The sequence below is a fragment of the Halonotius sp. GCM10025705 genome (assembly GCF_042662885.1).
GTDB classification, from domain to species: domain Archaea; phylum Halobacteriota; class Halobacteria; order Halobacteriales; family Haloferacaceae; genus Halonotius; species Halonotius aquaticus.
The window spans coordinates 2231669-2343532 of the sequence record NZ_JBHSZD010000001.1 but is presented as its reverse complement, the minus strand read 5'-3'; the positions used below and the strand labels follow the sequence as shown (position 1 = coordinate 2343532).

The following is a 111864-nucleotide window of genomic DNA, read 5'->3' as shown; positions in this document are numbered from 1 at the left end:
GCAGGTCGATCGACTCGTCCATCTCCAACATTGCGGTCACGTCGGCGCGGGCCTCGACGAGTTGCGCCCAGCCGTCGGGGATCGCGTCGTGGTCGGCGGTCGCCTCACGGATCAACTCGAAGAGGACGCGGTTGGATTCGCTGGCCTCGCTGCCACCTTTGAGCATCACGCTATTGCCGGATTTCAGCGCGAGGGCGGCGATCTGAACGAGGGCGTCGGGCCGGGACTCGAAAACGGTGCCGACAACGCCGATCGGGACGGCGAGCTTGTAGAGTTCGAGATCTGCGTCGAGTTCGCGGGCGACAATCGTCTCCCCGAGGGGGTCGTCCTGGCCGGCGACACTACGAACCATCTCGACGATGCTGTCGAGTTTTGCATCCGAGAGTTTGAGACGGTCGACGAGTGCCTGGGTGTACTCGCCGGCTTCGAGCAGCTCCTCGGCAGCCTCGACATCCTCGGCGTTGGCCGATTGGATGGCTTCGCGGTTGTCGTCGATAGCGTCGGCGATGGCGTGCAGTGCGGCCTGTCGGTCGGCGTCGTCGACGTTGGCGAGATCGAGCGCGGCGGACTCGGCGGCGTCAACTTTCGCGTCGATGGCTTGGTCGGTCGCTCCGGCGGCGTCGCCGGTCGCGTCGGTATCACTCATTGTCAACACCGTTGATCGGGAGAAATATCGTTCCTACGGTTTCACCATCGGCGATCTGCGCCAACACATCGGGCTCGGTCGAAGCCGCGATGACCGCCGGGGTGCCGTGTTCGCTGACGCGGCGAGCCCCTCAACTTTCGTCTGGATACCACCGAACCCGCCGGTCGAGCTCTCGTCGACGATGGTCTGTACCTGGTCGTAGTTTGCGCCGACAGCGTCGATCAGTTCGGCGTCGGCGTCGGTTTTTGGGTTGCCGGTGTAGACGCCGCCCACGTCGGTCAGCGTCACCAGCAGGTCGCCCTCGATGCCAATGGCGACTGACGACGAGAGGCGGTCGTTGTCGCCGATCCGGAGCTCCTCGGTGGCGATGGCGTCGTTTTCGTTGATGATCGGCACTACATCCCACTCCAGCAGTGTCTCGATCGTGTTGCGAATGTTGGTGAAGCGATCCGGGTTGTCGAGATCGTGTTGGGTAAGGAGGATCTGGGCGACCTTGGTGTCGTAGCGGGCGAAGCTCTCGCTGTAGGCGGTCATCAGCTGACTCTGGCCGATCGTCGAGAGCGCCTGGGATTCCTCGATGGTGTCGCTTTCATAGCCGATCCGGCCGATCCCGGCCCCGACAGCCCCCGAGGAAACGAGGACGACCTGCTTGCCGCGCTCGCGGAGATCGGTGATGTCGTCGACGAGTTTGTGGAGCTTCGACAGCGAGAGATTTGATTCGTCGTCGGTCAGGGAGTTGGTGCCGGCTTTGACGACGACGCGGTCGGCCGCGGCCGCCTGCTGGCGGGCGGCGGTCACGGCGTCAGCGTCAAGCGTGGTCGCATCGCCGTCGGCGTCGCCAGCGGCGGCGTCGGGGTCGACATCGCCAGCGTCAGGAGCGTCACTCATCGGCAAACTCGGCGGCCATCTCCCGGGAGCGATCCTCGGCGGCGTGGACGGCCGAAGCCACGTCCTCCTCAACATCGCTGTCCCACAGGAGTTCCATTCCCTCGATGGTCGTCCCGCCCTCTGAGCAGACGGCGTCGATCAGCTCGTCGATCGATTGGTCGGACTGGAGGACGGTTTCGGCCGCGCCCTTGAACGTCTGGGCGGCCAGCGTCTCGGCCTGCTCGGCCTCAAGGCCGCTGTCGACGCCGGCGTCAGCCATCGCGCCGATAAGGTAGAAGACGAAGGCGGGGCCACTGCCGTTGAGCGCGGTGGCGATATCCATTTCTGACTCCTGGATCTCGGCGTATTCGCCGACCTCCTCAAGGAGCTCGCGTACCGTATCGTCGACCGCGCCGGTGACCGCGGCGGCCATGTTCCGGGTTTCGGCGTTGAGATTCGGCATCAGCCGGACGATCTGCGCGTCGGTGAGATCGGCGAGGTAGTCGATGGAGACGCCGGCTGCAATCGAAATCAGAGTCTGCTCGGCGTCGAGATCGAGGGCCGGCAGGAGGTCGCCGACCGAGTCGGGTTTGACCGCCAACACGACGTAGTCGGCCTCGGCGGCGACCGCGAGGTCGTCGGTCGTCTCACAGTAGTCGGCGACTGACGCGCGGGCGTCGGGGTCGATATCGCAGCCGACAAGGGTGTGATCGCCGCTTTCGGCGAGGCCCTGCAGGAGGGCACCCCATGTTGCCGCAGCCAACAACGCTCAGGTGAGTCATGTCTGGGCAAGCGAGCGAGACGACCATAGGCACTTTGATTTTGCTGGCTACTCGCGTTCGAAGATCTCGGTGACGGTATCGCGGGCGATCCACCGGCTGCCGGTGTCGTCTTCGATCATCACCCAACTCGGATAGATCTCGACGGCGACATCGTGGAAATCACCCGCGGTCGTCTGTACGTCGGCGAGTTCGATCGTCGTGATCGGTTCCTGTGGCATTGACCACAACTCACCCGCCGACCTACCTGGGTGTTGCGACTCGACGAGAAGAGTGACACCCGGTTCGGACAGTAGTTTACGAAGCATCTATATACTCGCTCAAATTCGTTCTTTTGTCTAAAATCAATTTTCATGCAAACGAATGTATTGTAAAATTCAGTTGTAGACAACATTTATCAATAGAAACTATGCATAAGAGGAGTATGGAAATCGAAGCCGTTCCGGTTGAGCAACTCATGACGACCGACCTCGTAACTGTCACCCCTGACGAAGGGGTCGAAACGGCCGCCAGCACGATTCTGGAGAAGGAGGCAGGATCGTTGGTGGCCCTCGATGACAACGGGCAGCTGTCTGGGATTCTTACGTGTACCGATCTCACGGAACTCGTCTCGGACGGGGCTGTCCCCGCGGACGCCACCGTCGACGACTATATGACTGAGGACGTGACCACAACCGAGCCGGATGAGTCCATCCAGGATGCCGCGGTGAAGATGATCACCAAGCAAATCCAGCATCTGCCTGTTGTTGATGACGATGACGAGGTCGTCGGGATGCTGTCGACGACAGATCTCACCGCCCATCTCACCTACATGGACAGCAGCGGGACAGAGTAGAACTATCACCCGCGGCGAAAGATATCAACCAGTACCGCAGAGACATCTTTGTCACCGGTGGCGACAGCCGTAACCGAAGGTATGCACGGTTCGACCTCCTTCTCGCGGGAAGACCGTACACTCGATTAGAGTATTACAAAAATTAAAGTAATACTGTCGACTAGCCATTACATATGAGCGACGCCGAAGAGGAAACCACCGTCACCGTCACGAGCAAGGGCCAAGCGACGATCCCGAAAGCCTATCGCGAGAAACTCAGCATCGAAACGCCGGGGCGTGTCCGGTTCATCGAAACCGAGGCCGGCGAGATCGTCATTCGGCCGGTCAAACGGCCGTCGGAGCTCCGCGGCGCGTTGGCCGCCGAGGCCGACAACGAGACCGCGGCGACTGCTCTGCTCCGGGAAGAACGCCAGCGGGAGCGGGACGCGCTCGACGAGAAACACGGGCTGGACGAGGAATGACGGTCGTCTTCGACGCCGAGCCGCTGATCGCCTTCGCCTTCGACGAGCCCGGAGCCGAGGCGGTCGAAGAGTGGCTCGACCGCGTCTACGACGGCGACCGCGCGGGCTACGTGGCGACGATCACGCTCGCGGAGGTCCGGTATGTCGCCGCTCGAAAAGCCTCCCCGAGCAGGCCGACGCTCACATTCGTCGCCTTCGGGAGTTGGGTCTCACCGAGTACGAGATCGACGACTGCTGGCAGACGGTTGCGGAGTTGAAACGGCAACACGCGCTCGCGTTGGGCGACGCCTACGCCGTCGCTGCCGCGGCTGATCTTGCTACCGATCGTGAGGGAGTGACGCTGCTGGTCGGTGCCGATGACGATTTCGACGCCATCGAAGGTGACAACGAGTTTGAACCGGGTATCGAACGCTTTCGAACCGAAGCCGCGTGAGCACAGTCCGTCGGAAGTAGCGAAATCAGACGAATGTTTTCCTATCGTTCGCAATCAATCGATTGATTAAGCTGGTTCAGTGATCAAATTTTGCATAAACTGAATAGTCGTTACAAGTCCTGTTTGCGATTTTTCTATCGCGCTCAGTGGTTTATGACTCGATATACGCCGAAATCGAGTCAAATTCGTCGCCCACAATATCGTCGGCGAGCGCGTCCAAATCGACCGATTCCGGCGTTTCCCGGGGATATTTCCGGCGGAAGTAGCTGTAGATGTTCTCAAGGTCGCGTTCCAGCAACTCGCGGGCGTTATCGTGGTCGGTCGACACCGCCTGGGGCCAATCGAAGATCGTCACGCCGTCGGTGTCGACGAAGACGTTGTACTCGCTCATATCAGCATGGACGTAGCCCGCATCGTAGGCGGCGGCCATCTCCTCGATGATCAGCTCCAACACGCCGACGACCTGCTCGGACTCCAGTTCGGCGTGTGAGAGCTCCGCGCCGGTCAGTTTCTCCATGACGATCGCATGGCGGTTCTGGTCGACCGGCCGCGGCACCGACACGTCGGGATACAGCCCTTCGAGCGTCTCAAACTCCCGCTCGGCGGCCTGCCGGGCGGTGTACAGCCACGACACGTGGTCGCGGTCGGCGGTGTACTCGCGTTCGCGCTGGACTTCCCGGAAATTCGTATAGCCCTCACGGTGATACTTCAGCGCCATTGGCCGAAACGACTGCACCTCATAGACATCGCTTTCCTTGCCGACGCCCAGCGGCGCGCCGATGCCATCGAAGGTATCCCGTTCGGCGAAGGTGCGGAGCGCGAGGGCGTCATACCCCTCGAAGGTGAGTTGGTAGCCCTCGTATTGGATCGTCTTGCGCTCGATGAGCTCGTGGCGCATACAGCGATCAATCCGGTAGTCGACCTCCTCAGCGGTCAACTCCGCGTATTTCGGGATCTCCTCGTGTTGTACCCACTCGGAGAAGCGCATCCCCTGTTCGATCCCCGACAGCAGATAGAAATCCGCGGGCTCAAGCTCGCGGAAGAAGGGCGCGATGTTGTCGACCATAGCAAGAGGTCGCTCGCACGGCCTAAAAGCCCGACGAGTCCACTAGCGACCCGGAATAAATCATATACCGCGATATCAAATTTCGGAATCCGGGTGATTCCGAATCCAACCGAGGAGCACCGCCAAGCGACGTGGTGTGGCCACTACCACAGCGCGGATACCACACCACGCAACTGCGTCAGCCCATGACGACGAATCGCTGTCGGGAGCCGTCGCCGCGCGCCATCAAGCGCGTCTCGGAGGGCTGCTGTCGCGTTGGTAAAGACACCCGTTCCGTGGCCGACAAGGATCCGATCGGGCGCAAACGGCTCGAACAGGGCCCGTGGCGGACGAACGCGAAGCAGCCCATAACAAGCGAGCCGCTCGTCGGCGACGGTGTAGAACGGTGCCGTCCCGAGCGCATCAGGCACATAGAGCGTCTGGTCGCTGTCGCGGTAGGCGATCGCCTCCTCGTAGCCCGGAACCGGGTTGTAGCGGGTGAACTGGAACCCCGAGTCGCCGAGCGTTGTCGACCGCTCCAGCGGGGCCGTCAGGTGGTCGGCAGCCCGATCCAGCCACGGCGGAACCGCCACCGCTACATCGTGGCGGGCGGCGATCGCATCAGCATCACGGGCATGGTAGTTCGACAGCACGGCGATCCCAGCGAGCCCACCGGCGGCAGCGATGTGGTCGTCGAGGTCGGGGATATCGAGTGGGTCGAACAGCCAACAGCCGTGTGAGCCAGTGAACAAGTGACTCGCGCGGCGACCCGTCTCAGTAGGATGGGCGAACCACTCGATGCCGCCGTCGAACTCGGTGACTCGTGGTGCGTCGGGCGCGCTTCGATCGTAGACCGGCATCGCCACCGTGTTGGGCAGCCCGTCTGATAGCAGTGGTGACAGCGGCCACGCTATCGAAGTCGCTTTGAGGGGCTGGCCCAACCACGGTGCATGCACGTCGGCGCCCACGTTTCGATCTCCGGATCCCGTGTTTCCTCTGACACCGAAACCCCCGAGTACGACGATGTTCGCAACGCTGTCGACCGCCAGCGCAACTTCGGCGGCAACTGCGGACAGATCTTCACCACCTCGCCGCAGGTCTGGCAACAGCCCGAAATCAGCGACGAGGCCGCCGCAGGCTTCCGTGAACTCACCGACCAGCGACTCGACGGCCCGTGGGTGATCCACGCCGCCTACCTCGTCAACCTCTGTACGCCGAAAGACGACCTCCGACAGAAATCCCTCAACAGCATGCAGGCCGAACTCGACGCGGCCGCCAAACTGGGTATCCCCTACGTCAACGCCCACCTCGGGGCCCACACCGGCGCAGGCGTCGAGGGCGGCCTCGACAACGCCGCCAGCGTCATCGACGACCTTGAGGTGCCCGACGGCGTCCAGATCCTCATCGAGAGCGACGCCGGCAGCGGCACCAAACTCGGCGGCGAGTTCGAGCACTTGGCGGGGATTATCGAGCGAACCGACACCGACATCGGGATCTGCATCGACACCGCTCACACGCTCGTCGCCGGCAACGACCTCACGACACCGGAAGCCGTCGACGAAACCGTCCAGCGGTTCGACGATGTCGTCGGCCTCGACCACCTCGAATACATCCACCTCAACGACTCGAAACACGACGTAGGCACCCACAAAGACGAACACGCCCTGATCGGTGAGGGCTACATCGGCGAGGACGGCATTCGCGCCATCGTCAATCATCCCGACCTCCGCGAGCTGCCGTTTGCACTCGAAACACCGACCGAGGACGGCAAGGGCTTCGCGTGGAACATCGAGCGCGTCAAAGCACTCCGTAACTGAGCCGTGCGCCGGTTTTCAGCCGAGTATCTCAGCCGCACCCGCGAGGGGATGTGGGCCGACTCCCGAGACGCCCTCGCTGATCTCGATCTCTCGAACCGCGAGCGGATCATCGATGTCGGCTGCGGCACCGGCGAGTTGACGCGCGTGTTGGCAAGCGAGTCCGCCGCCGATACCGAAGTCATCGGTGTCGACGCCGACCGCCGACTACTCGACGTTGCCAGCGAGTCGGTTCCGGCGGTCGCTGGCGACGCGCTTCGCCTGCCGGTTGCCGACGACAGCGTCGATCTCGTCGTCTGTCAGGCCCTCCTGATCAATCTGCCCGAGCCCTCTGCCGCGCTCCGGGAGTTTGCACGCGTTTCTACGGATCTGGTCGCTGCTATCGAGCCGAACAACGCCGCCGTCAGCGTCGACTCGACGGTCGACAGCGAGGTCGATCTTGAGTCTCGCGTGCGCGAAGCGTACCTCCAAGGCGTCGAGACCGATGTCGCCCTCGGCGAACAGGTCGAATCGTTGTTCGACGACGTTGGGATCGAACCCATATCGACTCGGCAGTACAACCACGAGAAGCGCACCGAACCGCCCTACAGCGAGGACGCCCTGCGGAGCGCGAAACGGAAAGCCAGCGGCGAGGGACTGGCTGACCACGAAACCGAACTCCGCCGCGGGGTCGACGACGAGGCGACGTATGACACACTCCGGCGGGCGTGGCGCGAGATGGGCCGGGACGTCATCAAGCAGATGCAAGACGAGTCATACGAGCGTGTCGAGACGGTGCCGTTTACCGTGACCGTCGGACAGGTCGACAGCGACACCGCATAGCAGTCTGACAGGCGAAATCAGTCCGCTCCGTCGTGGTCGTCACTGTCGAACGCCGCCCGCGACGCAGCAAATCGCTCGGAATCGTTGCCTCGAAGCTGTCGAACTGCCGTTTTCGCCTCTTCGGCCTCGCGCTCAGTGAGCAATCCGGCGATCTCGGATGGGTGGGGTGGTCGATACATCTCAGATTACGTCGCCACGAACGCTCGCACCTGTTTGTTCGGTGCGGTAGCGACTGACAGTATCGGCGGCCTCATCTGCGGTATCGGCGTCGACACCCAGCTGTTCCAGTGCGCCCGACAGCGTCGGGAACGGGAGTTCGCCGCCGCGAAGTTTGTCGAGGAGGTCGTCGTCCCACTGGCCGTCGACCCAGAGACAGACGCCACGAGGATCGAGGATCTGCCCGTAGGACTCACGGTCGAGTGCGCCGCGCAGCCGCTGGGTGACGTTTTCGTCGAAACTCGCGTTGCAGACTTCGAGATGAATCGGCTCGTCGTCCCCCAGCAGGTGGGCGGCCAGACACTTCTCGGGGGCGGCGTGGCCGTTGTCGTTGGCGCGGATGTACTCTGGATATGTTTCGGCCCACTCGGCGTCAACGCTCTGGCCGACACCTTTCACGCCGTGTTGCTCGTAATACTGCTCAGCGGCGTCGCTGTCGCCGCGCAGGAGGATGTCCTTCGTGAGATAGATATCGAGGCGATCGATCGGATCGAGGCCAAGGGCGACATCGCCATAGACCCAAATCTCTCGGACTGGCACCGGCATCGGCTCGGAGTCGACCGTTTCGATCAGTTCGACGACGCGGTCGATGGCGGCGTCGCGGTCGAGTGTCGCCTCGTTTGTCATTGCCGACACTGGGATCGCAGGCCACAAACCGGTTTCGACGCCGTGCGGTCGGGTGTGTTGCGGAGCGATCCGGCGTGTATGACAGATCGGTCGTGGGGCGTATGACACGCCGGGTGGCCGACAGCAACGGCGGCCGCTCGCCCCGAAGAGCGAAACGGGTATCCCAGCCGGCCGGCAACGCTCCGGTAATGGAGTGCGACAAATGCGACCGTGACGCCGTCATGCAGGCGGCGTACTCCGGCGGCCATCTCTGTGAGACGCATTTCTGCCGGTCGGTCGAAAAACGCGTCCGACGCCGGATTCGGGCGGATACGCTGCTCGATCCCGAGGCGACGCCAGACAATCCGGAAACGTGGGTGATCGGCCTCTCAGGCGGCAAGGACAGCGTCGTCCTCACGCACATTTTAGACGAGACCTTTGGCGAAGACCCCCGTATCGAGATGCTGGCGTTGACGATCCACGAGGGGATTGAGGGCTACCGCGACGAAAGCGTCGATGCCTGCGTCGAACTCGCCGCCGACCTGGAGATGCGCCACGAACTCGTCAGCTACGAGGAGGAGTTCGGGATCCGCATGGACGATGTCGTTGAGGATGACCCCGAAAACATGGCTCCCTGCGCCTACTGCGGCGTGTTTCGGCGTGATTTACTGGAGGAGTACGCCGACGAGTACGGGGCCGATAAGCTGCTGACCGGTCACAACCTCGACGACGAGGCCCAGACGGCGCTGATGAACATTCTGGAGGGCGATGTCAAACAGATCGCCAAACACTTCGATGCGAGTATCGGCGACTTCGAGGAGCGCGCCGAGCAGGATGATTTCATCCCGCGCGCCAAGCCACTCAGAGATATCCCCGAAAAGGAGGTCGCTCTCTACGCTCAACTCATGGAATTGCCCGCCCACATCACCGAGTGTCCCCACGCCAGCGAGGCCTACCGCGGGGAGATCCAGGAGCTATTGTGGGAACTGGAGGAAAACCACCCCGGGACGCGGCACTCGATCATGTCTGGCTACGAGGAGCTTGCGGAGCTGGCGGCCGATCGGTATGGTGGCAACGACGAGGACAACGACGACCTCAGCGAATGCGAGCAGTGTGGCTCGATGACCGGGAGCCGGATCTGCCGGAAATGCCGGCTGTTGGAATCGATTGCGGCCGTATAAGCTATCTCGTTGCGAGAGAATTGATCGTCGCCGTCGAAAACGACCGTCGCGCTGAAAAAACGTTAGCGGATGACGTCGAGACCGTTGTTCTGGTCGACCTCTTGCTTGCCGCCGTCAGACTCCCAAGCCGCGGTGTCGGAGCCGACATTCGCGCTGGCGTCGAACTCGGCGGTCTCGCCTTCGATGCTGGCGCGTGACTGATCGGCCTGTTTCTGCGTTGTGGAGCCGAGTACCTGCGCGCTCTGGACGCCGGTCATGATCGCCATGACACGGACTTTGCCCTTGTATTCGTCCTGAATCCGGGCACCCCAGATCACGTTTGCACTCGCCTCAAGCCGTTCGGTGATGTTGTTGGCGATCCCCTCGGCCTCCTTCAGCGTGAGATCGGGGCCGCCGGTGATGTGAACGAGGCCGCCGCTCGCACCGCGGTAGTCCACATCGAGCAGTGGGTGGTTCATCGCGTCGCTGACCACCTCTTGGGTCTTGTTTTTGTCTTGGGTTTCGCCGACCAGCATGACGGCGACGCCGCCCTGATTCATGATCGTCGACATATCCGCGTAGTCGAGATTGATCAGGGATGGCTGGGTGATCGTCTCCGAGATCCCCTTGACCGTTTCGGCGATGATCTGGTCCATCACCGAGAACGCCTTGCCGATCGGGAGGTTCGGAACGTAATCGAGCAGGCGGTTGTTGTCCAGGACGATGATCGAGTCAGCCGTGTTGCGGAGGCGTTCGAGGCCTTCCTCGGCTTTGACCGTCCGGGCGCGCTCGACGTTGAACGGCGTCGAAACCATGCCGACGACGATGGCACCCTGTTCTTTGGCGATATCCGAGATCACCGGAGCCGCGCCGGTACCGGTGCCGCCACCCATGCCGGCGGTCACAAAGACCAGGTCGGCGTCGCCCAGCACTTCTTTGATCGTCCCCTGGGCCATCTCGGTGGCGCGTTCGCCCATCGAGGGGTCGCCACCCGCGCCGAGGCCCTGCGTGAGGGATTTGCCGACGAGGATCTTCGTGTCGGCTTCGATCATCTTCAGGTGCTGTTTGTCGGTGTTGACAGCGACGGTTTCCGCGCCGTCGACGCCGATGTTATACAGCCGGTTGACCGTGTTGTTGCCGGCCCCGCCCGCGCCGACGATGACGATCCGTGGATCGCCGAACTCGTCGTCGTCGTCGAAGCTGGCGTCCATGTCACGGTCTTCTGCTTCCGCGTTGTCGAGGGCGTCTTGTACGATATCCTGCATAGTTACACCTTCGCCCAGCTGCGTTCGCTTTTGTTTCGCCGCGGCTCTGTACTCTCGGTCTCGTTGAGCATCTCTCGGACGGCCGACCGGATCGCCTCACTCCGGTTTGGGAACTGGCCGGTCTCGACCATTTCCTCGACCTCGTCGATCTGCTGCTTTGGAATTCGTAGTGTCACACGCTCCATGGTTACATTCCCCGGTAAGACAGTCGGCGACGCCGACAGCCCCACAGCGTGCCACGGACGGGCACACTGTAAGACGATTGTCTTACGCAGTCGTAACACTATGCCGAGGGTATATAAAATTACTGGCGGATGTAAGACAGTCCGCTTATTCTGGCAGACACACAGCCGTACAATCGGGGTAACTGTCTGTCATTGGTTATCTAACACGTCGGCCGCGGGGGTGCGACGACCGCAGCCGGGACAGAACGCCCAGTCCGACCGAAGCTCGTCGCCACACTCACAGAACAGCCGCCGGGAGGCCTTTTCGCCGCAGTTCGGACAGTAGACGTGCTCGCTGTCGACGGCCTCGCCACACTGCCCGCAGCTGTGGGCGTCGTCCTCGCCGGCTGCCGGCTCGGGCTGTGTGTCACCCTCGGCGTCGGGCGTCTTACGCTCGACGGTTTGCTCGGTGACTGCGGCCGTCTCATCGACCCCTTCGAGGGTGATATTGACCGACACATCGGTGGCGGTGTCGGTCGGCTCGCGGCGGGCCGCAAGCGCTGAATCGACGCGTTCGTCGACAAGGCGGTCGATTCGCTCGTCGATGAGGGCGTCGATCGAGTCGGTGTCGGACGTTTGCGCGGGTGTGTCCGTCGTTTGCGCGGCTGTCTCACGTTCCGGGGTGTCGAGGTACTGGCGGAGCGCCTCCCGCATCACCTCGGATTTCGAGGCATCAAAGGCCTCTAACCGGCCAACGAGGTCATCGTCGGCACGGAACGTGATCTTACTCATGGCCGAGATGTGTGTTACACAGGGTTATCAATCTTCCCACTCTGTCAGACATCTGGCAGCCGACACCGCGGTCGGAACAGTAACCCTTAATTGTGCCACCGGGATACGATGGAGTGCCCGCCCTTAGCTCAGCCTGGTAGAGCAGTCGACTGTAGATCGACTTGTCCCCCGTTCAATTCGGGGAGGGCGGACTGAACCTCAGCACCAGTGAGCTACTGCGAACGGTGCTGAGTGTGAAGGACACCGACCCGAATTGAGCAGCGAACGACCGCAGGGAGTGAGTGAGTTCAATTCGGGGAGGGCGGATTTCCTTTCCAGTCGATGTGGTACTGGTACTGTCTGCTTCCCACAACAAAGGCAATGATAGCTGTTGCCGTCTATGCGGGGCGTCTTACGCACGTAGCTCTCCCGCAATGTGTACCGCTGTCTCACAACGCATTTAGCCGACGACGACATCAACACGCGTATGGACTACGAGGCGACGCTTGACCGGGCAATGGAGGAGTTGCCGGATTTCGAGGGCTCAGACGAACGGCTGGACGTGCCGGACGCCGAGGCCCAGAAGGACGGCGCGTTTACACGACTGACCAACCTCTCGACGATCGGCGACGCGCTCAACCGCGACCCCGAACACATTCACAGTTCGATCCAGCAGGAACTCGGTACCGCCGGCCAGTACGAGGACGGCCGCGCGCGCTACAACGGCGAGTTCTCCGGGGCGGACTTCGATGCCGCCATCGACGCCTACATCGCCGAGTACGTCACCTGCTCGGAGTGTGGCCTCCCGGATACGAAACTCGTCACCGAGAACCGCACCCAGATGCTGCGCTGTGAGGCCTGTGGGGCGTTCCGTCCGGTCGCCAAACGGCAGTCGAGTTCCCAGCGCACCGACCGCCCGGATGTCGAGGAAGGCGAGACCTACGAGGTCAAGATCACCGGCACCGGCCGCAAAGGCGACGGCGTCGCCGAGAAAGGCAAATACACCATCTTCGTCCCCGGCGCGGAGGAAGGCGACGAAGTTGAGATCTACATCAAAAACATCAGCGGCACGCTCGCCTTCGCGCGCCTCGCGTAGAACACCCACAGCCCGGCTGGCACCGATGTTTTCAAGCCGCAGGTAGCACATCCATTCATCGTGACCGCCACGGCCGCCTCCGCCTTCGATCTGTTCGGCACGCTCGTCGCCGTCGACGACACCCCGAACCAGCGGCGGCCGTCGCCGACGCACTCGCCGCCCGCGGGATCACCGTCCCCGACGACTGGGCGAGTGTCTACCGCGAACCCCATCTTGACGCCGACGAAGGAGCCGAAGTCCCACTACCGGCCCACGTCGCCGCCGCCCTCGCCAGCCGCGGGGTCGACGTGTCGGACACCACCGCCGGCCAAGCCGTCATCGACGCCTTCGATCCGGTCGTCGAGACCCGCGCGGGCGCGGTCGAGGCCGTTGCCGCCGCCAGCGAGGTCGGCCCGGTCGGCCTGCTATCGAACTGTGCGGTGCCTGAGCCAGTGGCCCGAACGCTCCGCCGATCAGCACTTGACCGCGAAGTCTTCGACGCCGTTGTTGTCAGCGTCGACTGTGGTTGGCGCAAACCCGACCCGCGGGCCTTCGAAACAGTGGCCCGCCAGCTCGATGTCGAGACCGCCGACCTCGTCGTTGTCGGCGACACGCCTGCGACCGACGGCGGGATCACCGACTGCGGCGGCGAGTTCATCGATATCGCCGAAACGTCGCTGCCCAACCTCAAAGCAAGCCTCACTGAGGGCCAGCCATGTCGCTGATGGCTGCCGGCGTCGTCCTCGCGGCTGTCGGCCTCGACCGCGTCGTCGGCGAGCCACCGGCTCGGCTGCATCCGGTCGCGTGGGTCGGTCGGCTGGTCGGCCCGCTCGACCGCTCGTGGCCCGCGCCTCGGCTTGTCGGTGCTGTTGGGGCCCTCTGTCTGCCGCTGCTTGCGGCCGCGGTCGTCGCCCTCGGCGTCGGGCTCGCTGGCGACATCGAACCGCTGGCGGGTGGCGTTGTCGCCGCCCTCGTCTTGTTTTCAGGGATAAGTCTTCGGTTGCTCTGTACGACGGCTGGCGACGTCCTTGAGCAAACGGAAACCGATATCGCGGGCGCACGCGAGGCGTTGCTCGCCTTGGCTGGTCGAGATGCCACCGACCTTTCGGCCGGTCACGTTCGGAGCGCGGCCGTCGAGAGCGCGGCCGAGAATCTCTCGGACGGCTTTGTCGCGCCGCTGGCCGGCTTCGCTGTTGGGAGCGTCGTCGCCAGCCGGTGGCTCACCCCGTCGCGACGCTGGCGGTGGCGACGGCGGCAGCGGCGTGGATCAAGGCCATCAACACGATGGATTCGATGGTCGGCTACCGCTCGAAACCGGTCGGCTGGGCGGCCGCGCGGCTCGACGACCTCGTCATGTGGCTGCCTGCGCGGCTGACGGCACTGGCCCTCTCGACGGTGGCGCTGTCACCCGACCCGCTGCTGACGGGCCGGCGGTGGGCGCAAACGCCGGCCTCGCCGAATGCCGGCTGGCCGATGGCGACGCTGGCGGCTGGCCTCGGCGTCCGCCTCGAAAAGCCCGACCATTACACACTCAATTCGGTGGCATCGTTGCCAACGACGACCGAGGGCCACCGCGGGGTCGCCCTCGTCGGCCGGGCCGGCTGGCTCGCCGCGCTCACAACGGCGGTGATCGTCGGTGTCTGACTCACGTCCCATCGTGTCCGTCGGCCGCGCGATTCGTGGCGCGGTCGGCTTTCTCACTCGGATCCCGGTCGGCGGCAGCGACGCCGACTGGGATGCCTTCCGGCGGGCAGCCTACAGTCTCCCGGTGGTCGGCTATCTCGTCGGCAGCCTTGGTGGCGGGGTGTTTTTCCCGGTGCAGCCGCCGACGGTGGTGGCGGCCTACCTCGGTGGTATCTATCTGCTGACGGGCGTCACCCACGCCGATGGGCTGGCGGATCTTGGTGATGCGTTGGCAGTTCACGGCGACGCTGATCGCACGCGAGCGGTACTGAAGGATTCGGCTACCGGTGTCGGCGGAGCCCTCCTGTTGGGCGTGACACTGCTGGTGATGACACTCGGCGTGCTGTCGTTTGCGGGCATCGGCTCGTGGCGAGCGTTCCGGTTCGTCGTCGCCGCGGAGGTCGGCGCGAAACTCGGGATGGCTCTCGTCGCGTGTTACGGCCGGCCGGCTCACGACGGTCTCGGTGCCCACCTCGTCGGCGAGCTTGATCACCGATCGTTTGCGTCGGCGCTCCTTGTCTCGCTGCCGGCGGTCGCGGCCGCCCCCGACGGGCTGGCAGTCGCGCTGGTGGCTGCGGTGGCGACCGGGCCGGCCGTCGGGCTGGCGATACTGACATGGGGGCACCGCGAACTCGGCGGCGTGAGCGGTGACCTCCTCGGGGCGACAAACGAGGTGGGTCGGGCACTCGCACTGCACGTGGGGGTGTCGGTATGGATCCTGAGCTAAATCAGGAGCAAGCGACGACCGCGGACGAGACGCGAGCGACAACCGGACTGGTCATGTGTGGCGGCGAGGGAACGCGGCTCCGGCCAGCAGTCGGCGACACCGAAAAGCCGCTTGTCAAGGTTGGCGGCGAGCCGATGATCGACCGGGTCGTGAGCGCGCTCCAGGCGAGTTCGCTCACCACGGTTGCCGCGGCGGTCTCGCCGGCGACCCCCGAGACGGCCGCCCATCTCGCCGAGGTCGACGGTGTCGAGTGTATCACCACCGCAGGCGAGGGCTACGTCGCCGACCTCGGCGAAGCAGTGGCACAACTCAAGACGCCGACAGTGACGGTCGCCGCTGACCTCCCATTGGTCACGGCCGGCCACGTCGATCGGGCAGCCGCGACCGCCGGCGGCGACTCCCTGAGCGTCTGTGTGCCGGCCGCGCTCACAGCGGCCCTCGGCGTCAGCGCGGAGACAACCACCGAAGCCGATGGGGAGCCCGTCGTGCCGACCGGGCTCAACGTCGTCGGCGACGGTGCCGGCCGAACAGTGGTGTGGGTGGATGACCGACTTGCGTTCAATATCAATCGACCGGATGATCGTCGGGCGGTCGAACGCTGGCTGGATCGCACTGACCAAACGAAACTTTGAGTGAGACAAACGAAGCCTCGTTTATCCAAGTTTTGAGTACAAGATAACAAAATAATGTTTATATCACTCACGACTAATTGTCTCCTGTGGATCCAGACGCGATCGACGCCGTGACCCGTGTCCCCCACGGTGGCGAATCCGACCCGGAACTTGTCGACTTTAGTGCCAACACGAACCCGGAGACGCCCGATGGCGTCGCCGGCGTCTATGAGGCAGCCCTCTCGGCGGCCGGCCGGTATCCGGCCGACGACTACTGTGAGTTCCGGGCGGCGGCCGCCGATTACATCGGCGTCACCGGCACCGAGATCATCCCGACAGCCGGCGGGTTAGCCGGCATGCGCCTGCTGTGTTCGGTCGTCGTCGCCAACGGCGACAGCGTCGCCATCCCCCAGCCGAGTTTCGGCGAGTACGCCCGCGAGGTTCGACTCCACGGCGGCGAGCCAACGTTTGTCCGCCACGACGAGATCACCGATATCGATCCAGCCGCCCACCGCATGGTGATCGTCTGCAACCCGAACAATCCGACCGGTGAGAGCTACGATCACGCGAGGCTGCAAGCCCTCGCCGATCGGTGTCGGTCGGCCGAGACGGTGCTGTTAGTCGATGAGGCGTTTCTTGATTTTACCAGCGAGCCCTCGCTTGCCGGCACCCCCGGTGTCGTCGTCGCTCGTTCGCTGACGAAGATCTTCGGCCTGCCGGGGCTTCGGGCCGGCTTTCTCGTTGCCACTGGCGACCTCCGAGAGCGACTCAACGTTGCGCGACCGACGTGGGCACTGAGTACGCCCGCCGCCGCCGTCGGTACCCACTGTCTCGCCGATACCGACTTTGTCGCTGAGACACGGGAACGCGTCGACGCCGAGCGCGAACGGATGCGACACCGCCTAGCCGAGCGGTTTCGGGTCTACCCCTCCGAGGCCCCGTTTCTGCTCTGTGAGACACGCGAGCCGGTCGACGAGGTGCTCACAGAAGCCCGCGAGGCAGGGCTTACCGTCCGCGATGCGACGACGTTCCGCGGACTTGACTCACATATCCGCGTCGCGGTAAAACGAGCCCACCAGAACGATCGCCTGCTTTCGGCGTTCGGTGTATAGCGGCATCCCCATCGGCTGAACACAACTGAGATACCCCTGGCGTCCAAGAAGGCTGTATGACATCCGACTCCGGAGCCGACACGCCCGGCCATCGCCAAACACCAGGTGGCGGCGTCGCCCCCGAGGCTCGACCCATCGAGCCGGCCGCACCCGATGAGTTCGGCCTCGTGCAAGCCTTCTGGGGCGACGGGAAGGGCAAGACAACTGCGGCAATGGGCATGGGGTTTCGCGCTGCCGGCCACGGCTACCGCGTCCACATGCTGCAGTTCATGAAAGGCGGTGCCGACAGCGTCGACGACGTGCGCGGGGAGTACAACGCGATCGCAGCAACGGCCGGCTTCTCGTATGAAAACACCGGCCACTACGGCTGGCACAACATGGCCGACGGGAGCCGCGAGGCCGACCACGAATCCGAGGCCGACGCCGGCTTCGAGCGCACCCAAGAACTCGTCGCCGCCGCAGCCGACGCCGATCTCACCACCCCGTTTGCACTCGATAGCGACCCTGAAGCGGGCGTTCACATGCTGATTCTCGACGAGATCCTCTATGCGGCCGACCGTGACCTCGTTGCCCCAGCGGCGGTCTGTGAGCTCATCGAGACCAAACCCGACGATCTCGAACTCGTGCTCACCGGCAGCCACGCGGAGCCGACCTATCTCACCGACCACGCCGATCTGATCTCCGAGATCAGCAAGCACAAACACCCGATCGACGCCGGTCAGCGCGCCCGCTCCGGCACCGAATACTGAGATGGCCCACACGATCCTCGTCGCCGGCACCGCCTCCCACGTCGGCAAATCGACGGTCGCGACGGGGCTCTGTCGGCTGCTGGCTGATCGCGGCATCTCGGTCGCGCCGTTCAAAGCCCAGAACATGAGCAACAACGCCCGCGCTGTTCCGCGCGCACCCGAAACGATGGTGGCCGCGCCGGCTGCCGGCGAAACTCCCGACGACACCAACGACGCCTACGGCGAGATCGGCGTCTCCCAGTACGTCCAGGCCCGCGCCGCCCGCGTCTCGCCGACAACCGACTGCAACCCCGTTCTCCTCAAACCCCGCGGCGAGGGCGAATCCCAACTCGTCGTGGACGGCGTCGGCGTCGGCCACTACGAGGCCGGCCAGTATTACGACGCCCACTGGGAAACGGCCCGCGCGGCCGCCGTCGCCGCCCACGACCGACTGGCGGCCGCCCACGACGTGATCGTCGCCGAGGGCGCGGGCTCGATCGCGGAAATCAACCTCCACGACCGCGATCTCGCCAACGTCGAAACCGCCCGCTTCGCCGACGCCGACATCGTCCTCGTCGGCGACATCGAACGCGGCGGCGTCTTCGCGTCGCTGGTCGGCACGCTGGAACTCATGCCTGACGACCTCCGCGACCAAGTCATCGGCGTCGTCATCACGAAGTTCCTCGGCGATCCTGAGCTGTTGGCTCCCGGCATCGACGCCTTCGAGGAGCGAACCGGCGTCGACGTGATCGGTGTCATCCCCTACGACGATCCAGGGCTGCCCGCTGAGGACAGCGTTGATCTGCCGGCGACCGACGAGCGCGCCGTCCGCGGCGATGCCGACGGCGTCGCTCCCGAGCAGTCGGTGACGGTCGCGGTGCCGCGGCTCCCGCGCGTCTCGAATTTCACGGATCTCGAACCGCTGGCCGCCGAGCCGGGGGTTCGGATCGCCTACGTCCCGCTGGATGCGTCGCTCGACAATGCCGACGCGGTCGTGATTCCGGGGACGAAAAACACGGTCGACGATCTGCTGGCGATCCGTGAGGCCGGTTTCGACGACGAACTCCGGGCGTTCGACGGCCCCATTGTCGGCCTCTGTGGCGGCTATCAACTCCTCGGCGAACGACTCCGCGGTGTCGACACCGAAGCCAGCAGCGCGGCGGCGACGGAGTTGGCGTCGACGAAGCTGCCAGGAATCGGCTTGCTGCCCGTCGAAACGACGTTTACGCCGGAGAAACGCGTTGTCGATACGACGCTCGACCTCGACGGGTCAGGCCCGCTTGCGGGTGCGAACGGATCGGTCGCCGGCTACGAGATCCACATGGGGAGCACCGAGGCGAGCGAGGTCATCGAAACGCCGTTCGCCCGCGACGGCGAGGCAACGGCTGCACTCGGTGCCAGCCGCGGCGACGTGCTCGGTTGTTACCTCCATGGCCTGTTCGAAAACGAGACGGTGAGAACCGTGTTCGTCGATCGGGTCTTCGACGCGGCCAGCCGCGACCGGCCCACCGAATCGACACCTGAGCCGTCACCGTACGAGCAGGCTGCCGACCTGGTGGCCGACAACTGTTCGCTTGAGGCTCTTGCCGAAGTTAGTGAAACAGATCTGTAGGGTTTCTATTAGGTGGGGTAGTGCGAGATGCACAGCGCGAGTCGGTCACGAGTGAGTCGCGACGGTCGATCGTCGAACGTTTATCAGTGAGTGACCGCAAACACTCGGCGATTGGAACATGTCCGACTATTTTGGTCTGTCCCAGCGGGATGTCGGCGCGGGCGTCGCCGCCGGCGGGTCGGCGTTGCTCGCTGCCGTTCTGTTTCTCCTCTGGAATGTCGTTCAGGGATCCAGCCCACTGAGAAGTCCGGTCCTCCTCCTCGCGATGACTATCACACCGGTGGTCGCACTGACCGTAGCGACCACCGTCTGGCGTGTGGTGATGCCGGATGAACCGAAGCCGGTCTACGGTGCCCTCGCAGGCGCCTTCGCAGCGGCTGTCTCGATATCCGTCCTCGCAGCGCTGGTAGGCCTCTTGGCCGTCATAACCGAGTCTTCCGCTGGCACACTCGGTGGGTTGGTCTCCGAGTTCCGCTCCTTCGTTGCGTTCTTCGTCGTCTACGGCGGATTCGTGACGCTTCCCGTCGTCGTTCCGATAGGGGCAGCGGTGGGATACGTATACGAACGGTACGCAGCCCGACGACTCGACTGACACGTCGTCGATTGCTGAACCCATCCTCTGTATCGGTCACTCCGCATATTCCAATATCAAACTTCAGACATTGTTTCACCAGATTAGGCAAGAGCCTCGCTTGATTTCCTCGATCTCGACTGATCCCACGCCGGCCGCGACCAACTGATTTAGTCGGCGTTGACTTCGGCCGCACACCGGTTCGGCCCGAGTTCGAGTTCGATAGCCTCTTGCTCGCTGTCGGCGGCGTCGCGACCGCTGTTGATCCCGATGATTTCCTCGTAGTTCGGCGGCTTTTCGGGCAGCGTCGCGGTGACACGCTCGACGAAGGTCTCGCGGTCGGCCTGGAGCACATCGAGCCCCGTCCGCAGCGTGCCGATCGTCGTATCCACCGGCTCGCCGTGCGTGATCGGCGTGGTTCCGTCGTTGGCGACCGAGAAGTGGCCGGGCAGGACGTTCACCGAGTCGGGTTCGGCCAACAGCGTGCGGTGCAGCGAGTCATACAGCAGCCCCGCGCCGGTCGTCGCCTCGCCGTCGCCGAACTGGAGTTCGGTTCGCCCGACGCTGTCGACGAAGATCGTATCGCCCGTGACGACCGCCTCGTTGCCCAGCAGATAGCTCACCATCTCGGAGGTGTGGCCGGGTGTTGAGAGGGCCTTGATCGGGAGATCGCCGACATGGACGACTTCGTTGGCCGAAAGCGGCTCGTAGTCGTAGGCGACGCCGCGGTCGGCGGCATCCGCGCCGAGGTAGTAGGGGACGCCACGTTCGTCGGCAAGTTGGCGGCCGCCGGAGATGTGGTCGGCGTGGACGTGGGTATCGAAGACGGCGACGATCTCGCTGCCGATGGCGTCGGCTGCGGCACGGAACTCATCGGTGTGCCGTGTCGCATCGATGACCGCAGCCTCGCCGTCGCGTTCGACGACATAGCCCAGACAACCTTTCGCGCGGCGTTGGAGTTGGACGACGGTGAAATCCTCGTAGGCGATGGTGACGTGATCGTAGACCGCACTCCACGCCTCCATTCCGCCCTCGACGACGGCGACATCCTCGTAGCCGGCCGCCGCCAGATCGTCGGCGAGCGCGTCCGAGGTTTGCCCCTTGGCACACATCGTGACGATCGTGTCCTCGGGGGTGAGACCGGTTTCGGCCTCGAACTCGGCGCGGTCGAACGCCTGAAACGGTTTGTAGCGGTACCGGATCGCGCCGGGCACCCGCCACGCCGCGAACCCCTCGTCGGATCGGGTGTCGACGACCGTCAGCGACTCGCCGGCGTCGAGGCGATCACGGAACGTCTCGGCGGAGATCGACTGTCCCATACCTGTCTCTCGGCGGGCGCGACGAAAAGTCTCCCGTCGGTTCGCCACCGCGCTCGAATCCTGTCGATGACGCTAAGGCCGCCCCGTCCGGACACCCGGTGTGAGCGTTCTCTCCTTGCTCCGGCTTCACACCGCCGCGGATTTCGCCGACTGGTACCGGATCGGCGCGGAATACGTCGACGGCGTCGCCGACGAGATGGGGTTCGACACCGCCGACTTCGTCGACTACGAGGCCGGCGTTGAGGCGATGCGGAACGGGCGGCCACCGGCGTCGGTTTCGTCCGCGGTTCGGCGATCGATTGCGGCCGATCTGCTGGCTGATGCCGTGTTTTCGGAGCCGTTCTGTGAGTGGCTGCCGCTGTGGTATGAGGTGAGTCTCCTGGGGCCGGTACGATACTGTGAGTACCGACTGCGAGAAGTCGCCGAACCGTACTGTCGTGGGCTGTCTGTCTCGGTGCCGCGATTCAGTCGGCCAGCCAACGCCCTTGTCGACGGCCGGCCGGCGCCGGCCCACCTCACAGGATTCCGCGAGCGGTTCGTGCTCGCGGATGCGATCCTCCATCTCGAATGGTTCGTCCACGTTGCCCGTGAGTCCGGGATTGTGGTGCCGCAGGGGTTGATCGACCGCACCCGCGAGGAGAGTCTCGCGTACTACACCGACTACCGCGAGTCGCTGTCGCCACGGGTACGGCGGTTTCAGGCTGCGTTGTTCGCCGACGACGTGTGGGTTCGGGAGATCGATGCGGCCTACGGGCTCGACAGCACGCTGTTTTGGCTGTGGGAACGGCTGCTGCGTGCGGAACGGGAGCGACTCGAAGCGGCGACACAGCGCCAGCGGCGGCAGGGGCCTTCGGGCCGACTCAACAGCTTTTTATCCGCGCTGGCGGTATCGTGTTGCACTATGGCTGAGGACAAAGCACGATCCACCGGCAGTGCCGGCCGATTTGGTGCCCGGTACGGGCGTGTCTCCCGCAAACGAGTCAAGGAAATCGAAGCAGGAATGCAGAACGCCGAGGTCGACGGCGACGATGTCACCCGCGTCGGCACCGGCATCTGGGTCAACGAGGAAACCGGCGAGAAGTTCACCGGCGGTGCCTACAAGCCGAAAACGCCCGGCGGCCAGCAGGCAACTCGTTCGATCCGCGCCGCCCTCGCCGAAGACGAGGAGTAAGAATGAGCTACAAGTGCTCGCGCTGTAAACGCGACGTGACGCTCGATGAGTACGGCGGCGTTCGCTGTCCGTACTGCGGGCACCGCGTCCTCCTGAAGGAACGCGGCGGCGGCATCAAGGAAGTCGACGTCCACTGACGGCGGTCGTGTCACAGCTTCATTCTACGCAGTTGCGTTTTGAGTATCCGACAGCGACAGCCGCACAGCGGGTCGAACGCAGCATCGCTGTCGAGGTCGGTGAACTCGACGAGGATCGCTCGACAGTGAGCGTCGACCGCGACGCGGCTATCCTCACTATCGAGATTACCGCGACCGACCGCGTCGCGCTTCGCGCCGGGATCAACAGTTGGTGTCGCTACGTGGCGACCGCCGAAACGGTCGCCGACGACATACTGGCCTGATCGGCACACCACAGCGGCAACAGAGAGCCAACTGCGAAGAACGCCACCGCTGTCGAGAGCCGACACCGGTTAGATTCGACACGATCCCGACGCCGTCTGTCGATCAGGCGGCCGTCGGAATTGCATGGCTTTTTCCATGTGGCGACCATCCAGTGGGGTATGCAGGGTAACCTACCGCCGGAAGCGCAGGACAAACTCGAAACGCTGCAGGATCTTCAAGAGACCGCCCAGGAGGTCTCCGAGCAGAAACAGCAGACCGAGTCCACACTGACCGAGACCAAGGCTGCACTCGACGCCCTCGACAACGTTGACGACGACGCAACGATGTACCGCGAGGTCGGCGAACTCCTCATCGAGACCGACTACGCGTCGGCATCCGACAAGCTCGAAGAGAAGGTCGAGGATCTCGAAGTTCGTGCCGAACAGCTCGACAAACAGGAGACGAAAGTCCAAGAGAAATTCGAGAGCCTGCAGGACGAGCTCCAGCAGATGCTCGGCGGCGCGGGCGGCCCGCAGGGCCCGGCCGGTCGGGCGGCGCCGGCGGCGCGTAAATGAGTACGGAACCGGACGACGAAACGGTTGTCACCACCGCTGCGGAGGCCGCTGAGGGGTTCATCCTCTCGCGGTTTGCGAACTCCGCGATCACGGATCTCGATATCACCGTCACCTTCGAGGATGGTGTGTTGGATCTCGATATCTACCTGAACACGGTCGACGATGCCGAGGCCGACCCGGAGGCCGTCGCTGACGCGGCGATCGATGCCGCCGAGGACGCCGTCGACGAGCTCTTCGAGTAAATCGACACTGCAGCCCCATTTTTGCGACCGCATCGCGGACATGAAAAGAGATTAAGCCGGCGGTTCGAAAGGGAGCCCAAATGAGTCTCCTGGAGTCCGACCGCGAGTTGATCACCGCCGAACTCGGCCGTGAGCCGACGCCCGCCGAGGCGAATCTCTTCGAAAATCTCTGGAGCGAACACTGCGCCTATCGCTCCTCGCGGCCCCTGCTTGGGGCCTTTGACAGCGCGGGCGACCAGGTTGTTATCGGCCCCGGCGACGACGCCGCCGTCATCGCCGTCCCCGAACCCGACGCCGCCGACACGCCCGCAAGCGAGCGCACACGCGAGGACTACAGCGAGACCTACATCACGCTCGGCATCGAGAGCCACAACCACCCGAGCTACGTCGATCCCTACGACGGCGCGGCCACCGGCGTCGGCGGCATCGTCCGCGATACGCTGTCGATGGGCGCGTACCCGATCGCGCTGGCCGACAGCCTCTACTTCGGCGATTTCGACCGCGAACATTCCCAATATCTGTTCGAAGGTGTCGTCGAGGGGATCAGCGACTACGGCAACTCCATCGGCGTCCCGACGGTCGCCGGCAGCGTCGATTTCCACGCCGACTACGTCGGCAACCCACTGGTCAACGTTGCTTGCGTCGGCCTGACCGACGAGGAACGCGTCGTGACCGCCGAAGCTCAGCAGGCGGGCAACAAGCTCGTTCTGTTCGGCAACGCGACCGGCCGCGACGGCCTCGGCGGCGCGTCGTTTGCCAGCGAAGACCTCGACGAGGACGCCGAAACCGAGGATCGCCCGGCGGTACAGGTCGGCGACCCTTACAGCGAAAAACTGCTCATCGAGGCCAGCGAGACGCTGATCGACGAGAACCTCGTTCAGTCGGCCCGCGATCTCGGGGCGGCCGGCCTCGGCGGTGCTTCCTCCGAACTCGTCGCTAAGGGTGGCTTCGGCGCGGACATCGCGTTGGATCGTGTCCACCAACGGGAACCCAACATGAACGCGCTGGAAATCCTGCTGGCTGAATCCCAAGAGCGAATGTGTTACGAGGTCGCGCCTGAGGATGTCGACCGCGTGGCGGCGATCGCCGAGCGATTCGACCTCGGCTGCTCGGTGATCGGCGAGGTCAGCGAGAGCAACTACACCTGCACCTTCAACGGCGAAGTCGTCGTCGACGTCGACCCCGAATTCCTCGCGGAGGGCGCGCCGATGAACGATCTTGACGCCGTCGACCCCGAACCCGCCGAGCGCGATCTGCCGGACGCCGATCTCGACGACGCGGTCGAGGCCGTCATTGCGAACCCCAACACCGCCTCCAAGCGGTGGGTGTACCGACAGTACGACCACGAGGTCGGCCTCCGAACCGCGATGAAGCCCGGCGACGACGCGGCGATCATGGCCGTCCGGGAGACGAGCGGCGACGCCGACGACACAACGGGTGCGGGAACCGGTCTCGCCATCTCGTCGGGGGCGAATCCGAACTGGACGACAGCCGACCCTTACGGTGGCGCACGAGCGGTCGCCCTCGAAAACGCGACCAACATCGCCGCCAAAGGCGCGGTGCCGCTCGCAGCGGTCGACTGTCTCAACGGCGGCAACCCCGAGAAACCCGACGTGTACGGCGGCTTCAAGGGGATCGTCGACGGCCTCGCGGAGATGTGTGCCGACCTCTCGACGCCGGTGGTCGGCGGCAATGTCTCGCTGTACAACGATTCGGAGGCCGGCCCGATCCCACCGACGCCGACGCTGGCGATGGTCGGCACGAAAGCCGGCTACGACGCCCCGCCGGCCGCGCTCAGCGGTGAGGGCGAATTGCTCGTCGTCGGCGACGCCGGCGACGCCCTCGGCGGCTCCGAATACCTCAACGCTGTGGGTGGCAGCGACGCGTTCCCCGAACTGCCCGAAAACCCTGCCGACCTCGTCGCCACGATTGCCGAGGTCGCCCGCGACGAGACGACGCTGGCGACTCACGACGTGAGTCACGGCGGGTTGGCGGTCACGCTGGCTGAGTTGCTGACGGCCGACGCCGGTGCCGACGTGGCCATCGACGATGCGGTCGCGCTGTTCGACGAAACGCCCGGCCGGGTCGTGGTTGAGACGACCGATCCCGAGAGCGTGCGAGCGGCCTTCGACGGCGTCGCGGCTGTCGAATCGCTCGGCGACGCGACTGCTGACGGCACGTTGTCGTTGACGGTCGGCGACGAAACGGTCGACCTCGAATCGGAGGCGGTCGCCGACCTGCGAGATGTGATCCCCAAGACGCTGGAGTAAATCGCTGTGGCAGTCGGCTCGACCGGCTGCTGACGGGAGAACATTCGCGGACAGAGTGCCGCAAACTGCTGTCTGTAAACGAGGCAGTGCTGTCGCTCGTGGTAGTAGGGTTGAAGCGCGAGGGTGTCGGTATCCTACGTCGACACCCCGTTGCTTCACCACAGTCGAGGCGACAGCCGGTAAAGACCCTGTTGGTGTAGCTGATGAGACGGAAGCCGACATGCTTTTAGGAGATCCTAAAGTAGTGTGACAGCAAGAACGGAGCCACCACGCCACCGACGATCGCCGTCGCTGGCTGTGAAATTGCTTCATTTCGGATCGCTATGGCAAACAACTCACTCATGCACGGCGCGGTCGCACAGGACGCCGAGCACCCGACGATGCCGGATGAGTCGGAATCGACCGTCGACGATCCGATTCTCGAACTCGACGGGGTGACCAAGGAGTTCAGCAAGGAGACAGCGGTTTCGGAGATCTCGCTGACGGTCGAACGCGGTGAACTCCTCACGCTACTCGGCCCCTCCGGCTGCGGGAAGACGACGACCCTCCGGCTGCTGGCCGGGCTTGAAACGCCGACCGCCGGCGAAATCACGCTCAACGACGAGCCGGTGGCAAGGCCAGCCGAGGCGACCGATCCCGAGGAACGGGACGTCGGGATTGTCTTTCAGGATTTCGCGCTGTTTCCGCATCTCTCGGTGCGCGAAAACATCGCCTTCGGGCTGGAAGATGTGGACGCTGTCGACACCGAGGCCCGCGTCGATGAACTTTTGCAGCTGGTCGATATGCCCGATCACGGCGAGAAATCTCCTGATCAGCTGTCTGGCGGGCAAAAACAGCGCGTCGCGCTCGCCCGATCGCTCGCGCCCGAACCCGAGGTATTGCTGCTTGATGAGCCGTTCTCGAATCTCGACGTGCGACTTCGGGTCGAGATGCGTGAGGAGGTACGATCGATCCTCAAGGAAGCCGGTGTCACCGCGATCTCCGTCACCCACGACCAGGAGGAAGCGCTCTCGATCTCCGATCGCGTCGCCGTGATGAACGACGGCGAGATCGAACAGCTTGGTCGGCCCGAACGCGTCTTCGAGCAGCCGAAATCACGGTTTGTGGCCTCTTTCCTCGGGCGGGCAAGCTTCCTGACGGCGTACGTTCACGACGACACCGTGAAAACCGGGATCGGTGCCTTCGATGCCCGAACCCTCGACGGCTACGCCGCCGAATACGAGGGGATCGCTGTCGACGTGCTTGTGCGACCTGATGACTTGCGGGCGGGCCGGGCGCATGAAGACCAGACCGACGGCGAGGTCGTCTCCCGGCAGTATGTTGGCCCGTCGTTCATCTACCGGGTCGAACTCGACAGCGGTGATACGATCCACTGTCTGCACAACCACGTCGAGGATTTCGAACTCGGCGAGCGCGTAACCGTCGACCTCGTCGCCGACCACCCGCTGGCGTGGTATCCACGCCCCGGCGTCGACAGCGAAACACGGGGTTGTTCGGTTTCAGAAAACGGCGACTTCTGTTCGTTCACCGAGAGCCTGTAGCCGGCAGCCGGCTCACAGCGCGATCAGCGGGAGGCCGAACACGACGAGCAGGCCAACAAGCAGAATGAGCCCGCCGGTCGTCGCCTGCTGGCGGGTAAACGGCTGCATCGGGGCGGTGACACGGTTGGCCGTCTCCTCCTCGTGTCGGTCGAACGGATCCTCATCGTCGTGATCGTGTGCGGTCATTAGCTGATTGTTCGCCGGTAGCATACTAAAACACACGCATCACCATAGTCGCCGGAAGCATAGGTATTAACGCAGTCGGACGAACAAGGTGAGATATGACAGCCTCGACGACAGACGAACAGCTTCTTGACCGTGCGTGGTGGAAAGAATCGGTTATTTATCAGATCTATCCTCGAAGTTTTAATGATACAAACGGCGATGGGATCGGCGATATCCCGGGGATCATCGAGAAACTCGACTATCTCGACGATCTGGGTGTCGACATCATCTGGCTCAACCCGGTGTATGAGTCACCGAACGCCGACAACGGGTACGATATCGCCGACTACCAGTCGATCATGGACGAGTTCGGCACCATGGAGGACTGGGAGGAACTCCTCGATGGGCTCCACGACCGCGACATCAAACTCATCATGGATCTCGTGGTCAACCATACCTCCGACGAACACGAGTGGTTCGTCAACGCCCGCGACCCGGACAGCGACTATCACGACTACTACATCTGGAAGCAGGGTCGCACCGACATCGACGGCTTCACCGGCCATCTCGGCCCCGAGGACGAAGCCCCACCGAACGAGTGGGAGTCCTTCTTCGGTGGCCCGGCGTGGGCCTACGACGAGGATGTTGGCAAATGGTATCTCCATCTGTTCGACGAGAAACAGCCCGATCTGAACTGGGAGAACCCAGATGTCCGCGACGAGATTTTCGAGATGATGGAGTGGTGGCTCGACAAGGGGATTGATGGCTTCCGGATGGACGTGATCAACCTTCTCTCAAAGCCGGATTCGGTGACAAAACACGATCCGCCGCAAAACGACACCGAAGTCTGGGAGACCTTCGACGGCCCGCGGATGCAGGAGTTCCTCGATACGATGCACGACCGCGTGCTCGCGGATCGGGACGTGTTCGCGCTCGGCGAGATGATGGGCCGGATGGATATGGAGACTGCCATCGATTACGTCGGCCGCGATGGGCCGCTGTCGACGCTGTTCCACTTCGATCACGTCCTCTTGGATCACGGCGGTGAGATCTGGGAGACCAACGAGTGGACGCTCAACGACCTGCGGGACTCGTTTAATCGCTGGCAGTACGGGCTGGCCGACGACGGCTGGAACAGCATCTATCTCAGCAATCACGACCAGCCGCGACTCGTCTCCCGCTTTGGCAACGACGGCGAGTACCGCGAGGAGTCAGCGAAGCTGCTGGCGACGCTGATCTTCACGCTTCGGGGGACGCCCTACATCTTCCAGGGCGCGGAAATCGGCATGACGAACTACCCCTTCGACTCGCTCGATGAGTTCCGCGACGTGGAGACGATCAACCCCGTGCGGAACGCCCTCGAAAGCGGCGAGATCGAGAGCTTCGACGATATCAAACACGGGCTGCGGCACAACAGCCGCGACAACGCCCGGACGCCGATGCAGTGGGACGACAGCGAGCACGCCGGCTTCACCGACGGCGAGCCGTGGATCGGCGTCAACCCGAACCACGACGAGATCAACGTCGAAGCCGCCCGCGACGACGAGGACTCGATCTGGCACTACTACCGCGAGTTGATGGAGCTCCGCAAGGACAGCGACGTAAGCGACGTGATGGTCTACGGCGACTATGAGGTGCTGATCAACGACCACGAGGAGGTCTGGTCGTACGTGCGCACGCTGGGCGACGAGCGACTGCTGGTCACGCTCAACTTCGCCGAGTTCGAAAGCCACACCTGGATTCCGGAGTACGAGGTCGATTTCAACCCCCACGAGATGGAGGCCGAACTCCTGCTGTGTAACTACGGGGCCGACGAGCGTGCGACCGATGTCGACGCCGAAGCGTTCGATCTGCGGCCGTGGGAAGCGCGGATCTATCGGCTGAAGTAGGAAGTCTGTCGCGGCATGAACTTTCAGTGAAATAGTGGTTAGAAGAGTTGAGGACAGTTCACATCAGCTGCTGGTATTTTCGGACTGGTTTTCCAGTTCTACGACTCGCTGACGTAGTCGAACTAGTCTAATAAAGCCAACATACGCCGTTACGAGCCAGAGAATAAACAAGATATTCACAGAAAGCCCCAGTGGAAGCGGAGTTGTAGCTGTACCTAAGTCATTACCAGCAACAACTACTCTCCCGAAGAAAAACTCATACGCTACTTTTGCGACACGTCCTAATCCAGATAAAATTACACCACCTATCACTAAATCTAATATAAATCGAATGTAGGTATGCCTAGCACGCCATTGTTTGAGAAATAATTTGATATGACGCATGCCTTCGATTATATTTGATATTCCATCGACTAAACGACCGGAACCAGTAGCAAGATGATTGGTTTCTTCTCCAGCATCTGGTTCATCATCTGTCATGTAGACGGGTATGTTGCCATTTCATTTCATTGGAGGGGTTTGTCCGCAGGACAAACTTTGTACAGACTAAACCCGATTCGTTCAAACCCCCGTAGCCCAACGCTCACCCATGAGCAACGACACGACCGAGGAAACCCACGACCACGTGGTGCCGGGCAGCGACAACGAGCCCGACACCGCCGACGTGCGTGGCTACGATTTCCGCGGCGAGTTCGATTTCGACGACCTGCTGGACAGCTACGCGACGACCGGCTTTCAGGCGACCCACCTCGCGGAGGGCATCGAGATCAGCAAAAAGATGCAGGACGACGACGCGACGATCTACCTCACCTGCACCTCCAACATCATCTCCTCGGGGCTGCGGGAGGTCGTCGCCTCGCTGATCCGCGAAGGCTACGTCGACGTGCTGATCACGACCTCCGGCTCGCTGACCGAGGACGTGATCAAGAGCGCCCGCCCGTTCAAGATGGGCGAGTGGCAGGCCGACGAGGCCGAACTCCGCGAACAGGGGATCAATCGCTTGGGCAACATCTACGTCCCCTCGGATCGCTACGTTTGGCTCGAACAGTACCTCTATGACTTCTTCGACGACTTCTTCGCCGACGAGCAGGTTCGCACGCCGACCGCGTTCGCCCGCGAGCTTGGCGAGCGACTGGACGACGAGAATTCGGTGTTGAAACAGGCCGCCGACCACGACGTCCCCGTCTACTGTCCCGCCCTGACTGACGCCGAGGTCGGCAACTTCCTCTACTACTACAAGCAGGCCAACGACGTCGACATCGGCATCGAGATCCTCGACGACTACGACAAACTCATCGAGCAAGGCCTACTGGCCGACACGACCGGCCTCATCGCCGTCGGCGACGGCGTCCCGAAACACCACGCGATCATGACGAACCTCTTCCGCGGCGGCGCGGACTATGTGGTCTACATCTCGACGGGAATGGAGGGCGACGGCTCGCTGTCGGGCGCGCCGCCGGACGAAGCCGTCTCTTGGGGGAAGATCAAAGAACAGGAGACCAACTACACCCAGATCGAAGCCGAGGCGACGCTGGTGTTCCCGCTGTTGGCGGCCGCGGCGTTCCACAACCGCGACGATTGATCTGAGCGATACTCGATGGCTGAATTTTGACGTTGATCTGCTTTTGGAGTTGCAGTAAAATATATCCAGAAAGCCCTCAGCACGCTCGACTCCCGGGACTCGCTGCGCTCCTCGTCGTTCGCATTGCTCACTCCTGCGGTGCTTACGTCGTCCAGGTTCGCCGAGCGTGCTTCGCCCTTTCAATCCGCCAGGGGTGGCGGTTGATCAATCGAGCGAAGCTACCCGGATGACTGGTGGCTGTTTGTGGAGTCTCAAACACCGGTCGAAACGGTGAAGCCTCGGAGTTGTGTACAGGCAGATATCAGATGACGCTCACAAAACGGATCATCCCCTGTATCGATGTCGACCTCGACGACGACGGCAACGCCGCCGTCTACACCGGGGTCAACTTCGAGGATCTCAAATACACCGGCGACCCCGTCGAGATGGCGAAAGCCTACAACGAATCCGGGGCCGACGAGTTCGTCTTCCTCGATATCACCGCCTCCGCCGAGGGACGCGAAACCATGCTCGAAACGGTCTCGGCGGTCGCCGACGAGTGTTTCATCCCCCTGACTGTCGGCGGCGGCATCCGAACCAAAGACGACATCAAAGAAACCCTCCGCGCTGGCGCGGATAAGGTCTCGATCAACACCGGCGCGCTGGAACGCCCGGAACTCATCACCGAAGGCGCCGAGGCCTTCGGCAGTCAGTGTATCGTCATCTCCGTCGACGCCCGCCGCCGCTCCGACGACAAGGGCGAGCATTACGTCACCGTCGACGGCGAAGAAGTCTGGTTCGAATGCACCGTCAAGGGTGGCCGCGAGGGCACCGGCCGCGACGTGATCTCGTGGGCAAAAGAGGCCGAAGACCGCGGCGCAGGCGAGTTGTTCGTCAACTCAATCGACGCCGACGGCACGAAAGACGGCTACGACATCCCGCTGACGAAGGCGGTCTGCGATAATGTTTCGACACCCGTGATCGCCTCCTCGGGCTGTGGCGGCCCGGAGGATATGGAGGAGGTCTTCGTCGAGGCTGGTGCGGATGCGGGGCTCGCAGCCTCAATCTTTCATTTTGATGAGTACAGCATCGCCGACACAAAAGCCTATCTCGCCGACAAAGGGCTCCCGATCCGGCAGTAACTACGCTGCCGCCTCGAAGGCGTCTTTGAACGCGTCGGTCGTCTCGCGAACCGCGCTCGCGCCGTCGGCCAAGGCGTCCAGCGGGTCGCGGCCGTCCTCGGTCGTAATCGACAGGACAGGTTCGGTCTGGCCGCCGGACTGCTCGGGGTTCATGTTGTAGGTCGCGGCGGAAACGCCGTCAGCCTCAAGCAGTTCCCCTTTCAGGACGTTCATGAAGGTGTGATCCTCGCCGGCGATCTCGATCCGCAGCTCCGTGTCGGTTTTCTCGATAACACGCAGTTCCATAGTCGCTGTTTGGGCGGTCGCCGTTTTACGCTTTCGTTGTCCGAGACGGGTGATCGAGAAGAAAAAGACATGCAGTCGACGACAGTCCGACGACACCGCAGGGCCGTGGCAGTTCACCCGCGGAAGGCGGCCCGCGAGGGGCCGTCTGACTGACCAAGCCACTGTGGGAGCACTAGTCCACAGCGTGTCGGCGACGCTGACGCGTCAACGCCAGTTCGCCGATGGGTGATTGCACGGATGGGCGCAAAAAGGCTTCCGACGGGCTAAATTTCGCCAGCCGACCGTGTAATTCTGGGCAAATACATATCCAATAACCAATATAGCGTGAACTGTCGGATTCAACGGCGGCTTGTCGGACGTTCGTCCGCTCGGCTATCGAACGTAGTAGGGATCACTGCCGGCGATAAACCGCCCGAGGTCGCTTTCCCGACGGAAGTCCGTCGCTTGGAGCCGATCAAGCGCGGTTTCCAACGCGTCGCCGTCGTCGGGGCCCCAGTCAGCGGGCTCGGCGATCGGCACCACGAGCCAGCCGCTGCCGCGGATCTCCGTCGCATGGAGGTCAGCCATCTTGGTTGCCGGCGTCCACGGGCGGGCGGTACAGGTTTCGAAGACGTGGCGGGTCGCCCGCTCACCGACCGGGAGCAGGACGTGGGCCGCGATCGCGCGGAGTTCGGCGTCAAAAAACGGCTCCAGCTCGGTGTACTCGCGGTCGGTTGGCTGGCCATCGGCCGGGGGAACACAGAGATGCAGATACGAGAGGTAGGTCGCGTTGACCGTCGGTCGATCACCGGTCGTTTCGAGCAGCCCGGTCGCTTGCAGGACTGATTGGAGGGCCTCCGCACCCGGCGTCTCAGTGAACGGCACGCCGGTGTCAACCCCGCCGTGGATGCCCGGATGGTCGCCGATCACGTGAAAGTCGGCGTTGGCATCGCCGTAGCCGGGGACGAACCGCTCACAGGGCGGATGAAAATCAAAGGGATTGCTCGTCCGGTCGGTGACGTTGCGCACGGGAATCGGTTAGATGGAGGACGCTAACTGTCTATTGGTTTCGGTCGCTACAGCTCAACGCCGGAGGGGATCAGACTCTGGCTGCGTAGCAGGTCACCCTCATCGTCGTAGACGAGGAAGGTGCCCTTGTCGTAGGTCATCGTCTTGCCGTCGGCCAGCGAGAGCCGGATCCGGTAGCGGGCGTCGGTCGCGTCGGTCGACTGGCCGTACTCCCGAGCCGCGTGGATGAACTGGAAGACATCCTCGGCGTCCTCGTTGGTCTCGAAGATGAACTCGCCGGTCAGTCGGTTGGTGACGGCGACAACGCCGGTGGCGTCATCGCTGTCGTCGAAGGGATCGCGGAGTCGGAAGGCGACATCGATCTCCTCGCTGTCCAGTGGCGTCCCGTCGACGCCGGTCAGGCGGTCGATCAGCTCCTCGGCCGGCCCGGAGAACTCGATCAAAGCGAGTGGCTGTTCGGGGTCGCCGTCAGCCTCCACCCACTCAAGGTTGCGCACGTCGAGGTCGAAGTGTTCACGCCGCATTCGATACCTCTGTTTCGGTTTCCGTGGGTATCAAGCTGACGCCCGGTGACCACAGCAGCACCGCTGGACGGGTGAGAAATCAGGAAAATCTGATCGCGTCGATGCCGCGACGCTCGTTGCTGCGCGATTGGAGGCTGCCTTACAGGCGCTCGAGGTTCGTCGCTCGTGGGCCCTTCGGGGACTCTTCGATGTCAAACTCGACGTCCTGGCCCTCTTCGAGATCCGGGCCGCCAACGTCTTCCATGTGGAAGAACACGTCGTCGTCAGCATCGTCAGTATCAATGAATCCGTAGCCGCCAGTGTCGTTGAAGAAGTCAACCGTACCGTTTGCCATTGCAACTTGACCGAAGAGCCGGAGGTATGTAAATCCCCCGTGAGAGTCGATAGCTCGGAACGTATGATAACGCGGGACGATGCGAGCGGAAGCGACAGCAACCAAGCCAGACCACGCGAGCCGCTTATCGATCAGCAGCGCTGTCTGTGGATGCTGAACTCCGCGGTGTATGAGTAGCCAGTCTGCGTAGTCCAGGACGAAAGCGGCGGCGGCCGAACCCTTATTCCGGATTCCGACATAGGGTGCAGTAACATGGCCAGTACTACACGCGACAACCGCGCCGATGGGGTCGAATTCATCTACGAGGACGACGGCCGGATCACCGCCCGAGACCTCGAAACCGGCGTGGCGTCCTACGGCGAAACCAAAGCCGAAGCACTCGTCATGCTCGCCGAGGCACTGTCGCTGCAGACGGGCGAGGGCGAGCCAGTGACCGACGAGACACTCCGGGAGTTCGGGCTCGATCCAGAGAACACGGGCGACGACTCGCTCCCAGAATTCATGCAGTAGATGGTGCGGACAAATTTCTCCGGGCAGGAGATCGCAAATGTACTCCGCAATCACGGATTTAGACGGGCAGGACAGCGAGGGAGCCACCTGAAACTTCGATACGAACACCCCGAAACCGACGAGGTGCGTATTGTGACCGTACCGATGAAATCAGAGGACGAAATACCGACAGGGACGCTACAGTCGATTGCCGAGCAGTGCGGGGCAGAGGATTTCCATGCGTGGTGTGCGTGGATCGACAAGAATTGCTGACTGAGAAAAACGGCGACATCGATACCCCATTGTAGCAGACAGTCAGCCGAGTCGCACTGTTTTAAATGGATACGCTAACCATACACCCGTCATGCAGCGGGACGAAATCGAGGAGTACGTCCAGCGGTGTCAACAGCTCATCGAATCGTCACCGCAGATGGACGAGGAGAACACGAAGGTCAAACTCGTCCAGCCGTTTCTCGAACTCCTCGGCTGGGATCTCTACTCGACGGAGGTCGCCCTCGAATACACGATCCCGATGGCTTCGGGCAGCACACACGTCGATTACGCCCTCCTCGTTGGTGACTCGCCGGTGGTGTTCGTCGAGGCGAAGCCAGTACGGGCAACCCTCACTGACACCGAAGTCCAGCAGTTGCGGAGCTACATGCGACAGGAACTCGATGTCGACTGGGGAATTTTGACCAACGGCCAGTCGTTCGAAGTACTCACGAAGAACCGCAACGAGAACGGCGGCGAGGAGGTGTCTGTCGTCCAGTTCGAACTTGACGATCTGACCGAAAATCCCGGCGTGCTAGAACTGCTCACGAAGGAGTCGATTCGGTCGGGCAAATCCGACGAGGTCGCCGAACAGGTCGCCCAGACGAACCGCGCAATCAACGCGCTGCAGGACAACGAGGACGGCGTCACCGACGCTGTAACCGAGGCCGTCGAACGCGAAGTTGGCGAACTGACGATTGATCTGGAGGAACAGGCCCGCGAGTTCGTCCAGGGGCTCGTCTCGGTGCTCCGTGAGCAACGACAGTTTGTGAGCGACGAACCGACAGCCAATCAGGAAGATACAACCGCAACACAGCCGACAGTAGACGAAGCAGAGGAGCCTGACGAGGGATACGTGATCAGATTTTCAGACGGGAAAATGATCCCCGAGATCGATAGCGAAATCCACACCCAACAGAAGATCAACATGGGCGAGGCAGTTGATTATCTGATCAAGCACCACGACCTGATTGACAAAATCGAACTTCCGTACTCGCCACCACGGGCACGAAAGAACTGTTCAATCAATACCGAACCAGAACACCCCAACGGTGAGGAGATGCGGATACCGTACGAACTGTCGAACGGCTGCTTTCTACACACCTCACTCAATACTCGCGGGAAGAAGACACGACTCCGTGATATCGCTGAAAACGTTGATCTCGCGGTTGAGTTTCTGGGCGAGTGGCCCGAAGAAGACGAGTGAGATAGTAATGGACAAGATGGATGGACTCGCCGGGACTCCCGCGAGCGACCGCAGGGAGCGAGTGGGAGGTCGGCGAGGCCACTGAACGAGTTTGAGCGAAGCGAAAACGAGTGAAGTGGACTCGCCGGGATTTGAACCCGGGGCCTCTTCCTTGCGAAGGAAGCGATCTACCGCTGATCTACGAGCCCGCACTCTGTTTGAGCCCTGCAGCACACTTGTAGCTTCTGTTTCGCCCGACTACGCGTCAAGGACGCCCGCCGCACCAGCCACCAACCCGACGAACAGCCCGGTGAAATGCGCGACGAGTGCGACCCCCGGTCGCCCGGTCAACACCGTCACCGCCAGCGCGGCCACCGCGTAAGGACCACCTGCACCCGCGGGGAGAGCCGCAGCCGATCCAGCAGCGTCGTCGACACCGTGTTGCCGGCCAGCAGATAGCCGACTGCCCGAAGACCGCGCCGCTGGCCCCGAGCACCGATGTCGCCGGGCCAACCAGTCCGCTGACGACGACCTGGGCGACCCCGCGAGCGCGCCGACAACGAGGAAAAACAGATGAAAGCGTAGCCACGTCGTCCGGCGCTCGACCGCGAGCCCAGCGACGACGAGGACGACGCTGTTGGCGATGAGATGCCCCAGTGAGGCGTGGGCGTAGATACTGGTAACGATCGTCACCGGATCGGCGGTGATCGGCGGTGCGAGGACGAACAGGCCGCCGAGGCCGACGAACGACAGCGGCACCTGCAGGAGGAAGACGACCAAGACGACCCCGAGTGTGTCGATCGTCGGACTCCGACTCATAGGTGGTGTTTAACGAGGGTGAATAAAAGGGGACTGTCAAGGGAGTAGTTAGCTACAGAACTGCGTGGAGAGGAGATACGTAGAAAGTCCTCGACGCGCTCGCCGTTTCAGTCTACCAGAAGCAAGCTTCTGGTCGCCCGAACGTCTTCGATTGTCGCAGGGCGCCAGGAAGTCAGTTAGTTGGTGGATCGATTCACCTGCTTGCCTGTCCGTCTCTCTGCTCCATCGCCGACACCACGCTTTTCACCGTGCCAGCTAATATCGCGTCCGTGACCGAGTCACCCGTTCAGTGCCCCATCTGCGGCTGGACAGGTACCGTATCGGATCTCGACACCACCGACACCGAGCCGGAATGCCCGGTCTGTGAGGAACCGGTATCGCCGTAGCCACCGCGGCGAGGGCGGATGCCTCACCGTGCCACTAGTGGTCGTAGCAATCGATTCGCTTCGAGTCAGTCCCACTCGACCTCGTTCACATCATCAGTGTCTCGCAGAATGAACGGGCCGATCGACAGCGTGTGTTTTGTGACGGTTGCGATCCGCATCACGTAGGCGATCAACAGCATAAACGGCAACAGGGCGAGCGTCGTCGCGGCCGCCACGGCGACGACAACGATGTCGACCCCGGCGACAGTGCCGGCGTAGTCGGCGGCATCGAAAAAGGCGATCATCACCGCCGAAACGAGCAGTGCGGGCACGGAAACCGCGAGAATTTGTCGGGAGAGGTTGATCAGATCCCACTGGAAGTACAGCGTTTTGAAGTGTTCTCGCGCCGGCCCAAAGAGCTTCAGCACCCCGATCAGTTCGTCGAGAGCGTCGCTGGCATCGGCATCAAGGCTGTCGTCGTACCGTTCGCTGATCCGGCGGGCAGCGAAGATCTTCCACGAGTAGTTGAAATTGAGTGCCGCAGACACCACATCGAAGCTGCCGAACTGCGCGCCGTCAAGGCTGACCGACACCCGGTCGGCGTTGTCGGTGAGGCTATCGGTGAGATCGGTGATCTCTGTCTGTAGCTCCGGATCAGGTGTGTCCGAGACAGCGTCGCGGAGCGCACCAGCCCGTTTGCCGGCCACATCGACGAGGGCTCGGAGGAACTGCGCGGGACGGGCGGGGCTGACCGCTGTGCCGATCTCCGTGGCAACGTCATCCCGGAACGTCATCGCGCCGTCCATGCGCTCGCGCTGATCGCCGACAGCACCGAGCTCCTGGGATAACACCAACTGGTTCAGCGTGAGCACGAGCGTGACACCCGTGATCGTCGCCGTCAACAACCCCTGAAACAGCGTTTCGACCGGATCACCCGAGCGAACCGCAGCCGCACCACCCGGCGTGAGCGTCCCGACGCCGACGAGCACACAAAAGACACCACCAAGCAACAGCCCCGTGACAAGCCAGCGGTCGGCTTCAAGCAACAACCACTGTTTCAGCCGGCTCCCTGCGACGCGGTCACTCATGCGGTCGCTCGGCGTGTCGGCGTCGGCTGACATACGTCCGCTCCCGTGGCGATGATAAAAAGTCCAGCGACCACGGCGGCAGTGTTGTGACTAGCCGATCAAAAACAAGCGAAAACGATGGGCCGCGGAGGCCTTAGCGCGGCGACCGTGGCTCAGTCTTCGAGGACGATCTCGATGCTGACTTCGTTGGGCACCTGCACACGCATGAGCTGGCGAAGCGCGCGTTCGTCGGCGTCCAGATCGATCAGCCGCTTGTGAACGCGCATCTCCCAGTGCTCCCACGTCGCAGTGCCTTCGCCGTCAGGCGACTTCCGCGAGGGGATCTCCAGCGTCTTCGTCGGCAGCGGGATCGGCCCGCTGAGCGTGACGCCGGTTTTCTCGGCGATTTCCCGCACGTCGTCGCAGATGTCGTCGAGATCCTCGGGGTGGGTGCCGGCGAGGCGGACTCGTGCTTGCTGCATTTATCGCTCGTTGACTTCGAGGACTTTGCCGGCCGCGATGGTCTGGCCCATGTCCCGAACCGCGAAGCTGCCGAGCTCCGGAATCTCACCCGAGGGCTCGATGCTGAGCGGTTTCTGCGGACGCACCGTCACGATGGCGGCGTCGCCCGACTGGATGAAGTCCGGGTTCTCCTCGGCGACTTCGCCCGTCGAGGGGTCGAGCTTCTGGTCGATGGACTCGATGGTACAGGCGACCTGCGCCGTGTGGGCGTGGAAGACCGGCGTGTACCCCGAGGTGATCACCGACGGGTGCTGCATGACGACGAGCTGGGCCTGGAACGTCTCGGCGACGCTCGGCGGGTCGTCGGCCGGGCCACAGACGTCACCGCGTCGGATGTCGTCCTTGCCGATGCCGCGGACGTTGAAGCCGACGTTGTCACCGGGGCCAGCGCTCGGCACCTCTTCGTGGTGCATCTCGACGGTCTTGACCTCGCCGCCGACATCAGAGGGCTGGAAGGAGACATTGTTGCCCGGCTCCATGGTTCCGGTTTCGATCCGTCCAACCGGGACGGTACCGATGCCGGAGATGGTGTAAACGTCCTGGATCGGGAGTCGGAGCGGCGCGTCCGTCGGCGGCTCGACTTCCGGCAGGTCGTTGAGGGCTTCCAGCAGCGTGTCGCCGCTGTACCAGCCCGTGTTGTCGGAGGCCTCGGCGATGTTGTCGCCCTCGAAGGCCGAAATCGGGATGAAGCTCGCGTTCTCGGTGTCGAAGCGAACCTGGTTGAGGAGGTCGGTGACCTCGTCTTTGACTTCCTCGTATTTGCCTTCCTCGTAGTCAACGAGATCCATCTTGTTGACGCCGATGATGAGCTCGTTGATACCGAGGGTGCGGGCGAGGAACACGTGCTCGCGGGTCTGGGGTGCGACACCGTCGTCGGCGGCAACGACGAGGACGGCGTTGTCGGCCTGACTCGCGCCCGTGATCATGTTTTTCACGAAGTCGCGGTGGCCCGGACAGTCGACGATCGTGAAGTTGTACTCGTCGGTGTCGAACTCTTGGTGGGCGATGTCGATGGTGACACCACGCTCTCGCTCCTCGGCGAGGTTGTCCATCACGTAGGCGAACTCGAAGCCGCCCTTGCCTTTCTCTTCGGCTTCTTCTTTGTGCTGTTCGATCACGTGCTCGGGGACGGAGCCTGTCTCGTACAGGAGGCGTCCCACAAGCGTGCTCTTGCCGTGGTCAACGTGGCCGATGATGGCCAAGTTCTGGTGTAGTTTGTCGCTCATGGGTAAAGTCACGCGCTAAGGCGTTCTGTGAGGGTTCTTTCGACAGTTCCCCGTAAAACCATTACGATACGTCGGCCGGGCGATACCGCTGCCTTCTTGCGGTTTGTGGGAGCACGTACCATGCCCAGTGGATCACAGCCGGCGGCCCACACCGGAGCCGGACAGCAGGGGTATTAACTCATCAGCGGCCAACGACCCCCTATGGAACCGCGAACCGGGCTGTGCGTGGTGCTGCTCGTCGCTGCCGTGGTCGGTGCAACGACCGTCGCGGCCACACCGGTCAGTGGGCAGACAGGAGTGATCGCCCAACAGAGTGCCGTCGACGCCGACGACGTTCGGATCACCGTCACCCTCGCTGAGGACGGCACCGCCGAGTGGCGCCTCGCCTTCCGAAGCGTCTTGGCGAACGACGACGAGCAGGCTGCCTTCGACTCCCTGCAAGCCGATATCGCCGATGATCCGGCGGCCTACACCGATCCCTTCGCCGAGCGCATCCGCCGGACGGTCGCCACCGCCGAAAACACGACCGACCGAGAGATGGCCGCCGACTCGTTCAGCGTCGACACCGAAACCCAATCGCTCGGCCGGGAGTACGGCATCGTCACCTACCGCTTCACGTGGGAGAACTTCGCAACCACAAGCGGCGACACACTCCGAGCCGGCGACGCCATCGACGGCTTCTTTCTCGACGACCAAACCCGGCTTCGGATGCAGTGGCCCGACGGCTACACAGTCGACACAGTGTCGCCCGCCGCCGACGAAACACCGGACAACGCCGTCGTCTGGGACGGCGAGTCAACCGATTTCGTGACAGGTGAGCCCCGGGTTGTCGTTGCCGCGAGCGGGAGTGGGCTCACCCCCGCCATGCTGATCGGGATCATCATCGTCATCCTGCTGGCCGGCGTCGGCGGTTGGTTCTACCAGCGGCGACCGAGCGACACCGACGACGACCCGCCGACAGCTGCTGTAGACACCGACGTTGGCACAGAAACCGACGCCGACATCGAGACCGATGTCGACACAGAGACCGACGCCAACATCCACACCGATGCGAGCTCCACCGAGTCGGATACTGACACAGCCGCGTCGACAGCCGCCGCAGCCGACGATGAGCCCGATCCGGAACTCCTCAGCAACGAAGAACAGGTGCTACGCCTGCTTGACGACCACGGTGGTCGCATGAAACAGAAACAGGTCGTCGAGGAACTCGACTGGACCGATGCCAAGACGAGCAAGGTCGTCAGCGGGCTGCGGGAGGACGGAACCATCGACTCCTTCCGGATCGGCCGGGAGAACGTCCTCACCTACCCTGACGAGAGCCTGACCGGCGATGACGATGACGAGGCCGATGAGTAGCCGATCAGGGCGATGACGGCAAATCACCAGCAGTCGCCGCGGCGAACCGGTCGTAACTCGGCGAAAACGGCGGTAATTCGGCGACAGCACCGGCGGTTTATAAGCAGTACAGCCCCCTATGAGCAACTGTCATGAACCGACCCACGATCCTGTTTGGTACCGCCCTCCTTGCGACCCTGGTGGTGCTGGCGACTCTCGCTGGTGGCGTGACCGCCGCAGTTGGGCCAGCAGCGACAGCCCCGCAGCTCGCCGCAAACGAGACGACAACGACGGAAAATGCGACCGCACCGGGCGCACAGCTTGCCGGCGTCGTCGGGGTGCAACAGGCCGAAGTCGATGGCAATCTCGACAACCGAACCTTCGGCCTCCGGGTTGCCAACGCCGACAGCGACGAAGAGCGCGCCGCGATCATCGCCGAGCACCAGAACAGCACGCGAGCCCAGCTAGCCAGCCAGACTGATCGGCTCGCTGAACTCCGGGAAGCGCGGGCAAACGGCACCATCTCGAACGCCGAGTACCGCGCCAGAGTCGCCACCGTCGCCGCGCAGGCTGCCGACACCGAACGCGACGCCGACCAGCTGAACCGTACCGCCCGCAAGCTTCCTGACGCGGTCAGAGAGCGCGCCAACATCAACGTCTCCGCCATCGAACAACTCAGAACCAACGCGCGTGCGCTTGGTGGCCCCGAAACCGCCGCGATCGCCCGGTCGATCGGCGGCACCACCGCCCGAAATCCGATGGCCGGCGGCACCCGCGGCCCACAGCGTGACGCCCCAGGACTGAACCGAGATCGTGGCGGACAGCAGGGTGGGCCAGCCGGCGTGCGTGGCGGCGGTGACGGCCGTGACACCGCAGGAACGGACGCTGACATGCAGCGGCCCGGTGAGCAAAATCAGACGGGAGCACCGAGTGAGCACAACACGACGCCAGCCGATCCCAGCGATCGCCGAGGTGGCGGTGCCAACGAGAACGCAGGAACCGGCGGCGACAACGCTGGCGGTGCCAACGGTGGTAACGCGGGGAGTAGGGGCGGTACCCCCAACAGGCCGTAGCGATCGCAGAAACCACACGATCGAAGCCGACGCAGCCGACTTACTCAATCAGCCGACTCACATCTGACAGCACCGCGGTCGCCGTTTCGGGGCCGCCGGCACCGCGGCCGCTGATGTTGAGTCGGCCGGCATGCGTCGTCTCCAGTTGGACGATGTTGAGCGTCCCCGTCACCGACAGCGGGCCGTCGTCGGGGACGAGTCGCGGGCCGACGCTGACGCCGTCCGGCGTCGCCTCGCCGATCAGCCGGATCGTCCGGCCGTCCTCGGCGGCGAGTTCGAGCGCGGTGCCGGGGATGTCGGTGATCCCCTCGACGGTCGCGTCGTCAAGGGTGTACTCCTCATCGCCGTCAGCAAGGACGTTCGAGAGAATGACGAACTTGAGCGCGGCGTCGATCCCTTCTACATCGAACGTTGGGTCGGCCTCGGCAACGCCGAGGTCTTGGGCCTCCGCCAGCACGTGGTCGTAGTCCAGCCCCTCGGCGGCCATCCGCGAGAGGATGAAGTTCGCCGTCCCGTTGAGCACGCCGCGAGCGGCGGTGATGTGATCGGGGCCGAAGTCGTCGATCGTCGAGCAGATCGGGATCGCACCGCCGACGGTCGCCTCGAAGCGGATCCGACCGTCGCTGTCGGCTTCCAACTCGCGGAGATCGCCGTACCGCTCGGCGACCGGCCCCTTGTTGGCCAGCACGGCGTGTTTGTCGCGGTTGAGCGCGTGGGCGACGTGGGAGAAGCCTGGTTCGGCGTCGCCGAGCGTTGTCGGCGTTGCTTCGACCAACACGTCGTAGTCGGCATCGAGGGCGGCATCGGGGTCGGTGTCACCAACGACGCCCTCGTCGGCTTTACGGTCGAGGACGGCTTCGGTGTCGATGCCGTCGGGGTCGATCACAGCCGAGGAGGAGTCGGCGACGGCGGTGACGGTGTGGCCGTACTCGTCAGCTAACTCGACGACTGAGCGACCGACCGCGCCGACACCGAGGACGGCGAGTTGCGCGCCAGTCATTGGGTGCCCTCCGTGAGTGGTTCAATAACATGGAGATCCTTGCCGTCGGCGATCTCCCGCAGCGTCGAGAGCACCTCGTCGGTGGTTCCTGATTTGGTTTTGAGGCGTACTCGCGCACTCGAACTGTCGTCGTTGCCGCGGGGCGCCGACAACGAAAGATCGGTCAGCGATGCGTTGGCGCAGGCTTCGACCTGCTGGAGGGTATCCGAGAGGTCGGTGTCGACGAGGTGGCCGACCAGCAGGACAACCAGTTCCTCATCGTAGCGCTCGGAGCCAGCCTGAATTACGTTGACGCCGCCCTCTCGCAGGGAGTCGACGATCCGATCAAAGCGATCCGGCGCACAGGAAACGTCGACCTCGACGGGGATGTGGCCCCGCGGGGTGACGTTGCCGCGCTCGTGGTAGATCGACATGAGGTTGCCGCCGGCCTCCGAGATCGGTTCGAGGGCTCGCAGCAGCTCACCCGGTTCGTCAACGAGTTCGAGCCGGATGGTGTGGGTTTGCACCTCGCTTGCGGTGTCGCTCATCGGCGATCACCTCGGTGTGTGGGTGGACACGGTGTCGGTGTCGATCCCGACAGAGAGCCGCGGCTCCGTCGTGCGATACTGATCGGTCGGGAACGTGCCGTGTCCGTCGGCATACAGATATCACGTTTTGACGGACGGTATAAGACTGCATCGAAGGCGGCTCTCTGACAGCAGATCAGCAAAAACAGCGCGTCGGCAGCGACGTTAGATGTAGTCGATACTCGGCGGGAGTTCCTGCTTCATACCCTTGCGCTCGCGGATCTCGCTGATGATCTCGGGCTGGAGGCTGTCGACCAGCACGCGGAAGCCGGCGTTTTCCGTATTCCAGGAGGCACGACCCTCGGTGGCCGAGCGGATGTCGGAGGAGAAGCCGATCATCTCTTCGACCGGTGCGATGCCCTCGATGACCATGAGGTCACCCTCCTGGTACATGTCGTCGACGCGGCCGCGGCGACCCTGAATCTCGCCGGAGGCATCGCCCATGTATTCGGAGGGCACGTCGATGCGGACATCCTGAATCGGTTCGAGCATCTTGATCTTCGCGTCGATCAGCGAGCGGTGAACCGCATCGCGGACAGCCGGGATGACCTGTGCCGGGCCACGGTGGATGGTGTCCTCGTGGAGTTTGGCGTCGTGGAGGCGCAGCAGCGCGCCCTGGACAGGTTCGGCAGCGAGTGGGCCGTCTTCAAGGGCGTCCTCAAGCCCCTCGATGACGAGCTCCATCGTCTCGTTGAGGTGCTGAATCCCTTTTGTCTCGTCGATGAGAACGTTGGTGTTGAAGATGTGTTCGACGTTCTGTGAGGTCTCTTTGTCCATACCGGCTTCCTGCAGGGCCTCACGGCGTTCGAGCTCCGGCATATCCATCGAGGCCTTCCCGAGGTGGATCGCATCAACGATGTCCTGATCCATCGGCTCGGCGGTGATGTAGAACTTGTTGTGGCGGTTCGGCGAAACACCCTCGACCTCGCGGGATTCCTCCTGTGGCTGCTCCCGGAAGACGACGATCGGTTCGCCGGTGTGGACGTCGATGCCCTGATTGTCGCGGATCCGGTGGGTGATGACTTCGAGGTGCAGCTCGCCCTGCCCGCTGATCAGGTGTTCGCCGGTATCCTCGTTGATCTCGATCTGGATCGTCGGATCCTCTTTGGCGACCTGCTGGAGCACCTCGATGAGCTTCGGCAGGTCGTCCATCGTCTTCGCCTCGACGGATTTCGTGATGACCGGCTCGGAGATGTGTTCGATCGATTCGAACGGCGTCATCTCGACGCAGAGACGGTCGAGCCGGCGATCGCATCCTTCAGGCCGGTGACGGCGGCGATGTTGCCGGCGGGGACGGAGTCGACCTCCTCGCGTTCGCCACCCATGAAGATCCCGACCGACTGGACGCGGTTGGTGCCCGCAGTCCCGGAGACATAGAGGTTCTGGCCCTTCTCGATCGTACCGGAGAACAGTCGCCCGGTGGCGATCTCGCCGGCGTGGGGATCCATCGAGATATCCGTCGACATGAAGACGACCTCGCCGTCCTCGTCGACCATCCGCATGCTTTCGGCAAGGTCGGAGTCGGCGTCGCCACGCCAGACCGTCGGGATACGACGGGGCTGGGCGTCGACAGGGTTCGGGAAGTGCTCGGCGACCATGTCGAGAACGACGTTCGACAGCGGGGTTCGCTCCTGCAGTTCCATCCGGCCTTCCTCGCCGCTGCGTTCAAGCTCCATGATGTCGCCGAAGTCGATACCGGTGCGCTCCATCGACGGCATCGAAACGCCCCACTTGTAGAGCGCCGACCCGAAGCCGACGGTGCCGTCTTCGACGGAGACCGTCCAGTCGTAGTCCTCCTCCTCGGTCATCCCGCGGATGAGCTCGTTGACATCGGAGATCACCGACAGCAGCCGCTTTTGCATCTCCTCGGGGCCTTCCTGCAGCTCGTTGATGAGCCGGTCGACCTTGTTGATGAAAAGTGCGGGTTTGACACCCTCACGGAGTGCCTGCCGGAGGACGGTCTCAGTCTGCGGCATCGCGCCCTCGACGGCGTCGACAACGACGAGCGCGCCGTCGACGGCACGCATCGCCCGTGTCACGTCGCCACCGAAGTCGACGTGGCCTGGCGTGTCGATGAGGTTGATGAGGTGGTTGGTGTCCTCGTACTCGTGAGTCATCGACACATTTGCTGCGTCGATGGTGATGCCGCGTTCCTGTTCGTCCTCCTCGGTGTCCATCGCCAGCTGCTCGCCGGCGGTTTCGTCGGAGATCATGCCCGCGCCAGCGAGCAGGTTGTCGGTCAGCGTCGTCTTCCCGTGGTCGACGTGGGCGGCGATGGCGATGTTCCGGATGTTCTCCGGCTTGTCCATCAGCCGCTCACACTCGTTGACAATCTTCTTTCGTCGGCCCATTATACAGACGGATACCGGCAGGAGGGTGAAAAGCATAGTGTTTCTCCTCGCGGTGATTCGCCCGTAAACGACGGTCAGGGGCCGAAAACCGACGCCTGCGTGTGTGGTGAGTTGTCACGGTGACGAAACAGTTCGACAGCCGTTGGCGACAAAACTGACCAAGCCACGCCCCTGGCGGACTGAAAGGGCGAGACGCTCTCAACGAACCCGGACGACGCAAGCACCGCAGGAGTGAGCACCGCGAACGACGAGGAGCGCAGCGAGTCCCGGGAGTTGAGAGCGTCGAGGGCTTTCTATACTTACGTCACTGATTCAGCTTCTCAATTGACAACCACGTATAGCCGCGAAACACCCATATAGCTCCCTCTCCTTGGTACACTCACACATGGATGTCCGAGTACAGGGCACGGTCGCCCCGGATCCGTTTTTGAGCGCGGCGACCTCCTCGAAACCGAATACAGCCTCTCACGACCGGTCGAGGTGCACATCCGCGAAAACCCCGACGAGCGCACGTGGGCAGCGCATTACGACGACCACCACGTCCTCAACATCTCCCGGCAAGCGGCCACCAGCGTCCTCGCACGCGAACTCGCCTTACACGAGTTCGCCCACATGGCCCGCTACGAGCAACGACACGCCTCCCACACCCAATCGACCGAGGAGGCCCTGTTTCTCGCCTTGGCTGGCGAGTCGGTCGAACGCCAGAAACTCGCCCACTGCTATCAGATCGCCAACCACATGAAGGACATCTACGCCGACGACATCACCCTCTCGCTTGCGCCCGCGAGCAAGCTTGTGGACTTTTTCGCCTCGAAGCTCGCAACCTCGATTTCCGACCACAACAGCGACGACAACGGATTTTCTCCAGTCGAAACAAAGGGGTCGATCCGGAGATGACCGTCGTCAACGCCGCCTTCGCCTTAGCGTTGGTTGAGCGGCACGGACTTGTTGACGCCGAGCATCGGCTCTATGAGCTGCCGACACGGCGGCTGACGCCGCGCCGGGGGTCGATCTCTCTGCCTTCAAACGGCGATTCAAATCGCTGAGCGACGATCCGACCGAAAGCGAGTACCGGAAATCGTTGGTCGAGATGACGCGGGCCTACGCGACCGCGGAATGAGTATCGCCTCCGCGAAAAGTGGGATTCAGACAGTGAACGTTGCGGTCGCCGTGGCGGTCTCGCCGTTGACGCCGACGAGTTCGATTTCGGCCTCGTAGGTTCCGCCCCCGTTCGGATCTTTCAGGCTGTCGATTTCGATCTCGACCGGGTAGTCGAGAGCCGGGTTGTTGGTAAGGTTCCACTCTGCGGCGTGGCCGTCGTTGAACGTCGTCTCGCTGTAGGAGATGTTCGACCCCGAGAACGTGATGGTGGTAGTCGGGTTCCCGCCGCGAGTGAAGCTCAGTCTCGAATTTCCAACAGTCGTCGGATATCTGACCGTGATCGTATCGACATCCTCGCTGAAGTCGAGGCCTTCGGTTGTCCACGTATGGACGCCCTGATTCGAGACGTTGAGAATCCAGCCGCCGGTAACGCTGATCGTCGGGCTCTGTGGCGGCGTGGACGTGTCGCCCTCCACCTGGGCGACAAAGTCGGGTGAATCCACCGACTGTGCCGTGTAGGTAAACGTCTGGTCGGTCTTGGTCTCGTTGGGATCAAGCGTGATCCCCTGGCTATCGACGTTCGTGAACCCGCCTCCCCGATCAGCGTTCAGATCGACGTTTCTGGTGTCGGTGCCCGCGCCGGTGTTGGTTACGTCGAAGGTGAACGTCACGGTATCGCCAACGGCCACATCCGTCGAGGAGACGGTGAGGTTCGACACCTCGAAGAAGCCGTTGCCGGTCGAGGTCGTCAGCGTCGTGGAGTACGTCAGACTGTCGCCATCGGTTTCGAACACCTCCAGCGTCGGCTCGTAGCTGCCCGAACTTGGATTGACGATCCCCGGATCGCCGGCACTCACGTCGCCGCCGATGGTGATTCGTGCGTCTTCATTGACGGTCGCTCCACCGTCGATATCGAAGGTGGCTGTCGAACCGGTGTAATTGGCAGACACAAGTGTGACTTCGTTGAATTTCGGGTTCCCGCCCGAACCGAGAAACTCGACTGTCACGTCACCGCTGCCGAGCGGGTCGAAGCTCGCGCCCTCGCTCCCGAAATCGTAGTTGGCCTCGATCCGGTCGATCTCCTCGTTGCTGGGGATATCCAGCTCCCAGACGTGCTGGGACTCCGTGTTTTCGGTATCCGGATCGATCGTGAACGAGGTGACTGCGGACGACAGCTCCGCAACGACCTGAAAGTTCGCTCCCGATGTGACTGTATCGGTAATCGAGGCGTTTGTCGCGGTCGCCCCGAGGCTCAGCGAAGCGAGGGCACCCTCCGAGGATGAGTGTGCGGCGTTTCATAGTAGATGTGGTCGGCGACGCTGCACGAACGGCGTCGTCCCTGATCGATCCTAGAGTGGGGACTGTAGCCACATAGCTGTTCGCGTTTTCCCACTGCTGTCGAGCGACGCCGCTCACTGTCACACGAGACCAGAACGGAAAACTACGGTCGGCTTACCGCGCTGCGGCGGCAACGCGTTCGCGCTCTTCTTTCTGCGTGATCGCGTAGCTTTCGACGTCGTTGTCGGCCGCGCCCATCAGTTGGTGGGCCAATGCCTCGGAGGCATCGGTTGCGGATTTGTAGCTGCCGTTGTGGGTGCCCTGGGCGATGAACTTCAGTGCCTCATCGACCCGTCGCTGCGGGGCCACGTCGACGGCTTTCGGGACGGAGATGCCACCGTATTTCAGGCGGACGGTCTCCTCTCGGGGGCGGCGTTTTCGACCGCGGTCACGAGGATCTGCACCGGATTTTCCTCGGTCTGCTCGTGAACCGTCTCGAAGGCGTCTTTGACGATGTTGGCCGCCTGCTGTTTCTTGCCCGTGTTGTCCTCGGTCTGCATCAGGCGATTGATCAGCCGCTCGGCGATCGAGATCTCGCTTTTCTCGAACTGCTTGGCGGCGTGTCGGCCCATCGTGTGGGCGATCGGCGTCACGTTGATGTACCGTTTGGTCGAAGGATCGTTGTACTCGATCTCCGCGATCGACCAGACGCCGAACAGTTTCGCGCCGTCGTCGATCTCGTCGGTCTCGTCGGCCGCCGCCTCGTCGTCAGGTGTGGCTTCGCTCTCAGACATTATCGGACAGGTTTCTCGGCGTTACCGCGAACGAGTTCGATCATCGAGACGCCGTTGACCTTCTCGACTTTGTAGTTGACACCCGAAAGGTCGCCCATTGCGCGACCCTTCGCGCCACCGATCCCCGCGATCGTGACCTCGTCGTGTTCGTCAATGAACGAGATCGCCCCGTCACCGGGACAGAACGCGGTGACCTGTTTGCCGTTTTTGATCAGCGACCCGGACGCATTTCCGGATCGCTGAGTTCGGCTGCTTTGCCTCGATGCCGACCTTCTCAAGGACGATGCCGCGGCCCTGCGGCGCGCCCTCAAGCGGGTCGGACTTCTTTTTGAGCCCGCGCTCGCGTCGAGCGTACTCGGAGTCAGACCAGCGTCGCTGCTGCCGGTCTTTCTTGAGCTTACGGGCGGCGTATTTGCCGTTTGCCATGTATCCGCCTTTTCAGATGCGGCTACTTAAGCATCCCTTTTTCGAGCGGCGAAACGGGCTGAGATCGCTCCGCAGGGGTCGCTAATCGGATCTGCGACCGTTTCGGAACACTGTGTTGACGACCGGAGAATGGCGCGGAGTGCGTAAGCACCGCTTACACCGAGTTATCGAGCCGCCCAGACAGCCATCAGGTCAGCTTGATATCGTCGATATCGTAGTGGCGCTGAGCCAGTTTGCGGGCGGTTTCGATCCGCCGCCCGTCGCTGCCGATGGCGATCCCACGATCAGCCTCGACGACCTCGGCGTAGGCGATGCGGTCGCCCTGCTCGGAGATCGTCACCCCGCGTACTGCGGCCGGCGCAAGCGCGCTGGCGACAAACGCCGCTGGGGTGTCGGCGTTTTCGACCAACTCGATCTCCCGGCCCAGTTTCTCCTCAACGCGGTCGACAGTGTGGCCGTCAGGGCCGATCGCATCGGCCATCTCGCCGGCCGGGATCAACAGGACAACGCGGTCGCCCTCAATGAGGCAGTCCAGTGGGTTGATGTCGGTTTCCTCGGCGAAGAGCCGAATGTACCGCTTGGCGTCTGCCGACAGGGTGACCCGCATCGTCAGTCGTCAGCCGGCGACGTCTCCATCGACCCCATCCGGAGCTGCACGTCGCCGGTCCGATCGAGACGGGTTTGCCCGCGATGACGTTCTCGATGATCCCGTTGAGATCGTCGCTTTCGCCGTGGATCGCGGCATCCAGCAGGTGGTTGACTGTCACCTCGAAGGCCGCCCGCGCGAGCACGGAGTCCTTCGAACCGGAGATGCCGTGGCGGCCGATCGACTCGATGGTGCCCTCGTTGGTCATGATGTCGGCGACCAGCATCAGGTGCCGAACGTTCACGTCGTCGAGGCCCTGCTCGCGGAGCGTGTCGATCGTCTCGTTGATGATCGCCTCGCGGGCAGCCTCGATCCCGAGTTCCTCGTGGATCTCGTGAATGTTGTTACAGGTCGAGCGACTGGCATCGACACCCTCGATCCGGAGCACATCGCCGAACGCCGAGCCCTCAGTGTAGAGGACGAACTCCTCGCCGTCGTCGAGTTCTTCCTTGCGGATGACGACGCGGCTGATCTCCTCGATCCCCTTGAAGACGATCTCCCGGAGCTCCTCGACCAACTGGAGCAGCTCCCGGTAGCTCGGCTCGCTGGGGCCGAACTCGATGGCCATCCCCTGATGACGGGTGTCGACGCCAAGAGCGTCCTCGATGGTTTCGGCGATCTCCGCGGCGACAGGTTCGGCGGCGTCAGCGGTCGGCCACCGCTCCAACAGCGTCTCCTCGTTGAGGTCGATCCGGACGACCATGTCGGCGACGTTCGTCGAGACGTCACCCAACGCGAGGATCTTCGTCGCTTCAAGCGCCCACACGACCTCGCGGGCTTTCTCTCTGTCCTCGGCGTACTCGTCTTCGAGATACACCGTCATCATCGGCGTATCCGGCTCCTTGCGGGCGTCGACGAGTTCGATCAGCCGCGGAAGGCCCTGTGTCACGTCGATCTCGGCGACACCGGCGTAGTGGAACGTGTTCATCGTCATCTGGGTGCCAGGTTCGCCGATCGACTGAGCGGAGACGGTGCCGGCAGGCTCCAGTGGCTCGATCCGGGCGTCGAGATACTCTGCCTCGGCGGCACGAGCGATCTCGTCGGCCTGCTCGGTTGTGACGCCCTCTCGCTCCTCGATGGAGTCGTAGACGCGCCGCCGCAGGCGACGCGGCAGTTCAGTGTCCTCAACGACGGCTTTGATGTCGTCGGTGACGTGGTCGTACTCAGTCATCCGACTCCACCTCCGAGGACAGCGCGGTATCAGTGTGCTCTGAGAGGTTCGTCGGCGGCTCCGACGGCGTGAGGAACGCTTCCTTCTCGCTGTCGCTGTCGAATTCGGCGTCCAACACGCGGTCGGTGATCCCCTCAACGTCGACCTCGAAGTCCTCACTGGAGGAAACCTTCACCGGCGAGGTGCCGTCCTCGCCGAACTCGAATTGGACGACGCGATCGGAGGTATCCCGAACCGTCCCGTCGTACTGCACCTCAAGCTCAGACAGTGCGTTGATCAGGCGTCGCTGGAGGTAGCCGGATTTCGAGGTACGGACGGCCGTATCGACCAGCCCTTCGCGGCCACCCATCGCGTGGAAGAAGAACTCCCGCGGGGTCAGCCCGCCGCGGTAGGAGTTTTCGACGAAGCCGTGGGCTTCGGCCGAGAGATCGTTTGGCTCGTAGTGGGCCAGCGTGCGATCCTCGTAGCCACGGTTGATCCGCTCGCCGCGAACAGCCTGTTGGCCGACACAGCCGGCCATCTGCGTGAGGTTCAGCATCGATCCACGCGCCCCGGAACGGGCCATCACGACCGCCGGGTTGTCGTCGGCGAAGTGATCCTCGGCGATCTCACCCGCCGAGTCGCGGGCCTTGCCGAGCGTCTGCATGATCTTCATTTCCAGCGTCTCATCGACCGTTCGGCCGGGCAGCGATTCAAGATCGCCGGCCCGGTAGGTCTCGATCAGCTCATCGATGCGGCCGTAGGCGTTGTCGATGGCCTCATCGACCTGCTCGTCGGCGACCGGCGGAATCGACTCGTCGTCGATCCCGATCGAGAAGCCGAAGTGCATGATCGCCCGCATGGCGAGGGCCGCGACCTCGTTGATAAAGACGCGGGCACGGGTTTCCGAATACTGTTTGACGATCGTATCGACGATCTCGCCGCCGAAGGCACCGACGGCATCCTCGTCGATCGTCCCTTGGAGGTGGTGTCCATCCTCGATGATGACCGTGTCGCCAGCCGACGAATCAAATTCGAGATCAAGCCCGTCCGGCAACAGCAGCGAGAAGACGGTGCGGCCGGTCCAGTAGGGGCCGGTCTCGTCTTCACCGTCGGGTTCCGGCAGCTCATCGACCTGCGTTGCCCGCAGCAGGTCGAGCGCCTGGGTCTCGGTGAAGTGGGGGTTGTCGTGGGTGAGCAGATACGTCCCCGAGATGTGATCCTGAATCGCGCCGATGATGTTCTCACCAAATCGCGGCGAGAGAATCTGTTCTTGGACACGCATGAGCACGCGCGCCTCAGCCCGGGATTCCTCGGTCTGGAGGGCGTGCATGTTCATTTCGTCGCCGTCGAAGTCAGCGTTGTACGGCGGACAGACCGTCGTGTTGAGCCGGAACGTCTTGTACGGCATCACGACGACCTCGTGGGCCATAATCGACATCCGGTGCAGCGACGGCTGGCGGTTGAAGATCACGATGTCGCCGTCGATCAGGTGGCGGTTGACCTCCCAGCCGGCATCGATCTTCGTTGCCAACTCTTCACAATTTTTCTCAGTTACCTTCAGCCGGCGGCCATCAGGTCGTTTGACGTAGTTCGCGCCGGGGTGGGTTTCCGGCCCGTTGGCGACGTACTGTTTGGCCTCCTCAAGGGTGCGGTCGGTGACGTTGATCGTGATCGTCATCTCGCTGGCGACGCGGTCGGGAACCCCAACCTCGTTGAGACTCAGCGTCGGATCCGGCGAGATGACTGTTCGCGCCGAGAAGTTGACGCGTTTGCCGGAGAGTGAACCGCGGAAGCGACCCTCCTTGCCCTTGAGTCGCTGGCTGAGGGTTTTGAGGGGTCGTCCCGAGCGGTGTCGGGCCGGCGGCGTGCCGGAAATCTCGTTGTCGACGAAGGTGGTGACGTGGTACTGCAGCAGTTCCCAGAGGTCTTCGATAATCAGCTGGGGCGCGCCGGCCTCACGGTTTTCCATAAACCGCTGGTTGATCCGGATGATGTCGACCAGCTTGTGGGTGAGGTCGTCCTCGGATCGCTGGCCGTTGTCCAGCGTGATCGATGGCCGAGCGGTCACCGGCGGCACCGGCAGCACGGTCATGATCATCCACTCCGGTCGGGAGCCCTCGGCGTCGATCCCGAGGACTTCGATATCCGAATCAGGGATCTGCTCGAACCAGTCCCGAATGTCGCTCGGCATCAGCTTGTTCATGTCCTCCTCGGTGAGGTCGACATCGAGCGCTTTCTCAAGGGCGCGACGGCCATCGTCCCGTGGCCGGAACTCGCCGCCGAGGATCTGGTTGATCCGGTCGAGTGGGATGCCCGTCTCATCCGAAAGGGCCTGTGGGCTCATCCCTTCGTCGTCTTCGTCGTCCTCGTCGGGCTGCATCGCCTCGGCGATGATCTCGGAGTACTCGCCCGACAGGACGTTTTGGACCTCGTAGTAGGTTGTCGGCTTCTCGTGTTTGATGTCGGCCTGGGGTTCCGCACAGTGCGGACAGCTGCCGGCCTTGCGGGCCTGTCGGACAGCCGCTTTGAGCACCGTATCGGGATCCTTGCCGAGATCCTCGGCGCGGTCGAGTTCCTCGCGGTACTCCTCCATCTCCATCTCGGTCAGCGTCAGCCGACCGCACTCCCGGCAGGTCGCCCGGAGCAGTCGCCGGATAAGCGTCGTAAAGCCGACGTGGATGACCGGCGCGGCGAGTTCGATGTGACCGAAGTGACCAGGACAGGAGCCGGAGTGTTGCCCACAGGTACGACACTCAAGACCGGGGTCGATCACGCCGAGTCGTGGATCCATCAGCCCCATGTCGATTGGGTAGCCGTCGTCGTCGTAGGTGTCGGCCGTGATCACTTTCGTCGCCGAGATGTCACGGTACGTCTCGGGATCCATCAGTCCGAAGTCGATCCCGCCGAGCTGTTTTGGTGTTTGCATTGACATTGTAGCTTAGACCGCGTCTTCGAGTTCGAGGGTTGGTCGGATGCCGAGCGCCATCATCTCATCGAGGAGGAGCTTGAACGCGTAGCTCACGTCGAGTTCGTGGATGTTGTCCTCGCTGCCGGTCGCCGGATCGTACACCCGGCGTTGCTCTCTGTCCTCGACGGCGATCATGCCGGTGTCCTCAGAGACGTAGACAGTCTCCTTGTCAGAGGACTCAAGCAGGCGTTCGTTGAGCACCATCGACGCGCCGTGGCCGATGATCGTATCGCGTTCCATCTCGCCGACACGGAGGCCACCCTCGCGGGCACGCCCCTCGGTCGGCTGCCGGGTCAACACCTGCACCGGCCCGCGGGAGCGGGCGTGCAGCTTGTTGGAGACCATGTGGTAGAGCTTGTGGTAGAAGATCGTCCCGACGAAGATCTCCGCGTCGATCTTTTCGCCGGAAACGCCGGAGTACATAACCTCTTTCCCGGAGGATTTGAAGCCGTGTTCCTCCAGTGCGCCGCGAAGCTCCTCTTCGTCTTCGCCCTGGAACGGCGTGCCGTCGACACGGCGGCCTTCCAGCGCGCCGACCTTCCCGCCAAGCATCTCCAAGACGTGGCCGACGGTCATCCGCGAGGGCAGCGCGTGGGGATTCATCACGAGGTCAGGAACAAGGCCCTCCTCGGTGAACGGCATATCTTCCTGTGGGGCGAGGTGGCCGATAACGCCCTTCTGGCCGTGCCGGGAGGCGAACTTGTCGCCGAGTTCGGGGATGCGTTCGTCACGCACCTTCACCTTCGAGAGCATCGAGCCATCCTCGTTTTCCATGACGGTGACGGTGTCGACGACGCCGTCCTCGCCGGAGCGCATCGTGACGGAGGTTTCGCGTCGCTTCTGGGGGCTGAGTCCGCCCATATCGTCTGGTTCTTCGAGGAACCGCGGCGGGCTCGTTTTGCCGAGCAGCACCGAATTTTCGTCAACAACCGTTTCGGGGTTGACGAGGCCATCCTCGTCGAGGTGGGTGTAAGCATCCTCACCGCGGGCACCGCGAACGTCCTGATCAGGGATTTCGAAGCGATCCTCTTGGCCGCCGGGGTAGCGTCGCTCCTCACCCTCGTAGGTCCGGAAGAAGTGCGACCGCATCAGCGCGCGCTCGACTGAGCCCTTGTTCATCACGAGGGCGTCCTCGATGTTGAACCCCTCGTAGCTCATGACGGCGACGACGAAGTTCTGGGCGGCGGGGCGGTCGTCGTAGCCGATCTGTTCGGTCGTCTGGGTTTTCACCATCGACAGCTGCGGGTAATGCAGGAGGTGCTGGCGGGTGTCAGGCCGGATGCGGTAGTTCGCCGACGGCAGCCCGAGTGACTGTTTCATCATCCCTGCGCCCATCGTAATCCGGGGACTGGCGTTGTGTTCGGGGTACGGGATCATCCCCGCGCCGATCCCGAAGATCAGCGAGGGGTCGATCTCAAGATGCGTGTGTCGCTCGGTGAGGTCATCCTCGTCGACGCCGACGAGGATGTCTTCTTCTTCCTCTGCATCGATAAACTCGACATAGCCGCGGTCGACGAGATCCTCGAACTCGAGGTCGTCGTTTTTCAGCGCCTCGATCTCCTCGTCGCCGAGCAGTGGTTCGCCATCCTCAACGACGATCAGCGGGCGGCGGGCCCGACCGGCGTCGGCGTTGATGATGACCTCTTGGGTGCGGCCACGTACGGAGACGTTGACCATATCGGAGACGTCGCCGCGGCGGCGGGCGTCTCGTATCTGTTCGGCAAGCTGTTCCGGATCCGGATGGGTGCCGACGAGGCTCCCGTTGACGTAGACTTTTGCTTCTCGTGATTGAGCCATTGGTTAGTCGTCCGCAGGGGTTGTTCGTTCAACGCCGTCGATACCTGGGATCCCCTCGACTCCCATCGACGATAGTTCGCGCTTCAGTCCTTGCTCGTCCTCGATGTCCTGACTCAGCTCCATCGCCTGAGCGAAGTTTTTGACCAGCCCACAGTTCGGCCCTTCCGGCGTCTCGGAGGGACAGATGCGACCCCACTGGGTCGCGTGGAGGTCACGCGCTTCGAAGTGTGGCTGCGATCGGCTGAGCGGCGAGCGAAGCCGTCGGAGGTGCGACAGCACGCCCATGTGGTCGGTGCGGTCGACCAACTGAGAGACACCGGAGCGGCCACCAACCCAGTTGCCGGTGGCGATCGGGTGTTCGAGCCGTTCGGTAAGCACGTCCGAGCGGACGACCGTGCTGACCGAGAGCTCTCGGTTCCGCATGTTGGCGCGTTCAAGCTGGTATTTCACGTCCCGTGCCAGCTTGTTCAGCGCGGTGCGGAACAGATCGGTCATCAGATCGCCGGAGACCTTGAGGCGTTTGTTGGCGTAGTGATCCTTGTCGTCGGCTTCGCGTCGGCCGAGAGCGAGTTCGAAACAGGCCTCGGCCATCCGACAGAGGTAGTAGGCCTTGTTGGTGCGAACCTCCTCCTCGTCGACGCCTTCCTCATGGAGATGCGGCAGGAGGTAGCGGTCGATGACGTAGTTGGCGCGTTTGAGCTGGTAGTTTTTGCCCTGCCCGGAGGCGACGCGCTGACCGAGGGTTTCGATGGCGGCCTCGGTGGTTTGGACGTCGGCTTCCTCCAGATTCTCCAGCATGAACTTCACGATCTCTGGGTCATCTGAGACGCGGTGGACGATTTCCTCGTCGGATTCGAGTCCGAGCGCGCGAACGAGCGTGACAAAGTTGACGCTGCCCGACACCGATGGGAAGCTCACCTCAAGCAGCCCCTCACGGTTGCGCTCACAGAGGACGAGCGCGCGGTAGCCACGACGCTGGCTGAACGTCTTGGCGACCTGGATGTCGTCGTCGTATTTGGTGTCGTGTTCGGCGAGGATCTTGTTCGGCGCGAGATCCTCGCTGGTCATCAGCACCCGCTCGGAGCCGTTGACGATGAAGTAGCCACCGGGGTCGGCGGGGTCTTCGCCGATCTCGATGAGTTCCTCATCGGAGAAGTCGGCGATGTTACATTTGTCGGAGCCGACCATGATCGGCATGCGGCCGACCTTCGTCTCCGTGGAGTCGACGACGGTTTCGGGTTCCTCGTCGCCGCCGCGGATGATCGACATCTCCATGAACACCGGCGCGGCGTAGGTGATGTTGCGGAGGCGGGCTTCCTGTGGGAACAGCAGCTCCTCACTGCCGTCGGCTTCGCGCACACGTGGTGTCAGAATGCGGATGTCGCCGAGTTCGACGTAGACGGGCTCTTGGCCCTCCTTGTCGCCGATGTCGGTCTCGATGGTTTCCTTCTCGACGGCGACCTGCTGCATGCCGCGTTCGAGAAAGGCGTTGAACGAGCGGAAGTGGTGTTCGGCAAGGCGATCCTCCGAAAAGTACTCTCTGGATACGTCGCGTCGATCTTGTCGGTTCATTCGACCACCAGCCGGTAGGAAATCGATGTTTCTGCTGTCCGGGAATCACGGACGATCTTGATGACGTCGCCCGTCTCGGCCGCCTCCGGCAGTGCCGGGTCGTCGGCCGTGATTTCCGGCAGGTCAGTGCGATCCAACCCATACTCCTCGAGAACCGAATCGAGTTCGGCTCCCTCGATGGGGATGTGCTCGGGAACGAGTTCGTGTTGGCTTACGTCTACCATGGATACGTTGGGTTTCGGGTTGAAGAAACTACTATCACGAGATACTACAGTCGGTTACAAAACGAGGCCAGTTAAGGATTGCTAACTCGGGGTGAGCCCAACGGCTCATCGACCCCGGCTGTCCTGATACCCGTGTCAACGGAGGACACCAATAAAGAGTTTGTGGCGGGTGTTCGCGACAGCCAACAGCGGGCCAAACAGATGGCGACGACCGCGGTCAGTCCGCGTCAGACGCACCCAACAGCGCGTCAAGATCGACCCGCTCGGTCAGCAGGTCGGCCATTGTGTCGACAGTCTCCGCATCGCGGGTACGACCGCTGCGAACGACCGATTCGGCGCGCTCGACGGCGGTGAGAGTGTCGGTGTTGATCTGTAGGATCGGCGTGTTGGCCTCCTCGGCCCGGCCCAACACCGCCGACGACGGCCGGTGGCCACCGGTCAAGATGAGACACTTCACGCCGGAGGCTTCCAAGGCGGCGGTGTGGATATCCGAGCGGTCGCCGCCGGTGATCGCCGCGGCGTTACGGGCCCGGCGGAAGTATCGGAGGGCCTCGTCGCCGCCCATTGCACCCACAAGGAAGCGTTCGACGTAAGCATCGGTCGGCGTGTCTGTGAGCACGTCTGCGCCGAGTTCTGCCGCGAGATCCTCGATGGTCACGCCGGCCAGCCGCTGTTCTTGCGGCACTGCACCGAAGACCTCGACGCCGCGACTCTCAAGGAACGGGATCACGTCGCTGTCGAGTTCCTCGAAGGCACTGTCGGAGATGCGGTTGAAGACGACACCCGCCAGTCGATCCCCGAGTCGGTCGATCGCGCCGAGCAACCCATCGATATCGCCGGGCTGGGTGTAGTCGGCGACCAAGATCGCCTTCGCATCCAGCAGCTCGGCGACCTCGGGATCGGTCAGCCCGACGATGCCGCCGGTCGACAGCGAGCCGCCGCCTTCGACGATCATGGTATCGCGGTCGGCCGCCAAGGCGTCAAACTGCGTTTTGACCTGTTGGCGAAGCTCGTCGGGATCCTCCTGGCCGCGGATCGCCCCATCGATGAACGTCGGCGAGTAGACGACGGGTTCGAGTTCGTGCATCTCGGCGTCGAGATCGAGCAGCTCCCGGGCCAACATGGGATCCTCGTCAAGCGTTTTGCCGACGTTGCTCTGCAGGCGGGTGCCTTTCGGCTTCATGTAGCCGACCGAGTGGCCACGGTCGCGGGCGATCGTCGCCAACGCCAGCGCGATGGCGGTCTTGCCGGTGCTTTCTTCGGTTGCGGTGATGAGTAGTGTGTTCATAGGTTCTCGGGGTCGACGGTGAGTCTGATATCGACGGCGGCGACGCCGTCGGGCGTTGCGACCAGCGGGTTGATGTCGAACTCCATGATCGCCGGGAAGTCGGCGACCAGTTGGGAGAGCCGCTGGATCGTCTCGACGATGCCATCGAGATCGGCGGGATCGCGCCCTCGTGCGCCACGTAGGAGCGGTGCCGTCTTGATTTCTTCTGTCATTTCGCGGGCTTCGGTCTCCGAAACCGGAGCGACACGGAACGTCGTATCCTCCAGTACCTCGACGAAGATGCCACCCAAGCCAAACATCATCAACGGGCCGAACTGCGGATCGCGGTTCATCCCGACGATGGTTTCGGTGCCCGAATCAAGATCAGCCATCTCTGGACCTGGACGCCAAGCAGGTTGGCGTCAGGTTGGTAGTTGCGCGCGCGTGTGATCAGCGTCTCGTAGGTGTCGGCAACCTCGTCGTCGGCGACACCGACCGCAACGCCGCCGATGTCGGATTTATGCAGGATATCGGGGCTGACGATCTTCATCACGACATCGCCGTCGATGCTCTCGGCGACCGCGCGGGCATCTTCGGGCGCATCGACGATCTCGCCGTCTGGCATCGGGATGCCGTAGGCCTCCAACAGGCCCATCGCCTCGACGCCAAGCCGGTTGTCCGACCGATCCTCAACGCGTTCAAGAATCTCTCGGGCAGCGTCTTTGTCCACGTCGAAGTCAGCGGGCTCCTCGTAGGTTCGCTGTTGGATGCCGCGGTACTCCCACAGCGAGTCGAGCGCGCCGATCGCTCGGGAGGGATCGAAGTAGTTCGGGATGCCGGCGTCGCTGAGGATCGCCGCCGAGTCGTCGACGCTCTCGCCGCCCATAAAGCAGGCCGCGACGGGTTTCCCGTGTTTTTCGCGCAACTCGACGGTTTCGGCGGCCAACTGCTCGTAGTCGAGGACGGCAGTCGGACACGACAACACCATCGCCGAGCCGACGTTTTCGTCGGCCAGTGCGATATCGAGGGCGTCGCGGAACCGCTCGACATCGGCGTCGCCGACGATGTCGACGGGGTTGTAGATGTTGCCCTCCGGCGGAAGTTGCTCGGAGAACTTATCGAGGGTTTCCTGTTCGAACGACGCCATCTCCAAGCCCGAGTCGCCGACCGCGTCGGTCGACATCACGCCGGGGCCGCCGGCGTTGGTGATGACGGCGATATCGTTGTTCTCCGGGACTGGCTGATTGGCCAACATCTGGGCGGCATCGAACAGATCCTGTACCGACTCCGCGCGGAGGACGCCGGCCTGATCGAGGCCGGCCTCGTAGGCCTGCTCGGAGCCGGCGATCGTGCCGGTGTGTGAGGAGGCCGCCTGCGCGCCGGCGTCGGTGCGGCCGGATTTTACGAGGACGATCGGGGTGTCCTGGGTCACCTCGCGAGCAGTATCAATGAACTCTCGGCCCTGGCTGATCCCCTCCAGATAGCCGATGATCACGTCGGTATCGGGATCGTCGCCCCAGTGGTCGACGAAGTCGGTCTCATCAAGGACAGCCTTGTTGCCAAGGGAGGCAACATCCTTGAAGCCGACATCCTCGTCGTTGGCCCAATCGAGGACGGCCGTAATGAACGCCCCCGACTGGCTCATAAAGGACATGTTGCCGGCTTCGGGGCTGTCGGGGCCGAAGGAGGCGTTCATGCCGTTGGCTGTCGACATGATGCCGAGGCTGTTTGGGCCGACCAGATTGAGGTCGTACTCGGCGGCGATCTCCTTCAGTTCGCGTTCTCGGCTCGCGCCGTCGCCGCCGGTCTCGCCGAAGCCGGCGGTGATGACGACGACATTTTCCACGCCGGCCTCGCCGGCCTGTTCGATCGCCGGCAGCACGATCTTCGGCGGGACAACGATCACGGCCATATCGGCCGCCGCCTCTCCGATCTCGTCGACACAGGAGAGGCCCATCACCTCCTCGTAGTTGGGGTTGACCGGGATGACCTCGCCGTCAAACGCCGACAACAGATTGTCGGTGACGGCGCGGCCGATCGACCCCTCACGTGCGGTCGCACCGACAACAGCGATGCGATCCGGCGCGAATAGTTCCGTTAGGGTGCCCATCACTCCGAACGTAGCCGCCGGATCTTCTTAAACGCCGGTGTGCCTCCCCTGACATGGCACACAGCCACACACCGCAGCGATGGCTAGCGATTCGGTGAATCACACTAGCGACGAGCCATTACGCAAAACCAAATCGAGGTGTGAGCGGTGCCGATCAGTGACTGTGGCCCATCGCGTCTTCGAGGCTCATGCCGAAGCGATCCTCGAAGAGCTCCTCGACGGCCTCGTTGAGTTCAACAAGTTCCGGCGACGGCTCACCCTCAGCGTGGTGGACAAGCGAGTGGGCGTGCTGGGCGAGGGCCTGCACGACGATATCGCTGATCACCGTCGTCGGCTCCTCGCCGGGTTCGGCGAGTGTCTCGACCAGTCCGGCCGGGACATCGAGCGTTTCACTGGAACCGTCCGGCCCTTCGATGGTGTAGGCCTCCGTATCAACCATACCGAGAGGTACAGCCGCAGCCATAAGGCCGTGTGGGTTCGACGCGGTGACTGACCTGCGGGCTTATTAGCCTCCCGGCCGAACAGAGGGGCGTGGATACGATCGTCGTTCGAACAACGGTGTACGCCGACGCCGAGGAGGTCTATGAGTTCTTGCTCGATTTTCCGGGGTATGCAAACTACTCCAAGTATCTGACCGACGTGCGGGTGCGAACCGGCAACGGCGGCGTCGGCACCCAGTATGCCCTGCGGTTTGCCTGGTGGAAGCTCAGCTACACCGCCCACTCGGAGGTTGTCGCTGTCGACCCGCCCGAAGAGATCGACTGGCGGATCACCAAGGATATCGACGCCAACGGCCAGTGGGCGATCAACCCGCTTGAGACGCTGCCCGCGGATGCCCCCGACGATGCGACGGCAGCCTGTCAGGTAACCTTCCAGGTCGCCTTCGATCCTGACTCCGCCGACGCCGGCGTGTTGAACCTGCCCGCCCTCGTCTCCTTCGGCTGGGTGCTCGAACGGGCGATCCCGTTGATCCGCGGGGAGGCCGAACGCGTCGTCCAGCGGGCGGTCGCCGACCTCGAAGCCCGCAACCGACCGGTCGACCTGACGATCGAGACTGACTCACGGTATCTCTGAGCGCTGCCCAGCCGACGAATCGACGCGGAACTCACCCAACAAGGGAATACCTAAACCGTCGCCGTCGATACCCACCCCCATGAGAGGGACAGGCCGATGAACGTCCTCATCGTTGGCGCGGGCCAGGTCGGCGAAAGCATCGCGGCTGATCTCGCCCCCAGCCATGACGTGACAGTCGTCGACCAGCGAAGCGACCGAACCGAGGAACTCACCTACGGCTACGACGTCCTGACCGTCACGGGCGACGGCACGGATATCGACGTCCTTGAGGAGGCCGGCATCGAGAGCGCCGAGATGGTGATCGCCAGCACCGACGACGACGAAACGAATATCGTCGTCTGTTCGACAGCCGCCGCGCTGTCGGAGGCGCTCACGATCGCCCGGATCAAACACACAAAGTATCTCGAGACGTGGGAGCGCGCCGACCGCGTGTTCGGCGTCGACTACATGGTCTGTACGAATCTGCTGACCGCTCGATCGATCGGCCGGGTCGTCGGCCTGCCGGCAGCGGTCGATGTCGACCCCTTTGCGGGCGGACGCGTCCAGATGGCCGAATTCGAGATCAGCGAGCAGTGCCCGATCGTCGACCAAACAGTCCAGGAAGCCGATCGGTATGACTCCCTGACGTTCGCCGCGGTCATCAGAGACGACGAGGTCATTGTCCCCGACGGGAGTACTGTCATCACCGCCGGCGATCGCGTTGTCGTCATCGGCAGCCCCGAAAGCGTCCACAACTTCGCCGACGGGCTTGATCCCGACCACGGGGCCGGTGCCGACGAGGAAGTCGCCATCTTCGGCGGCAGCGAGATCGGCTACCACGTCGCCCGGCTGCTGAGCGAGCGGGGCTTCGGCCCGCGGCTGATCGAGCAGGATCCCGATCGGGCCCGCGAACTTGCCGAGGAGTTGCCGGCGGCACAGATCATGGAGTCCGATGCCACCGACATGGAGTTTCTCGAACGCGAGCACATCGACGAGGCCGATGTCGTTGTCGCCGCCCTCGAAAGCGACGAAAAGAACCTGCTGGTGTCGCTGTTGGCCCGCCGCCTTGGGGCCGACCGAACGATCGCTGTCATCGATACGCCGGCCTACGTTGATCTCTTCGAGGCCGTCGGGGTCGATGTGGCGATCAACCCACGGGTCGTTGTCGCCGAGGAGATCACCCGCCTTACACAGTCAGATAAGACCGAAAACGTCGCGCTCATCGAAAGCGACAAAGCGGAGGTCATCGAGATCGAGGTCGACGCCGACAGCGTGCTGGCCGGCCGGCCGATCCAGGAGTCGATCGCCGATCTGCCGGCGGGCGTCGTTATCGGGGCGATCACACGCAAAACCGAGTTTGTGACACCGCGCGGTGACACCGAGATCCAGCCGGGCGATCACGTCGTGCTCTTTGTCGGCGCCGCGGCCATCGAGGAGACAACAGCCGCGCTCTAATGCACCGACTTCGCGTCAACTGGCGGGTGAGTCTTCGCTTGCTTGGTGGCGTGTTGAAATGGCTTGCTGCCCCGCTTGCGATCCCGCTTGTGGTCGCGGTCATCGATGGCGACCCGCTTGTCCCGTTTCTCGCACCGATCGCGGTGACGCTGGCGGCCGGCGTTGGCCTCGAACAGCTAGAGACCGAGAAAAACATGTACACCCGGGAGGCCTACCTGATGGTCTCGCTGTCGTGGCTCTGTGTGGGGCTGGTCGGCGCGATCCCGTTTGTGTTGGCTGGCAACGGGCTGTTGGCGGCGCCAAGCAACGCCATCTTCGAGAGCATGAGCGGGATCACGACCACCGGTGCGACGATCATCGACGATTTCGGCGCACACTCGCGGTCGATCCTGCTGTGGCGGCAGGTGATCCAATGGCTCGGTGGCCTCGGCATCTTGGTGTTGGCGATCTCAATCCTCTCACAGCTGTCTGTCGGTGGGGCCCAACTGATGGAGACCGAATCACAGACCCAGGATGTCCAGAAGCTGACGCCAAAGATCGCCGGCACCGCCCGGCTGATCTGGCGGCTGTATGCAGGGATCACGCTGCTTGCGACCGGCGGGCTGTTTGCCCTCGGGGTCGCCGGGATCGCCCCGGGGATGGATCTCTTCAATGCGGTGTCCCATGCGATGACGGCGGTGGCGACCGCAGGGTTTTCGCCACAGCCCGACAGCGTTGGCGCGTTTGCTCCCGCCGCGCAGTGGCTGCTTGTCCCGTTTATGTTCATCGGCGCGACGAACTTCATCCTCCTGTACTTCTTTGTCAACGGCGATTGGGGCCGGCCGCTCCGCAACGAGGAGTTTCGGTTTTATCTCGCCCTCGTTGTCGGCGCGTCCGTGTTGATGACGCTGCTGTTGCTCGTTGATGCCGATGTCGCAACCGGTGGCATCGAAGAGACGGTACGGCTGGCGACGTTTCAGATCATCTCGCTTTTGACGACAACCGGCTTTGCGACCGTCGACTTCAACACGTGGTCGCCGGCGGCCAAACACCTGCTGTTTGCCTGTATGTTTCTCGGCGGGATGGCCGGCAGTACGACCTGTTCGATCAAGCTGCTGCGGTGGCTGATCGTCCTCAAGGCGTTTCGCCGGGATCTGTTTACGACGATCCACCCGGAGGCGATCACGCCGGTTCGACTCAGCGGCACCGCTGTCGACGAGGCGACGATCCGTGATATCTACGCCTACACGCTGTTGAGTCTCGTCATCTTCGCGCTGGCAACGCTTGTCGTCGTCATCGACAGCGCGCGGGTCGGACTGGAACTCTCGGAGTTCGAGGCGATGAGCGCGGCGGCGGCGACGTTTTTCAACATTGGCCCAGCCTTCGGGATTGCCGGTCCGTTCAACAGTTACAGCCCGTTTTCGACCGTCACGAAGGCGGCGATGACGCTCCTGATGTACGTCGGCCGGATCGAGATCATCCCGGTGGCGGTGTTGTTCACCCGGTCGTTCTGGCAGTCCTGACCGGGCGGTCGAGCCGACCACCGCACGATCAAGAAACCGGCGACGAGGGGGCGACGGTGCAACCAACAGCCCACGATACGTCGGCCGGACTGTAACAACGTTAAATACCCCCGCCGGTGTAGGTTCAGGATAGACCATGGATATTACTGACATAGTCGCCGAGGAGTTCGTCGAGGTCGACGCCGACGAACGACTGGCGAAGGTTCGTGCGGCGTTCGATCAGGCAAACCCGAAAGGCGTTATCGTCACCGAAGACGGCGACTACGCCGGGGTGATCGGCGAATCCGAGCTGGTAAAATCCCGGATTCAAGACGACACGAAAGCCTCGGTGCTGATGACCTCCGCACCGCGCGTCGACTACCACGAGGATATCCGCGAGACCGCGCGGCTGTTGGTCGAAGGCGATGTCAACGTCGCGCCGGTGTTCCGCGGCGAGACCCTCGATGGCATCATCACGACCGACGCGATCCTTGAAGCCGTCCTCGAAAACCTCGATGCACTGACCGTCTCCCAGATCTACACCGACGAGGTGATCACGGAGACGACGGCAGCCACGGTCGGCCAGGCGATCAACCGCTTGCGGGAGCACGGCATCTCCCGGCTCCCGATCGTCGACGACGCCGACACGCTAACTGGCGTCATCACGACCCACGACATCGTCAACTTCGTCGTCCGCGACGAAAACCGCCAGGAGAAAGGCGACCGCAGCGGCGACCACGACCGCATGCTTGATCTCCCGGTTGAGAATCTGATGACCTCACCGGTGTTGACCGCCGAACTGGAGGATTCCGTCGATGGGGCCGTCGAGGTCATGTTCGACAACGACATCTCCGGGTTGGTCGTCACCGACGACGACGGCGGCGTCAGCGGCATCATCACGAAAACGGATGTGCTGCGTGCGCTGACATTCACCGAAGAGGAGTCGATGGACGTTCAGATCACGAACGTCAAACTGCTCGACAGCATCGATCGGGCGGAGATCGTCGAGTCGATCACCCAGGTCGTCGACAAATACCAGGCGATGAACGTGATCCACGCTCACGTCCGGTTCCACGAACACAAAGAAAAGCTGCGTGGGACGCCGTTGATCCAAGCACAGATCCGCCTCCGGACGAGCCACGGCCAACTCGCCGGCTCCGGGGAAGGCTACGGCGCGAACCACGCCTTCCACGTTGCGCTCGATAAGCTCGAACGCAATGTCTTAGAGCGGAAGGGTGTCAACGCCGACGCCAAACAGCGCGGGCAACTCATCCAAAATCTCGAACTGTAGGCGCGGCGGTCAAAACTCGTCGACGCCGGTAATGCCGGCGTCAGTAATCTCGAAGGTCGCCGTCTCGCCGGCGGCTTTCGCCCGGTGTTTTTCTACGGTCGCGCGGCGTTTCCCACCGCGGAACCGATCTAACCGAACAACGACGCCCGTCCAGTGTTCCAGCGTGTGGCCACCCAACGCGCGTACCCGGTCGGCGTCGGGGTCGGTGTACACCTGGTTTGTGATCACGACCGCGATATCGTGTTTGCGCGCGATCGACAGCAGCTCCGTGATCTGGCGAGCGACCGCCCGCAGGGAGTCGCCGCCCTCCGCGTCGCCGGCGCGGTTGAGCCGGTAGAAGCCGGTTGCGCTGTCGAGGACGATCAACTCGACGCGCTCAGCAAAGTCGGCGGCATCCCGAACCGCTTCCTGTTGTTCGTCGAAATCGACGGCATCGGAGATGATGAGCCGCGAGGCGACAGTGTCGAGGGCCTCGTCGGTGCTATGTTCGATCAACTGCTGGAACCGATCGACCGACAGCCCCTCGGTGTCGATATACAGCGCGCTGTCGCCGGCGACGGCAACCCCGACGGCAGCCGACAGCGCGATGTTTGTTTTGCCGGCCGCCGGCGGCCCATACAGTTGGGCGACGGTGCCGCGTTCGAACCCGCCGCCGAGCAGCGTATCAAGGGCGTCACAGCCGGTTGAGACTGGCTCCGTCACAGGCGTCGATTGGCGTGGTCGGCGCAAAAGCCCCGCGGTCTGTGGTGGTCTCTGCGAGCGGATGCTGTGCTGATCAGCCCGTCATCAGCACGCTGATAGCAGGTAAATTGATTTACCGACAGCACCCAAATGAATCGATATGAGTCGTCCTGTCGACGAGGCCGAGGGAGATATCGAGCATCTCCTAACCTCGTCAGAATCGAGTTCGCTTCGGGATCAGATGCGGAAGTTCATCGAAGCCAACGGCGGAGAGATCGATCTGAAAGCCGAACGGAAAATCGGAACTGACGATGACAGCGTATCTAGTATCGTAATCAACGACCGAGACGAACGGGTGTAACACGAGGCAGCGAGTCGAATGAATCGGCTGTTTTTTGACACCTCCGCGTTAGTGAAGCGGTATTACGAGGAGCCGGGGACAGAGACCGTCGATACACTAATCGAAGGTGAATCGACGGTTGTGATCAGTTCGCTCGCAGTCGTTGAGACCGTCTCTGCGTTTCGGCGAAAATACAACCGAGATGGGATCTCTGAACTGCAAATGAATCGGCTGCTGAGTGCGTTCTTCGAAGAGGCACTAGCCGAGTTTGTTATCCTTCCAATGGACGAATCAGCGTTCCGGTTCGTGTTTCCACTGGTATTAGAGCATGACCTCCGCACACTCGATAGCCTCCAGCTGTCGGCTGCACTCACAATTGATACCGACGATAAGCCGGTCACATTTGTCTCCGCTGACACAGAGCTGTTGCAACAGCGGAAGCTAACGGGCTTGCCACGGTTAACCCAGATGAGTGACCAAGAGCGGCCTCAGTCAAGTTGGTGGTGGGTAATCGCGTCCGTCCCCGACCCCTCGGTGTCGAGGAGGGCAACGTGGAACGCGTCGTCAGCCCCTTCGATCGGCAAGCCGCCGGGATTGACGCGAACCGTGTCGCCGTGGGATGTGATCGTTCGTTCGTGGGTGTGGCCATGGAAGACGTAGTCGTAGGTGCCCGCCTCGGCCAACGCCTCCCGAAGCACCGTGTTGGTGCCATGGTAGACCGCGATCTCAACACCGTCAAATGTGAGTTCGCCACACTGGCCGAGATACGTTCCGAACTCGTCGACAACGTTGCCCAGAGCCCACTCGCCGTCGTTGTTGCCGCGGACAGCTGAAAACTCGAAGGCGTCGGTGTCGAACGGCGTTGCCGAAAACGGCGCGATGATGTCGCCGCAGTGAATGACGTGGTCGACGCCTTCCAGTTCGAACAGCGAAACCGCTTGCTGGACGTGTGCGAGATTGTCGTGGGTGTCGGAAACAATGCCGATTTGCATGGCTGACAGATCGGGAGCGACGAGTAAGAAAGTACCGCGGAGAGGGTAGTGCGATTAGTTCGCCGCGTCGATCAGCAGTTCCACACCCGGCAGGTCGTCGCCCGTGAGCGCGCGGATGTACGCGCCGCCGGCGATCGAGACGTGGTCGAAATCGCCTTCGTCCATCCCGTACATCTCGATCGAGCGAGAGGTGTCGCCGCCGCCGACCACCGAGAAGCAGTCGGTTTCGGCGATCGCTTTCACCGCGCCGACTGTACCGGCGGAGAACTTCTCCTCCTCGAAGACACCAAGCGCGCCCTTGAGGAAGACCGCGTCGGAGTCCCGAATGATCGGGTCGTATTTGTCGACCGTTGCCTCGGAGATATCCATGTAGTCGTAGTTGGCGGCGTCGAGTTCTTCGTTTTCGTGCTCGGCTCGCTCGCCGTCGTCGTCCTCATAGGCGAGGCCTTCGGGGAGTTTGATCTGGTCGCGTCGCTCCTCGTAGAGTTCGCGGATGATTGCCTCGTTGTTCTCCCACTGAGTGTCGTAGAGGTCGAGGTCCTCGTGGCGGTCGTAACCGACATCGTAGCCCGCCGCACGGAGGAAGAGGTGGCTGGCGATGCCGCCCATACAGAACGTGTCGATCTTGTCACCGAGTGTCTCCATCACGCCGATCACGTCGGTCGCTTTCGTGCCGCCGACGACCATCGTGACCTGCCCGTCGAACTCGCGGTTGGCGATGGCGGTGTTGGCCTCATACTCGGTTTCCATCACGCGACCCGCAAAGGCCGGCAACACGAGCGGGAAGCCGACCAGCGAGGCGTGTTTCCGGTGGGCTGCCGAGTAGGCGTCGTTGATGTAGGCGTCAAAGTGCGGCGCGAGCGTCTGGACGAACTCGGTTTCGGCCTTGACCTCGGGGGCTTCCTCGGGCAGTTCGTCATCGCTCATCCGGGTGTTTTCGAGGAGGAGCACCTCGCCGGCCTCAAGGGAATCGATCGCGTCGAGGGCGTCGTCGCCGTAGATGTCGTCGACAAACTGAATATCGCGGTCGATATGCCCGCCGAGAATCTCGGCGTGCTGATCGAGGGAGACGAAGGTGTCGTTGCCGGGCCGGCCCTGATGGGCCATCAGCACGACGCGGTGGCCCGCCTCGGCAAGCTCCTTGACCGTTGTCGCGTGGCGCTGAAAGCGGCGGTTGTCCTGTACGTCGCCGTCCTCAACCGGTGAGTTCAGATCGAGGCGGACGAGGACGCGCTGTGCGTCGTCGAGATCGTCGATGGTGTTGAAGGATGCCATTGGTGTGTCGGAAATCGGGTGGGTCGGTGAAAAGATACGTGGGTCGCCAGCAGGGCTGGCGCAGCCGGCGGCTTAGGATTCGTCGACGAGGAACTCGGCCATATCGAGCATGCGGTTCGAGAAGCCGTACTCGTTGTCGTACCACGTCAGGATCTTCACGAGGCCGTTGTCGCCGATGACGTTCGTGGAGTTGAGGTCGGCGTACGAGGAGAACGGCAGGCCGACGATATCGCTGGAGACGACCTCGTCGTCGGTGTAGCCGAGGACGCCGGCGAGTGGGCCGCTGTCGGCGGCATCGCGGAAGGCGTCGTTGATCTCCTCGGCGGTCGGCTCGGCGGCGAGATCGACGACGAGTTCGGTGATCGAGCCCGTCGGGACGGGGACGCGGATCGCCATCCCGTCAAGTTTGCCCTCAAGCTGTGGGAGCACCTGGGTTGCGGCCTGGGCGGCACCCGTCGAGGTCGGGACGATGTTTTCGGCGGCAGCGCGGCCACGGCGGGTCTTGCCTTTCGGCGCGTCGATGAGCGTCTGGCTGCCGGTGTAGGCGTGGACGGTCGTCAGCGTGCCGGTCTCGATGCCGAACTCCTCGTCGAGCACCTTCGCGACCGGCGTGACAGAGTTGGTCGTACAGGAGGCGTTGGAGACGATGTCCTCGCCGTCGTAGTCGTCGGCGTGGTTGACACCGTAGACGAGCTGTGGAACCGGTTTCTCGCCTTTCGGCGGCGCGGAGATGACGACCTTGTCGGCACCGGCGTCGAGATGTTGGGCGGCGTCGTCTTTCGTTCGGAAGATGCCCGTACACTCGAAGGCAACGTCAACATCGTTTTCGCCCCACGGCAGGTCAGAGGGGCTCTGAACGTTGTGCAGCGACACCGAGGTACCACCGATGGTGAGCTCGTCGCCGTCGAGTTCGAGGCCATCGAGGGTGCCCATGATGGTGTCGTACTTGCCGAGATACCGCATCTGCTCGAAGTCCATCACGTCGTTGATGCCGACGAGTTCAACGCGTGGATTGTCGAGAATCGCACGGAACGTGTTGCGACCGATCCGACCGAAGCCGTTCAGGCCGACGCGAACAACATCCTCGTCGGCGACTTCCGCACCAGCGTCTAGATATGATTTACTCATACGCGAATAGCGATTCTACAGCTACTTAAAATAGCCCGGATCGTCGCGGCGCGTGTGAACAAATCACAATAGATGGCTCCTGAGCCAGCACTAGCCAGCCGGTGACAACGGCGCCACGCGGCGCTCGGTGGCGATCCCGAGACAACAGCTGCCTACAATATAGTGTAAAATCCACATTACTGTTCGGCAGGGACAGAACGCTTTTGTCGAGGGGGAACGATACACTGATGTATGCATAGCGACGACCGCGACGACCCGTTCGGCGATATCTTCGATGAGATCGAGCGGATGATGGGCGAAATGAACGGCCCCGACGAGGCGGGGGCCGACACGCACATCGAGGTCTATGAGACCGACGACGCCGTCCGACTCGTCGCGGATCTCCCCGGGGTCGACAAAGGCGATCTCACACTCCAGTGTGACGGCACAACACTCACGATCCAAGCGGCGACCGGCCACCGAGAGTACGACGAACGCGTCCGCCTGCCGGCGACAGTCGATGAACACTCCGCCGACGCGACGTTCAACAACGGCGTCTTGGAGGTCACGTTTGATCGAGCGGAGGCGTCGGCGGCGATCGACGTCGAGTAGTTACGAGCTGTTTTCGGCGGTATCGCGGATGATTTCGGCGAGTCGGTCATAGAATCCGCTGTCGTACTTATCTGCGGTATCGATCGTTGGGCGGGCGTTTGTTTCGTTGACGACGAGCCGCTCGTCGGTTGCCAGCAGGTCGACACCGAGATACGGGATGTCGAGTGCGGCAGCCGCTCGTTCGGCACGCTGGCGGTGAGCATCCGGGAGGTCAACACCGGTGGCCTCGGCCCCGCGGTGGACGTTGTGTTTCCATCGGCCCTCAGCGAGGTCGGCAGGCAGGCGACGCTGGACGCCGCCGACGTAGTCGCCGTCGATCACCATCGCCCGGTAATCACGGGCGTCGGGCAGATACTCCTGAATGAGATAGGACTTGTCACCGGTGGCGCGAAAATCGTGGATCAGATCGAGGTAGTCGACGACGCCGAGCAGCGAGTCAATGTCGCTGGCTTTGGCGACACCGACACCGCGGGTCGCCGAGTTTGGTTTGACGACAACCGGGAAGGAGAGCTCGGCGACAGCGTCGACAACGGCCGACTCAGCGACCGGATTCGAGAGCATTACCGAGTGGGGAACCGGGATGTCGGCCGCATCGAGGGCGGCGAGGACGCCGCTTTTGTTTCGAGAGGTGAGGACAGCCTCTCGGCCGTTAACCCACGGGATGTCGAGTCCGGCGGTGATCGCCGCCCCCTCCATCAGCCGGCCAGGATAGACAAGCCCAACGTCGAACTCGGTGACAGCGGTGTCGTCGTCAGCCGCAGGGGTGACAGCGACAGCGTCGTCGGTCAGCGGGATCGCCCGTTCTTTCGCCTGGAGATGGGCGGCGTCGATCCCGCGGTCAGCCAGCGGCTCACGCAGACGGTGAAACGTTTCAGCAGTTGTCGTGACCGCCAGCCGAAGCATACGCTGGCGTTAGTGAGAACAGCGAAAAGGGGTGTCGATCCGCTTAGGAGACGAGCAGTTCCTCGCCGCGTTCAACATTGATCCGGCACGGCGGGGAGATCTTGTTGTACGCGCGGCGGAACGCTTCCTTGACGACCGGCGCCTGCTCGGCGGTACAGTAGGCCGTGAAGATCGGCTCGTCAGCGCCGATGCGGGCGGCGGTGCCGACGATCTTGCCGAAGGACTGTCGCATCCCGTCGGAGACACGGTCGGCGCCGGCACCGGTTGCCTGTTTGTTCTCCCGGATGACCTGGTGGGGGAACTTTCGGAGCTGCATCTTGTACTCGCCCTCGCCGAGTTCCTTCAGCAGGTGGCGGTTCGCCGAGAGCCGCGAGGACTCAAGGGAGCCGTGGCGAAGCTGGACAGATTCCTCGGATTCGAGGGTGATCTTGACGGGGTAGTCGTCCGGATCAGCCTGTAGGTCACCCATATCGTGTTGGGCGATCTTCGAACCCGGAATCCCGGTGATGTACTCACGTCGTGTGTACGAGGGCTTGTCGATATCCCTGTACATCGAGGCTGGTTTCTCTCCCATGGTTACTTGTCGTGGCGAACGCCGCTGGCCCGAATAAAGCCTTCGAATACAGCCCACTGGCAACGCCTGTGAGGCGTTGACACGGCCAAATTCGTCAGTTTGACTCCTCGTCGGCGGGCACCGTTCCAGCGGGCTCGCTCTCATCGTCCCCAGTAGCGTCGCCAGCGGAGTCGTGTGCGGAATCGTCGACAGCGGTGTCGAAGGCGTTGGTTTCAGCAGGTTCGGTGTCGAGGGTGTTATTTTCACCAGCGTCGCCAGTCGACGACGGCGGTTCGACAGCAACAAACTCCAACTCGTGTTCCGCAAGCAGTCGCCGAGCCCGGTCGGTCACCGACGGCGCGACCAAGATCCCTCTCACCGCGGCGTTGTCGCCTTCTTCACGCTCAATGGCCGCGACGTATCGCTGGAGTTGACTCGCGGCGCTCGACCGACCCGGCGGCGTTTGAGTTCGACGACAACGGGCCGGCCATCGCTATCGCGCCCGAAGAGGTCGATCGGGCCGGCGTCGGTCGGCCGCTCGGTCGCCAGCGGCTCGAAGCCGGACTCAATGAGCGCGGGGCGATCGAGCAGGGCGTTTCGCAGGTCGGCCTCGCTGCCAGTGACAGAGAGGTCGCGGCGGCCGCTAACCGCCATCGCCGACAGCTGTTCGACCGTCTCGAAGCGGACAGCCAGCATTTCGTCGGGTGAAGTGCGGACGCTGCGAACCCGGAGTCGACCATCGCGGACGGCGGCGTGGTGTTCCGAGCCCGGCGGCTGCCAGTTGACCGGCTTTTGGTTCTCGTCGGTGTGCACCAGCGCCGTGCCGTCGGGTTTGAGAAGCAGCAGCCGACGACCCAAGCCGAGTGAGGAAGCTGCTCGGCCGTCATACTCGACGGTACAGCGGCCAAACACCGTGATGAGGTCGCCGCGCTCGAAGGCATCCTCAAGCGCCCAGAGGGCTTCCCGGTGGGTCGGCTGGTGGACGGTCGTCGCGGTCACCACCGACGACTACAGCCGGGAGGGACAAAAACGACCGGCCGACGGCGACAGACGCACGGAATCACTAAGGCCTGCCTCGTCGTAGGGTCGCTATGGTAGCGGTAAGCGATGGGATCGCGATCGACGCACCTCCAGAGACGGTCTTCGAGTACCTCGATGAGCCGGCCAACCACCGGACGATCACGCCGGCTATCACCGGGATCTCTGATATTGAACCGCTGGACAACGGTGGCAAAGAGCTTGATTTCACCTACCGAATGGTCGCCGTCGAGATCGAGGGCCATCTCGTCCAGACCGTCCACGAGCCGCCGACCTGCCACCGTTTTAGGATGGACGGCGGGCTCTCCGGGGAGTTGACCTTTGATATCGAGGCCACCGATGACGGTAGTTGGGTCACCTACACCGCCGAGTACACGATCCCCGGACAGGTGATCGCCAAGGTCATCGAGCCGTTCGTCCGGCGGTACAACAAAGGCGAGTTGGAGTCGACGCTGGCGAATCTCAAAGCCAAGATCGAAGCGGCGTGAGCGCCCCAACGCGGAAGCGTTATTCGCCGAGCCCGGCAGCAGCCCCACAATGAATCGACAGCCGAGGACATATCTCGGCCGCGCTGGCCGAGCGACCGACCGGCGCCGGCCGCGAGGGAGCTAAGATGCGGGTCGGCGTTGTCGGTGCCGGAATCTCCGGGCTCACCCTCGTTGACGCGCTTGTCGACCGCGGGGTCGACGTTGTCGCCGTCGAGTCACGCGCCGAGGCCGGCGGGATCGTCCGCAGTCAGCGAATGGATGGCCGGGTCGTCGAACTCGGCCCCCAGCGGCTCCGGCTCATCCCAAGTATCGAATCGCTGGTCGACGAGTTCGGCCTCCGCGAGGGGCTTCGCATCGGCGACGACGACCAGCCGCTGTACATCTACCACGACAACGCCCTCCGGGTCGCGCCGCTGTCGACCAGGGAGGCGGTGACGACGAGCCTGTTGAGCCCGCTGGGTAAGCTGCGGATTCTCGCCGAGCCGCTGACCGCTCCCGCCAAGCCGGGCGAGACGGTCGACGAGTTTCTCGTTCGCCGGTTTGGAAAGCAGGCTGCCCGGCGGTACATGGGCCCGCTGTACAGCGGCTTGTACGGCACCGATCCCCGAGAGATGCTGCACGAATACTCGCTGGGACGCGCTCTCGACAACGCAGGCGTCGGCCGCAGTCTGCTGTGGTGGGTGGCGAAACGCGTCGTCGACGGCCGAGAGGCCCCGCCGATCTGTACGTTCGACGACGGGCTGGGGACGCTGACCGACGCGCTGTACGAAGCCCACAGCGACGTGATCGATCTCGATACCGCTGCAGTCGAAATCAAGGCCCACGGCGGTGGCGTCGACAGCGACGATGACACCAACAGCGTCGACAGCGACGACGATGGTGGCTACGAGATCGTCACCGACGCCGGCAGCGAGATCGTCGACGAGGTGGTGGTGACGACACCGGCCCCGACGAGCGCGGAGTTGGTCGACCCACTCGACAGCGACCTCGCAGCAACACTGGAGGAGTTCCGGTACAACCAGATCACGATGGTGTTTCTCGATTCTGGCTTTGACCGCGAGGGGATTGGCGCGTTGGTGCCGCCGGACGGCGAGCTACCGATCAGTGGCACCACCTGGAACGCAAGCTTCCTCGATCGAGACCGGCTGTTTACCTGCTATGTCGATCCGAACAGCGATCCGGAATTGCCAACCCGAACTGACGAGGAGGTCGGCGAGTTGGCCGCCGATGCCTTCGAGGAGTTGACTGGCGCGGCGGCGACACCGATCGGCGTCCACACGTGGACACCGGGGATGCCGGCCTACGACGGCTCCTGGACAGCGATGGACGACCTTCAGCCGCCCGACGGACTGCAGTTCTGTGCGAACTTCGTCGGCCGACCCGGGATCCCCGGGCGAATCCGCAGCGCGAAGCGAATCGCCCGCGAGATCGGCGAGCGTGAGTGAGCAGTACCGGCAGTGCGGCGCCGTATTCCGCAGAGGCGGAACAGAATCGGGGGCGTATATATTCCCTATTACAATTAATATTATATTCCTTCGCGGTGTATCGCCGGTGCATGCCTCAGGGAAACGACGTTGAACATTCGAACGACCCCGAAAGCGCATCTACGTATGAATGCCTCCAGTGCGGTGCAATTGTTGAGTCAGACGCACACCCGAATACGTGTGACTGTGGTGGGCAGTTCACCAATCGCGCGAAATCACTCGAATAGCGGGCTCGGTCGGTTCCGCGAACGCATCGAGTAGATCAGCACAACACGTCCCGACCGCAACGCGACGCTGACACCCGCTTATTTTTGTGCCACAAACGCAGGGCAAACGCCGTGACAGCAGTGGTACAACTGTCACATGCGAAGTTGCTTTACCGGCGACGCCCCAACCGTTCGTATGGCAACTGCGATTGTCCTGTTGAACTTCGGTGAGCCAGCAGACCCCGACCGAGAAACCGTCCTTGAATACCTGACGCGGATCTTCTACGACAACGCCTCCTAGAGGATGCCGAATCCGAGGAAGAAGCCTGGGATCGCTCCCGTGAACTCGCTCAGCGACGACTGCCCGGGCTGATGGAGGAGTACGAGGAGATCGGTGGCTCGCCGCTGCAAGGCCAAGCAGGCGACCAGGCCGACTCACTGGAGGCGACGCTGGCCGATCGTGGTCACGACGTTGAGATCTACCACGCGATGCAGTTCATGGAGCCGCTGATCGACGACATCCCCGCAACGCTGGCCGACGACGGCATCGACGAGGTCATCGCCCTGCCGATCTACCCGCTGTGTGGCCCCTCGACAACTGTCTCGTCGATCGATTCCCTCGAAGAGGCCATCGACGACCACGCAAACTACGACCCCGCATTCAGCGCGATCACCGGCTGGCACCGCGCCCCGACCTACAACCGAATCCGTGCGGAGTCGATCGGCTCGTTCCTTGAGGAGAACGATATCGACCCGAACGACCCCGACACGGCGTTCGTCTTCTCGGCGCACGGCACGCCGATGAAATATCTCGACGAGGGGTTCAGATACGACCAGTACGTCGAGGAACACGCCGAGGCCGTCGCCGGGATCGTCGGCATCGACGACTACGAGATCGGCTACCAGAACCACGCCAACCGTGGCATCGAGTGGACGGCCCCCGAAACCGAGGAGGTCGTCGAGGGACTCGGCGAGGACTTCGAGCGCGTGGTCGTCGAACCGATGAGCTTCATGCACGAGCAATCGGAGACGCTCGTCGAACTCGATGTCGACCTCGCCGAGGACGCCGCCGAGGTTGGCCTTGACCTGTATCGAGTGCCTGTCCCCCACGACGATCCACGGTTCCCGGAGCTGCTGGCGGATATCACCGAGCCGTTCCTCTCACACTTTGCGCCGTCGTACTACCAGCTCCGGCAGTGTCAGTGCCGCGACAAGGAAGGCACCTACTGTTTCAACGCCGAGCTGCCGCCACAGGACGCCTAACGCGACTCTTTTGCGGTCTCGAAGAACGCCGCGACGTTTTCGACCGGCGTGTTGCGGTCGACGCCGTGGCCGAGGTTGAGAATGTGACCGGTGTCGCCAGCGGCGTCGATAACCTCCCGGGTTCGCTCACGGACAGTTTCGGGGTCGCCGTAGAGCAACGCCGGATCGAGATTGCCTTGGATCGCCACGTCGCCGAGTTGGTCGCGGGCAGTGTCGATGTTGACTGTCCAGTCCAGTGAGACCACGTCCGCGCCGCTGTCGGCCAGCAACTCAAGATTGCCGCTCATATTGCGGACGAAGACGATCGTCGGCACGTCGACCGCGTCAAGGATGCGCTGGTGGCGGGGGACGATGTACTCGGCGTAGTCGGTCGGCGACAGCAGGCCGGCGTAGGTATCAAACAGCTGGATCACGTCGGCACCGGCGTCCTCCTGATACTGACAGTATTCGATCAACACGTCGGTGAAGGCATCAAGCAGTCGCTCGAAGGCCGCCGGGGCCTCCGCCCGGAGCCGCCGGACGGCCATGAACGACCGGGAGGTGCTTCCCTCACAGGCGTAGGCCGCCAGCGTAAACGGGCCGCCAGCGAAGCCCAACACAGCCGCCTCATCGCCGAGGGTGGCGGTAAGTCGCTCGATGAGTTCGCCGACATACCAGAGTTGCTCCCGAACGTCGCCGATCTCGCGGTGGGTATCTGCCGGCGACGAAACCGGATTTTCGATCACCGGGCCGACACCGGATTCGATATGGTAGCTGAACCCAAGCGGTTCGAGGACGGTGAGGATATCGGAGTACATGACGACCCCGTCGGGCTGGAACCGCTCGTAGGGCTGCAGCGAGATCTCGGTGGCGATATCGGGCGTCGAGATGGCCTCCTGAAAGGAATGCGACTCCCGGATCTCACGGTACTCCGGAAGATACCGGCCGGCTTGGCGCATCATCCAGACCGGCGGGCGGTCGACCGGCTCGCCCCGTACCGCCTTCCGGAAGAGATCGTTCATGGGTGGGTGTACGCCGAGTGGCCGCCTAATACTTGTGAAAGGGGCCGACTGAATCCGGGGGCGACACCGGGAGGCCGCGGCAGCGACACCACGGGGACGGTGGCACCAATGCTTTTGCTGGTGTCGACCGTTCGATCAGCCATGGCACAGTCAGGGTCACCGGGCGACACCTTACCTCCTGAACAGGGGACAGGCTATGGGTCGAGCCGGTGGCTCACCATCATCGGCGTCGGGCTGTGGCTCGTGGTACTCGCCGCATTTGGGCTGTTGGTGTTTACCGACATTGGCGGCAGCGAAACCGGCTCGATCGTGTTGTTGATCGGGGCCACAGTGGTCGCAGCGACGGTGGTACTCGTCGTCAGCGCCACGCTCTATATGGTTTTCGAGCGGCTGAACCTCGGCGGTGGCGCGATAACGCTGCTGGTGGCACTGATCGCTACGATCGCCGTCCCGATCGGGGTGCTGTTTCTCCTGTCGCAACTCGGCGGGAGCGGTGGCGGCTCGCTGCTCGGCGGGCTCATCGACAGCCTGCCGGTCAGCGACAACCTGCGTCGAACCGCTGGCCCGGTGCTTGAGGGGCTGCTCGGCAGCTGAAGGAAGGCGTGGGCCACACAGATCGACGGGAGTTATGAGACGTACAGAAACAGACGCATTGCTCGAAGTCGATCAAGAAGGTCGAGAAGCACCATCGAGAGCACCGCCCCCAGCCGTGGCGAGCCGTCCCAACAGCCCCACTGACCGGCGAGAACACAGTCGAGAAACGCGGCCGGCGACAGGTCATGAAGGGCGATCATCCCGACGAGCGCAACAAGCGACAGCGGGACGGTGAGTCGGTAGGTGCCAACGACGCCGGCCAGCCGGCGGAGCGCGTACAGCGGGCCGACGACGACCGCCAGCGGAAGCCGATACCACCGCGCGGTGGTGGCGGCCCACACCGTCGCGAGATCGGTCGAACTCGGGAGGCTATGGATGAGCGCGGCGACACCGATCCACCACAACAACACTCCGCCGGCGACCGCGTCGATTCCGCTCCCGGTGTAGATCGCAAGCGAGTATTCGAGCAGCACCACCGCGACGCCGACGTTGCTTGCCAGCGGTGCGAGCGCGATCAGCGCGGTCGTCGACCATCGGCTCGGCGTCGTATGCCGGACGTAGCCGGGCGGGCCGGTCAATTGAAAATACACGGCTGACTGCACCGGCACGCCCGCCAGCAGACAGGTGAGGCGATGGGCGAGTTCGTGGAGGACGATCCCCGGTGCTGTCGCCAGCCGAAACAGCAGCGAGCGTCGCCGGCGTCCCAGCACACCGACACTGCGCCCAGTCATCGACCGATGCAACCGCCTCGGGGCACATGAACGTACGGCTCCAAACGACGGAACAGCGCGGGGAGTGTCCTGTTGCTACCGCGAGTGACAGCAGATCGCTCACTGTGTGTCGAACGTGCTGCCTAAAGCTGGTATTTTAAGTTCAACACCATACCTACGCGAAGACATGACGTATGAAAACCTTGATGCGGAGTTGCTGAACGAACTCCTTGGCGATGGCCGGGCAAGTCTCCGAAGTCTTGGGGAGGAGCTCGATGTTTCGGTGACAACCGTCTCAAATCATCTTGAGGCACTCGAAGCCGAGGGGATCATCGACGGCTACACCCCGATCATCGACTACAACGAGCTTGGCTATGACGTGACCGCGATCATCCACCTGAAAGTTGAGGGGAGTGCGATGACGGCACTAACAGATCGCCTCCGAGAACAGAAACAGATGAGCAGCGTCTACGAGACGACCGGCGATTACGACATCATCGCCGTCGGCAAGTTCGAAGACACCGACGGGATGAACGAGCAGATCAAGAACCTGCTGGCCGATGTCGACATCAACGAATCGAACACGAGCGTCGTGCTCAACGCGGTGACAGAACACGAGCAGTTCGAACTCGATAGCGACGCGGCGTGATCAGCCCACCAGCACCCACCGCGAGACGGCAAGGAAGACGAGCATCCCGAAGACGTCGACGACGTTGGTGACGATCGGGATCGTGGTGTCGTCGGGATCAATCCCGAGTCGGTAGGAGCCATAGGTGGCGACGACGCTGGCGACGACGGCGATGGCGGCGACCGACAGCCCGCTGAGAAGCGAGATTACAAGCAGTTGGCCGAGCGTCAGCGAAGCTCCGACGACCATGCCAAACAGCCAGACGGTAACCGCCAGGGCGGTGAAAATCGTCGCTGCCAGCGCGAAGATCGCCGCCACATTCGCCCACAGCAGCCGGTCGGTCGGATCGAACGTCGTCGTGCCGAGATGGAGCCGCGTCGAGAGCCGCGCGCTCAAGATCGAGCCAAGGTTGCCGCCCATCCCGATCATCGCCGGCACCATCACCGCCAATAGCCCGTAGCGATCCAGCAGGTCGCCGGCATCCTCCAGGGTGATCCCGGCCCAGAGAACAATCGCACACAGCACGACCAACAGCGGAAACATCGTCCGGACGATGTGGCCGGTTCCCCAACTGCCCAGATCGGCGTCGGTCAGCAGCGCCACCGGCGATCACCTCCCTGCCGACAGATGCGGTTCACGAGACAAGCACCTCGACGATCAGCACCGCAAGAAACAGAAACGCCATCCCGAAGACATCGCCCAGCGTCGTCACAATCGGGCCGACAAGATTGTCCGGGTCGCGGCCGGCCTTGTAGCCGGCAAACAGCAGTGTGAGCAGCCCACCGATCATCACAACCGCGGTCAGCAGGCTAGCGATGAGCACGATCCCAACGAGCACGCGCAGTGGTGCCGGCTCCCGGCCAAGCAGCGTCAACACGCCCCACGAGAGCGAGCCGATGACGATCGAGATGCCGATAGCGTTGATTCCCGAGGCGATGATCGCGTTGACCAAGCGGTCGTTCCACTCGAAACGGGGCTGAATGAGACCTTGATGGAGCCCGGTGGCGATCCGACCGCCAAGCGAGCCATAGACGTTGCCCCGGGTTGCCAGAAACACCGGCACCATCACCAACAGACCAGGAAAGTCGGCGACGCTATCGAGTAGCCCCGACAGCACAAGGCCGGAACAGAGCCCACCGAGCAGCGCGATGGCCAACACCGGCAGCGCCTCCCGATAGATCGACCAGAAGACGCCGCGTGGCTGCATGGATACTCTTGGCGAAGCCACAAGTAAAACTACTGCGCCCGCCGAGTCCGTCCCTTTATTTGACTGACGATCCTTTAGAGAGGTAGTATGGCGACCGCCAGCGACGACGACACAGCAGTGACACACGGCGGCGACGAGGGCCGCTACGACGGCGAAATCCCGGTCGACGGCGACGATATTGTGATCGTCGGCAGCGGCTTTGGCGGGCTGTCGACGGCCTGCTATCTCGCCGACGCCGGCGCGAACGTGACGGTCGTCGAAAAGAACGAACAGCTTGGCGGTCGGGCTAGCCAACTCCAAGCGGAGGGCTTCACCTTCGATATGGGTCCTCGTGGTATCTCATGCCCGACGTCTTCGAGCGGTTTTTCGGCCACTTCGGCAAGGAGCCGAGTGACTACTACAAGCTCACACAGCTCGATCCCCACTATCGGATCTTCTTCAAGGACGGCGATCAGGTCGATATGGTTCCCGACCTCGAAACGAACAAGGAGGTCTTTGAGGGGTATGAACCCGGCGCAGGCGACGCCTTAGATCGGTATCTCGACAAATCTGAGTACACCTACAACGTCGGGATGGAACACTTCGTCTACGAGGATCGCCCCCGACTGCGAGATTACATCGATACCGACGTGTTCCGCTACTCGTGGGGGTTGTCGCTGCTCGGGAAGATGCAAGGCCACGTTGCAGACTACTTTGAGCACCCCAAACTGCAGCAGATCATGCAGTACACCCTGGTCTTCCTCGGTGGCTCGCCAAGCAACACACCCGCGCTCTACAACCTGATGAGCCACGTCGATTTCAACATGGGCGTCTACTACCCAGAGGGCGGGCTTCGCTCACTGGTGGACGCGATGGTCGAACTCGGCGAGGAACTCGGCGTCGAATACATCACCGACCAGCCCGTCACCGAAATCGCCGGCCGGAAAGGCGGCTTTGCGGTCAGAACCGAACACGGCGAGGAATACCTCGCCGACTACGTCGTCTCCAACGCCGACTACGCTCACACCGAACAGGAACTCTTGCCGCCGGAAAAACGGCAGTACAGCGAGGACTACTGGGAGAGTCGTACCTACGCGCCCTCCGCCTATTTGCTCTATCTCGGTGTCGAAGGTGATGTTGAGCCACTCGAACACCACACGCTCGTTCTCCCGACCGACTGGGACGATCACTTCGAAACGATCTTCGACGACCCACAGTGGCCCGACGATCCCGCCTACTACCTCTGTGTCCCCTCAAAAACTGACGACAGCGTCGCCCCCGAGGGCCACAGCAACCTCTTTGCGCTCGTCCCGATCGCCGCAAACCTCGACGATACGCCCGAACTCCGTGAGGAGTTCCGCGAACTCGTCCTCGACGATATCGCCGCCAACACCGGCGTCGAACTCCGCGACCGCATCGTCTTCGAGGAATCCTTCTGTGTCAACGACTTCAGCGACCGCTACAACTCGATGCACGGCACCGCCCTCGGGATGGCCCACACCCTCCCACAGACCGCCCTCCTGCGGCCGAACCGCAAATCGACGGAGGTCGATGGGCTGTATTTCACCGGCTCCTACACGACACCTGGCATCGGCGTCCCGATGTGTCTGATCAGCGGCCAACACACCGCCGAAGCGATCGAGGAGTGATGACCGCCGTGGGCACCGACCAGTCGACCAGCACGGCAACCGACGGCCTCCGCTACCTGCTGATCCTCTCGCGGCCACGATTCTGGTTCTACCTCGCCGGCCCCGTCGTCGTCGGCGTCGCCGCGGCCGCCGAGACCGTGCCTGACCTCTTTTTGCCGGTCGGCTTCGCCTTATTCGGCTACTTCCTGTTGCCGGCAAACGTCCTGCTGTACGGCGTCAACGACATCTTCGATGCCGACATCGACACCGAGAACCCCAAGAAAACCGAGCGCGAAGCGCGCTGGCAGGGCGGCCCCGCCGTCATCGCCAGCGTCGTCGCCAGCGGGCTGCTTGCGGTGCCGCTGTTCGCCATCGCATCCACAGCCGCGTGGCCATGGCTCGCCGGGTTCCTTCTGCTGGCTGTCGAATACAGCGCGCCACCCGCGCGGTTCAAAACGACGCCACTGCTCGACTCGCTCTCCAACGGGCTCTACATCCTCCCCGGGATCGCCGCCTACGCCGCCGTCGCCGGAACCCAACCGCCCGCGCTGGCGGTTGTCGGCGCGTGGCTCTGGACGATGGGGATGCACACATTCTCAGCGATTCCCGACATCGACCCCGATCGACGAGCCGGGATTCGGACGACAGCGACGTGCCTCGGAAAACGCCGCACCTACGGCTATGTTGCGGCCTGCTGGCTCGCCGCTGCTGGTGCCTTCGCGGTCGTTGATCCACGTCTCGGCGTCCTCATGGCTGTCTACCCGGTCTTTGTCGCGTGGGTGGCGACCAGTTCGGTCGCCGTCGACCGCGCCTACTGGTGGTTTCCCGCGCTCAACACCGCCGTCGGGACGCTGTTTACGCTCGGATTACTCTGGCGGATCGTCCCGCCAACGGAGGTGTTGACGTGAGCAACGTTGCTGAGTCGTCCGCGGTCTCGGAGTCGCCGGCAGCCGAGCGACCGCAGATCACCGAAGCAGACGGGCTTGCCGACGCGGTCGCTGGGGTGCCGAAAAATCGCCGCGAGGTCGAACCGTGGCTTGACGCCCTCGTTGACGGGAACCGGTTCACGATTGCCGTCTTCTTTCCGCTGGTCGGCGCGCTCATGCTCGTCGGCAGCGCGGAGGGGTGGGCGGTGATTCCCGACCCGCTCCGGTTTAATCCGCCGTTCCTCGTGTTCGGAACAGTCGTGATGGCCGCGCCGATGCTCGTCGGCGTCCTCCCGACGCTCGGCCGCCGGGGCGTTGCCGGACTGGGGCTGCTGACGGCCTACACCTATCTGATCGAGTACGTCGGCGTCACAACCGGCTGGCCCTACGGTGCCTTCGAATACGGGATCGAACTTGGCCCGATGGTCAGCGGGGTTCCCGCCGCGCTGCCCGTCTTCTTCATCCCGCTCGTGTTGAACGCCTATCTGCTGTGTCTGCTGTTGCTCGGCGACCGGGCGGGCTCGCGGCTCGCGCGGCTGGCAGTCGTGATCCCGGCGGTCGTGACGATGGATCTCGTGCTTGATCCGGCGGCCGTCTCACTGGGATTCTGGGCCTACGATGCGGGTGGGGCGTTCTACGGCGTGCCGCTGTCGAACTACGGTGGCTGGGTGGTGAGTGCGGTCGTCGCTGTCGGCGTTCTTGATTTTACGCTCGATCAGTCGGGACTGTTCGATCGCCTCGACGCCTGTGACTTCATGCTCGACGATATGGTCAGCTTCGTCATCCTCTGGGGGGCGATCAACGCGTGGTTCGGCAACTGGCTGCCGGTGGTCGTGGCTACCGGCTTCGGGCTCGGGATTCTCCGAGCCAAACGGTTCGATGTGGGGCTGCTCCGGCCCTCGACAGGCGTGTATCTCCCACGGGTCGTCGACCGCGAAACCTAATTGGCTGGCTCTCCGTGATCCGGTATGGCCGACAGCGAGACGCCGCCCGGCCGGCCCTGTCCGCTGTGTGGCGAGTCGATGCAACACCGCCACTGCAAGTACATCTGTCCGACCCACGGCGTCGTCTACGACTGTGCCGATACATTCTACTGAGCCGTCCTGTCGCTCAGTGCCGACACGCAGTTGAGTTGAATCCGAGTCCGCACTCGGCGTGAACGAACACCAAGGAACCCGGATTGTGTACGAACTGTTATGTCGCTTGCGGCCGTATTGTGGCTATATGCTGTGCCGCCGGAACCGGCCGACGAGACCGATGACTGGCCCCCGACTACCCCCCAATTGACATGGTAGACGACGACCAAATCGCCCGGAGTAAGACCATCCAACAGCGCACGGGCAAGACCTTCCATCTCGCCACGCGGTTGCTCCCCGAACGCGTCCGTGAGGCGACCTACGTCCTGTATGCCTTCTTCCGCGTTGCCGACGAGGTCGTCGACGACGCCGACGGGGTCGCCCCCGCCGAGCAGCGCGCCGAGCTCGAACAGATTCGCGCGGCGGCTCTCGGCGAGCGCGAGACCGACGACCCCGTCCTCGCGGCCTTCTCCGAGCTCCGCGAGGAGTACAACCTCAACGACGAGGACATCGAGGTCTTCATCGATGCGATGGTGTCGGATATCGACACCGACGAGTACGCCACCTACGATGAGTTGGAGGCTTACATGGACGGCTCAGCCTCAGCAGTCGGTCGGATGATGACCGACGTCATGAACCCCGACGATCCCGAGAAAGCCCTCCCGCATGCGACCGCACTCGGCGAAGCCTTCCAACTCACCAACTTTCTGCGGGATGTTCGAGAGGATATCGTCGAGCGCGACCGGATCTACCTGCCACAGTCGACGCTGGCCCAACACGGCGTCACCAACGACCAGATCCGGAACTTCGAGATGGATGAGAGCTTCGCGGCAGCCATGCAGACCGAACTCCAACGCGCCGAGGAGCTCTATGAGAAGGGTGTTGCGGGGATCAAATACCTCCCTGAGGACTGCCAACTGGCGGTGTTGCTCGCGGCGGTGCTGTATGCCGACCACCATCGGCTGATCCGCACACGCGACTATGACGTGTTGTCGGCGACACCACAACTGGGCACCGCTCGCAAGCTCTATCTGCTGGCCAAAACGCGGTGGCGGTGGATCTGGAACAAGGATCCCGAAGCCGTCTTCTGGGCGGTCACCGGCGACAGCGGCGGCGGGATGTTCACCCGCGGTGCGAAGCTCGTCGACCGGCTCCCGGTACGGTAAGGCGATTCTCACACGCCGGGGATCAACACGAGGTATAACCGCCTGCATGCTGAACGGCGAGCTATGACCCTACTCGTCCCATTCGATGGCTCAGATCTGGCAGTGACCGCACTCACGCGCGCCACCGAGTTCGGCGAGACCCGCGGTGAGGAAGTTGTCGTCCTGACTGTCGTCCCCGACGATAGCTCCTTTGCGGTCGAACGCGGCTGGATCAACGCCGGCGAGCCGTTCGATATCGACCAACTCTGTGAGAACTTCGAACAGCGCGTCGCCGAGATCGCCCCCGAGGCGACGTTCCGGTGTGAAACCCCAGCCGAAAACGACGCCCTGACCGCAACCGCTATCGACGATATCACCCGCACCGTTCGCCGTGTCGCCGGCGAACTGGATGTGTCGATCATCTTCATCGGCACGGAAAACGCCGGGCGCATCTCGACGCCGGTGACGAGTGTCGGCAGCCCGCTGTCGAAGGATCCCGAGTACGACGTGCATATCGTCCGACACGCGGAGTGAGTGTCCGGCCGGCTAAGACAGTAGCCGAGCCACAACCACCAAACAGGATCGGCCCGCACGACGAGCCATGAGCCGCTCCCGACTTGAACCGACACCCGAGGGGATCGAAACCGCGGCCGACTGCATTCTCGATGGCGGCGTGATCGTCGCGCCCAGCGACACCAACCTCGCGCTCACGCTCGATCCGTGGAACGAGGCGGCTATCGAGCGAGCCTTCCGGATCAAGAACCGCGAGCCGACCGATCCCCTGACGCTGTTCATCCGCGACCCCGCCGACTGGCGACAGTGGGCAACAGCCGACAACGACACCGCTATCGACGCACTCGTCGATGCCTTCTGGCCCGGGCCGCTCAACATTATCCTTGAAAAGACCGACGCCGTCCCCGACCGCGTCGTTGCCGGCGGCGAGACGGTCGCGCTGGGCTGTCTGGGGAATCCGGCGTGGCGCGATCTCTCGGCGGCAGTCGACCAGCCGCTGTGTATGACCTCGGCCAATCTCACTGGGCAGGCCGACGGCCAACTCGTTGATCTCGACCTCGCCATCGAGCAGGTCGGCGATCGGGTCGACTACATACTCGACGGCGAGGCCCAAGGAACGACCCAATCGAGTACTATCGTCGATCTCACCGGCCCGACGCCGGCGATCCTGCGACACGGCGATATTACGGCCACCGATCTCGACGCCGCTGTCGACGATCTCACGTTCGAATCGTGAGCCGCATCGGATTCGACGAGAGTGGCGTCGCTTCCGGATGAAGCCGGCAGCAAAAACAAGCGAAAACGAATTGGGTCGGTTACTTTAGCACTCCGACCAGCCGCAGGACTCGCAGGTCTTGCAGCCTTCCGAGAAGTACAGCGACATGCTGCCACACTCGGGACATTCCGGCGATTCGCCGGCTGCGAGTAGCTCCTCGGTCGCGTCGTCAGTGGCCGCCTCGTCCGCGGGCGGCTCGGTCATTGAATCCGTCGTCGCGCCGGTACTCGCCGACTCCGCTGAGACGGCCGCGCCGCCGTCGGTTTCGGGTGCGGTCGGCTGTCGCTCCGCGTCCTCGTCGGCGTCGTTCAGCTCAGAGAGGTTCTGCTGTTTCGGGTACGGCTCCTCGATGTCGCCGTCGAGGTAGCGGCGGAGCGCGGTGCCGATGGCGTCCGGGATGGAGTTGATCTGCTCGCCTTTGTCCCAAGCGACTTTCGGCGATCGAATCCCGTTCAGTTCGCCGGCGATCTCCTCGGGGTCGACACCCGAGCGCAGTGCGGTTGAGATCGTCTTGGCGAGGGCCTCGGTGAAGGAGGCCGTGAACCCACCGGAGTTGCCGATGTTGGCGAACAGCTCGAATGGTCGACCCTGATCGTCTTCGTTGATGTTGACGTAGACTTTGCCGTAGCCGGTGTCGACGCGCTGAGTGACGCCGTAGAGCACGTCCGGTCGCGGGCGTTTCTTGCCGAGGCCTTCCTCGGTTGTCTCGGGTTGGGTGAACAGCTCGTCGAGTTCGGCGCCGAGTTCGGCGCGCACCTCCTCGTTGTCGAGGAAGCCCTCGATGCCGCCGAAGACCTCCTCGATCTGGGTGGTGATCTGCTCGGCGGCCTCGCCGTCGTCGGCGAACTCGGTGTTCTTCGCGCGCGTCGTGAGCACCTGCTTCGAGCGGGTGCCGTCACGGTAGACGGTGACGCCCTTGCCGCCGTTCTCGTAGATGTAGCGGTAGACCTCGTCCATATCCTCGGCACTCGCCGAGTTCGGGAAGTTACAGGTCTTCGAGATCGCGGAGTCGACGCCGGTTTGGCAGGCACACTGAACGCCAGCATGTTCCTTCCCGGAGAGGTCGGAGGTGACGACGAACAGTTCGCCGATGGCCTGCGGCACGGTGTCGAGACCTTCGACGCCGTCGAACTCGTTGTTCGCCATCTGCTCTTGGGCTTCGGCTTTGACGGCGTCAACGTCGATGTCGTTTTCCTCCAGGACGCGGAGGAAGTAGTCATCAAACTCGACGAGCATTTCGTCACCTTGGACGTCGTCGGAGACGTTCTTGTAGTAGGCGACGTTGTATATCGGCTCACAGCCGCCGGTCGTGTTGCCGATCATCGAGGTGGTGCCGGTCGGCGCGATGGTCGTCGTGTTGTGGTTGCGGATCGGGAAGCCGTCTTCCCACTCGTCGGCGTCCTCGCCGGTGTGGTGTTCGAACCACTCGCGGTACTCGGTCGGGTCGGCGTACTTCGAATCCTCGTAGTCGGCGAAGGGGCCGCGTTCCTCGGCGAGTTCGTGGGAGGCCCACTTGGACTCGTGGTTGATGTGAGTCATCAACTGCTCGGCGATGGCGTTAGCCTCATCGGAGCCATAGCGAACGCCGATCTGGATGTAGAGTTGGGCCAGCCCCATGATGCCGAGGCCGATCTTCCGCATCTCGCGGACTTTTTCCTCGATTTCATCGACCGGGAAATCCGACATCGTGACGACGTTTTCGAGGAAGCGCGTCCCGGACTCGATCCGGCGATTGAACGCGTCCATGTCGACGGCCTCGTGCATGAACGCCTCGGCGGCGGCCTCAAGTGAGTCATACTGGTCGCCGTTGTTGTCGTACCAGACGCGCCAGTCGGGAGCGTCCTTGTCAGCGAGTGTTGAAAGGTTGATGTGGCCGAGGTTGCAGGCCTCATACTCCTCAAGCGGCTGCTCGCCGCAGGGGTTGGTGGCGAGGATCTCGTGGTCGGGGTGTTCCTTGACGTCGAAGGAGTGCTGTTTGTTGACGCGTTCGAGATAAATGACGCCCGGTTCGCCGTTCTCGTAGGCGCCGTTGACGATGTGGTCCCAGAGTTCCTCCGCGGGGACGGAGAGTTCCTCGCCGACCTCGACGTACTCACCGAGACCGTGAAGCTCGTACAGCTCCTTGGTTTCGGGCGTGGCGATGTGCGGTTCCTCGGTGCGGGGATTCGTGAACGTGAACTCCTCGCCGTTGAACAGCGCCTCCATGAAGTCGTCGGTGACGCCGACGGAGATGTTGAAATTCGAGAGATGGCCCTCGACGGCGTTGCGGAGGTGTTCGGGGACGCGACCCTCTTCGTCGATCAGCTCGCGGGCCTCTTCGAGGGCATCAGCAAAGGAGTTGTGCGTGAAGTCGTCGGGGTCGTTGAGTCGCAGTGAGTGCGCCAGCGAGACATCCTTGTTCTTGGCGTGGATGAACTGGATCACATCAGGGTGGGAAACGCGCATGACGCCCATCTGCGCGCCGCGTCGCGCGCCACCTTGGGCGATGGTCTCACACATCTGGTCGTAGGTACGCATGAACGTGATCGGCCCGGAGGCGATACCGCCGGTCGAGCCGACAGAGTCGCCGTACGGGCGGAGCTTCCAGAACGCATACCCCATGCCACCACCGGACTGGAAGACCTCAGCGGCCTCCTTGGCGGTCTGGTGAATATCCGTGATGTCGTCGCCCGGCGAGTCGACGAAACAGGCCGACAGCTGCTGGAGTTCGTCGCCGGCGTTCATCAGCGTCGGCGAGTTCGGCATGAACGACAGCTGGGTCATCAGCTCCTCGAACTCGTCGGCGACATCCTCGACGTGGCTCTGAACCTCGTCGGGGAGTTCGGGGACGATCGTTTCGTAGGAGAACTTGTTGACGTTGTACACCGACAGCGTCGCTTCGGCGTCGTCCTCGGCGGTCGTCCCTTTCCCGAAGACTTCCGCGGCGAGTTCGTCGCGCCGTGGGTGGTCGGGTTTGATCTGGTCGGGGGTGACCGTGATCTCGGTGTCCTGCTTGTCGGCCTCGAAAACAGCTTCGGCGAGGGCGACGTTTTGGGCGACGCGTTCGAACAGCTCCTCCTGGCTTTCGTCGACGTTGCCGTCGGCGTCCTTCCGGAGATACCGGGCGGGGAGGATGTTGTTGTAGGCGTTGCTCGTCAGCCGGTCTTCGAGCGTGTCGCCGGTGGTGCGTTTGATCGGCAGTTCGAGTTCGTCGGCGGAGAGCTCCGCGCGGCTCATTCGTCGGCCCCCTGCGGTGCGTCGGCGTGTCGGATGGTGGTTTTGGTCTGGTGGCGCATCTGTGTACTCCGTAGCGAAAGACGGGACTGTGATACCGATGGCACCCTCATAACAGCTACGGTTGCGGTAGCACAAGCAGAATTGCACTGTTGAGTGCTGCCGCTCGCTGTGCTGCGGTCTGGAGAGGGTCGGTTCTGTCCGCGTCCGGTAGCTATTGTGTGATGGGACTGATCTGGTATAAGCATGCCCAAACCGGACTGAAAGTGAAACGACGACCACGGCTGGCTGGGCGGCCGATACGTGGCGATTACTGCCGTACTGCCCGATATGCTGGAATCGAACGTAGTCCCCACAAGCTTATTCCGATTCGGTGTCTCGCTCAGGATATGTCACCCCTCGCGCTCATCGGCGGGCTCGCAAGCGGCGGGATCGCCGGGCTGAGCCTCCCGCAGCTGCTGATCGCCCTCGTCGGGATGCTTGTCGTGCTCATCGTGGGGCGGATCGTCCTCAAGATCGCCTGGCGGCTCGTCACCATCGGCGTCGTTGTCGTCGGCGCGCTTCTCATTCTTGTGCAGTTCGGGCTGTTGTAGCTGCCGGCAATATCACGAGGACGACTAGGCCGAATCAACAGACTCGGGAGCGACACCGCAGCCAGTTATCTCGGCTGATATTTGTGGGGCGCATTTTAAGAGGAGAGAGGGGAGTACGTTTACACACCACCTGTGGGATCGCCCGCAGGCATCCATGTTCAACACTGCGAACCGAGGTAGCCAGCGGCTATGACGAGCCGCCGTCAACTCCTTCGTGGGGTTGCCGGCACCCTTTCCGTGTTCGGAGGGCTCCGCTGGGGCGGCCTCGTTGCGCCTGCCGACGCCCAATCAAACGATGCAACGGCGTCGGATAGCGACGCGTCCGGCGACGACGGGTCGTCGAGCGCGGACAACGAGGACGACCCAAGCGGGCTCCCCGGATACACGGTCGGCCAGATATATCTCCGCTACGAGGAACACGTCGGGATTACCACGTTTGTCGAGCTTGAAAACGAATCCGAGCAGAACAACGAGCGGGTGCGACTGAAAGCAGATGCCGTCAGCGCGAATGACACCCTCGGCACCGACGACACGTGGAAAGATATCCCCGCGACATTCGAGCGAACGATCAAACTCCGTCTCGACAACGTATTTGACCTCTACAACGCGGTCGACAACATCTCTGAGTTTGTGATCCGCGGTCGAGTACCCAACGGCGAGTACACGGTGCTTGCGGCGTTTTCCGGCCGCGCATTCCGCAAGGGGATTGAGAAGGATGGCCCTGCCACACCAGATGGTGGTGCTGATGCTGCCGTCGAAGTTCAACCAGAAACGACTGACGAAGCCAACAACAGTGGCCAGTCCGGTGACGCCGAGACGGCTGGCGAAAGCGAGAGCGACGAGCCCACAGCCGACGAATCGACAGCGTCGGACGCCGGCACAGAGCCGACCGACCCAACCAATCAAACCGGCGTTGACGTCAGTAACCCCGATGATGTCGTCGATGTTGGCGGTGCCGGAGGCGATGATGGTGGAAGTAATGATGGCGGAGGCGATGATGGCGGAGACAACGAAAGCGGTGGCGGCGGCGGACTACTGAAACGCTCTCTTTTGGCGTGTTTGGCGGCTGACAAATACGATCAGAACAGCGTCGATCAGGCGTCTGAACGCGGCGGCGACGCGGCCGTCGATTCCCCCACGGTCTGTCGCAGAAAGTTATCGATCACGTCGTGGCCGACCGCGGTCAGCACACTCTCAGGGTGGAACTGCACGCACTCGATGGGGTGCTCGCGGTGGCGAATCCCCATCACCAACTCCTCGCCCTCGTGGTCGGTCGTCGCCGACACCTCGAAACAGTCCGGCACGTCGGTCGCAATCAGCGAGTGATACCGACCCGCCTGAAAGCCTTGTTCGATGTCAGCGAAAACACCCTCGCCGTCGTGATCCATCGGGTAGGCCTTGCCGTGGATCGGTGCGGGCGCGTGGCCGACGCTGCCGCCGTACTCGTAGGCCGCGGCTTCGAGGCCGAGACAGACACCCAGCGTCGGGATGTCGGGACTCAGCTCACGCAACACGTCCATCGTCACGCCCACGTCGCGGCTGTTTTTCGGGTGGCCGGGGCCGGGGCTGATGAGAATCGCATCGGGATCGACTGCCTCGATTTCGTCGAGCGAGGCTGTGTTTTTCAGCACCGTCACGTCGATCTCCTCGAACCCACCGTCGCCGTCAGGAATCCGAGTCTCGGAGACGTACTCGACGAGGTTGTAGGTGAACGAGTCATAGTTGTCGACGACGAGGACGTTCATTGCTCGCCCTCCTCGGCCGTCGATTCGAGCTGTTCGATGGCGGTCAACACGCCGTCCATCTTCTGTTCGGTCTCCTCGTACTCCGACGTGGGATCGCTGTCGGCGACGAGGCCCGCGCCGGCTTGGACGGTAATCAGGTCGTCACCCTCGCTTGTGCCGGCGAGATCGCCGCCCACACTGTCGCCGTCGGCACCCCCGTGTTCGACGGTCGCGGTGCGGATCACGATCGCGAAGTCGGCGTCGCCGCTCCACGAGAAGTAGCCGACGCCGCCGCCATAGACGCCGCGCGGGGCGGCTTCGAGGTCGTCGATGATCTCCATGGCGCGAACTTTCGGCGCACCGGTGAGCGTGCCCGCCGGGAACGTCACGCGGGCGGCGTCGAAGGCGTCGTACTCGTCGGCGACGCGAGCGGTGACGGTCGATTCGATATGCTGGACGTGGCTGTACTTCAGGACGCTCATGAACTCCTCGACTTCGACGCTGCCGGGGTCGGCGACCCGGCGCACGTCGTTGCGCGCGAGGTCGACAAGCATCGTGTGCTCGGCGCGCTCTTTCCCGTCGGCAAGCATCTCACCAGCGAGTCGGCGATCCTCGACGGGGCTGGAGCCCCGCGGGCAGGTGCCCGCAATCGGGTTCGAGACGATTCGGTCACCCTCGACGGAGACGAGGGTTTCGGGGCTCGCGCCGACAATCGAGCGGTCGCCGTGACGCATGAGATACATGTACGGCGAGGGGTTGACCGAGCGGAGGGCCTCGTAGAAGCTGATCGGGTCGATATCGCCAGCGAGTTGGCGGCGGCGTGAGATGACGCCTTGATAGATGTCGCCGTCGAGGACGTGCTGTTTGGCCGTGCGGACGGCGTCCTCGTAGTCGCTCTGCGAGCCGGCGGTTTCGTCGGTGCGGCTGAAACCGGTGGTCGGCGGCTCGTCGGCCGCGGCGAGCGTCGCGGCAACGTCGGCGGCTTCGGCGACGAGATCGTCGTAGCACTCACCGGGGTCGTCGTCGGGGCCAATGACAGGGGTAAAGACGAGTTCGACCGTGCCCTCGGCATCATCGAAGACGAGCGTCCGGGTCGTCAGCGCGAACTGGGCGTCCGGGAGGTCGGTGTCGGGTCGCTCGCGGCCGACTTCTTCGAGCACCAGATCGTAGACGGCTTCATGCGCGAGAAACCCGACGAGGCCGCCCGAGAGCGTGCGGCGGTCGACATCCGGGAAGCCGCGGCGGTCGACCGCGGGGAGGCCGCGGCGGAGGCGGTCGAGCACGTCGCCGTCAGTCGCGGCGTCGCCACGGTAGGCGTCGACAACGAGGTCGCCGGCGTCGCCGAGACGGTCGACCTCGGTGTGGTTCGGATACACCGAGATGATCGCTTCGGGGTCGTAGCCGACGAAGGAGTACCGTGCGTGGCGTTCGGCGTCGGTCGCCGCGGTGAACGCGCCGTCAGGATCGGAGGAGGCAACCTTTTCGGCACTCTCCAGCAGGAAATTGTACTCGCTGCGGTCGGCGAGGGCGGCGTAGGCGGCGAGCGGGGAGGTATCGAGTTCCAGCGTTGCGGCCGCGCGGGCGACGACCGGTCCTCGCGGTCGTCGGCAACGAGGGCGGCGTACTCGTCGCGGTCGCGGTCGAAACTGAATAGGTCGCTGTCGGCGGCGGCCGTGTCGGCCGGGTCGTCGCTCGCCGTCTCGCCGGTCGTCATGCTGGCACCTCGATTTCGCGGCCCGCGTTCCGAACAAAGGTGGCGACGGCGGTGTGATCCTTGCTGCCCTCCGAGCGTTCAACGCCGGAGGCAACATCGACGCCGAACGGCGCGGCCACCCGGATCGCCTCGGCGACGTTCTCGGGGGTGAGGCCGCCGGCGAGGATCACCGGGGTCGTCAGCGTGTCCGCGAGATCGGCGGTCGCCTCCCAGTCGTGGGGGTCGCCGGTGCCGCCCGCGCCCTCCTCGGTCGTCGAATCGATGAGCAGGGCGTCGGCGACGCCGTCGAGGGCGTTGGCTCGGTCGGTGTCCTCGTGGTCGACAGCGGCGATGACCTTGACGCCGGTTTCCGCGCGGATGTAGCCGAGGTCGTCGGCGTCGAACTCACCGTGGAGTTGGAGCGCGTCGGGCTGGATCGCCTTGACGAGTTCGACCGCGTGGTCGGCGTCCTCGGGCATCGAGACGAGCGTGGCGGTGACAAAGGGCGGCACCGCGGCGACCAACTCGGCGGCCGTGCTGCGGTCGACCTCCCGCGTCGTCGCCACATCGACCGCCGAGATGATCCCGACGGCGTCGGTGCCAGCCTCGATAGCAGCCTGGAGGTCAGCGCGATTTGTAATGCCGCAGATCTTGGTGCGTGCCATCAGGCGTCCCCGGCCTCCGGTGCAGCCGTCGACTCGCGTAAGGCGTCGAGTTTGGCTGCGGCGTCACCCGACTCGATGGCCGCGGCGGCCGCTTCGACGCCGGCTTCCAGCGACTCGGCTTCGCCAGCGACGTAGATCGCCGCGCCCGCGTTGGCGAGGATCAGATCGCGTTTCGGGCCGGTCTCCTCGCCGGTGAGAATCGCTTCGAGGTCGGCGGCGTTTGCTTCAGGGGTGCCGCCGGCGACAGCCTCGATCGGGGCCGAGTCGAGCCCGAGGTCGTCGGGCGTAAGCGTGAACTCGGTGACCTCGTCGCCATCGACCTCGGCGACGGTCGTTGCGTCGTGGAGGGCAATCTCGTCCATCCCGGAGCCGTGGACGACGAGCGCGCGGTCGACCGCCATCTCGGTGAGCGCGCGGGCGATGACGGGGACGAGGTCGGGATCGTAGACGCCGAGCAGTTGGGCGTCCGCGGCGGCGGGATTCGTCAGCGGGCCGAGGACGTTGAAGATCGTTCGCATGCCGAGTTCCTTCCGGGGGCCGATGACGGCCTTCATCGCGGGGTGGAAGACGGTCGCCAGCATGAAGCCGATGCCCTCGTCGTTGATCGCGCTTTCGACGGCGTCGGGTTCGGCATCGACGGTAACACCGGCGACTTCGAGTACATCCGCGCTGCCAGAGGAGGAGGAGACGGAGTAGTTGCCGTGTTTGGCGATGGGGACGCCCGCGCCCGCGGCGACAATCGCGGAGGTCGTCGAGACGTTGATCGTATCGTAGTCGTCGCCGCCGGTGCCGCAGGTATCGACCAGCGGCGAGCGGTCGGGTTCGATGGTTCTGGCGGCGTCGCGCATCCCCTGAGCGAAGCCGGCGATCTCGGTTTCCGTCTCGCCCTTGGCTCGCAACGCAGACAGCAGCGCGCCGATCTGCACGTCGGTTGCTTCCTCAAACACGAGACGGGCGGCGTCCCGCGCCTCATCGAGTCCCAGATCCTCACCGTCGGCCACACGTTCGATATAGTCCTGCATTGTTAGTCACCAGTGTATGAGTTCGTCTTGTAATGTACACGTCTGTACATCGCTAAAAGGCTATCGACCGACGGCGCGACCCGGATGTCGCCGACGACGGGACGAACACATGACGACCGACAGCAAGCGGGCACGTCGGGAACCGCCAGCGGGGCCGCGCTTCGAAAGCTTCAATTACGTCCCCCGGATACTGACGAGTGCGTCAGAACGCACAACCAGCACGGGTTTGTGGTCTAGTCTGGTTATGACACCTCCTTGACATGGAGGAGGCCGGCAGTTCAAATCTGCCCAAACCCACTTTTCTGATTTCTCGTACCGAAGCGCAATACCACTATGCCTGACCTCCAGCACCCCCAATCACCATCGGACTGGCAGAGTTCGATGCCGCAGCCGGGTTCTACGTTGCCGTCGCCGTCGTCACCCTGCTCATCGTGTTCGCCACGGTGTGGGTCTGGCTGAGCACGCGCCGCGGCTGATCAGTGCCGCCAGCACCGCACCGAGGCGATTCCGCCACCACCCACCCCGACGGTGGACTTTTTATCGCGGCCGGTGTGGATGGTAGCCATGGAGGCTGTGTACTGCCGGACGACCGGCAGCGAGTTTCACACGACGCTCCGAGAGTTCGACGCCGACCCTGATATCGACGGACTCCTCGTGCTTGCGACACCCGACGACGCGTTTACCCCGGCGGCTGTCGATGAGACGCTTCGAGGCCTTTCGACGCCGGTGTTCGGCGGCCTGTTCCCGAAGGTCATCTACGACGGCGCGGCCCACGCCGACGGCGCGGTCGTCGCCGGCCTGGATGTTGAGCCGACGGTCGAAACAATCACTGCCGCCGACGAGCCGCTTGAGGCCGACGCGGACGGCGACGAAACAGCGTTCGTGTTCGTCGATGCCTACGCCGACGCCGGCGACCAGTTCGTCCAACAGCTGTTCAACACCTACGGCGTCGAGTACACCTACATCGGCGGCGGCGCCGGCACGTTCGACGGCGACACACGCCACTGTCTGTTCACCCCCGAGGGACTCGTCGGCGACGCCGCTGTAGTGGCGATGGTCGCCGCCGAAAGCACCATCGGCGTCGAACACGGCTGGACGGATATCGGCGGCCCCTTCGAGATCACTGCCGCCGACGGTCGCCGACTCGAAACCCTCGACGGCCAGCCGGCCTACGACCGCTACGCCGCCATCATCGACGCCGAAACCGACCGGACGGTGACGACAGAAACCTTCGCCGAGATCGCCACCTCACATCCCTTCGGCATCAGTCGGTTGGGCGCCGAGCGGATCGTCCGCGACCCTTTCGCGGTCGACGACGACGGCTCGCTGCAATGTTTCGGCGACCTCCCCGAAGGCGAGTTCGTCCACATCCTCCAGGGCGACCCCGAAACGCTCGTCGCGGCGGCCGACCACGCCCACGCGGCCGCCAGCGAGGGAGCACACACCGACAGCGCGATGGTCACCTTCGATTGTCTCTCACGGGCGCAGTACCTCGACGCCGACTTCGACCGGGAGCTAGCAGCCCTCAGTCAGACGGCCAACACGATCGGCGCGCTCACCATCGGTGAGATCGCCAACGACGGGCGAGGCCATCTCGAATACTACAACAAAACCGCGGTCGTCGGAGCCATCGATGGCCTCTGAGCGAGCCGCGGGGAGCGAGTAAGGATGGCTGACCACCCCCACCGAACCCAAATCCTCCATGAGATCTCCCTGGCGATATCACCGGGGGAAACGCTGGAATCGACCGCTGAAACTGCCCTACAGGCGTATCTCCAAAAGTTGAACTGTACGGTCGGCGGCGTCTTTAGCCGCCACGAGGATGGCGGCTACGATCGGGTCGTCTCCCAGCCTGCGGCCGCCGTCGACGATCCGGTCTATCTCGCTGCACGCGCTCGGCTCACCGAACGGGCGGCGGGCGACACCGAGGGCGAGAACGACACTGACGGCGAGGAAAGCACCAACGCCGAGTCGTTCCCGATCGTCGGCGAGGTCGGCGAAGACGGCCACTACTACCTCTTTGAGCTCTGTGAGTTCGGCGTCTTGCTGCTCGGCACGCGCGGGTCGGGGCTTCCCACGGCGGTCATCGACGCTCTCGGGCCGCTCAACGACAAGCTCGCAACCGCGTGTACGGCCACGGCGGCCGAAGCGACCCTTCGCAACGAGCGACGGCGGTTTGAGGCCCTGTTTACGACCATCCAAGAGCCGATGGTGACCGTCTCTCTCACCGATGGGACGGCGACGATCACCCGCCGAAACGAGGCCTTCGAGACGACCTTCGGCGACGCCACCTCGACGACGGAGGGTAGTCGGCTCGAACCCACGATCCCGGCGACTGACAGCGAGGAGACGACCACAGGTGACGAGAGAGGAACAGCCGATATCGACGCCCAACTCACCGACGGCCAGCCGGTGACCGCGGAGGTCAGCCGACAGACCACAACCGGCAGCGGCGACTTCCTGCTGCGGGCTGTCCCGGTCACGACCGCAGCCGGCCGGGAGTTTTTCCTGCTCTATGTCGATATCACCGACGAGAAACGACGCCGCCGAACCCTGGCATCGCTGTATGCGGAGTCACAGGCAGTGTTGACAAGCGAGGATCGACAGACGGCCTGCGAGCGGACGATCGAAACGGCGATGGCCGTCATCGACGCGTCAGTCGCGGAGATCCACCTCTACGATCGGGCTGCCGACGCCCTCACACCGGCGGCGACGACGGCCGACGAGCCGGTGTTTGCGGCCACCAGCGGCGACGACGAAACACCGCTGTGGGCGGTCTACGGCGGGGAGACCCGGTGTATCGATCACCTGTCGACGGCCGACGACTCGATCGCCCACACAGGCCCGGAAATTGAAAGCGTCCTGCTGTGTCCGCTCAGCGACCACGGCGTACTTGTGATCGGCGACGAGCGGCCAGGGGCTTTCGATGAGACCGACATACAACTTGGCCGGCTGTTGAGCACACTCGGGAATATCGGCCTCACCCGGGCCCAGCGAACCCAGAGCCTCGAAGCCGTCCAGACGATCACCCAGGAAGCCGTGACCGCCGAAGCGAAGCCGGCGATGATCGATGCGGTGCTTGAGCAGCTTCCGACGGCACTCAACTTTCCGATCACGGGGATGTGGGAGTACGATCAGATCGACGACCGGCTCACCCCACTGGGGATGACCGATCCGGCCTTCGATCTCTTTCGATCACCGCCGGCATTCGAGCGCGGTGATGGGATCGCGTGGGACGCATTCGAGCGCGGCGAAACCGAACTCGTCGGCGATGTCGCCGCCCGGCCCGACGCCTACAACGAGGATAGCGTGGTTCGCTCGGAGGTTATCGCCCCGATCGGCGAGTTTGGCATCCTGATGGCCGGCACCGTCCGACCACAGAATCTCACCGACGCCGACCGGAGTATCGCCGAAACGCTGACCTCGAATCTTGAAACGGCGATCCAGCTGGTTGACAACCGCGAGGAACTCCAGCTGCTTGAGGCGGTGTTCGACCGGGTGCTCAGGCATAACCTCCGGAATGATCTGACGGTGATCAAAGGGTACGCCAACGCCATCGCCGAGGACTGTGAGACAGCCGCCTACGCAGCCGATATCATCGAGCACTGTGAGAATCTCGAACGTACCGCAACCAACGCGCGGACGATGCGTGAAGTCGTCCAGACACGGGAAGAGCGACACCAGGTCGCGATCGACACCGTTGTCGAGGATGCAGTCGAGATGGCGCCTGACCCACCGGCAGCTGTCGACGTCAGCGTCGACATCGAGACAGCGGCGTCAGTTCTTGCCCACCCGAAGCTCCCGGTTGCCATCACGCAACTCATCGAAAACGCGCTGGAACACGCTGTCGATGACGGCGGTGAGATCCGGGTGACGGCCACCGAAGCCGGCGACGACGTTGTCATCGAGGTCAGCGACGACGGGCCCGGTATCCCGAGTGCCGAACTTACTGTCATCGACGGCCACGACGAATCAGAGTTAGAACACGGCAGTGGGGTCGGCCTCTGGCTGATCGATCGGATCGTCGACTACTCCGATGGACAGCTTACATTCGACAACAGCGGCGGGACAACTGCTCGCATCACACTCGGGGCGGCGTAGCGGCGATGAATCGGCCGAAGGCGGCCACATCGGAATCTTTTACTTTCGGCACAGGCGAAGAGGAAGTGAGCCGAGGTAGCCTAGCCTGGCCAAGGCGGTAGATTCGAAATCTACTGTCCATTCGGACTCGGGAGTTCAAATCTCTCCCTCGGCGTTTCTGCGCGGACACAAATCACTTAGCGGCGCGTCTTGTCGCGCCGCGACCCCGTGTCCGCGCGAACGGTAGTCGGGAATTTGAACGAGGGAGCGACCACCGGGAGCGACCGTAGTTCAAATCTCTCCCTCGGCGTTTCTACCGCGAGCAACACGCCGAGAACCCTCTGTGGCTCTCGGTTACCGCGAGTGGGTGTCGGAGAGTCGAGAGATTTGAATGAGGGAACAAGCGAGCAACGCGAGCGAAGTGACCGTAGTTCAAATCGCTCCTAAAATCGCATTGCTACGTCGACAACGATAAACCAAATTACTCGGAAAACTGCTCAGCCAACCCCTGCTGTTGACTGCTGTCGCCGCCGCGAAGTCGACGCCGCCGCTTGTCGAAGGCGCGTTCCAACTCACCACGCGTATTCCGCGAGACGAGATACGCGTCGACCGCGGAGTTGTCCTGTGGGTGAGCGGACTGAATCCAGACATGATCCCGTCCCCCGCCGGTCAACTCCTCGGCCCAGCCCTCGGCGGCGTCTCGATCCGCAAAGCGGTGGGTCGATCCCTCGGTGTTGATCGTCCGGCCCACCTCGGGGTTTCGCTTGCGCGCGGAGGGTTTGATTTCGACGACGTACGCCACAGCGACGTTTCAGCGGCATCGCTCTTAGACGTACGGGTTCGATACGTAGTTGTGTGAGACGGAAACGTGTAGAAAGCCCTCGGCTCTCTCGGCTCCCGCGGCTCGCTGCGCGCTTCGTCGCTCGCTCCGCTCGCTCCTGCAGTGCTTGCGTCGCCGGGGTTCGCCGGGAGAGCCTCGCCCTTTCAGTCCGCCAGGAATAGCGGTTGGTCGGCTGGTCGACCCAGCTGTCTATCGGTCGATTCGAAAACCACAGAAACGGAGTTAGTCGTCAGCGACCGGCTGTTCCGGTGGCGACGCCGCCAGCAGGCGGTCGAGGGCATCGACCATCGCGTCGACGGAGGCCCGTGTGATGTCGGAATCCGAGGCAGCGACGGTGACGGTGTGGTCGCCGCGGGTCATCTCGACTTCGACGGTGACGACGGCGTCGGTGCCGCCGGTGATCGCGTCGACGTGGAAGGAATCGAGTTCGGCGTTCGCGGCGGGGCCGAGCGCCTGGCGGACGGCTTTGACAGCGGCGTCGACCGGACCGGAGCCGGTGTTGGCAGCGGTGCGTTCCTCGTCGCCAACGCGGAGTTTGACGCTGGCGGTCGGCACCTCGCCACCGCTGGCGGTCGTCAGCGTCAAGAGTTCGACGTAGCGCTCGCGGTCACGACCTTGGACATCCTCGGCGATTGCCAGCAAGTCGGCGTCAGTGACGCGTTTGTCGCGCTCGCCGAGGGTTTTGACGCGCTCGACGATGGCAGCGAGTTCGTCGTCGCTCACGTCGATGTTGTGTTCGTTCAGCGCGGCTTCGACGCCGGCGCGACCGGCGTGTTTGCCGAGGACGAGCCGTCGCTCTCGACCCACCGTTTCGGGTGGATACGGCTCGTACATCGCGCCGTCTTTAAGCGTACCGTCGGTGTGAATGCCGCTCTCGTGAGTGAAGGTGTTCTCGCCGATGACGGCCTTGTTCGGCGCGAGCGGGATGCCGGTGTTCTGGCTGACGGTCGTCGCCAACTCGTAGACCGCCGGGAGATTGAGGGTCTCGATATCGTAGCTGTGCGACAGGGCGATAGCGACCTCCTCGATGGCGACATTGCCGGCGCGCTCGCCGATGCCGTTGACCGTCCCGTGGACGAAATCCGCCCCGGCGCGCAGACCGGCGTGGACGTTCGTCATCCCGAAGCCGAGGTCGTCGTGGGTGTGGACGCTCGTCGGGCCCAGTTCGGCGAGTTGGGAGACCACATCGAAGGTGTGTTCCGGGCTGGCGTGACCGACCGTGTCAGCATAGCAGAACCGGTCGGCGCCCGCCTCGTGGCCGGCTTCGGCGAGATCGACAAGGAACTCGGGGTCGGCGCGGGAGCCGTCCTCGCCGAGCAGTTCGACCCACAGATCGTGGTCGGTCGCGTACTCGACGAGGTCGACCGAGCTCTCGATGACTTCCTCGCGGGTTGAGCCGACCTTGGTCTCGATGTGTTTGTCCGACGACGGGACGACGAGCGTGATGCCATCGACGTTACAATCGAGGGCGTGGTCGATGTCGGATTTGATGCCCCGGGCGAAGCTGGTGACCGTCGCGTCGAGATTGAGATCGGTGACCCGACGGATGCAGTCGCGTTCGCCTTCGGAGGTGCAGGCACTGCCGGCCTCGATCACGTCGATATCGGCGGCCTCCAGTGCCTCGGCGATCTCGACCTTTTCGTCGGGGGTCAGCGAGACGCCAGGGGCCTGTTCGCCATCCCGCAGCGTGGTGTCTAAGAGCTGTACGTCGTCGGGAAACGCCGAGCGAGCCGCGTTGTCACTACGCAACTCATCTGATGTGTTTGAGTACACGGATGAATACCTGTCACCGGAGAATTTCGCGGCCAGCCGGGTCGCCCCGACTTCCTCTATCCTCGTTGGAGTCTAAATGCTCCATTGTGCATATTTCTTCACACATACAGGGAAATAAAGCTGCCGTCTCTGCGGTCGCAGCTCATAAGTTACCCGAATCGACCGTGGGACTAAGTACGTCAGACGTATACCTGCATATATGGCTACCAAGAGCCTGACGATCACTGAGGAGGCATACAAGCGGCTGAAAGCACAGAAACAGCCTGATGAGAGTTTCACCGAGACGATCCTTCGACTGACGGGCGAAGAGCGGGACATAATGAAGGGGTTCGGCGCGATGAAGGATGTCGACGGGTTCCGAGAGGCCGTTGAGTCGACAGGCGATCAACTCGATGCGGAGTTACGCGAGCGTGACACGCGATGATCGTGTTCGATACGACATTTCTGCTCGATTATCTCGATGCCGTCCCCGCCACCGAAGAGTTCCTGCAACGCCATGAGTCGAAGCCGTTCTTCACGCCGTCGCTGTCGCTGTTCGAGGTGTATCGGGGGCTGCACGAACTGGTGGCACCGAGACCGTCGATAGCCTGACAGCCAAGTTGGATTGGATCGAGCCATTGCCGCTGACGCATACAACAGCACGAGAAGCTGCGGTTATTGAGGCAGAACTGTTGGACGACGGCGAACGGATCAATCTCAAAGATATCCTTATCGCAGGAGTCTGTCGCCATCACGGTGCGCGGCTCGTGACACGGGATGCTGATTTCGACCGCATCGACGACTTACAGACACTGTCGTATTAGGAGCCGTACTTACTCAACCAGTGCCACCCGATCACCGACGGCGACTGCGTCGGCTGCCCCGGCCGGCAACTCGATCAGCGTCTCCGCCGCGGCCCGGCCGAGGCCGATCCACGGTTTCAGTCGCTTTTTCGCTACGACCTCGTTGTCAACGAGCCACAGCGCGTCGATAGCGAAGGGGACGAACAGCATGTGGACATCGCGTTTTGCCGCGCTATCGAATTGAAAGATGAGGGCTGCGTCGTCGCCCAGCGACCGCCGAAACATCAGCCCGCGGGCCTGCTGGAGAAACGAATCCGCGATCTCGATGTTGCTGGCGAGTACCTGACTGCCGCCACCCGATTCAGGCCGGTGAACAAGCTGCACAGAGGACGGTCGGGCGGGCGATATTTAGCTCTGGGGGCCGAGGCTGGCCATGGAGGAGACGCCCGAGGGCACGCCCGTCGGCGTCGACAACCCCTACGACATCGCGGGGCTCTGCGATCATCTCACCGACGACGGTCGGTGTCGGTTCGCGCTCAACCACGCCGGCGTCGACCCCGAGTTCGCCGCGGAGCGGGCGGCCGATGACTACGCCTGCCACGTCGGCGACAGCGGTGACTGGCGCGCCTGCCCGCACTACCGCTGGACGACCACCGACGACGAGTGTCGGCGATGCGGGCTCGAAGAACTCCGGCTCGCTCACGACGACAGCCGGCCGCTGATCGAGGAACACCACTTGTCATATGCCGACGCGGACACCGGCGACGGCGATTCGGAGAGTGTCGACGCCAGCCACGAACTCACGGTCGCGCTGTGTCGCTGGTGTCACGCGAAAGTGCACCAGTCGTTTGCCCGCATCGACGACGATGTCGACCCCGACCCCGAGGCGGTCGCCGAACGGGAGCAGCGACGCACAACGGAAAGTGAGGAGCTGGAATTTCAGTCGGCCCGTGACCGGTTTGAGGGGTAACACAGGAACAGTAGGTCTATTATTCTACTCGTGGTCATCGGGGTATGCCATCTCAGCTTGGCCACGTGCACCTGGTCGTTAGCGACCTTGATCGTGCGGTCGAGTTCTACACCGGGTTCCTCGATCTGTCGGTCACTGAGCGACAGGCCAACTACGTCTTCCTCTCCAGTGGCGAACGCCATCATGACCTCGCGCTGCAGGCCCGCCCCGATGCATCGTCGCCACCGCCGAATAGCCGCGGGCTCTACCACGTCGCCTTCGAATTCGACACACCGGGAGAGCTCCGAGCGTGTTACGAGTGGCTTCAAGACGAGGCGATCAGCGCCCAAGCCGTCGATCACGGGATCAGCAAATCGCTATACTTCGACGACCCCGACGGCAACGGCGTCGAGTGCTATCTCGATACCCGCGACGACAACGGCGAGCAATGGAACGGCGAAAATACACGGTTCGATCCGATGGCATTGTAGCCGGGCGGGATAACACCGACAGCGACCGCGTGGCTGGCGGCGATGGTGCTGTTGACGCGATGTGTCCCGGGCGGTAGCGATCGAGTAGTGGGCATTTGTCCGTTCTGCTGGTTGTATCTAATCAGAATTCATACATAGACTATATTAACCGGCTTGAATCCTATATTAGCCAAAATTTGGAATTTTCTATTGTGTCTGAATACTATTTAAGGACATATTGAGTTGATTGTCCAAATTGTTTTGTAGGCGTCCACGGCTTACAGTTGCATGTGAACACGGCACACGAACTGGTGCGACACTGACGCCGAGCACCGACCACCCCCATGTCATCTACCCCATCACTCCGGCGGAGTATCGAGGTCGAATACTGGGTCGTCGACGAGGCGGGGTCGCTCACCCAACCAGGCTCGTTGATCGACCTCCCGGGTGCCGAACGCGAGTTCGTCGAGCCGATGCTTGAGATCAAGACGACGCCCTGTACGTCGACCACCGAACTCCGTGAAGAGCTCTTCGAGCGGGTCAGAGCCGCGCTGGATCGCGGCGACGAGATCGGCAAACAACTCGTTCCGCTGGCAACGCCACTAAATCACGAGGCGATCCGCGAGATTCCCTGCGACCGAACACGGATTCAAAACGCGGTCGTCGGCGATGCTTTCGAGTATGTTCGCCACTGCGCCGGCACCCACATCCACATCGAACAGCAGCCCGGCCGAGCAGTCGACCAGCTCAACACGCTGATCGCGCTCGATCCCGCGTTGGCGTTGGTCAACTCGGCGCGACATTTCCGGGGAGAAGCGATGGCCCCGGGTGCGCGCTCGAAATGTTACCGATGGCTCGCCTACGACAATCTCCGGAACCAGGGCGAACTGTGGCCCTACGTCGATGATCGCGCAGACTGGAATCGACGCCTGCAGACGTGTTACGATCGGTTCCGCGAGCAAGCCATCGCCGCCGGCATCGACGAATCGACCTTCGAGTCGTGTTTCGATCCCGAAAGCGCGGTGTGGACGCCGGTACAGCTCCGCGAGGAATTCGGCACCGTCGAGTGGCGATCACCGGATACGACGTTGCCGAGTCGAACCGTTTCGTTGGCTGACACCCTCGCCACGGTTGCCGGTGAACTGGACGGTCGCCCTGTCGACATCGGCGGTAACACTCCCTGTATCGACGACGAGCGGATCGTCCTCCCCGACTTTGAGACCGTCAGCGACTACGTCGACACCGCGATCGAGGAAGGGTTGACCGAGTCGCTGGCGGCGTACCTCTCACGGATGGGCTTCGAGCCGGACGCCTTCGACCCGATCGCAGATACCTTCGACCACGACGGGCCGATCGACCGCGAAACGGCCCGCCAACTCCGGCTGGAGTATGCGACGCGGCTCCGCGAGGATGTCCGGCAGTCGCCCGCGATGACAGCAGATTAATCCAATTCCTGATGAAACCAAACGTGCGTCAATTGAATCGAAGCAACGCAACAGCTTTTCAGTCCGGTATGTGTGAAACAGGTGCATGAGTCGGCCCAAGATCGCTCTGTTGAATGCGGCACACGCGGCCGACGACACCGAGCGGAACTTCGTCCGCGAACTCGACGCCGACGTTGTCGAATTTCGCTGTCCGGCCGGCGAGTTCCCCGATGACTTCGCGTTCGACGGCTTCGTTGTCACCGGCTCCAGCGCGTCAGTCTACTGGGACAAGGAATGGATCGGCCGGCTCAAAACATGGGTCGGCGGCGCGGTCGAAGCCGGCCTCCCGGCCCTCGGCGTTTGTTACGGCCACCAACTGCTGGCCGACGTACTCGGTGGCCGCGTCGAGGATATGGGCGAGTACGAGATCGGCTACCGCACCGTCGAACACGACGGCGACAACCGCCTGCTGGCCGGCATCGACGAGTCGATGACCGTCTTTACCACTCACTCGGATCGGGTCGCCGAACCGCCGCCGGGCGCGACCGTCTTCGCCGAAAACGACTACGGAATTCACGGCTTCCGCAAGGATCGCGCCATCGGCGTCCAGTTCCATCCCGAGTATGACATGCAGACCGCCGAAACCGTGACGACCGGCAAGGACGAACTCTCCGAAGCGCGAATTCAGCAGGTACTGGATGGGATCACCGAATCCAACTACGCGGCAGCCTGCGAGGCCAAGCAACTCTTCGACAATTTCCTCGCGTACGTCGCCGAGATCCGCGGCGACCGGGTTGCTGCCGACTGAGGGCTGGCCGCTGGACTGGGAGGAGCTGCCCAAACACCCAGTTTCGCGTCCGGTTTCGGTTTCCTTTTGAGTCCCAGCAGCGAAGGCTGCCCATGACTCGCATTGCGGTTATCGACAACCACGGGCAGTTTACCCATCTGGAGCAGCGCGCGCTCCGGGATCTCGGCGTCGACGCCGACCTCGTCGACAACGACGTTGACCCCGAGGAGATCGAGGCCGACGGCTTCGTCCTCTCCGGTGGCCCCGACATGGATCGCGCCGGGCGATCAGCGGACTATCTCGACCGCGACGAACCCGTCCTCGGCATCTGTCTCGGCATGCAACTCATCGCCAAAGAACTGGGCGGCAGCGTCGGCGGCGGCGAGTACGGCGGCTACGCCGATGTGACCGTCGAAATCACCGACGACGAGGATCCCCTCATCGGCTCGCTCGCCCCGGAAACCCGCGTCTGGGCCAGCCACGCCGACGAAGTGAAAACGCTCCCCGAGGGCTTCAGCCGCACCGGCACCTCCGACGTGTGCGGGATCGAAGCCATGAGCGATACCGACCGCGACCTCTACGGCGTCCAGTGGCATCCCGAAGTGATCCACACCGAACGCGGCGAGGAGGTCTTCGAGAACTTCCGCGATATCTGCGAGGGGTCGAGCTAAGCGTCGTCGCCGCGCTCATTCTCGTCGCCGATTTTTCTCTCGTTTCTATCTCGCTCACGCAGTTCCTGTGACCGCTCACCCGGATCGCCATGCCCGCCGCCGCCAGGCGTTCGCACCGTGACGACGGTATCGGCTGGCACATCGACAGTCGTTTTTGCGGCCACTGATTTCGCTTCCTCGTCCGGTAACTGGAGCAGATTCTCGCCCGTGGCCCCCGGCTCACCGCCATCGACACCCTGCGGTGCGTGGCGGCGTCGCTCCGTGAGCAGTGAGACGGTCGCGTCCTGCTGGACGCGCAGGCGACGTTCGAGCCCGAGACCGCCGCGGTGAGTCCCTTCGCCGCCGGAACCGGGGCGCAGCGCGTAGCGTTCGACCCGGAGCGGGTATTCGGCTTCCAGTGCCTCGATTGGCGTGTTGAGGGTGTTTGTCATCCCGACCTGCACGCCGTCCATCCCATCGGCGCTCGCCCGGCCGCCGAAGCCGCCGCCAATCGTCTCGTAGTAGGCAAAGTCGCCACCGCGGCCGCCGATGATGAGGTTGTTCATCGTTCCTTGGCCCTGCGCCGGCACGCGGTCGGGCGCGGCCTCGGCGAGCGCGAGGAAGACCACGTCGGTCACCCGCTGGCTGGTCTCGACGTTGCCACCGACGACCGCGGCTGGGGGCTCGGGATTGAGCAGACAGCCCTCGGGTGCCGCGACTGTCACCGGCTCGTAACAGCCGTGATTCGGCGGGATTTCGGGATCGGTGATGCAGCGAATCACGAAATAGACCGCGCTTGTGGCGACCGCCAGCGGCGCGTTGAGATTGCCGTCGAGTTGTGCGTCCGTCCCATCGAAATCGACGGTGATCGTCGCTCCGTCGACGGTCACAGCCGCCTGAATCTCGATGTCGTCGTCGCTGACGCCGTCACCCTCCAGCACGTCGCTGGCGCGGTAGGTGCCGTCCGGCAGTTCCGCGATGGATTCCTGAATCCGGGCCCGCGAGTAGTCGATGACAGCGTCGAACCCCTGGCGAATGCGGTCGTAGCCGTGATCGTCGATCAGGTCGGCGAGTCGCGCTTCGGCGCGTTCGGTGGCTGCGAGTTGGGCACGGAAATCGGCCCGTCGCTGGTCGGGGTTGCGGACGTTGGCGAGAATCAGCGAGAACAGTTCCTCGTTGCGCTCGCCGGCGTCGACGAGCCGCGTCGGCGGGAGCCGCAGGCCTTCCTGATAGATTTCCTCCGCGCCCGCGGGCATGCTGCCGGGTGTCATCCCGCCGATGTCGGCGTGGTGAGCACGGGAGACGGCGTAGCCGAGAATTTCATCCCGGGGCGCAATCGGCGAGACGAGCGTCACGTCCGGCAGGTGCGTCCCGCCGGCGAAGGGATCGTTGAGGATGAACACGTCGCCGGGAGCCGGGTCATGGTCGAGGACGGCATCGACGGCCTCGGGCATCGCGCCGAGATGGACAGGGATGTGTTCGGCTTGGGCGACCATCCGGCCGTCAGCGTCGAAGATCGCAGTCGAGCAATCCTGTCGCTCGGTGATGTTCGGCGAGTACGCGCCGCGGATCAACACCTGACCCATCTCGTCGGCGACGCTCTCGAACTGATTTCGGAGGACTTCGAGCGTGACCGGGTCGATGTCGTCTGCACTCATTGGTCTCTCACCTCCTCGTCGCGTCGCATGACGAGCGCGCCGTCGCCACGAACCCGAGCAGTCCAACCGGGCGGGACGACGGTCGTGCTTTCGGCCTGTTCGAGAATGGCCGGCCCGTCTATCGTCGCCTCGGCAACGAGTGTCGACCGGTCGTAGACGGTAGCCGACACGCGCGCTTTGGTGTCGCTGTCAGCTGTCGGAAAGACCGCCTCGCGGCTACCGACGACTGCGTCGCCCGCACCGTCGTGGTCGATCTCAGGTGGGTCGCCCTCGATGGTCGCCGTCACCCGGAGGTTCACGAGTTCGACCGGCGCGGAGAGGGTGTAGCCGTAGGCGCGCTTGTGGGCCGCGTCGAAGGCCTCGGCGACGGCCTCTCGGGAGAATGAGTCGACTGGCACCGTGAGTTCGAAGCTCTGACCATCGTATCGGCAGTCCGCGGCACGCTCAATCGTTGCGGCTTCTGGCTCAGAGGCGTCGGCTTGGACAGTCTCGATCAGGTCGTCATAGATCGCATTGATTTCCTTGGGGTCGCTGTCGGCGAGCGGCTGGGTGACCGTGCGGACAGCGTCGTGGGTTTCGTCGGCCGCGAGCAGGCCGTACGCCGAAAGGACGCCGGCCGGTGCGGGGACGACGACCCGATCCATCCCGAGATCGGCTGCGAGCGCGGCAGCGTGCATCGGCCCCGCGCCGCCGAAGGCGACAAGGTCGAACTCGCGGGGGTCGTGGCCCCGTTCGACCGTCGCCGCCCGGATCGCCCGCGTCATCGTCGCGTTGGCGACTCTGACGACACCGCGGGCGGCCGCCTCGGCGTCCGGGAGGTCGGCCTCGTCGGCGAGAGCAGCGAGGACTGTGTGGGCGGCCTCGACATCCAGTGTGAGTTCGCCGCCGAGAGCGGTGTCGTCGCCGATGTAGCCGAGGACGACGTTGGCGTCGGTGACCGTCGGGCGGTCGCCGCCGTGGCCGTAACAGGCTGGGCCGGGCTCCGCCCCCGCCGACTCGGGGCCGACCCGGAGCGCGCCGCCGCTGTCGACCCACGCGATCGAGCCGCCGCCCGCGCCGACGGTTGTCACATCGACCATCGGCGTCCGGATCGGAATCCCGTCGATGTCGGCTTCTGTTGTT

The 111864-nt window shown here is 63.2% G+C and carries 107 protein-coding genes, 4 tRNA genes and 15 pseudogenes (2 of these 126 only partly in view); 67 read left to right on the top strand and 59 right to left on the bottom strand.

Annotated elements, in window-relative coordinates:
• From ACFQJB_RS13080 to ACFQJB_RS13065, 4 genes and pseudogenes are all read right to left on the bottom strand, one after another.
• Window positions 1-646, bottom strand: the start of a protein-coding gene (locus tag ACFQJB_RS13080) for a glutamate-5-semialdehyde dehydrogenase (RefSeq protein ID WP_379722564.1). 728 nt of this gene lie to the left of the window's left edge; 646 of the gene's 1374 nt are visible here — the first part of the coding sequence; the start codon lies at window positions 644-646; its stop codon lies beyond the left edge, outside the window.
• Window positions 639-1534 (bottom strand): annotated as a pseudogene (proB, locus tag ACFQJB_RS13075) (glutamate 5-kinase). The gene ACFQJB_RS13080 and the pseudogene proB overlap by 8 nt, the downstream one beginning before the upstream one ends.
• The gene (gene proC / locus ACFQJB_RS13070; RefSeq protein ID WP_379727896.1) at window positions 1527-2276 is read right to left on the bottom strand and encodes a pyrroline-5-carboxylate reductase; all 750 of its coding nucleotides are present in this window, start codon (window positions 2274-2276) and stop codon (window positions 1527-1529) included. The pseudogene proB and the gene proC overlap by 8 nt, the downstream one beginning before the upstream one ends.
• A gap of 66 nt (window positions 2277-2342) precedes the next feature.
• Window positions 2343-2513 (bottom strand): hypothetical protein, encoded by a 171-nt coding sequence (locus ACFQJB_RS13065; protein ID WP_165853243.1) that lies wholly within the window; start codon window positions 2511-2513, stop codon window positions 2343-2345.
• Window positions 2514-2716: 203 nt separating this feature from the next.
• Between ACFQJB_RS13065 and ACFQJB_RS13060 the strand changes: the two genes are divergently transcribed.
• The 4 genes from ACFQJB_RS13060 to ACFQJB_RS13045 all read left to right on the top strand — a co-directional run bounded on the left by ACFQJB_RS13060 (window position 2717) and on the right by ACFQJB_RS13045 (window position 4021).
• Window positions 2717-3127 carry a CBS domain-containing protein gene (locus ACFQJB_RS13060; protein ID WP_379722558.1) on the top strand — a complete coding sequence of 137 codons (411 nt, stop codon included), beginning with the start codon at window positions 2717-2719 and terminating at the stop codon, window positions 3125-3127.
• 173 nt (window positions 3128-3300) lie between these two features.
• Window positions 3301-3588, top strand: coding sequence for an AbrB/MazE/SpoVT family DNA-binding domain-containing protein (locus ACFQJB_RS13055; RefSeq protein WP_379722555.1), 288 nt, complete (start codon window positions 3301-3303; stop codon window positions 3586-3588).
• Window positions 3585-3845 (top strand): type II toxin-antitoxin system VapC family toxin, encoded by a 261-nt coding sequence (locus ACFQJB_RS13050; protein WP_379722552.1) that lies wholly within the window; start codon window positions 3585-3587, stop codon window positions 3843-3845. The genes ACFQJB_RS13055 and ACFQJB_RS13050 overlap by 4 nt, the downstream gene beginning before the upstream one ends.
• Window positions 3842-4021: a hypothetical protein gene (locus ACFQJB_RS13045; RefSeq protein ID WP_379722549.1), complete on the top strand. Its 180-nt coding sequence runs from the start codon at window positions 3842-3844 to the stop codon at window positions 4019-4021. The genes ACFQJB_RS13050 and ACFQJB_RS13045 overlap by 4 nt, the downstream gene beginning before the upstream one ends.
• 151 nt (window positions 4022-4172) lie before the next feature.
• On the opposite strand, the gene ACFQJB_RS13040 is transcribed toward ACFQJB_RS13045, so the two are convergent.
• Together ACFQJB_RS13040 and ACFQJB_RS13035 are read right to left on the bottom strand one after the other, a co-directional pair.
• Window positions 4173-5087, bottom strand: coding sequence for a serine/threonine-protein kinase RIO2 (locus tag ACFQJB_RS13040; protein WP_379722546.1), 915 nt, complete (start codon window positions 5085-5087; stop codon window positions 4173-4175).
• Window positions 5088-5230: 143 nt separating this feature from the next.
• Window positions 5231-5926: a hypothetical protein gene (locus tag ACFQJB_RS13035; protein ID WP_379722543.1), complete on the bottom strand. Its 696-nt coding sequence runs from the start codon at window positions 5924-5926 to the stop codon at window positions 5231-5233.
• Between the two features lie 90 nt (window positions 5927-6016).
• Between ACFQJB_RS13035 and ACFQJB_RS13030 the strand changes: the two genes are divergently transcribed.
• Both ACFQJB_RS13030 and ACFQJB_RS13025 read left to right on the top strand, forming a co-directional pair.
• A complete protein-coding gene (locus ACFQJB_RS13030; protein ID WP_379722540.1) occupies window positions 6017-6883 on the top strand; it encodes a deoxyribonuclease IV in 867 nt (288 codons plus the stop codon).
• Between the two features lie 3 nt (window positions 6884-6886).
• Window positions 6887-7702 (top strand): class I SAM-dependent methyltransferase, encoded by an 816-nt coding sequence (locus ACFQJB_RS13025; protein ID WP_379722537.1) that lies wholly within the window; start codon window positions 6887-6889, stop codon window positions 7700-7702.
• A gap of 17 nt (window positions 7703-7719) precedes the next feature.
• On the opposite strand, the gene ACFQJB_RS13020 is transcribed toward ACFQJB_RS13025, so the two are convergent.
• Window positions 7720-7881, bottom strand: coding sequence for a hypothetical protein (locus ACFQJB_RS13020; RefSeq protein WP_379722534.1), 162 nt, complete (start codon window positions 7879-7881; stop codon window positions 7720-7722).
• Window position 7882: 1 nt separating this feature from the next.
• Entirely contained in the window at window positions 7883-8545 is a 663-nt protein-coding gene (locus ACFQJB_RS13015; protein WP_379722531.1) for a DUF7095 family protein, read from the bottom strand.
• A gap of 188 nt (window positions 8546-8733) precedes the next feature.
• Here ACFQJB_RS13015 and ncsA point away from each other — a divergent pair, with 188 nt between their 5' ends.
• Window positions 8734-9705 (top strand): tRNA 2-thiolation protein NcsA, encoded by a 972-nt coding sequence (gene ncsA / locus ACFQJB_RS13010; protein ID WP_379722528.1) that lies wholly within the window; start codon window positions 8734-8736, stop codon window positions 9703-9705.
• Window positions 9706-9767: 62 nt separating this feature from the next.
• On the opposite strand, the gene ftsZ is transcribed toward ncsA, so the two are convergent.
• The 3 genes from ftsZ to ACFQJB_RS12995 all read right to left on the bottom strand — a co-directional run bounded on the left by ftsZ (window position 9768) and on the right by ACFQJB_RS12995 (window position 11905).
• The gene (ftsZ, locus tag ACFQJB_RS13005; protein WP_379722525.1) at window positions 9768-10949 is read right to left on the bottom strand and encodes a cell division protein FtsZ; all 1182 of its coding nucleotides are present in this window, start codon (window positions 10947-10949) and stop codon (window positions 9768-9770) included.
• A 2-nt stretch (window positions 10950-10951) separates the two neighbouring features.
• On the bottom strand, window positions 10952-11134 hold the full coding sequence (locus tag ACFQJB_RS13000) for a ribbon-helix-helix domain-containing protein (RefSeq protein WP_142442972.1): 183 nt from the start codon (window positions 11132-11134) through the stop codon (window positions 10952-10954).
• Between the two features lie 189 nt (window positions 11135-11323).
• Complete coding sequence (locus ACFQJB_RS12995; protein WP_379722520.1) at window positions 11324-11905, bottom strand: double zinc ribbon domain-containing protein; 582 nt, start codon at window positions 11903-11905, stop codon at window positions 11324-11326.
• A gap of 117 nt (window positions 11906-12022) precedes the next feature.
• Here ACFQJB_RS12995 and ACFQJB_RS12990 point away from each other — a divergent pair.
• From ACFQJB_RS12990 to ACFQJB_RS12940, 11 genes and pseudogenes are all read left to right on the top strand, one after another.
• A tRNA-Tyr gene (locus ACFQJB_RS12990) sits at window positions 12023-12096 on the top strand.
• 275 nt (window positions 12097-12371) lie between these two features.
• Window positions 12372-12980 carry a translation initiation factor IF-2 subunit beta gene (locus ACFQJB_RS12985; RefSeq protein ID WP_379722517.1) on the top strand — a complete coding sequence of 203 codons (609 nt, stop codon included), beginning with the start codon at window positions 12372-12374 and terminating at the stop codon, window positions 12978-12980.
• Between the two features lie 60 nt (window positions 12981-13040).
• Window positions 13041-13684: pseudogene (locus tag ACFQJB_RS12980) on the top strand (HAD family hydrolase).
• Window positions 13675-14334, top strand: a complete 660-nt coding sequence (locus ACFQJB_RS12975; RefSeq protein ID WP_379722514.1) for a cobalamin biosynthesis protein — start codon at window positions 13675-13677, stop codon at window positions 14332-14334. The pseudogene ACFQJB_RS12980 and the gene ACFQJB_RS12975 overlap by 10 nt, the downstream one beginning before the upstream one ends.
• A complete protein-coding gene (locus ACFQJB_RS12970; RefSeq protein ID WP_379722511.1) occupies window positions 14244-14603 on the top strand; it encodes a cobalamin biosynthesis protein in 360 nt (119 codons plus the stop codon). Before ACFQJB_RS12975 ends, ACFQJB_RS12970 begins: the two co-directional genes overlap by 91 nt.
• A 13-nt stretch (window positions 14604-14616) precedes the next feature.
• Window positions 14617-15369 carry an adenosylcobinamide-GDP ribazoletransferase gene (gene cobS / locus ACFQJB_RS12965; RefSeq protein ID WP_379727894.1) on the top strand — a complete coding sequence of 251 codons (753 nt, stop codon included), beginning with the start codon at window positions 14617-14619 and terminating at the stop codon, window positions 15367-15369.
• Window positions 15354-16001 carry an NTP transferase domain-containing protein gene (locus tag ACFQJB_RS12960; protein ID WP_379722508.1) on the top strand — a complete coding sequence of 216 codons (648 nt, stop codon included), beginning with the start codon at window positions 15354-15356 and terminating at the stop codon, window positions 15999-16001. The genes cobS and ACFQJB_RS12960 overlap by 16 nt, the downstream gene beginning before the upstream one ends.
• 86 nt (window positions 16002-16087) lie before the next feature.
• Entirely contained in the window at window positions 16088-17092 is a 1005-nt protein-coding gene (cobD, locus tag ACFQJB_RS12955; RefSeq protein ID WP_379722505.1) for a threonine-phosphate decarboxylase CobD, read from the top strand.
• 56 nt (window positions 17093-17148) lie between these two features.
• On the top strand, window positions 17149-17841 hold the full coding sequence (locus ACFQJB_RS12950; RefSeq protein ID WP_379722502.1) for a cob(I)yrinic acid a,c-diamide adenosyltransferase: 693 nt from the start codon (window positions 17149-17151) through the stop codon (window positions 17839-17841).
• 1 nt (window position 17842) lies between these two features.
• Entirely contained in the window at window positions 17843-19432 is a 1590-nt protein-coding gene (locus ACFQJB_RS12945; protein WP_379727892.1) for a cobyric acid synthase, read from the top strand.
• A gap of 118 nt (window positions 19433-19550) precedes the next feature.
• Window positions 19551-20024: a hypothetical protein gene (locus ACFQJB_RS12940; RefSeq protein ID WP_379727890.1), complete on the top strand. Its 474-nt coding sequence runs from the start codon at window positions 19551-19553 to the stop codon at window positions 20022-20024.
• A gap of 431 nt (window positions 20025-20455) precedes the next feature.
• Here the strand turns inward: ACFQJB_RS12940 and ACFQJB_RS12935 are convergent.
• Window positions 20456-21322: pseudogene (locus ACFQJB_RS12935) on the bottom strand (MBL fold metallo-hydrolase); the annotation flags it as partial.
• 901 nt (window positions 21323-22223) lie between these two features.
• On the opposite strand from ACFQJB_RS12935, the gene ACFQJB_RS12930 reads away from it, so the two are divergent.
• The 7 genes from ACFQJB_RS12930 (at window position 22224) to ACFQJB_RS12900 (ending at window position 27501) form a co-directional block, all read left to right on the top strand.
• The gene (locus ACFQJB_RS12930) at window positions 22224-22493 is read left to right on the top strand and encodes a 50S ribosomal protein L37ae (RefSeq protein WP_120084733.1); all 270 of its coding nucleotides are present in this window, start codon (window positions 22224-22226) and stop codon (window positions 22491-22493) included.
• Window positions 22494-22495: 2 nt separating this feature from the next.
• Entirely contained in the window at window positions 22496-22630 is a 135-nt protein-coding gene (locus ACFQJB_RS12925; protein WP_021040784.1) for a DNA-directed RNA polymerase subunit P, read from the top strand.
• Between the two features lie 8 nt (window positions 22631-22638).
• The gene (locus ACFQJB_RS12920; protein WP_379722492.1) at window positions 22639-22893 is read left to right on the top strand and encodes a KEOPS complex subunit Pcc1; all 255 of its coding nucleotides are present in this window, start codon (window positions 22639-22641) and stop codon (window positions 22891-22893) included.
• 159 nt (window positions 22894-23052) lie between these two features.
• Window positions 23053-23448 carry a prefoldin subunit beta gene (locus ACFQJB_RS12915; RefSeq protein ID WP_379722489.1) on the top strand — a complete coding sequence of 132 codons (396 nt, stop codon included), beginning with the start codon at window positions 23053-23055 and terminating at the stop codon, window positions 23446-23448.
• Complete coding sequence (locus tag ACFQJB_RS12910; RefSeq protein ID WP_379722486.1) at window positions 23445-23690, top strand: DUF3194 domain-containing protein; 246 nt, start codon at window positions 23445-23447, stop codon at window positions 23688-23690. Before ACFQJB_RS12915 ends, ACFQJB_RS12910 begins: the two co-directional genes overlap by 4 nt.
• 80 nt (window positions 23691-23770) lie before the next feature.
• On the top strand, window positions 23771-25960 hold the full coding sequence (gene purL / locus ACFQJB_RS12905) for a phosphoribosylformylglycinamidine synthase subunit PurL (RefSeq protein ID WP_379722483.1): 2190 nt from the start codon (window positions 23771-23773) through the stop codon (window positions 25958-25960).
• Between the two features lie 380 nt (window positions 25961-26340).
• On the top strand, window positions 26341-27501 hold the full coding sequence (locus tag ACFQJB_RS12900) for an ABC transporter ATP-binding protein (RefSeq protein WP_379727898.1): 1161 nt from the start codon (window positions 26341-26343) through the stop codon (window positions 27499-27501).
• Between the two features lie 12 nt (window positions 27502-27513).
• Here ACFQJB_RS12900 and ACFQJB_RS12895 read toward each other — a convergent pair whose 3' ends face one another.
• Entirely contained in the window at window positions 27514-27687 is a 174-nt protein-coding gene (locus ACFQJB_RS12895; protein ID WP_379727888.1) for a DUF7550 family protein, read from the bottom strand.
• Window positions 27688-27782: 95 nt separating this feature from the next.
• On the opposite strand from ACFQJB_RS12895, the gene ACFQJB_RS12890 reads away from it, so the two are divergent.
• A complete protein-coding gene (locus ACFQJB_RS12890; RefSeq protein WP_379727886.1) occupies window positions 27783-29555 on the top strand; it encodes a glycoside hydrolase family 13 protein in 1773 nt (590 codons plus the stop codon).
• Between the two features lie 63 nt (window positions 29556-29618).
• On the opposite strand, the gene ACFQJB_RS12885 is transcribed toward ACFQJB_RS12890, so the two are convergent.
• On the bottom strand, window positions 29619-30035 hold the full coding sequence (locus ACFQJB_RS12885) for a hypothetical protein (RefSeq protein ID WP_379727884.1): 417 nt from the start codon (window positions 30033-30035) through the stop codon (window positions 29619-29621).
• Between the two features lie 109 nt (window positions 30036-30144).
• Here ACFQJB_RS12885 and ACFQJB_RS12880 point away from each other — a divergent pair, with 109 nt between their 5' ends.
• Window positions 30145-31137 carry a deoxyhypusine synthase gene (locus tag ACFQJB_RS12880; protein ID WP_379727882.1) on the top strand — a complete coding sequence of 331 codons (993 nt, stop codon included), beginning with the start codon at window positions 30145-30147 and terminating at the stop codon, window positions 31135-31137.
• A 305-nt stretch (window positions 31138-31442) separates the two neighbouring features.
• Complete coding sequence (hisF, locus tag ACFQJB_RS12875; RefSeq protein ID WP_379727880.1) at window positions 31443-32258, top strand: imidazole glycerol phosphate synthase subunit HisF; 816 nt, start codon at window positions 31443-31445, stop codon at window positions 32256-32258.
• Here the strand turns inward: hisF and ACFQJB_RS12870 are convergent, their stop codons facing one another.
• The 4 genes from ACFQJB_RS12870 to ACFQJB_RS12855 form a co-directional block, all read right to left on the bottom strand.
• Window positions 32259-32543, bottom strand: a complete 285-nt coding sequence (locus ACFQJB_RS12870; RefSeq protein ID WP_379727878.1) for a DNA-directed RNA polymerase subunit L — start codon at window positions 32541-32543, stop codon at window positions 32259-32261. It lies immediately after the preceding gene.
• Between the two features lie 372 nt (window positions 32544-32915).
• Window positions 32916-33551 carry a uracil-DNA glycosylase family protein gene (locus tag ACFQJB_RS12865; RefSeq protein WP_379727876.1) on the bottom strand — a complete coding sequence of 212 codons (636 nt, stop codon included), beginning with the start codon at window positions 33549-33551 and terminating at the stop codon, window positions 32916-32918.
• Window positions 33552-33598: 47 nt separating this feature from the next.
• The gene (locus ACFQJB_RS12860) at window positions 33599-34075 is read right to left on the bottom strand and encodes a DUF5793 family protein (RefSeq protein ID WP_120101689.1); all 477 of its coding nucleotides are present in this window, start codon (window positions 34073-34075) and stop codon (window positions 33599-33601) included.
• A 139-nt stretch (window positions 34076-34214) separates the two neighbouring features.
• On the bottom strand, window positions 34215-34409 hold the full coding sequence (locus tag ACFQJB_RS12855) for a cold-shock protein (RefSeq protein ID WP_120084710.1): 195 nt from the start codon (window positions 34407-34409) through the stop codon (window positions 34215-34217).
• 252 nt (window positions 34410-34661) lie between these two features.
• Between ACFQJB_RS12855 and ACFQJB_RS12850 the strand changes: the two genes are divergently transcribed.
• The 3 genes from ACFQJB_RS12850 to ACFQJB_RS12840 all read left to right on the top strand — a co-directional run bounded on the left by ACFQJB_RS12850 (window position 34662) and on the right by ACFQJB_RS12840 (window position 36375).
• Window positions 34662-34919, top strand: a complete 258-nt coding sequence (locus tag ACFQJB_RS12850) for a type II toxin-antitoxin system HicB family antitoxin (RefSeq protein ID WP_379727873.1) — start codon at window positions 34662-34664, stop codon at window positions 34917-34919.
• On the top strand, window positions 34920-35171 hold the full coding sequence (locus ACFQJB_RS12845) for a type II toxin-antitoxin system HicA family toxin (protein ID WP_379727871.1): 252 nt from the start codon (window positions 34920-34922) through the stop codon (window positions 35169-35171). It begins immediately after the preceding gene.
• Between the two features lie 91 nt (window positions 35172-35262).
• Window positions 35263-36375 (top strand): type I restriction enzyme HsdR N-terminal domain-containing protein, encoded by a 1113-nt coding sequence (locus ACFQJB_RS12840; protein ID WP_379727869.1) that lies wholly within the window; start codon window positions 35263-35265, stop codon window positions 36373-36375.
• A 116-nt stretch (window positions 36376-36491) separates the two neighbouring features.
• Here ACFQJB_RS12840 and ACFQJB_RS12835 read toward each other — a convergent pair.
• The 5 genes and pseudogenes from ACFQJB_RS12835 to tuf all read right to left on the bottom strand — a co-directional run bounded on the left by ACFQJB_RS12835 (window position 36492) and on the right by tuf (window position 40353).
• Window positions 36492-36563: transfer RNA gene (locus ACFQJB_RS12835), tRNA-Ala, on the bottom strand.
• Between the two features lie 49 nt (window positions 36564-36612).
• Window positions 36613-37173, bottom strand: a pseudogene (locus ACFQJB_RS12830) (rhomboid family intramembrane serine protease).
• Between the two features lie 451 nt (window positions 37174-37624).
• Window positions 37625-38659 (bottom strand): hypothetical protein, encoded by a 1035-nt coding sequence (locus ACFQJB_RS12825; RefSeq protein WP_379727867.1) that lies wholly within the window; start codon window positions 38657-38659, stop codon window positions 37625-37627.
• Between the two features lie 119 nt (window positions 38660-38778).
• Window positions 38779-39087, bottom strand: coding sequence for a 30S ribosomal protein S10 (rpsJ, locus tag ACFQJB_RS12820; protein ID WP_021060477.1), 309 nt, complete (start codon window positions 39085-39087; stop codon window positions 38779-38781).
• The gene (gene tuf / locus ACFQJB_RS12815) at window positions 39088-40353 is read right to left on the bottom strand and encodes a translation elongation factor EF-1 subunit alpha (RefSeq protein ID WP_379727864.1); all 1266 of its coding nucleotides are present in this window, start codon (window positions 40351-40353) and stop codon (window positions 39088-39090) included. It abuts the gene before it with no gap.
• Between the two features lie 201 nt (window positions 40354-40554).
• Between tuf and ACFQJB_RS12810 the strand changes: the two genes are divergently transcribed.
• A complete protein-coding gene (locus ACFQJB_RS12810; protein WP_379727862.1) occupies window positions 40555-41709 on the top strand; it encodes a helix-turn-helix transcriptional regulator in 1155 nt (384 codons plus the stop codon).
• A 131-nt stretch (window positions 41710-41840) separates the two neighbouring features.
• Window positions 41841-42761, top strand: a complete 921-nt coding sequence (locus ACFQJB_RS12805; protein ID WP_379727860.1) for a hypothetical protein — start codon at window positions 41841-41843, stop codon at window positions 42759-42761.
• Window positions 42762-42801: 40 nt separating this feature from the next.
• Here ACFQJB_RS12805 and ACFQJB_RS12800 read toward each other — a convergent pair whose 3' ends face one another.
• The 3 genes and pseudogenes from ACFQJB_RS12800 to ACFQJB_RS12790 all read right to left on the bottom strand — a co-directional run bounded on the left by ACFQJB_RS12800 (window position 42802) and on the right by ACFQJB_RS12790 (window position 46678).
• Entirely contained in the window at window positions 42802-43761 is a 960-nt protein-coding gene (locus ACFQJB_RS12800) for a homoserine dehydrogenase (protein ID WP_379727856.1), read from the bottom strand.
• Window positions 43758-44288 (bottom strand): amino acid-binding protein, encoded by a 531-nt coding sequence (locus ACFQJB_RS12795; RefSeq protein WP_120101672.1) that lies wholly within the window; start codon window positions 44286-44288, stop codon window positions 43758-43760. Before ACFQJB_RS12795 ends, ACFQJB_RS12800 begins: the two co-directional genes overlap by 4 nt.
• A gap of 204 nt (window positions 44289-44492) precedes the next feature.
• A pseudogene (locus tag ACFQJB_RS12790) lies at window positions 44493-46678 on the bottom strand (elongation factor EF-2).
• A 385-nt stretch (window positions 46679-47063) separates the two neighbouring features.
• Between ACFQJB_RS12790 and ACFQJB_RS12785 the strand changes: the two are divergent.
• Window positions 47064-47798 (top strand): annotated as a pseudogene (locus ACFQJB_RS12785) (DUF5781 family protein).
• 25 nt (window positions 47799-47823) lie between these two features.
• Here the strand turns inward: ACFQJB_RS12785 and ACFQJB_RS12780 are convergent.
• The 12 genes and pseudogenes from ACFQJB_RS12780 to ACFQJB_RS12725 all read right to left on the bottom strand — a co-directional run bounded on the left by ACFQJB_RS12780 (window position 47824) and on the right by ACFQJB_RS12725 (window position 62453).
• Window positions 47824-48729, bottom strand: a complete 906-nt coding sequence (locus tag ACFQJB_RS12780) for a hypothetical protein (protein WP_379727854.1) — start codon at window positions 48727-48729, stop codon at window positions 47824-47826.
• A gap of 502 nt (window positions 48730-49231) precedes the next feature.
• Window positions 49232-49851 (bottom strand): annotated as a pseudogene (locus tag ACFQJB_RS12775) (30S ribosomal protein S7).
• A pseudogene (locus tag ACFQJB_RS12770) lies at window positions 49851-50277 on the bottom strand (30S ribosomal protein S12). The pseudogenes ACFQJB_RS12775 and ACFQJB_RS12770 overlap by 1 nt, the downstream one beginning before the upstream one ends.
• Before the next feature lie 187 nt (window positions 50278-50464).
• Complete coding sequence (locus ACFQJB_RS12765) at window positions 50465-50884, bottom strand: NusA-like transcription termination signal-binding factor (RefSeq protein ID WP_379727852.1); 420 nt, start codon at window positions 50882-50884, stop codon at window positions 50465-50467.
• Window positions 50885-50886: 2 nt separating this feature from the next.
• Window positions 50887-52094 (bottom strand): annotated as a pseudogene (gene rpoA2 / locus ACFQJB_RS12760) (DNA-directed RNA polymerase subunit A'').
• Entirely contained in the window at window positions 52087-55002 is a 2916-nt protein-coding gene (locus ACFQJB_RS12755) for a DNA-directed RNA polymerase subunit A' (protein ID WP_379728049.1), read from the bottom strand. Before ACFQJB_RS12755 ends, rpoA2 begins: the two are co-directional and overlap by 8 nt.
• Window positions 55003-55014: 12 nt before the next feature.
• Window positions 55015-56841 (bottom strand): DNA-directed RNA polymerase subunit B, encoded by a 1827-nt coding sequence (rpoB, locus tag ACFQJB_RS12750; RefSeq protein ID WP_379727850.1) that lies wholly within the window; start codon window positions 56839-56841, stop codon window positions 55015-55017.
• Window positions 56842-56844: 3 nt separating this feature from the next.
• A complete protein-coding gene (locus ACFQJB_RS12745) occupies window positions 56845-58413 on the bottom strand; it encodes a DNA-directed RNA polymerase subunit B'' (RefSeq protein ID WP_120101648.1) in 1569 nt (522 codons plus the stop codon).
• Window positions 58410-58637 (bottom strand): DNA-directed RNA polymerase subunit H, encoded by a 228-nt coding sequence (locus tag ACFQJB_RS12740; RefSeq protein WP_379727848.1) that lies wholly within the window; start codon window positions 58635-58637, stop codon window positions 58410-58412. Before ACFQJB_RS12740 ends, ACFQJB_RS12745 begins: the two co-directional genes overlap by 4 nt.
• Window positions 58638-58854: 217 nt before the next feature.
• A complete protein-coding gene (locus ACFQJB_RS12735; RefSeq protein WP_120101644.1) occupies window positions 58855-59925 on the bottom strand; it encodes a phosphotransacetylase family protein in 1071 nt (356 codons plus the stop codon).
• A pseudogene (locus ACFQJB_RS12730) lies at window positions 59922-62014 on the bottom strand (acetate--CoA ligase family protein). Before ACFQJB_RS12730 ends, ACFQJB_RS12735 begins: the two are co-directional and overlap by 4 nt.
• A 154-nt stretch (window positions 62015-62168) precedes the next feature.
• Complete coding sequence (locus ACFQJB_RS12725; protein ID WP_379727846.1) at window positions 62169-62453, bottom strand: DUF7545 family protein; 285 nt, start codon at window positions 62451-62453, stop codon at window positions 62169-62171.
• A 92-nt stretch (window positions 62454-62545) separates the two neighbouring features.
• Between ACFQJB_RS12725 and ACFQJB_RS12720 the strand changes: the two genes are divergently transcribed.
• The 4 genes from ACFQJB_RS12720 to ACFQJB_RS12705 all read left to right on the top strand — a co-directional run bounded on the left by ACFQJB_RS12720 (window position 62546) and on the right by ACFQJB_RS12705 (window position 67294).
• On the top strand, window positions 62546-63088 hold the full coding sequence (locus ACFQJB_RS12720) for an SRPBCC family protein (RefSeq protein ID WP_379727844.1): 543 nt from the start codon (window positions 62546-62548) through the stop codon (window positions 63086-63088).
• Window positions 63089-63184: 96 nt separating this feature from the next.
• The gene (gene trkA, locus ACFQJB_RS12715; RefSeq protein WP_379727842.1) at window positions 63185-64522 is read left to right on the top strand and encodes a Trk system potassium transporter TrkA; all 1338 of its coding nucleotides are present in this window, start codon (window positions 63185-63187) and stop codon (window positions 64520-64522) included.
• A complete protein-coding gene (locus tag ACFQJB_RS12710) occupies window positions 64522-66024 on the top strand; it encodes a TrkH family potassium uptake protein (RefSeq protein WP_379727840.1) in 1503 nt (500 codons plus the stop codon). Before trkA ends, ACFQJB_RS12710 begins: the two co-directional genes overlap by 1 nt.
• A gap of 136 nt (window positions 66025-66160) precedes the next feature.
• On the top strand, window positions 66161-67294 hold the full coding sequence (locus tag ACFQJB_RS12705) for a CBS domain-containing protein (protein ID WP_120101629.1): 1134 nt from the start codon (window positions 66161-66163) through the stop codon (window positions 67292-67294).
• Window positions 67295-67303: 9 nt separating this feature from the next.
• Here the strand turns inward: ACFQJB_RS12705 and radB are convergent, their stop codons facing one another.
• Window positions 67304-67996: a DNA repair and recombination protein RadB gene (gene radB, locus ACFQJB_RS12700; RefSeq protein ID WP_379727837.1), complete on the bottom strand. Its 693-nt coding sequence runs from the start codon at window positions 67994-67996 to the stop codon at window positions 67304-67306.
• Window positions 67997-68135: 139 nt separating this feature from the next.
• Between radB and ACFQJB_RS12695 the strand changes: the two genes are divergently transcribed.
• Complete coding sequence (locus tag ACFQJB_RS12695; RefSeq protein ID WP_379727835.1) at window positions 68136-68336, top strand: hypothetical protein; 201 nt, start codon at window positions 68136-68138, stop codon at window positions 68334-68336.
• Between the two features lie 18 nt (window positions 68337-68354).
• Window positions 68355-68729: pseudogene (locus ACFQJB_RS12690) on the top strand (type II toxin-antitoxin system VapC family toxin); the annotation flags it as partial.
• Window positions 68730-68803: 74 nt separating this feature from the next.
• Here the strand turns inward: ACFQJB_RS12690 and ACFQJB_RS12685 are convergent.
• The 3 genes from ACFQJB_RS12685 to gap all read right to left on the bottom strand — a co-directional run bounded on the left by ACFQJB_RS12685 (window position 68804) and on the right by gap (window position 71710).
• Window positions 68804-69307: a metallophosphoesterase gene (locus ACFQJB_RS12685; protein ID WP_379727833.1), complete on the bottom strand. Its 504-nt coding sequence runs from the start codon at window positions 69305-69307 to the stop codon at window positions 68804-68806.
• 54 nt (window positions 69308-69361) lie between these two features.
• Window positions 69362-70582: a phosphoglycerate kinase gene (locus tag ACFQJB_RS12680; RefSeq protein WP_379727831.1), complete on the bottom strand. Its 1221-nt coding sequence runs from the start codon at window positions 70580-70582 to the stop codon at window positions 69362-69364.
• A 72-nt stretch (window positions 70583-70654) separates the two neighbouring features.
• Window positions 70655-71710, bottom strand: coding sequence for a type I glyceraldehyde-3-phosphate dehydrogenase (gene gap / locus ACFQJB_RS12675; protein WP_379727829.1), 1056 nt, complete (start codon window positions 71708-71710; stop codon window positions 70655-70657).
• A 231-nt stretch (window positions 71711-71941) separates the two neighbouring features.
• On the opposite strand from gap, the gene ACFQJB_RS12670 reads away from it, so the two are divergent.
• Entirely contained in the window at window positions 71942-72301 is a 360-nt protein-coding gene (locus ACFQJB_RS12670) for an Hsp20/alpha crystallin family protein (protein ID WP_379727827.1), read from the top strand.
• Here the strand turns inward: ACFQJB_RS12670 and ACFQJB_RS12665 are convergent, their stop codons facing one another.
• The 3 genes and pseudogenes from ACFQJB_RS12665 to nucS all read right to left on the bottom strand — a co-directional run bounded on the left by ACFQJB_RS12665 (window position 72302) and on the right by nucS (window position 74756).
• Entirely contained in the window at window positions 72302-73204 is a 903-nt protein-coding gene (locus ACFQJB_RS12665; RefSeq protein ID WP_379727825.1) for an ATP-grasp domain-containing protein, read from the bottom strand.
• A gap of 43 nt (window positions 73205-73247) precedes the next feature.
• On the bottom strand, window positions 73248-73778 hold the full coding sequence (locus ACFQJB_RS12660) for a 50S ribosomal protein L16 (RefSeq protein ID WP_120101612.1): 531 nt from the start codon (window positions 73776-73778) through the stop codon (window positions 73248-73250).
• Between the two features lie 94 nt (window positions 73779-73872).
• Window positions 73873-74756: pseudogene (nucS, locus tag ACFQJB_RS12655) on the bottom strand (endonuclease NucS).
• Between the two features lie 92 nt (window positions 74757-74848).
• Between nucS and ACFQJB_RS12650 the strand changes: the two are divergent.
• From ACFQJB_RS12650 to hemH, 4 genes and pseudogenes are all read left to right on the top strand, one after another.
• A complete protein-coding gene (locus ACFQJB_RS12650) occupies window positions 74849-75283 on the top strand; it encodes an SRPBCC family protein (protein WP_379727823.1) in 435 nt (144 codons plus the stop codon).
• A 125-nt stretch (window positions 75284-75408) separates the two neighbouring features.
• Window positions 75409-76728 (top strand): protoporphyrinogen oxidase, encoded by a 1320-nt coding sequence (hemG, locus tag ACFQJB_RS12645; protein WP_379727821.1) that lies wholly within the window; start codon window positions 75409-75411, stop codon window positions 76726-76728.
• 110 nt (window positions 76729-76838) lie between these two features.
• On the top strand, window positions 76839-76994 hold the full coding sequence (locus tag ACFQJB_RS12640; protein WP_379727819.1) for a rubrerythrin-like domain-containing protein: 156 nt from the start codon (window positions 76839-76841) through the stop codon (window positions 76992-76994).
• A 175-nt stretch (window positions 76995-77169) separates the two neighbouring features.
• Window positions 77170-78236 (top strand): annotated as a pseudogene (gene hemH, locus ACFQJB_RS12635) (ferrochelatase).
• On the opposite strand, the gene hemE reads toward hemH, so the two are convergent.
• Window positions 78233-79237, bottom strand: a complete 1005-nt coding sequence (gene hemE / locus ACFQJB_RS12630; protein WP_379727817.1) for a uroporphyrinogen decarboxylase — start codon at window positions 79235-79237, stop codon at window positions 78233-78235. The pseudogene hemH and the gene hemE sit on opposite strands and share 4 nt — an antisense overlap.
• A gap of 141 nt (window positions 79238-79378) precedes the next feature.
• On the opposite strand from hemE, the gene ACFQJB_RS12625 reads away from it, so the two are divergent.
• Window positions 79379-79831, top strand: coding sequence for a hypothetical protein (locus ACFQJB_RS12625; protein WP_379727815.1), 453 nt, complete (start codon window positions 79379-79381; stop codon window positions 79829-79831).
• 32 nt (window positions 79832-79863) lie between these two features.
• On the opposite strand, the gene ACFQJB_RS12620 is transcribed toward ACFQJB_RS12625, so the two are convergent.
• A complete protein-coding gene (locus ACFQJB_RS12620) occupies window positions 79864-80562 on the bottom strand; it encodes a hypothetical protein (RefSeq protein WP_379727813.1) in 699 nt (232 codons plus the stop codon).
• Between the two features lie 166 nt (window positions 80563-80728).
• On the opposite strand from ACFQJB_RS12620, the gene lrp reads away from it, so the two are divergent.
• On the top strand, window positions 80729-81190 hold the full coding sequence (lrp, locus tag ACFQJB_RS12615) for an HTH-type transcriptional regulator Lrp (protein ID WP_379727811.1): 462 nt from the start codon (window positions 80729-80731) through the stop codon (window positions 81188-81190).
• Here lrp and ACFQJB_RS12610 read toward each other — a convergent pair whose 3' ends face one another.
• Complete coding sequence (locus ACFQJB_RS12610) at window positions 81191-81712, bottom strand: magnesium transporter (protein WP_120101798.1); 522 nt, start codon at window positions 81710-81712, stop codon at window positions 81191-81193.
• A gap of 91 nt (window positions 81713-81803) precedes the next feature.
• Window positions 81804-82376: a magnesium transporter gene (locus ACFQJB_RS12605; protein ID WP_120101590.1), complete on the bottom strand. Its 573-nt coding sequence runs from the start codon at window positions 82374-82376 to the stop codon at window positions 81804-81806.
• Window positions 82377-82532: 156 nt separating this feature from the next.
• Between ACFQJB_RS12605 and ACFQJB_RS12600 the strand changes: the two are divergent.
• The 7 genes and pseudogenes from ACFQJB_RS12600 (at window position 82533) to ACFQJB_RS12570 (ending at window position 88379) form a co-directional block, all read left to right on the top strand.
• A pseudogene (locus ACFQJB_RS12600) lies at window positions 82533-84004 on the top strand (phytoene desaturase family protein).
• Complete coding sequence (locus tag ACFQJB_RS12595) at window positions 84004-84891, top strand: prenyltransferase (protein ID WP_379727808.1); 888 nt, start codon at window positions 84004-84006, stop codon at window positions 84889-84891. Before ACFQJB_RS12600 ends, ACFQJB_RS12595 begins: the two are co-directional and overlap by 1 nt.
• Before the next feature lie 56 nt (window positions 84892-84947).
• Entirely contained in the window at window positions 84948-85853 is a 906-nt protein-coding gene (cruF, locus tag ACFQJB_RS12590) for a bisanhydrobacterioruberin hydratase (RefSeq protein WP_379728047.1), read from the top strand.
• Window positions 85854-85877: 24 nt separating this feature from the next.
• Complete coding sequence (locus tag ACFQJB_RS12585) at window positions 85878-86006, top strand: HVO_2523 family zinc finger protein (RefSeq protein WP_267899960.1); 129 nt, start codon at window positions 85878-85880, stop codon at window positions 86004-86006.
• Between the two features lie 191 nt (window positions 86007-86197).
• Entirely contained in the window at window positions 86198-87151 is a 954-nt protein-coding gene (locus ACFQJB_RS12580; RefSeq protein ID WP_379727806.1) for a phytoene/squalene synthase family protein, read from the top strand.
• Between the two features lie 63 nt (window positions 87152-87214).
• Window positions 87215-87664 (top strand): universal stress protein, encoded by a 450-nt coding sequence (locus ACFQJB_RS12575; protein WP_379727804.1) that lies wholly within the window; start codon window positions 87215-87217, stop codon window positions 87662-87664.
• A gap of 67 nt (window positions 87665-87731) precedes the next feature.
• Complete coding sequence (locus ACFQJB_RS12570; protein WP_379727802.1) at window positions 87732-88379, top strand: L-threonylcarbamoyladenylate synthase; 648 nt, start codon at window positions 87732-87734, stop codon at window positions 88377-88379.
• Between the two features lie 84 nt (window positions 88380-88463).
• Here the strand turns inward: ACFQJB_RS12570 and ACFQJB_RS12565 are convergent, their stop codons facing one another.
• Window positions 88464-91634 (bottom strand): adenosylcobalamin-dependent ribonucleoside-diphosphate reductase, encoded by a 3171-nt coding sequence (locus ACFQJB_RS12565; protein ID WP_379727800.1) that lies wholly within the window; start codon window positions 91632-91634, stop codon window positions 88464-88466.
• Between the two features lie 386 nt (window positions 91635-92020).
• Here ACFQJB_RS12565 and ACFQJB_RS12560 point away from each other — a divergent pair, with 386 nt between their 5' ends.
• Complete coding sequence (locus ACFQJB_RS12560; protein WP_379727798.1) at window positions 92021-92224, top strand: hypothetical protein; 204 nt, start codon at window positions 92021-92023, stop codon at window positions 92222-92224.
• Between the two features lie 1094 nt (window positions 92225-93318).
• On the opposite strand, the gene trpG is transcribed toward ACFQJB_RS12560, so the two are convergent.
• The 4 genes and pseudogenes from trpG to trpD all read right to left on the bottom strand — a co-directional run bounded on the left by trpG (window position 93319) and on the right by trpD (window position 97328).
• Window positions 93319-93969 carry an anthranilate synthase component II gene (gene trpG, locus ACFQJB_RS12555; RefSeq protein WP_379727796.1) on the bottom strand — a complete coding sequence of 217 codons (651 nt, stop codon included), beginning with the start codon at window positions 93967-93969 and terminating at the stop codon, window positions 93319-93321.
• Window positions 93966-95662 (bottom strand): annotated as a pseudogene (trpE, locus tag ACFQJB_RS12550) (anthranilate synthase component I). Before trpE ends, trpG begins: the two are co-directional and overlap by 4 nt.
• Complete coding sequence (locus tag ACFQJB_RS12545) at window positions 95659-96306, bottom strand: phosphoribosylanthranilate isomerase (protein ID WP_379727794.1); 648 nt, start codon at window positions 96304-96306, stop codon at window positions 95659-95661. Before ACFQJB_RS12545 ends, trpE begins: the two are co-directional and overlap by 4 nt.
• On the bottom strand, window positions 96306-97328 hold the full coding sequence (trpD, locus tag ACFQJB_RS12540; RefSeq protein WP_379727792.1) for an anthranilate phosphoribosyltransferase: 1023 nt from the start codon (window positions 97326-97328) through the stop codon (window positions 96306-96308). Before trpD ends, ACFQJB_RS12545 begins: the two co-directional genes overlap by 1 nt.
• A gap of 222 nt (window positions 97329-97550) precedes the next feature.
• On the opposite strand from trpD, the gene ACFQJB_RS12535 reads away from it, so the two are divergent.
• From ACFQJB_RS12535 to ACFQJB_RS12520, 4 genes are all read left to right on the top strand, one after another.
• Window positions 97551-97625, top strand: a tRNA-Val gene (locus tag ACFQJB_RS12535).
• A gap of 267 nt (window positions 97626-97892) precedes the next feature.
• Entirely contained in the window at window positions 97893-98972 is a 1080-nt protein-coding gene (locus ACFQJB_RS12530; protein ID WP_379727790.1) for an FIST signal transduction protein, read from the top strand.
• Window positions 98973-98996: 24 nt separating this feature from the next.
• Entirely contained in the window at window positions 98997-101429 is a 2433-nt protein-coding gene (locus ACFQJB_RS12525) for a GAF domain-containing protein (RefSeq protein WP_379727788.1), read from the top strand.
• A gap of 69 nt (window positions 101430-101498) precedes the next feature.
• Window positions 101499-101583 (top strand) — tRNA-Ser (locus tag ACFQJB_RS12520).
• Window positions 101584-101889: 306 nt separating this feature from the next.
• On the opposite strand, the gene ACFQJB_RS12515 is transcribed toward ACFQJB_RS12520, so the two are convergent.
• Both ACFQJB_RS12515 and ACFQJB_RS12510 read right to left on the bottom strand, forming a co-directional pair.
• Window positions 101890-102210: a hypothetical protein gene (locus ACFQJB_RS12515; RefSeq protein WP_120101552.1), complete on the bottom strand. Its 321-nt coding sequence runs from the start codon at window positions 102208-102210 to the stop codon at window positions 101890-101892.
• A 261-nt stretch (window positions 102211-102471) separates the two neighbouring features.
• Window positions 102472-103998, bottom strand: a complete 1527-nt coding sequence (locus ACFQJB_RS12510) for a (R)-citramalate synthase (RefSeq protein ID WP_379727785.1) — start codon at window positions 103996-103998, stop codon at window positions 102472-102474.
• A 223-nt stretch (window positions 103999-104221) separates the two neighbouring features.
• Here ACFQJB_RS12510 and ACFQJB_RS12505 point away from each other — a divergent pair, with 223 nt between their 5' ends.
• Genes ACFQJB_RS12505 through ACFQJB_RS12495 form a run of 3 tightly spaced genes read left to right on the top strand, consistent with a single transcriptional unit; the run spans window position 104222 to window position 104825 of the window.
• The gene (locus ACFQJB_RS12505) at window positions 104222-104446 is read left to right on the top strand and encodes an antitoxin VapB family protein (RefSeq protein WP_379727783.1); all 225 of its coding nucleotides are present in this window, start codon (window positions 104222-104224) and stop codon (window positions 104444-104446) included.
• Entirely contained in the window at window positions 104443-104613 is a 171-nt protein-coding gene (locus ACFQJB_RS12500) for a hypothetical protein (protein WP_379727781.1), read from the top strand. Before ACFQJB_RS12505 ends, ACFQJB_RS12500 begins: the two co-directional genes overlap by 4 nt.
• Window positions 104614-104621: 8 nt before the next feature.
• Window positions 104622-104825 (top strand): PIN domain-containing protein, encoded by a 204-nt coding sequence (locus tag ACFQJB_RS12495; protein ID WP_379727779.1) that lies wholly within the window; start codon window positions 104622-104624, stop codon window positions 104823-104825.
• Between the two features lie 9 nt (window positions 104826-104834).
• On the opposite strand, the gene ACFQJB_RS12490 is transcribed toward ACFQJB_RS12495, so the two are convergent.
• Window positions 104835-105188, bottom strand: a complete 354-nt coding sequence (locus tag ACFQJB_RS12490; RefSeq protein ID WP_379727777.1) for a DUF192 domain-containing protein — start codon at window positions 105186-105188, stop codon at window positions 104835-104837.
• 49 nt (window positions 105189-105237) lie between these two features.
• Between ACFQJB_RS12490 and ACFQJB_RS12485 the strand changes: the two genes are divergently transcribed.
• The 5 genes from ACFQJB_RS12485 (at window position 105238) to ACFQJB_RS12465 (ending at window position 109105) form a co-directional block, all read left to right on the top strand.
• Window positions 105238-105774, top strand: a complete 537-nt coding sequence (locus ACFQJB_RS12485) for a DUF7097 family protein (protein ID WP_379727775.1) — start codon at window positions 105238-105240, stop codon at window positions 105772-105774.
• Between the two features lie 44 nt (window positions 105775-105818).
• Entirely contained in the window at window positions 105819-106244 is a 426-nt protein-coding gene (locus ACFQJB_RS12480) for a VOC family protein (protein WP_379727773.1), read from the top strand.
• 323 nt (window positions 106245-106567) lie between these two features.
• Window positions 106568-107668, top strand: coding sequence for a glutamate-cysteine ligase family protein (locus ACFQJB_RS12475; RefSeq protein WP_379727771.1), 1101 nt, complete (start codon window positions 106568-106570; stop codon window positions 107666-107668).
• Window positions 107669-107753: 85 nt separating this feature from the next.
• Window positions 107754-108455, top strand: coding sequence for a type 1 glutamine amidotransferase (locus tag ACFQJB_RS12470; protein ID WP_379727769.1), 702 nt, complete (start codon window positions 107754-107756; stop codon window positions 108453-108455).
• A 92-nt stretch (window positions 108456-108547) separates the two neighbouring features.
• Window positions 108548-109105 (top strand): GMP synthase subunit A, encoded by a 558-nt coding sequence (locus tag ACFQJB_RS12465; RefSeq protein ID WP_379727767.1) that lies wholly within the window; start codon window positions 108548-108550, stop codon window positions 109103-109105.
• On the opposite strand, the gene ACFQJB_RS12460 is transcribed toward ACFQJB_RS12465, so the two are convergent.
• Both ACFQJB_RS12460 and ACFQJB_RS12455 read right to left on the bottom strand, forming a co-directional pair.
• Window positions 109102-110742, bottom strand: coding sequence for a hydantoinase B/oxoprolinase family protein (locus tag ACFQJB_RS12460; protein WP_379727765.1), 1641 nt, complete (start codon window positions 110740-110742; stop codon window positions 109102-109104). The two genes, ACFQJB_RS12465 and ACFQJB_RS12460, sit on opposite strands and share 4 nt — an antisense overlap.
• Window positions 110739-111864 carry the 3' portion of a hydantoinase/oxoprolinase family protein gene (locus tag ACFQJB_RS12455; protein ID WP_379727763.1) on the bottom strand. The gene runs 926 nt beyond the window's last position, so only the last 1126 of its 2052 coding nucleotides appear in the window; its start codon lies beyond the right edge, outside the window — the gene reads right to left on this strand; the stop codon is at window positions 110739-110741. The genes ACFQJB_RS12460 and ACFQJB_RS12455 overlap by 4 nt, the downstream gene beginning before the upstream one ends.

What these genes read in the sequence shown, in the direction of transcription:
- ACFQJB_RS13065 (WP_165853243.1), bottom strand. Translation starts at nt 2,513, where the DNA reads ATGCCACAGGAACCGATCACGACGATCGAACTCGCCGACGTACAGACG.
- ACFQJB_RS13060 (WP_379722558.1), top strand. Translation starts at nt 2,717, where the DNA reads ATGGAAATCGAAGCCGTTCCGGTTGAGCAACTCATGACGACCGACCTC.
- ACFQJB_RS13055 (WP_379722555.1), top strand. Translation starts at nt 3,301, where the DNA reads ATGAGCGACGCCGAAGAGGAAACCACCGTCACCGTCACGAGCAAGGGC.
- ACFQJB_RS13050 (WP_379722552.1), top strand. Translation starts at nt 3,585, where the DNA reads ATGACGGTCGTCTTCGACGCCGAGCCGCTGATCGCCTTCGCCTTCGAC.
- ACFQJB_RS13040 (WP_379722546.1), bottom strand. Translation starts at nt 5,087, where the DNA reads ATGGTCGACAACATCGCGCCCTTCTTCCGCGAGCTTGAGCCCGCGGAT.
- ACFQJB_RS13035 (WP_379722543.1), bottom strand. Translation starts at nt 5,926, where the DNA reads ATGCCGGTCTACGATCGAAGCGCGCCCGACGCACCACGAGTCACCGAG.
- ACFQJB_RS13030 (WP_379722540.1), top strand. Translation starts at nt 6,017, where the DNA reads ATGCACGTCGGCGCCCACGTTTCGATCTCCGGATCCCGTGTTTCCTCT.
- ACFQJB_RS13020 (WP_379722534.1), bottom strand. Translation starts at nt 7,881, where the DNA reads ATGTATCGACCACCCCACCCATCCGAGATCGCCGGATTGCTCACTGAG.
- ACFQJB_RS13015 (WP_379722531.1), bottom strand. Translation starts at nt 8,545, where the DNA reads ATGACAAACGAGGCGACACTCGACCGCGACGCCGCCATCGACCGCGTC.
- ncsA (WP_379722528.1), top strand. Translation starts at nt 8,734, where the DNA reads ATGGAGTGCGACAAATGCGACCGTGACGCCGTCATGCAGGCGGCGTAC.
- ftsZ (WP_379722525.1), bottom strand. Translation starts at nt 10,949, where the DNA reads ATGCAGGATATCGTACAAGACGCCCTCGACAACGCGGAAGCAGAAGAC.
- ACFQJB_RS13000 (WP_142442972.1), bottom strand. Translation starts at nt 11,134, where the DNA reads ATGGAGCGTGTGACACTACGAATTCCAAAGCAGCAGATCGACGAGGTC.
- ACFQJB_RS12995 (WP_379722520.1), bottom strand. Translation starts at nt 11,905, where the DNA reads ATGAGTAAGATCACGTTCCGTGCCGACGATGACCTCGTTGGCCGGTTA.
- ACFQJB_RS12985 (WP_379722517.1), top strand. Translation starts at nt 12,372, where the DNA reads ATGGACTACGAGGCGACGCTTGACCGGGCAATGGAGGAGTTGCCGGAT.
- ACFQJB_RS12975 (WP_379722514.1), top strand. Translation starts at nt 13,675, where the DNA reads ATGTCGCTGATGGCTGCCGGCGTCGTCCTCGCGGCTGTCGGCCTCGAC.
- ACFQJB_RS12970 (WP_379722511.1), top strand. Translation starts at nt 14,244, where the DNA reads ATGGATTCGATGGTCGGCTACCGCTCGAAACCGGTCGGCTGGGCGGCC.
- ACFQJB_RS12960 (WP_379722508.1), top strand. Translation starts at nt 15,354, where the DNA reads ATGGATCCTGAGCTAAATCAGGAGCAAGCGACGACCGCGGACGAGACG.
- ACFQJB_RS12950 (WP_379722502.1), top strand. Translation starts at nt 17,149, where the DNA reads ATGACATCCGACTCCGGAGCCGACACGCCCGGCCATCGCCAAACACCA.
- ACFQJB_RS12945 (WP_379727892.1), top strand. Translation starts at nt 17,843, where the DNA reads ATGGCCCACACGATCCTCGTCGCCGGCACCGCCTCCCACGTCGGCAAA.
- ACFQJB_RS12940 (WP_379727890.1), top strand. Translation starts at nt 19,551, where the DNA reads ATGTCCGACTATTTTGGTCTGTCCCAGCGGGATGTCGGCGCGGGCGTC.
- ACFQJB_RS12930 (WP_120084733.1), top strand. Translation starts at nt 22,224, where the DNA reads ATGGCTGAGGACAAAGCACGATCCACCGGCAGTGCCGGCCGATTTGGT.
- ACFQJB_RS12925 (WP_021040784.1), top strand. Translation starts at nt 22,496, where the DNA reads ATGAGCTACAAGTGCTCGCGCTGTAAACGCGACGTGACGCTCGATGAG.
- ACFQJB_RS12915 (WP_379722489.1), top strand. Translation starts at nt 23,053, where the DNA reads ATGCAGGGTAACCTACCGCCGGAAGCGCAGGACAAACTCGAAACGCTG.
- ACFQJB_RS12910 (WP_379722486.1), top strand. Translation starts at nt 23,445, where the DNA reads ATGAGTACGGAACCGGACGACGAAACGGTTGTCACCACCGCTGCGGAG.
- purL (WP_379722483.1), top strand. Translation starts at nt 23,771, where the DNA reads ATGAGTCTCCTGGAGTCCGACCGCGAGTTGATCACCGCCGAACTCGGC.
- ACFQJB_RS12900 (WP_379727898.1), top strand. Translation starts at nt 26,341, where the DNA reads ATGCCGGATGAGTCGGAATCGACCGTCGACGATCCGATTCTCGAACTC.
- ACFQJB_RS12895 (WP_379727888.1), bottom strand. Translation starts at nt 27,687, where the DNA reads ATGACCGCACACGATCACGACGATGAGGATCCGTTCGACCGACACGAG.
- ACFQJB_RS12890 (WP_379727886.1), top strand. Translation starts at nt 27,783, where the DNA reads ATGACAGCCTCGACGACAGACGAACAGCTTCTTGACCGTGCGTGGTGG.
- ACFQJB_RS12885 (WP_379727884.1), bottom strand. Translation starts at nt 30,035, where the DNA reads ATGACAGATGATGAACCAGATGCTGGAGAAGAAACCAATCATCTTGCT.
- ACFQJB_RS12880 (WP_379727882.1), top strand. Translation starts at nt 30,145, where the DNA reads ATGAGCAACGACACGACCGAGGAAACCCACGACCACGTGGTGCCGGGC.
- hisF (WP_379727880.1), top strand. Translation starts at nt 31,443, where the DNA reads ATGACGCTCACAAAACGGATCATCCCCTGTATCGATGTCGACCTCGAC.
- ACFQJB_RS12870 (WP_379727878.1), bottom strand. Translation starts at nt 32,543, where the DNA reads ATGGAACTGCGTGTTATCGAGAAAACCGACACGGAGCTGCGGATCGAG.
- ACFQJB_RS12860 (WP_120101689.1), bottom strand. Translation starts at nt 34,075, where the DNA reads ATGCGGCGTGAACACTTCGACCTCGACGTGCGCAACCTTGAGTGGGTG.
- ACFQJB_RS12855 (WP_120084710.1), bottom strand. Translation starts at nt 34,409, where the DNA reads ATGGCAAACGGTACGGTTGACTTCTTCAACGACACTGGCGGCTACGGA.
- ACFQJB_RS12850 (WP_379727873.1), top strand. Translation starts at nt 34,662, where the DNA reads ATGGCCAGTACTACACGCGACAACCGCGCCGATGGGGTCGAATTCATC.
- ACFQJB_RS12845 (WP_379727871.1), top strand. Translation starts at nt 34,920, where the DNA reads ATGGTGCGGACAAATTTCTCCGGGCAGGAGATCGCAAATGTACTCCGC.
- ACFQJB_RS12840 (WP_379727869.1), top strand. Translation starts at nt 35,263, where the DNA reads ATGCAGCGGGACGAAATCGAGGAGTACGTCCAGCGGTGTCAACAGCTC.
- ACFQJB_RS12825 (WP_379727867.1), bottom strand. Translation starts at nt 38,659, where the DNA reads ATGTCAGCCGACGCCGACACGCCGAGCGACCGCATGAGTGACCGCGTC.
- rpsJ (WP_021060477.1), bottom strand. Translation starts at nt 39,087, where the DNA reads ATGCAGCAAGCACGAGTCCGCCTCGCCGGCACCCACCCCGAGGATCTC.
- tuf (WP_379727864.1), bottom strand. Translation starts at nt 40,353, where the DNA reads ATGAGCGACAAACTACACCAGAACTTGGCCATCATCGGCCACGTTGAC.
- ACFQJB_RS12810 (WP_379727862.1), top strand. Translation starts at nt 40,555, where the DNA reads ATGGAACCGCGAACCGGGCTGTGCGTGGTGCTGCTCGTCGCTGCCGTG.
- ACFQJB_RS12805 (WP_379727860.1), top strand. Translation starts at nt 41,841, where the DNA reads ATGAACCGACCCACGATCCTGTTTGGTACCGCCCTCCTTGCGACCCTG.
- ACFQJB_RS12800 (WP_379727856.1), bottom strand. Translation starts at nt 43,761, where the DNA reads ATGACTGGCGCGCAACTCGCCGTCCTCGGTGTCGGCGCGGTCGGTCGC.
- ACFQJB_RS12795 (WP_120101672.1), bottom strand. Translation starts at nt 44,288, where the DNA reads ATGAGCGACACCGCAAGCGAGGTGCAAACCCACACCATCCGGCTCGAA.
- ACFQJB_RS12765 (WP_379727852.1), bottom strand. Translation starts at nt 50,884, where the DNA reads ATGCGGGTCACCCTGTCGGCAGACGCCAAGCGGTACATTCGGCTCTTC.
- ACFQJB_RS12755 (WP_379728049.1), bottom strand. Translation starts at nt 55,002, where the DNA reads ATGCAAACACCAAAACAGCTCGGCGGGATCGACTTCGGACTGATGGAT.
- rpoB (WP_379727850.1), bottom strand. Translation starts at nt 56,841, where the DNA reads ATGGCTCAATCACGAGAAGCAAAAGTCTACGTCAACGGGAGCCTCGTC.
- ACFQJB_RS12745 (WP_120101648.1), bottom strand. Translation starts at nt 58,413, where the DNA reads ATGAACCGACAAGATCGACGCGACGTATCCAGAGAGTACTTTTCGGAG.
- ACFQJB_RS12740 (WP_379727848.1), bottom strand. Translation starts at nt 58,637, where the DNA reads ATGGTAGACGTAAGCCAACACGAACTCGTTCCCGAGCACATCCCCATC.
- ACFQJB_RS12735 (WP_120101644.1), bottom strand. Translation starts at nt 59,925, where the DNA reads ATGAACACACTACTCATCACCGCAACCGAAGAAAGCACCGGCAAGACC.
- ACFQJB_RS12725 (WP_379727846.1), bottom strand. Translation starts at nt 62,453, where the DNA reads ATGGTTGATACGGAGGCCTACACCATCGAAGGGCCGGACGGTTCCAGT.
- trkA (WP_379727842.1), top strand. Translation starts at nt 63,185, where the DNA reads ATGAACGTCCTCATCGTTGGCGCGGGCCAGGTCGGCGAAAGCATCGCG.
- ACFQJB_RS12710 (WP_379727840.1), top strand. Translation starts at nt 64,522, where the DNA reads ATGCACCGACTTCGCGTCAACTGGCGGGTGAGTCTTCGCTTGCTTGGT.
- ACFQJB_RS12705 (WP_120101629.1), top strand. Translation starts at nt 66,161, where the DNA reads ATGGATATTACTGACATAGTCGCCGAGGAGTTCGTCGAGGTCGACGCC.
- ACFQJB_RS12695 (WP_379727835.1), top strand. Translation starts at nt 68,136, where the DNA reads ATGAGTCGTCCTGTCGACGAGGCCGAGGGAGATATCGAGCATCTCCTA.
- ACFQJB_RS12685 (WP_379727833.1), bottom strand. Translation starts at nt 69,307, where the DNA reads ATGCAAATCGGCATTGTTTCCGACACCCACGACAATCTCGCACACGTC.
- ACFQJB_RS12680 (WP_379727831.1), bottom strand. Translation starts at nt 70,582, where the DNA reads ATGGCATCCTTCAACACCATCGACGATCTCGACGACGCACAGCGCGTC.
- gap (WP_379727829.1), bottom strand. Translation starts at nt 71,710, where the DNA reads ATGAGTAAATCATATCTAGACGCTGGTGCGGAAGTCGCCGACGAGGAT.
- ACFQJB_RS12670 (WP_379727827.1), top strand. Translation starts at nt 71,942, where the DNA reads ATGCATAGCGACGACCGCGACGACCCGTTCGGCGATATCTTCGATGAG.
- ACFQJB_RS12665 (WP_379727825.1), bottom strand. Translation starts at nt 73,204, where the DNA reads ATGCTTCGGCTGGCGGTCACGACAACTGCTGAAACGTTTCACCGTCTG.
- ACFQJB_RS12660 (WP_120101612.1), bottom strand. Translation starts at nt 73,778, where the DNA reads ATGGGAGAGAAACCAGCCTCGATGTACAGGGATATCGACAAGCCCTCG.
- ACFQJB_RS12650 (WP_379727823.1), top strand. Translation starts at nt 74,849, where the DNA reads ATGGTAGCGGTAAGCGATGGGATCGCGATCGACGCACCTCCAGAGACG.
- hemG (WP_379727821.1), top strand. Translation starts at nt 75,409, where the DNA reads ATGCGGGTCGGCGTTGTCGGTGCCGGAATCTCCGGGCTCACCCTCGTT.
- ACFQJB_RS12640 (WP_379727819.1), top strand. Translation starts at nt 76,839, where the DNA reads ATGCCTCAGGGAAACGACGTTGAACATTCGAACGACCCCGAAAGCGCA.
- hemE (WP_379727817.1), bottom strand. Translation starts at nt 79,237, where the DNA reads ATGAACGATCTCTTCCGGAAGGCGGTACGGGGCGAGCCGGTCGACCGC.
- ACFQJB_RS12625 (WP_379727815.1), top strand. Translation starts at nt 79,379, where the DNA reads ATGGCACAGTCAGGGTCACCGGGCGACACCTTACCTCCTGAACAGGGG.
- ACFQJB_RS12620 (WP_379727813.1), bottom strand. Translation starts at nt 80,562, where the DNA reads ATGACTGGGCGCAGTGTCGGTGTGCTGGGACGCCGGCGACGCTCGCTG.
- lrp (WP_379727811.1), top strand. Translation starts at nt 80,729, where the DNA reads ATGACGTATGAAAACCTTGATGCGGAGTTGCTGAACGAACTCCTTGGC.
- ACFQJB_RS12610 (WP_120101798.1), bottom strand. Translation starts at nt 81,712, where the DNA reads ATGTTTCCGCTGTTGGTCGTGCTGTGTGCGATTGTTCTCTGGGCCGGG.
- ACFQJB_RS12605 (WP_120101590.1), bottom strand. Translation starts at nt 82,376, where the DNA reads ATGCAGCCACGCGGCGTCTTCTGGTCGATCTATCGGGAGGCGCTGCCG.
- ACFQJB_RS12595 (WP_379727808.1), top strand. Translation starts at nt 84,004, where the DNA reads ATGACCGCCGTGGGCACCGACCAGTCGACCAGCACGGCAACCGACGGC.
- ACFQJB_RS12585 (WP_267899960.1), top strand. Translation starts at nt 85,878, where the DNA reads ATGGCCGACAGCGAGACGCCGCCCGGCCGGCCCTGTCCGCTGTGTGGC.
- ACFQJB_RS12580 (WP_379727806.1), top strand. Translation starts at nt 86,198, where the DNA reads ATGGTAGACGACGACCAAATCGCCCGGAGTAAGACCATCCAACAGCGC.
- ACFQJB_RS12575 (WP_379727804.1), top strand. Translation starts at nt 87,215, where the DNA reads ATGACCCTACTCGTCCCATTCGATGGCTCAGATCTGGCAGTGACCGCA.
- ACFQJB_RS12570 (WP_379727802.1), top strand. Translation starts at nt 87,732, where the DNA reads ATGAGCCGCTCCCGACTTGAACCGACACCCGAGGGGATCGAAACCGCG.
- ACFQJB_RS12565 (WP_379727800.1), bottom strand. Translation starts at nt 91,634, where the DNA reads ATGAGCCGCGCGGAGCTCTCCGCCGACGAACTCGAACTGCCGATCAAA.
- ACFQJB_RS12560 (WP_379727798.1), top strand. Translation starts at nt 92,021, where the DNA reads ATGTCACCCCTCGCGCTCATCGGCGGGCTCGCAAGCGGCGGGATCGCC.
- trpG (WP_379727796.1), bottom strand. Translation starts at nt 93,969, where the DNA reads ATGAACGTCCTCGTCGTCGACAACTATGACTCGTTCACCTACAACCTC.
- ACFQJB_RS12545 (WP_379727794.1), bottom strand. Translation starts at nt 96,306, where the DNA reads ATGGCACGCACCAAGATCTGCGGCATTACAAATCGCGCTGACCTCCAG.
- trpD (WP_379727792.1), bottom strand. Translation starts at nt 97,328, where the DNA reads ATGCAGGACTATATCGAACGTGTGGCCGACGGTGAGGATCTGGGACTC.
- ACFQJB_RS12530 (WP_379727790.1), top strand. Translation starts at nt 97,893, where the DNA reads ATGGAGGCTGTGTACTGCCGGACGACCGGCAGCGAGTTTCACACGACG.
- ACFQJB_RS12525 (WP_379727788.1), top strand. Translation starts at nt 98,997, where the DNA reads ATGGCTGACCACCCCCACCGAACCCAAATCCTCCATGAGATCTCCCTG.
- ACFQJB_RS12505 (WP_379727783.1), top strand. Translation starts at nt 104,222, where the DNA reads ATGGCTACCAAGAGCCTGACGATCACTGAGGAGGCATACAAGCGGCTG.
- ACFQJB_RS12500 (WP_379727781.1), top strand. Translation starts at nt 104,443, where the DNA reads ATGATCGTGTTCGATACGACATTTCTGCTCGATTATCTCGATGCCGTC.
- ACFQJB_RS12485 (WP_379727775.1), top strand. Translation starts at nt 105,238, where the DNA reads ATGGAGGAGACGCCCGAGGGCACGCCCGTCGGCGTCGACAACCCCTAC.
- ACFQJB_RS12480 (WP_379727773.1), top strand. Translation starts at nt 105,819, where the DNA reads ATGCCATCTCAGCTTGGCCACGTGCACCTGGTCGTTAGCGACCTTGAT.
- ACFQJB_RS12475 (WP_379727771.1), top strand. Translation starts at nt 106,568, where the DNA reads ATGTCATCTACCCCATCACTCCGGCGGAGTATCGAGGTCGAATACTGG.
- ACFQJB_RS12470 (WP_379727769.1), top strand. Translation starts at nt 107,754, where the DNA reads ATGAGTCGGCCCAAGATCGCTCTGTTGAATGCGGCACACGCGGCCGAC.
- ACFQJB_RS12465 (WP_379727767.1), top strand. Translation starts at nt 108,548, where the DNA reads ATGACTCGCATTGCGGTTATCGACAACCACGGGCAGTTTACCCATCTG.
- ACFQJB_RS12460 (WP_379727765.1), bottom strand. Translation starts at nt 110,742, where the DNA reads ATGAGTGCAGACGACATCGACCCGGTCACGCTCGAAGTCCTCCGAAAT.